Here is a 111,308-nt window from a genome sequence, read left to right as displayed (position 1 = left end):
CAAAGCACCGGCTTCCAGGCATCGCCTGGTCTTGTCCTGGATGATCCTGAGTTGGTCGATGCTGGGAGCCCGCATTTCGATGCTGGCGCGGGCACGGTCCGGGATCACATTCACTGCGCTCCCCCCTTCGGTAACAATCAGCGACACGATGGAACCCGGGGGCAGTTGCTGCCTGGCGTACGCGACAGCCGTTTGGGCGATCATCAATCCATCGAGGGCGTTGACTCCATCCCACGGCGAGGCGGCGGCGTGGGCGGGCAAACCTTCGAACAGCACGTCCCACATGCCCATCGCCAGCGAGGTCCCGCCCACGACGTCGCTTGCCGCAGCGTGCGCCATCATGGCCAGCGATACGTCATCGAAGAAGCCTTCCTCAAGGAGGTCCACCTTTCCGCCGGTGGTTTCTTCGGCGGGAGTTCCCAGGACTTTGACCGTCATGCCTGCCCGGTCCGCGACGGCCGCCAAGGCCAATGCTGCGCCCACGGCACTGGCGGCGTTCACGTTGTGTCCGCAGGCGTGCCCGATCGCGGGAAGGGCGTCGTACTCGACGCATAGTGCCACCACCACGTCCCCGGTTCCGTAGCGGGCGCTGAAGGCCGTCGGCAGTCCCGGCTGAACGGCGTCGAAGGTGAATCCGGCCTTCCGCAGCAGCTTCCGCACGCGCTTCGCCGCACGGACCTCCTGCCCGCCCAGTTCCGGATCGGCGTGGATGGCGTGGCTGAGGTCAAGGAGGTCCGCCTTCCAGCGTTCCACCGCTTCGCCCAGTTCCGCTCGCACGTCTCTTTGGGTTGCTTGCACGACGGCGGTACCCGGCTTGCTGCTGCCAACTACGGTACTCATGCGCTCACCTCCTCGACGGCACGCCTGGGGTACCGCGCACTGGCCACTGCTGCGACCAGGGCAGCGGCAGCAAGCGCTCCCCAGATGCAGAACAGCCCCGTTTGGGAGATATGCCCGGACTCCACAAAGGCCGACGAGATCAGCTTCACTACCGCCGCCCCCACGGCGATTCCCACGGACAACCCCAGCTCGTTGAGCCCGGCCGCCGTCGAGGTTTCCTCCAGTGGAACGCCTTCCACGGAAAGGGCCCGCGTGCCCGCCTGGTACATTCCCAGGCTCACGTTGAACAGTGCGAAGCCCACGCAGTACCCGGCGAAGGAGGTGTGCGCGAAGGCCATGACCAGGAAACCACAGGCCAACAGGAGGCCGGCCGCCACGAGAGTGGCGCGCTCCCCGAACTTTCGCATGGCCTTGGCCGTCAACAGTGAGGACACGAGGGACAGCACCGAGGCCAGTGCCAGGACAATGGCGATCATGAGCGGGCTCAACGCAAAGCCGTAGCCCGATTTTTCGGGAGATGAATGCAGGAAGATTCCGTTGGTGCCGAAATAGCTGATGGAAGCGAATCCGAAGAAGAAGGTGGCGAGCGAAATGGTCCGGATGCGCGGGTTGGCCAGCATCCTCAGGTCCATGAACCGCCGGCCCGATCCGGCCCTGAAGTCGCGCCGGGCCCAGTAACCCAGAAGCAGCAGGCCCGCGAGGCCGGCGCCAACAGTGCGGATATCCAGCCAGCCCCATTCCGGTGCCATCGAGAGCGCCACCACAAAGCCGATCAGGCCCAGCGAGCAAGCCAGCAACGGCGCAAGGGCGATTCCCTCACGAGTCGGGACCCCGGCGTCGGGCAGGACGAACGAACTGACCAGTGCGAGCAACGCGAACGGGACGGCGACCCAGAACCCAAGGGTCGGATCGGCGACTCCGACGATTCCCGCGAGCAGCCCACGCGCTCCCACCATGATCATCAGCATGCCGATCATGACGCTGACCCCCGTGCGGGTGTGGCTTGGACTGCTGACCCGGAGAATGCCCATCATGAGCGGGATGAAACCCACCACGCAGGTCAGCATCACAACGCCAAGGGTCACGGTCCAGAGCGACGGCCACAGCGCCATCATCAGCACCCCGGCCGTCACGATCGCGGTAGACCAACGCAATACCAGCCTGTATCCGTAGCTGTCGCCGAGCCGGGAAATGATCGGCGTGAGGACTGCGAAACTCACGTTGGAGATCAGGAAGATGCCGTTGATAGTGGGATCGTCGATCTCGAATACCGGTCCCAGCGCGGGAAGGATCGGATTCAGGTATCCCTGGGTGACGCCGCTGAGAGATTCGATCAGCGCCATGGCCAGGATCATCCCGGCGATGGTCCTGCGCGCTGTGGTCTCTGTAGCCGGAGGAGCTGTGTTGCTTGCCATGTAGGTCCTAGTGTCGTGAGGTGGTGATGCGAGTCACAACACTAGGTTCAGCGACTACACTTGCCATGAAATTGTTTGGATTGCTTGTTTTCTGGGGTATCAATGCACGAATCAGCCATGATCGGCGAGCTGGATCTCGAAATCGTGAATGCCCTCCAGATCAACCCCAGGGCCGAATGGAGCAGGATCGCGGACGCTTTGGGACTCTCCGCGCCAACCGTGGCACGCCGATGGAGTTCCCTCGCGGAACAGGGCCAGGCATGGATCACCCCTGCGCCCGGTCCCCGTTATCTGAACGCAGGCTGGTCCGCGTTCATTCACCTTTCCTCTGCACCCGGCGACAGCCAGGCCCTCATCGAACGTGTCTGCGCTGAGCCGGCGTTCGGCACTGTCTCCTTGGTCACGGGTTCGCACGACCTCTTTGTGGATTGCTTCGCCTCAAGCCACGAGGAACTCATGGACATCGTCACGGGATCCTTCCCCCAACTGCCCGGGGTGACGCATCGCGAAGTTGTTTTCGTCACCAAGCTGTACAGGCAGGCCTCGGAGTGGCGAAGCGGAACCTTGGAACCGGCACGAGCCAGGCTGGTCTCCGCAGTGCCGCCGGCCGAGCAGCCGGGGTATTCGCCGGACCACCTGGACGCCGCGTTGCTCGTGGAACTGGCCAAGGACGGACGGGCGAGCTGGGCGGAACTGGGCGCGTCCTGCGGCGTTTCGCCACAAACGGCGCGGCGCCGGGTGGAGCGTTTCCTGGCAACCGGCTACATCACGCTGCGCTGTGACGCATCAACGGCAGCGCAACAGGGACTGCGCGAGGTCACCCTGGTGCTCAACGTTCCAGCGCAGTACGTCGACGACGTCGGCCGCTACTTCGCCGGGCTGGGCAACTGCCGACTCAGCGCACAGGTCCTTGGCGCGCAGAACCTGCTGGTCACCCTCTGGGTGCGGGACTACCTGGAAGCCCAGGCCTACGAACACGAGTTGGCTCAACGCGCACCCGGAAGCCTGGTCATCTCGCGCCAGGCCGTAGTGCGGACCTACAAGCGGCTCGGGCACCTGCTGGACGCGTCCGGCCGAAGCACCAGCGTGGTACCGCTGCCACTGTGGACGGCACACTGATTCACAGGAAGGGCGCGGCTTAAAGCGGCGAATAAAACGATAGACTGATGCCAGTAAGCCTGGTGGCGACGACCGGCCTCCGCCTACTGGAAGAACCTCGGTGGGTCGCTCTGGACGGTTTGGCGAATCACCGGCAGGATCAGTGCCATGACTACCTCCATTTTCGTGAACCTGCCTGTCAGCGACCTTGATGCGTCCAAGGCGTTCTACACCGCCCTTGGGTACACCATCAACCCGAACTTCACCGACGAGACCGCGGCCTGCGTGGTCTTCAGCGACACGATCTACGCCATGTTGCTCACGCACGCGAAGTTCAGCGAGTTCACCAAACAGCCCATCGCCGATACAAAGAATTCGACGGCGGCCATCGTCGCCCTTTCGGCGGACAGCCGTGAAGCCGTGGACGAACTGGCCAACAAGGCACTCGAAGCGGGCGGCTCGGAAACCTACGACGCCCAGGACCTCGGCTTCATGTACAGCCGCGCGTTCCGCGACCTCGACGGCCACCACTGGGAAGTCCTGTGGATGGACGAAGCTGCAGCGCAGGCCGGTCCCCCGGAGCACTAAGAAGCAACGCTTTAGAGGAGGGCCAGGACTCCCAGTACGACGGCGATCAGCGGCGTGATGCCCTGCGTGGTGGCGGCGCGGAGGTACTTCCGCCCGCTGGCCGCGAGGACCAGGGCCGCCAAAAGCATGGATCCGCACGAGCTGAAAACGAGGGTCCAGCCCACCTGCGGCGCACCGGCCCACACTGCGACGATACCCACCAACGCACCGATGGCAAGGAACAGGTTGTAGAAACCCTGGTTGTAGGCCAGTGACCTGGTGGTTTCGGCGTCGGCCTGCGAGGTGAGGCTGAACCGCTTCCACGTGGCGGGCTTGGTCCAGGTGATGGACTCCATGGTGAAGATGTACACGTGCAGCAGGGCCGCAATCAGGGCAAAAATCAGGGAGGCCAGAGTCATGTGATGATCCTAGCCTCCCTGATTTCTGCCAACCGGACTTAGGTGCTGAGTAGCTCCAGCGTGGCTTCCGCGAATCCCGCTGCCGAAGAGTTCCACCGAGCCAGCAAGCCCTGCAGGTTCTCGCCGTCCGCGCGGTGGGCCGTGGTTTCGGACTCCAGCGTGGCGAGGATGCCCGTGCGGAGTTCCGTGTTGAAGTTCACCTTGCCCACACGCAGGGAAGGAGCCTTGGCCAGCTCATCGGCGGGGATCCCGGAAGCACCGTGAAGCACCAGCGGGACGTCCGTCCGGGACGCTACGTCCTGCAACACATCCCAGCGGATATTGGGCTCACCCTTGTACTTTCCATGCACGTTCCCCACCGCGACGGCCAGCAGTTGCGCGCCGGTACGTGCAACGAAGTCCGCCACCTGCGAAGGGTCAGTCAACCCCGCGACTGACGTGCCGGCGTCGTGCGTGTCCACCGAGGCGCCGAACGCTTTATCCTCGTCGCCGGCCAGGCCGCCCAGTTCCGCTTCAAGCACGACGTCGGTGCGACCGGAAGCGTCCAGCATGGCACGGACTTCGCGGACCAGAGCGATGTTGTCCTCGTAGGCCAGCGACGAACCGTCGGCAAGTACGGCGTCAGCACCGGCGGCCACGGAATCCCGGATCACGGCAAGGTCCGAGGCATGGTCCAACTGGACCGAGACGGGGACGCTGGCTGAATCCGCCAAGCCGCGCAGCGCGGCGATGAGCCGCAGACCGTTCTGGGTGGACGCGGTCTTCGGAGCCACCAGCAGGATGACGCCGAGCCGGGCCTCCTCCGCCGCAGAGACGACGGCCAGCGCAGTGGTGAAGTCGTAGCAGGTGAAGGCAGGAACAGCCGAGCCGGACGAAAGGGCAGAGCTGACCAGTTTGTCCAGGGAGGCACGCATCAGTGGGCCAGGCCTCCCACCAGGATCCATGCAACGTAGGTCAGGACGAAGCCTGCCAGGCCAAGGATGGTGGTCAGGACGGTCCAGGTCTTGAGGCCGTCGGAGACTGTGAGGCCGTAGTAGCGGATCACGGTCCAGAAGCCGGCGTCGGTCACGTGGGACAGGCCAAGGGCACCGAAGCCAATGGCGATCACGATCACGGCGATCTGGGCGGGCGAGTAGCCACCCTCCATGACGGCGGAGGTGAGCAGGCCCGTCGTCGTCACGATGGCGACGGTGGCCGAACCCTGGGCGGCGCGGAGGGCGAGGGAGATGATGAAGCCGAGCACGATCACCGGGAGTCCGAGGCTGTCCAGGGTGTGGGACAGCGCAGCGCCGATGCCGGAGGTGCGGAGGACTTCACCGAACACGCCACCGGCTGCGACCACCATGAGGATGGAGGCGATGGGAGGCAGCGCGCCTTCGAAGATTTCGCCGGTTTCCTTGAGGGACCAGTGGCGGCGGACAGCCAACAGGAAGAAGGAGAGCGCCACGGCTACGAGCAGTGCGAAGAACGGGTTGCCGATGAACGAGGCGACGCCGTACCAGTAGTTGTCCTTGGCGATGGTCAGCGTACCAACGGTGCCGAGGAGGATCTGGACGATCGGAGCGGCGATCAGGAACATGATGAGGCCGGGACGCGGCGGAGCGATGGCACGGGCGCCGGGGCCGTCGTGGCCTACGTGGACCAGGGAGTCGGAACCGAACTCGTCAACCTGCTGCTTGACGCCGGGAAGGAGCTCGTAGTCCTTGCGGTTCATGATGCTGGCAACCCAGTAGGACAGGAAACCGAGCGGGATGCAGATGATGAGCGAGATCAGGGTGATGAGTCCAATGTCGGCACCGAAAACGCCGGCGCCGGCAACGATGCCCGGGTGCGGCGGAACGGCCACATGGATGGACAGCATGATGCCGGCCATGGGCAGGCCGAACTTGATGGGGTGGACGTTGGCGATCTTCGCGAACGCATAGACGATCGGGACCAGGACGATCACGCCGACTTCGAAGAACACCGGAATCGCTACGAGGAAGCCGACGGCGGTGAGGGCAATGGCGACGCGCTTGGCCCCGAGCTTCTCGGTGAAGTGCGTGGCCAGCGACTGGACGCCGCCCGAAACCTCGATCATGCGGCCGAGGATGGCGCCGAGGGCAATGAGCAAGGCGACCTTGCCCATGGTGCTGCCCACGCCGTTGGTCACCACGGTGAAGATGTCCTTGAGCGGGATCTGCGCGGCAACGCCAACCAGGATGCTCACGGCAAGGAGGGCCACGAAAGCCTGGATCTTGAAGCGGATGATCAGCACCAGCAGCAAGGCGATGCCTGCGGCGGCGATGGTCAGCAGCAGCGGAGTACCCAGCTCCACTGCGGGCTTGATGGCGGGCGCGTCGGCCGCACGGACCATCAACGAGTTGATGAGGGGATTCATTTGGGGAGTGTCTCCTTTGACATACCAGTCTAGAGAAGACCGGCAAAGGTGGCGACGACGGCGAAGGGGGGACCGCCGTCGTCGCGGGTTTTACTGGGGGTGCTTAACGCTGGGGTGCTGGAAAGCGGGAGTGCTTAGGCAGTGCGCTTGGCGGGCGCGACGACCTTGATGACGGCGGAGTCGTCGGCGGCGGCGAGGCCCTGGGCCTGGCCGAGGAGGTAGAGCTGTTCCGCAGCTGCGGCCACAGGTGCGGCGAGGCCGGCGGCGCGGGTTGCCTTACCTACGATGCCCATGTCCTTCACGAAGATGTCCAGGCGGCTAAGGACCTCGGCACCGTCTTCGGTGTAGGCCTCCAGGATGCGGGGGCCGCGGTTGGAGAGCATGAACGAGCCTGCGGCGCCTGCTTCGAGGGCGGCCAGGGTCTTGGCCTGGTCCAGGCCGAGGGCGTCGGCGAGGGCCATGGCTTCGGCGGCGGCGGCGATGTGCACGCCGCACAGGAGTTGGTTGACGGTCTTGAGGGCCTGGCCGTCGCCGGGCTTGTCGCCAACGATGCTCAAGGTGGAGGCCAGGAGCTCCAGCGCGGGGCGCGCCTTTTCGAGTGCTTCGGGCTCTGCGCCGACCACGATCAGGAGGTCGCCTTCACCGGCACGCTTCGGGCCGCCGGACAGCGGGGCGTCAACCAGCGAAACACCGTACTCGGCCAGCTTGGCGACCGTGGCCGGGATGGCTTCGGTGCCAACAGTGCTGCCCAGGATCACGACCGCGCCCGGCTTCAGGACCGAAGCCACGCCGTTCTCACCGAAGAGGACATCGTTGAGCTGCTCGCCATTACGGACAGCAAGGAGCAGCGCGTCAGCGTCCTGCGAGGCTTCGCGGGCGGAAGCGAAGGTCTTGATGCCGGCTTCCGCTGCGAGGTCCAACCGGGGTTGCGCGATATCGAAGCCGTGCACGGTCAGCTCGGACGCGAGGCGGGTAGCCATGGGCAGGCCCATGGCGCCGAGGCCCAGGACGGTGATGGTGTAGTTGCTGCTGGTCATGAGGTTCTCCGTTGAATTTCTTGCTGTTAGAACGAGGTGCTGAGTTTGCGGGTGACCTGGGCGAGGGACTGGTCGTCGCCCACGTTGCCCGCGAAAACGATGTAAGGGATGCCCTTCGCCGGGCCGTCCACAGGCTCCCAGAGGGAGACGATGCCGGGGAGCATGGGGCCGCGGACAATTCCGTGGCGGATTTCCAGGCCGTGCGCGGCAACGTCCGAGGACGTGATGCCGCCCTTGGCGATGACGAACCGCGGCGGGAACGTCTTCAGGGTCCGGTTCACCACGGCCACGACGGCGGCCGAGACCGTGCGGGCGATCTTAAGGCTCGCTGCGGCGTCGTCGGTCTTGATGAGCAGGCGGCTGGTGTGGACGATCACGTCACCTTCGCGGAGGGCGTTGACGACGTCGGACACGACGGTGCCGATGAAGGCATCGGCGGCCGCTTCGGTTTCGGCGGCGAGGAGCTTCTCGACGTCGATCTCGATGATCCGGGCGCTGCTGTGGTCCTTGGTAAGGACGTTCAGCTGTCGGGTGGTCAGGCCCACGTGGGAGCCCACAACAATGAGCCCGCCGGCTGTGGAGGGGGTGTTGCCCGCGTAGGCCTCTTCGCCGGTGAGGGCTTCGCGGATGTCCTGGCCGATGCGGCCGCGGACGAACGGCGGACCAACACGGTAGAGGAGCTTCTTGCCGCGGCGTTCTGCTTCTTCCAGGCCAAGGGCCAGGGCGCGGAAGTCGTTCTCGGTGACGATGTCGGCCACGATCGGGGTGGAATCGGTGGCGGACTCGATGGCGTCGGCGATGGCTTTGGCCGAAATGGACGGATCCTGCGCCGAGGCACCTGCACGGATGATGTTCAGGTCCAGGACGATGACGTTCCTTGCGGAGAATCGACCTTGCGACTTCTCCTCCACATACTTGGCCATCTCGGAGTTGCTGAAGCCGAAGGACGCGTCCTTGGCGAATTCGGTCTCGGCCACCGGGGTGAGGGCACCGGCGTCTTCTCCGGAGGCCCGCATGTAGTGCACACCGCCGATGGTGACGCGACCGGCGTCGGGGAATGCAGGCACAATCACCACACCGTCGGTACTTTCACCAGTCTCGGCGGCCACGGTGGCGGCGATGACGTCCGGTTCCAACGGGTAGTGGCCGCGGAGGGTCGAGTCGCTGCGGCTGACGAAGCCGAGCTTCACGGTCCCGGCGGCAGCAGCGAGGGCGTTGCGTACGATTTCCTCGTTACGGGCGGCTGCCTCTGCCGGGTCAAGGCTTCGGGTGTTGGTCAGCACGTACACGGCAGGCTTGGTCTGCTGTTCGCGGATGTGGGTGAAGGCCCACGCGAAGTCCTCAACGTCCCAACGGGTCAGGACCGCGAGATCGGCGACGGACTGCGTGCCGGTGGGGTCGTCATCCAGGACAACCAGGATTTTTGGTGTTTCGGCAGAGGACGCTGCAACGGCGTCGGCCACGAGCTGCGCGGGGATCTGGACTTCCGCCGGGAAAGCGGCCAGAACATCGGCTTCAAGGATCACGGGACACTCCATCGTGGGAAATCTGTGTGGCAATTTCGTGAATGTAAGATGTCGGACATCTAACATTTGAATGCTAGTGTGACACACGGCTACTGACTGCGCAAGGTGCCTCGCGTCACTACGCTGGAACCATGGCTGCATCCTCGTTTGTGGACGTGCGGACGCCGGAGAATCCCGCCCCGGACCACACGCCTGTGGTGCTGATCCACGGCTGGGCCTCCGGTTCGGTCTACTGGGAACCGCTGGCGTCGTTACTGCTCGACGCCGGGCGGCCCGTTTGGATCGTTGACCTCCCCGGGTATCACCCGGGCGCGGAGCTTCCAGGCGGAGTTGCGTGGACGTTGGACCTGGCCGCTGCCTCCGTCGCGGCTGCGATCGAGGCTGGGGAAGCCGGGCGCGTGCACTTGGTGGGCCACTCGATGGGCGGGAGCGTCTCTTTGACACTGACTGCGGCCAGGCCTGAACTCGTTGCCACGGTGACATTGGTGGGCATGGTCCCGGCGCCCCAAAGCGAGGGTTTCCGGCAGCTTCTCGAGTCACAACTGGAACAGGGCCTTTTTGACGAAAGAACCCGGGCCAAGCTCATGGACGCCTGGTATGGGGACCTCGCCGCGGAGGACAGGGAGCTGCTCGGCAGAGGATTCGACATTCCCTTCCCGGTGCTGGCCGCGAGCGCGAAGGCGGCCATGACCGGCGTCGAACCTTCAGTACCCGGGCGGGTGCAGGCGCCGCTGCTGGTCATCGCCGGAACCGGTGACCGCGTGCGGTCCATGGCGCAGATGGAGGCCTTCGTCGCGGTGGGGCCCAAACGGCGACTGAAGCCGGTTCCGGGGGCGGGCCACAACGTTCACTGGGAGCAGCCGGGTGTGTGCGCAACGACTTTGAATGAATTTTGGAGAACAAGCTGGCCACCGCCAGCGTAATATGTCTGACAACCATTCCGCCCGGAAGGAACATCCTTCGGGCGGACGGTCTGGAGTACAGAAATGGGGACTACATGGCGCGCAAGTCGCTGGTCGGCGTCGTAGCTGATGAGCTGCTGGACCGGATCGTTGCGGGCGAATTTCCGCCGGGGACCCTGGTCCCGGGCGAGCTTGAGCTCAGCGCCAAGCATGAGGTGAGCCGCATGACTGTGCGCGAGGCCATGAAGACCTTGGAAGCGCAGCGCATCCTCAGCGTCGAGCGTGGTCGCGGAACGTTCGTCAACCCGCTCAACCAGTGGGCTTCCTTGGAGGCCGTCCTCAGGGCAGCGTCCGAAGGAACCAAGGACGCGGAAGCAGCAGTCCAGCTCATCGAGCTCCGCCGCATGCTGGAAACCGGCGCGTGCGAACTTGCCGCCGAGCGCATCTCCGACCAAGACCTGGCCATCCTCGAAGAACACGTGGAGAAGATGCAGGCCGCGCACGAAGTCAACGACGTCGCCGGCTTCGTGGAGGCCGACCTCGCGTTCCACGACGTCATCCTGCACGCCTCCGGGAATGTCTTTGTCGCCGTGTTGTTCGAACCATTGCACCGCGTCCTCGAAGCCCGCCGAACTGAAACGTCCGCTGTTCCGGAGATCCAGGAACATGCGATCGGCCACCACCGGAAAATCGCGGCGGCCCTTGGCTCCCGGAACCCGCATGACGCCCGCCTTGCCATGGACGCCCACATGCAGCAGACCCTGGATGACCTGAAAACGTACGTGCTGGAGGCGTAGCCCCCTCCCAACTGAGTCGCAGTTGTGCGCGTTTTGAAGGCTCATAACGCGCTTAACTGCGACTTAGTTGGGTCAGCGGCGCAGGCTTTCCGAGGGCAGCTCGCCGAATGTCTGGAGATACAGCGCCGAGAACCGGCCCTGATGCGTGAAGCCGCACAGTTCAGCAATTGCCGTGACCGTCTGCTCCCGCGGATCGGATTCCAGGAGCATGTCGCGGGCACGGTCCAACCGGATTGAGCGCAGCAGTTCCGACGGCGAAGCCCCCGTTTCCGCGCGCAGGGCAGTCTGCAGCGTACGAACGGAGACACCCAGGCACTCGGCGATGTCCGGCACCGTCAGCTCCTCGAAAGCGTGCCTTTCCAGGAGCTCGCGGCACTCCCTGACGAGTCGGCTTTCAGACTCACCATCCCTTGCCACCGGGTCAGCGGGCGGCTCCATTGCCATCAGCAACCGCGACATCATGCTGTCCGCCAGCAAACCCTGCACAAACACGGGCGCCGCGGCCTGCGGCTTACTGACCAGGTCATCGTGAAGTTCGACGACGGACCGCAGGAAGGCCCTGCCGGCTGCGGTGGTGAGGTCCATGCCGTAGCCGAGCCCGCCTTGCGGTTCCGCACCGCCGTTGAGCGACAGCGCCACCCGTTCCAGGGCGGTCCGACGTACGTAAACGATCAGGTGCGGACTGCCGTTGTCCCACGACATGGAGAAGGGCCGGTCAATCGGCGGGACAGTGGCCATCCTTGGACCGGAGTCCACACTGACGTCCCCCACCTGCATGGACGCATGCCCCGCCAGGGGAATCTGGACCAGATGGAAGTCCTGCAGGCCTTCGGGCTCAATCCGTACATCAGCGCCGTAGTCCAGGAACTCGATCCCCACGTCCCCACGATGCAGGGAGCGCAGCTTCATATCCACTGCAGACTTCCTGGTCCGCGGCGCGAGCTCATGGCCGCAGAAAAGTTCCGCGATTTTCTGGTGCGCCTCATCAACGTCCGTGGTGGCCGTCGTTGGCCGCCCACGCAGGACGTCGCGGGGAAGGATCCTCACCATATGGCACCTACTAACGGGGTCTTTTCGCAGCTTTTCGCTTTCCGGATGATCTCCACGCCGAGTGGATATTCCGTTGTCCGGCCGCTGCCTAAAGTCGCTCTTAGGACAAGTATGACGTACGTCATATTTCCGCAACAGCATCGGAGGGAGGTGAGACCCGTGAAGAACATCAAACTGGTACATGATCGCCGCCAGGAGTGGGAACGACACTTCGAGGAGTGGGAACGCCAACTCCACCTGCCGGACACGCGACTGACGGCGGCGCCGTGGGTGGGATGGGTTGAAGAGACCGACGAACAGTATCCAGGCGACTGATTCCACGAACTGCGCATTCCGGATGATCCCCGCGCTTCGTGGATATTCGCGGACCGCATCGGCTCCCTAGAGTCTCTTTCAGGGCGGATATGACCCACGTCATAGTCCCGCTTCAGCACAATCCACAAAGGAGAGGGTTTGGCCATGTCAGGACTCGAAGGCAGGACGGCGATCGTCACCGGCGGAGCAACCAAGGTGGGCCAAGGCGTGGTTACCTCGCTCCGGGACGCAGGAGCCACCGTGGTGGTTGCCGACATAGACCCCGACGGCGGCACGCTCACCAAAGAGTTGGGCGACCGCATTCACTACTCCCACACAGACATCACCGACGACGCCGCCATCCAGGAACTCATCGAAGAGACCGTGGCGACGCACGGAAGCCTGGACGTCCTGGTGAACCTCGCCTGCACGTACAAAGACGACGGTGCAGGCTCCGGCCGGGCAGACTGGCTCGAGGCCCTCAACGTCAACCTGGTCAGCGCGGTGATGGCCGGCAACGCTGCCAGGCCGCACCTCAAGAAGTCCGGCCACGGCGTGATCATCAACTTCACATCCATCTCCAGCTCCGTCGCCCAAACCGGCCGCTGGCTTTACCCGGCCAGCAAAGCCGCACTGGTCCAGGTCACGCGCAGCATGGCCGTGGATTTCGCAGCCGACAATATCCGCGTCAACTCGGTCAGCCCGGGCTGGGTATGGAGCAACATCATGGATTCCCTCAGCAACGGAAACCTCGAAAAGACAGACTCCGTCGCGGCCCCGTTCCATGCCCTCAAGCGGGTGGGCCGGCCGCACGAGGTGGGTGACGTCGTCGCCTTCCTCGCGGGCGACCAAGCCAGCTTCGTAACCGGAGCCGATTGGGCGGTTGACGGCGGTTACTCCGCCCTGGGCCCCGAACGTGCCGAGGAAACCATCCCGCTCCTCGCTGCCAACTGAACACACACTCCATAGCTTCGAAGAACGTCCCACTACACAGAAGGACAAGAACCATGACGCAACGCCACATCACCATCGTCGGTGCCGGCCAGTCCGGTCTTCAACTCGGCATCGGCCTGCTGGACGCCGGGTTCCAGGTAACCACCATTTCCAACCGCACCCCGGACGAGATCCGGGACGGCAAAGTGGCCTCCAGCCAGTGCATCTTCCACAATGCCCTGGAACACGAGAAGGCCCTCGGGCTGGATTTCTGGCCGGACGCCCCCACAGTGGACGGCATCTCCTTCACCATCCCGCACCCCAAACTTCCGGGTGAAAAGGCCATCAACTGGGCCTCAAGACTGGACAACCACGCCAAATCCATCGACCAGCGCGTCAAGTTCCCCAAGTTCATGGAGGAGTTCGTCAATCGCGGCGGTGAACTGGTGTTTGAGGATGCCGGCGTTGAGGACCTGGAACGCTACGCAGTGAATTCCGAGCTGGTCATCGTCGCCGCGGGCAAGGGAGAGATCGCCCAGCTCTTCACCCGGGACGCAGAACGCAGTACTTACGATGCCCCGCAGCGCGCGCTTGCCCTTACTTACGTCACAGGACTGAAGCCCCGCGAGGAGTACTCCGCCGTTTCCTTCAACCTCATCCCCGGCGTGGGCGAATACTTCGTGTTCCCGGCCCTCACCACCACCGGACCGTGCGAAATCATGGTGTTCGAAGGCGTACCCGGCGGACCCATGGACTCCTGGAACGGGCTCTCGCCGGAGGAGCATTTGGCGAACTCCAAGAACATCCTGAAGACCTTCCTCCCGTGGGAAGCGGAACGCGCCACGGACGTGGAGCTGACTGACCCCAACGGCGTCCTGCAGGGCCGTTTTGCCCCCACCGTCCGCCACCCGATTGCCACGCTCCCCAGCGGCAGGCAGGTACTGGGCCTGGCCGACGTCGTGGTTTTGAACGATCCCATCACTGGCCAGGGGTCCAACAACGCGAGCAAGTGCGCGGCGTCCTACCTGGACAGCATCATCAAGCACGGCGCGGGCTCCTACGATGCCGCGTTCATGCAGGCCACGTTCGAGCGGTACTGGGATTATGCGCAGCACGTTGCCCAGTGGACCAATGCGTTGCTGGCTCCTCCCCCGCCGCACGTCCTGGAACTCCTGGGCGCAGCCAACCAAGCCCCGGAAATCGCCCACCGCTTCGCCAACGGCTTCAACCACCCGCCGGAGTTCCAGGAGTGGTTCATGTACCCGGATAAGGCCGCGGACTACCTCGCAAGCCTGCAAGCGGCCAAAGTTTAATAGCACACCCCTGCTAACAAGGACTCACCATGCGCACTATTGCAATCATCGGGGCCGGCGAATCCGGCGCCCAGCTGGCCTTGGGCCTGCAGCGGGAAGGCTATTCGGTCACGCTGTACTCGGACCGTTCGGCGGCCCAAATCCGCACCGGAAAGGTCATGTCCAGCCAGTGCATGTTCTCCACCGCACTCGACGCCGAGGCGCAGATGGGCACGGCGGTGCAGGGCTCCGAAGCGCCGGAAATCGGCTCCATCCGCTTCCGGGTGGAAGGCGGCGATTCCCTCGAGTGGGAGGCCCCGCTGGATGGCCCGGCCCGCTCCATCGACCAGCGCATCAAGAGCGCGCACTGGATCGAACGGTTCGTGTCCAATGGAGGCGACTTCCGGATCGAAAAGGTCACGCCCCGCATGCTCGAGGAGCTGTCCCGGGAGTATGAGCTGGTAGTCGTCAGCACCGGAAAGGGTGAGATCGGCCAGATCTTCCCGCGGGACAAGGCGAAGTCGCCTTTCGATCGTCCGCAGCGGGTCCTCGCGCTGAACTACGTCACCGCTAAGGGAACGGACGACGGCGGTGCTGCCGCCATCCGGATGTCCATGGCGCCGGGAGTGGGTGAGTTCTTCACCTTCCCGGGCCTCACAGTGTCCGGCCCCTGCCGCATGATGGTGTTCGAGGGCGTGGTGGGCGGCCCCATGGACTGCTGGACCGGCGTCGTCAGTCCTGAAGAACAGCTTGAGCGTTCCCTGCAGATCCTGCGCGACCATTTCCCGCATGAAGCCGCCGCGTTCGAGGACGCCAGGCTGACCGACGACGGTGCCACGCTTCTGGGCCGCATCACGCCTACGGTGCGTTCCGCCGTCGGGGAGCTGCCGAACGGCAGCGTGGTCTTCGGACTGGGCGACGCCGTCGTCCTCAACGACCCGCTGACGGGGCAGGGCTCCAACAACGCAACCCTGGCGGCCAAGTACTACCTCGATTCAATCCTTCGCCGCGGCCCGCAGGCGTTTGACCGCGAATGGATGGAGCGGACGTTTGACGAGTTCTGGCGGGGGTGGGGCCAATGGTCGGTGGCCTGGACCAACGATCTCCTCAAACCCAGGCGCGACCACCAAATGACCCTCCTGCGCGAGGCCGCGGAGCATCCGGCCCTGGCGGCCAGTATTGTGGCCGGCTTCGACGATCCGCGGACGTCATACCCATGGTGGTTCGATCCGACGGCTGCCGCCGACTTCATGCAGGCGCGGAAGGAGGAAGACTCGGCCGTTTTCGATGTCCGTGACTTCCGCAGTGCACTGGGCCAGTTCGCCACCGGCGTCACCGTGGTCACCACTGTGTCCCCTGACGGCCGCAAAGTGGGCATGACAGCCAACTCGTTCACCTCCGTTTCCATGGAACCGCCGCTGGTCCTGTGGTGCCCCAGCAAGCGGGCACCCAGCCTGACAGACTTCGAGGAAGCCTCGCACTTCGCCATCAACATCCTGGCCAGCGACCAGCACGTCCTCTCGCGGCAGTTCGCCACGCCCGCTACGGACAAGTTCGAGGGCGCCGACACAACCGAGGGCATCGCCGGGGTTCCGCTGTTGGATGGCGCCGTGGCCACATTCCAGTGCCGCACGGTGTCGCGCCACGATGCCGGCGACCATGTGATCTACGTTGGCGAAGTAGAGAGGTACAACAACGACGGCGGCGCTCCCCTCGTGTTCCACAGCGGCAAGTACCACGCCACCGCCAGCCACCCCGATTTCTGAGAGGCGTTGATCCATGAACGACGTTGCCATCATCGGCTCCGGCATCAATTCCCTGGTGGCCGCAGCGGAACTGGCACTGGACGGCAAGAAGGTGTGCCTGATCGAACAGGCCGACCGCCTGGGCGGCTTCATCCACTCGGGCGAACGGACCGTTCCCGGCTTCATCCACGATTCCTTTTCCTCGTGGCATCCGTTGTTCGTCTCCGGCGGGGCGTACGCCGCTTTGGGCGCTGAGCTGCACAAGCGCGGCTTGGAATACTGCAACACCGATGGCGCAGTGACGGCTTCCGTCGCCACGGATCCTGCCACCGGCGAGCACCGGGTGGTCGTCGCCCACCGGGATCCTGCTGAAACAGCGAAAGCGTTCAAGGAACCGCAGGACCAAGCGGCGTACTTGGCAATGTTGGATGACCTGGGCCGGCATGCGGGAACTGTCTTCGGGGCTTTCGGCGCAGAACTTCGCTCCCTCAAAGACGTGGCGAAGCTGGGCTTCGGAGCCCTGCGGACCGGGCGGCTCAAGGCGAACGAGGCGTTCATCCGGGACTCTGTCATGAGTGGCCGCAACTTCATCCGCAGCCGCTTCGATGGCTGGGAGACGGACCAACTGTGGTCCCCGTGGCTCCTGCACGCAGGGCTCGGCCCGGACCAGGCCACGGGAGGTGTCATGCTGCCCGTGATGGCGATGAGCATGCACGGCTTCGGGTTGCCCGTGGTGAAGGGCGGCGCCTCGCGGTTCGTTGCGGCGTTCGAATCGCTGCTGCGGGACAACGGTGTGCGGATCATGCTGGGTGCTGAGGCGCAGGAGATCCTCTCGGCGTCCGGCTCGGTGACAGGCGTGCGGACCTCGCAAGGAATCGTTCCCGCCTCGACTGTGCTGGCCAACGTGTCACCCCAGGCTCTCTACACGCGACTCCTGCCCAAAGCCCCCGAAGACCTCGCCGCTGCTGCCCGCAAGTACCAGAACGGCCGCGGCGCCATGCAGATCCACCTTGCCTTGGACAAGCCAGTGTCATGGCTGGACCCGCGGTTGAATGAGGTTCCGCTGGTCCATGTGAGCACCGGCTCGGACAGTACTGGCATTGCGTGCGCACAGGCGGAAGCAGGGTTGCTGCCGTCCGAGCCAACGGTAGTGGTCGGCCAGCAATACGTACTGGATCCGTCGAGGGCCCCCCAAGGCAAGGCAACCCTGTGGCTGCAGCTCCAGGAGGTTCCGTACTCGCCGATCGGTGATGCGGCCGGGGAGCTGTCCGTGGCAGGGGGCTGGACTCCGGAACTCAAGGCCGCCTACCTCCGCCGCGTCCTGGAACGCTTGGACGAGTTCGCCCCGGGTCTCAGTGCCACGGTCCTGGCCTCCGACGTCATCGCGCCGACCGACCTCGCAGCAGCCAATCCGAACGCGGTCAACGGGGATCCCTACGGCGGCTCGGCGGAGCTCTTTCAAAACCTGCTCTGGCGCCCGTTCCCACGGGCAGCGGGGCACCATACCCACGTCAAAGGACTCTGGCACATCGGGGCTTCGACGCATCCCGGCCCCGGCTTGTCCGGCGGTTCGGGGCATCTGGTTGCCCAACGCCTCACGTCCAAATCGTCCAAGAACACCACGCGATAGGAGAGAACAATGTCTGTTCTGGCCGGGCTTACTGCAGCCCTTTCCCAGGGTTCGGTGGAAATCATCGACCTCACCACCCCGCTCAGCTCCGAAACACCCATCATGAACCTGCCGCAGCCGTTCGCGAACACGGTTGGCCTGTCGGTTTCTCCGGTGAGCAATTTCGACGACGCCGGCCCGGCTTGGGCGTGGAACGACGTCACGGTGGGCGAGCACGCCGGGACGCACCTGGATGCCCCGGTCCACTGGATCACGGGCAAGGACGGAAAGTCCGTGGATCAGATCGAACCGCACCGCCTGGTGGGGCCGCTGGTGGTGATTGATAAGACGTCCGAGGCTGCCGCTGATCCGGACTTCCTCCTGGAACCTGAGCATTTTGAGCAGTGGCAGGCCGAGCATGGGCTCTTTCCGGAGAACTGCTGGGTGATTTTCCGGACCGGTTGGGCGGCCCGGGGTTCCGACGCTGCGGCTTTCGTCAACGCGGACGACGCCGGTCCCCACACTCCGGGGGTCTCCGCGGCAGGTGCCAAGTGGCTTGCAGGCAACGCTTCGATCAGCGGTTTCGGTGTTGAAACGGTGGGTATCGACGCGGGCCAGGCAGGTTCCTTGGACCCGATGTTCCCCGTCCATTCGTTCCTCCTGGGCGCGGACAAGTACGGTGTGACCTCGCTCCGGAACGTGGACCGCTTGCCGGTAACCGGCGCCACGCTGGTGGTTGCTCCGCTGCCGATTGTGGGTGGCACCGGCAGCCCGAGCCGGGTGTACGCGCTGGTGGAAAAGGGCACAGCGGAAAAGGGCGCGGTGGAGCGCGCATGAGCGGCGAGCCGGGGTTGAACGTGCAGGCCAGGGTTTCCACGCTCGTCGGGCGGACGCTGGCGAAGCTCGGCGTCGGGCATGTCTTCGGGGTAGTGGGCTCCGGCAACTTCGATGTGACCGGCACCCTCATGGCCGAGGGCGTCCCGTTCACGGCGGCCCGTCACGAGGGCGGGGCTGCGACCATGGCCGACGCCTATGGGCGGATGTCCGGGAAGGTTGGTGTGGTCACCACACACCAGGGCTGTGGACTGACCAACGCCATTACGGGAGTTGGCGAAGCAGCGAAGAGCCGCACGCCCATGATCGTGCTCACCGCGGACACCCAGGCCGCAGCCACAAGGTCCAATTTCAAGATCGACCAGGACTCACTCGCCCGGAGCGTCGGCGCGGTGGCCGAACGAATCCACTCCCCGGCCACGGCTGTTGCCGATACGGTCAGGGCGTTCCGGACCGCGGTCAATGAGCGGCGCACGGTGGTCCTCAGCCTGCCGCTGGATGTCCAAAGTGCCACCGCCGCGGACGAGGTGGGTGCCGTCGTCGTGCCTCAACCGCTGAAGGTGCGCCCCGACGCTGCCGCTGTCCAGGAACTGGTGGAATTGATCGCTGCGGCGGAGAGGCCCGTGTTCGTGGCCGGCCGTGGCGGGCGGGGTGCCCGGGAGGAAATCCTGGCACTGGCACGCCATGCCGGTGCGCTGGTGGCGACGTCCGCGGTGGCGAGCGGGCTGTTCAACGGCGACTCGCACAACCTCGGGATTTCCGGCGGGTTCTCCTCGCCCTTGACGGCTGAGCTGATCAGCGGCGCGGACCTGATTGTCGGCTGGGGGTGCACGCTGAATATGTGGACCATGCGGCACGGGAGGCTGATCTCGCCGGGCACCAAGGTGGTCCAGGTCGACGTCGAGGATGCCTCGCTGGGCGCCAATCGTCCCATCACGCTGGGTGTGCTGGGTGATTCGGCGCTGACCGCGGCCGATGCGCTGGCGGTCTTGCAATCCGTCCAGGCGGAGCCGGTTGGGAAGTACCGCAGCGAGGAGAACGCCCTGGCCATCAAGGAAGGCTCACGGTGGCGGGACGTGGAGAACCCGGACCTGTCCACTCCCACGAGGATTGACCCGCGGGTGCTGAGCCGGGAGTTGGATTCGTTGCTGCCTGCAGAGCGGATCGTGTCCGTGGATTCGGGCAACTTCATGGGCTACCCCAGCCAGTACCTTGCCGTGCCGGACGAGTTCGGGTTCTGCTTCACGCAGGCTTTCCAGGCGATCGGACTGGGCCTCTACACGGCGATCGGCGCGGCCGTGGCGCAACCGGACCGGCTGCCTGTGCTCGGTGCGGGTGATGGCGGGTTCCTCATGGGCATCAGCGAACTTGAAACCGCCGTGCGAATGAAGCTGCCGCTGGTGTGCATCGTCTACAACGACGCCGCGTACGGGGCCGAAGTGCATCACTTCGCACCCCAAGCGCCGGAAGAAAGCCTGGCCAGCGTGGTGTTCCCCGAGACGGACATCGCCGCGATCGCCCGTGGGTTCGGGGCGGACGGGGTGACCGTCCAAACCGCAGGTGACCTGGCCGCCGTCGAACCCTGGCTGGCCGCCTACCGCGCCGGGACGCAAACCAAACCGCTCGTCATCGACGCCAAGATCGCCTCAGACGGCGGATCCTGGTGGCTGGCCGAGGCCTTCCAAGGCCACTAACGCCCCGGCCACCCAACTGAGTAGCAGTAGAGCGCGTTTTGACGGTTCAAAACGCGCTCTACTGCGACCTACTTGGGTACTAAGCGTCGACTTCCGTGTTCACGATGTACACGTCGCACGGAGCGCCGTGGGCAACGCTGTTCGCGATGCTGCCCAGGACGCGGCCCAGGCCCTTCATGCGCTTGTTGCCCACCACAATCAGGGTTGCCTTGTTCGCCTCGGCGTAGTTGATCAGCGCGCTGGCCGGGTTGCCACGGGCAGCGAAGTACTTGACCTTGCCTTCCGGAACATCGAGCTCCTCGGAGACTTTGCGGGCAACGTACTCGGCGGAGTCTGCCGAGGAAACGGTGATCCGGTCGCTGCCGCTGCCGAATTCCTCGATGCGGTCATCGGAGAACCCGCTGACCACATGCAGCTCGCCTCCGAGTGCGGTGGCCATCTTCGCTGCGGCAATGGCCGCCCGCTTGGCCGTTTCGCTGTTGTCAACGCCGACAACGATCACTTCTGACATGAGTGCTCCTCATAGATCGATTGGGTGGTGCTGCAAGAAAATCTACACGTCATCACCGGCAGGGACGAGCAATGACCAAGCCGGAAAAAGATCTCTGGCCGCACGAAGATCCGTGGGCTAGTCTGCATGAACGGCCTGCCTGGCGGGTCCGATTTTCCGAAGGATTCGTAAGACGATGATGAGGAGCACCATGTCCGGCCACACTTACAGCGTTTCCGAAATTGTAGGAACTTCCTCCGAGGGCGTTGACGACGCCATCAAGAACGGCATTGCCACCGCCTCCCAGACCCTGCGGAACCTGGATTGGTTCGAAGTGAAGGAAATCCGCGGCCACCTCGAGGACGGTGCCGTGGCTGACTGGCAGGTCACCATCAAGCTTGGCTTCCGTCTGGAACGCTAGGCCCCCGCTTCGAGCCGCTGGTTAATGCCGGTGTTCCTCGGGAACATCGGCATTAACTGTCACCTCGGAGGAACCCGCCTCGCCAAAGCTGCCCAGCAGCGTCAAAGCGTCCGACGACGGCGAACCGGCCTTCGCGGAATACACCCTCAGGTGCTGGTCGGCGTCGTCCGGGAGACCCAGGGTTTCAAAGTTCAGTTCAAGGTCGCCCACCAAAGGGTGGTGCAGCCTGACGGTGCCTGCCGAGCGCGTGGCAACCCGGTGCCCTGCCCACCATTGGCGGAAATGTTCGCTGTGGACGGCGAGTTCACCCACGAGCTGGTTGGTCTGGGGATCGTTGGGGTGGCGTCCCACATCCATCCGCAACGAACCCACAGCCTCGGCAGCCACGGTTTTCCAATCACGGAACAACGTTCCTGCCCGCGTGTCGAGGATCAGCCAACGCGTCAGGTTGCGCTCGGCGGAAGGCAAGGAGGTGAAATCCGTAAACAGCAGGCTTGCCATGCGGTTGGCAGCCAGCACGTCCGTCCTGCGGCCCAGGACCATGGCCGGGACATCGCCCACGGCATCAAGCAATTGCCGGATCGCCGGACGTACCTTCTGCACCGGGCCCGGGCCAGCTGCAGAATTGGCACAGTGGGCCAACAGGTCCATCATGTGCGCCTGCTCCCCTGCATCCAGGCGGAGGGCACGGGCCACGGAATCAAGGACCGCCTTGGACGGATGGATGTTCCGGCCCTGTTCCAGCCGCGTGTAGTAGTCGGTGCTGACGCCGGACAACCTGGCAACTTCCTCGCGGCGAAGACCCGGAACCCTGCGGGAGCCGGTGGAACCCAAGGCGCCGGCGTCCTCCGGGGAGAGGCGCGCACGCATGACTTTGAGGAATTTTCCGAACTCGGCGCTTTGACCCATCCCTCCATTCTGCCCGCGTCCTCGCCCGCGAGGCCACCACTTTGGGTAGGACTGCCAGACCTAGGAAAAACAGGATCACGCAGCGGGGCTGACTCACGGATGAAATCTGCATAGGCTCAGTACAGAGCCCATTGAAAACGCTTTCTGGAATCGCGGCTTTACCTGAATCATTCGAAGGAGACTTTCATGCCAGAGCTGACCTTGAACAACGGCGTCACCATCCCGCAGCTCGGATTCGGCGTCTTCCAGGTTCCTCCCGGAGAAACGCAGAAGGTGGTGGAAGACGCGCTTGAGGCCGGGTACCGCCACATCGATACCGCCGCCGCCTACCGCAATGAGGCCGGCGTGGGCGCAGCCATCGCGGCCTCGGGCCTTTCCCGCGAGGAACTCTTCATCACCACCAAGCTCCGTAACGGCGAGCAGGGCGAGGCCTACGACGCTTTCCAGCGAAGCCGCGAGGCATTGGTCCTGGAAGTCGTGGACCTGTACCTCATACACTGGCCGGTCCCGTCGCAGGGGCTGTACACCCAGGCATGGAAGGAGATGGAGAAGCTCCATCAGGACAAGCAGATCCGCGCCATCGGTATCTCCAACTTCCTTTCGGACCATGTGGACACCCTGCTCAAGGAAGCCGATGTGGTTCCCGCAGTGAACCAGATCGAACTCCACCCGACGTTCCAGCAGGCGGACCTGGCCACGAAGTGCCGCGGCTTGGGCATCGCCGTCGAGGCCTACAGCCCGCTGGGCCAGGGCAAGGACCTGAACGCCGAGCAAGTGGCCCTGGTTGCGGCCGCCCACGAGACCACCCCGGCACAGGTCATCCTGGCGTGGCACCTCGCCCAAGGCACCATCGTGATCCCCAAGTCAGCGGATTCGAACCGCATGCGGGAGAACCTCGGCGCCGCAGACCTGACACTCACCGAATCCGAACTTGCCGCCGTCACCGCACTGGAGGCGGGCGCCCGCATCGGTTCCGATCCCGCCGTCGCGGCTTTCACACAGTTCTAGAGAGAAGGACGTAACTGACATGCAGTACACGCACCTGGGCCGCTCCGGCCTCAAAGTTTCCCGGCTGTGCCTCGGCACCATGAACTTCGGCCCCAAGACCGAAGAAGCGGCTTCCCATTCGATCATGGATTCCGCCCTGGATTCCGGCATCAACTTTTTCGATACCGCCAACGTCTACGGTGGCACCGAACACCGCGGCTGGACCGAGGAGATCATCGGACGCTGGTTCGCGAAGGGCGGCGAGCGCCGAGAACGGACCGTCCTCGCCACCAAGCTCTACGGCACCATGACGGACCGGCCGAATGAATCGAAGCTGTCCGCACTCAATATCCGGCGGGCCCTCGATGCCAGCCTGAAGCGCCTCCAGACGGACTACATCGATATCTACCAGTTCCACCACATCGACCGCGATACTCCGTGGGACGAGATCTGGCAGGCCATTGAGGTAGCCGTCCAGCAGGGCAAGATCCTGTACTCCGGCAGCAGCAACTTTGCCGGTTGGCACATCGCGCAGGCCCAGGAAGCCGCGCGCCGCCGCAACTACACCGGCCTGGTCAGCGAACAGTCCATCTACAACCTGTTCCGCCGTGAGCTGGAGCTTGAGGTCATCCCCGCAGCCCAGCAGTACGGGCTGGGCCTCATTCCCTGGTCTCCCTTGCAGGGTGGCCTTCTGGGCGGTGTGCTGAAGCAGCAGGAACAAGGCGTCCGCCGCTCCGAGGGACGGGCCCTGGAGACCCTCAAAAAGCACGAGGGCCAGATCCGGCAGTACGAAGACTTCGCCGATGAACTGGGACACGCACCCGGCGATGTCGCTTTGGCCTGGCTGCTCCACCAGCCGGCCGTGACTGCACCGATCGTGGGCCCACGCACGCAGGAGCAGCTGGACTCCGCAATCCGCGCGCTGGATGTCACCCTCAACGACGATGCCCTCAAGCGGCTGGATGACATCTTCCCGGGCCACCGCCCCGCACCCGAGGACTACGCCTGGTGAGCAGCGTCCTCCCCGAAACGGGCACCGTCCCGCCGCGGAACATCCTGTTCATTGGCGGGACCGGCGTCATCAGTGCGTCGGCGGCTGAACGCGCCGTCGCATTTGGCCACCGGCTGACCATCCTCAACCGCGGACGGTCAGCCGGGCGGCCGGTTCCTGAGGGCGCCGAGGTTCTCCACGCGGATGTGCGCGACCCCGCGGCCGTGCGGGAGGTGCTTGGCGGACGGGAGTTCGACGCCGTTGCGGACTTTATCTCCTACGCTCCCGATCAGGCGCGGGCCGGCTTGGACTTGTTCCGCGGGCGGACAGGACAGTACGTGTTCATCAGTTCCGCTTCCGCCTACCAGAAGCCGCCAACTACCCTGCCGATCCGGGAGTCCACGCCCCTGAAGAACCCTTTTTGGCAGTACTCAAGGGACAAGATTGCCTGCGAGGAGATCTTCTTCAAGGCTTATCGGGAGCAGGATTTCCCGGTGACGGTGGTACGTCCTTCGCACACTTATGACCGCACCAAGATTGCGATGGTGGGCGGCTGGACGGACATTCACCGGATGCGCGCCGGACTGCCGGTCATGGTGCATGGGGATGGAACGTCGCTCTGGACGCTGACCCACAGCCGTGACTTCGCGAAGGCCTTTGTTGGGCTCCTTGGCCGGCCGCAGGCAATCGGCGAAAGCTACACCATCACCTCGGACGAGTTCCTTCCCTGGAACCAGGTGTACCGTTTGCTCGCGCGGGCCGCGGGGGTTCCCGAACCGGAGTTGTTCCACGTTTCCTCGGAGACAATTGCTGCCCACAGCACCGAACTCGGGCCGAACCTGCTGGGCGACCGGTCCCATTCCGTGGTGTTCGACAACTCCAAGATCAAGGCATTGGTTCCGGATTACGCGGCGACCATTCCCTTCGCCGACGGTGCCAGGGAGATCGTGGACTGGCATGACAGGCACCCTGAACTGCAAGTGGTGAACCAGGAGTTCATGGAGTTGACTGACAGGCTCCATGACTGGTCGCGCCGCAGCTTGTTGCCAACAACTGCCTCACCAGCGTAGAAAACAAGTAACCTTTCTTTCGTTTCAGCAAAGGAGATCGCGCCCATGGCCGCTGCCCCGCTCATCGAACTCAACGATGGCTTCAAGATCCCCCAGTTGGGCCTGGGCACGTGGCCGCTGAACGATGCCCAGGTTGCGGAGGCCGTGGTGGAGGCCGTCTCCCGCGGCTACCGGCACATCGATACCGCGGTGAAATACGGGAACGAAACCGGAGTGGGCAATGGGATCCGGAACAGTGGGGTGGACCGGAACGAACTGTTCATCACCACCAAGCTCGACGGTGAATTCCAGGGCTCCGGCAAGGCCGTTGCGGGCCTGGACGGTTCCCTCAAGCGGCTGGGCCTGGACTACGTGGACTTGCTGTTGATCCACTGGCCGCTGCCGCGCCGCGACGAGTTCGTCTCCACGTGGAAGACCTTCGAGGAATTGCAGGCTTCGGGCAAGGTCCGCTCCATTGGGGTTTCCAACTTCAAACCTGCACATTTGGACCGGCTCTTCGCAGAGACGGACATCATCCCGGCGGTCAACCAGATCCAGGTGAGCCCGTCGATCCCCCGTGCCTTGGCCCGCGACTTCAACCAGAGCCACGGCATCGTCACGGAGTCCTACAGCCCACTGGGTGCCAGCAGCGAACTGCTCAATGCCCCGGTGCTGGCAAGAATCGGCGAAAAGCACGGCAAGTCGCCCGGCCAGGTGGTTCTCCGCTGGCATGTGCAGCAAGGCTTGGTGGCGATACCGAAGACCTCCAATCCGCAGCGCATGCAGGAGAACCTGGACGTCTTCGGCTTCGAACTGGACCAGGACGATCTTGCTGGCCTGCAAACCCTCGACGGCGGCCCGGACGCGGGCGTCGACTCCGACGTCCAGGGACACTGAGCGCCGCTGATGACCACTGTGCTTTGGACCGGTTGCTACACCGCCGACCGCGACGGCAACGGCGAAGGAATCGGCGCGCTGACGGCCGATGACAAGGGCGGACTCACTCACCTGGGCCTGGCCGTTGCCGCCAATTCACCATCCTTCCTGGCTGTGCATCCCAGCCGGCCCGTGGTCTACGCGGTTGCCGAGGAGGGCAAGATGGTGCGGGCCTTCCGGCGGACCGGGGTGGCTGAACTGGAGCCGTTCGGCGAACCTTGGCCTGCCGGGGAGGCGGCGTGCCACGTTGCCGTGGATCCCCAGGGCCGCTTCATCGTCGTCACCTGCTGGGGTGACGGGCAAGTGATCCTTTACGAACTGGACGACGACGGCGCCATCACCTCCCGCGCCAGTGCGGAGGCCGCCGTCGACCCCCACCGCACCGATGGGGACGAGCCGCGGCCCAGCCGCGCACATTCGTCACTGATGCTTCCCGACGGCCGGATCCTCACAACCGATCTGGGGCATGACCTGGTCCGCGTCTGGACATACCGGCCAGGCGAGGGGCTCAGTTCCGACCACCACGTTGTGTTGCCCAAAGGCTCCGGCCCACGGCACATGGCCAGGCACTCGAGCGGCACGGTTTTCGTGGACACCGAATACTCCGTTGAGGTGGCGGCGATCCGGCCGGGGCCCCAGGGAATCCTTGAGCTCGCCGAGGTGATTCCCGCCAGCGTGAACAAAGCGTACGACGGCGACTCGGCGGCTGAGATTGCCATCTCACCGGACGGCCGCTTCGCCTATGTGGGGGTGCGCGGCTCCAACCGGATCTGCGTCCTGCAGGTTGGCGGCGACGGCGGCCTGGCACCCGTGGCCGATGTGCCCAGCGGCGGTGACCGGCCACGGCATCACCTGGTCCGCGACGGCTGGCTGTACGTGGCGCACGAAGGCTCCAACGACGTCGTAAGTTTCAGCCTCGACCCGAGCACTGGACTGCCGGACGGCCCTGTCAGCCGCGTGGAGACCGGCTCGCCAAGTGCGCTGATCCCAGCCGTCCCTTAAACGCCGAGCTGGCATTGAGTGCCAATGCTCCGCTCAAACATTGGCACCAAATGCCAGCTCGGTGATTCCTAGGCAGCCCACACCTCAACATCGTCGGTGCCGCAGAGGAGTTTGCGGCCACCCGGCTCCAGGACAACCCACAGGAGTTCCTGGTGCTGGGAAATGTCGTCTACCCGTCCTGTTCCCGCGCCCCAGGCTACGTCGTAGATCCACACCGGGTCTCCGGACTTCAGCCCGGTCCATTCGGTGGCGGGAACGTGCCGGTAGTCCTCCGGCCTGCTGAGGATGCTCCTGCTCATGCCGAAATATCGGCGGCTGAACGGCGCCGCCACACCGTGGCAACCCCGTTGTGCGCCGGCAGGACGTGCCCCTCCGGGAAAACCTGGACGGCATCCGGCTCGGAATCCGGGCTCCACAAGCCCGACGCCGGGCAGTGGGAACCGGTGGGCATGACGCGGGTGGCTCGTTCGCGCAGGAGGGCGATGCTCTTCATCGTTGAATCTCATCCTTGGTAGCTGGGGTTTGGTGCGGTGTGAAGCAGATCTCCTCAACCCTATGAAACTTGGACGCCCTTTGTTATGGGCAAATGCATAAGGTTTGTGCACAGTTCCGTGCACTTGACCAGCACAATCGAGGGCTTAAAACGCCAAAGGCCCGCAGGTCCCCACATCGGGGTCCTGCGGGCCTTCTTTTCGCTTCTACTTGTAGCTCAGGCTGAGCAGCATCGCCTTGAGCTGCGCGTACTGCTGCGTGCCCATCCAGGCCTTCGCTGCGGCGGGGGTGGCGAAGGTGGGCTGCTTTTCGAAGTCGAAGTACACGTACGCGTTCATCATGCCGTTCCCCACCGGAACCTGGTTGGTGCCGGATGTTGTGAGCCCGGGTTCCAGCATGGAGGCAACCCGCACGTCCATCGCGTAGTACGGAGGCCCGTCAACAGGTCCAGTGCGCGGCGAAGGCATTCCCTCATAGGCCGGGCCGTCGTAAGGGACGTATTGCGACTGGTTCGAGAAGAATCCAAACTCCACTCGCTCCCCTGTGGTTGCTTTAACACCGGAAACCACGGCACGGTCGTACACCGTTCGGTCCACATTGCCTGCCGTGCCATCTCCGTACATGCCGCTGTTGATGATCGCCACCTTGGCGCCCGACTCGTCGAAGATGGTCGCTCCAACGGACGCAGCCTTGGCCTCCTCCGAAAGGTATGGCCCCTGCTCCGTCGTTACAGTCCAACCAGCCGGATAGGTGAAGGACAGATGCCCGTCAGGGAAGGTGAACGTTTTGAGTGTCGGAGCCTGCACCGGCGGGACGACCGGAGCCGTGGCCACAGCGGATGTGGTGGGCGTCGGCGCTTGGGTGCTTGCCGCCGTCGGGGTTGCCGAAGGCGTCGCGGATGGTGTGGGTGTGGCCGATGCCGTTGCCGAAGCGGTGGGAGTGGGCGTATCCACGGTCACTGCCGGCGCAGGCATGGAGCTGGCCGGGCCGAAGTTCGAGGCCACCAACACACCGGCCGTGACTGCGGCCGCCCCCAACAGCAGGCCGCCGGCAATCCGCGCTTTGCGGAGTCGGCGTTCCTCCAGCGACGGGACGCTCTTCAGCGGGTTCGTGTCGCTGTAAACCGTGGAGCCGGAGAGCATCTTGTGCAGGGCTTCTTCACCGTTTGGCTCCGTGGCGGGATCGAACGGGTCGATTGCGGCAATCTGGTTCTTGATCGGATCCATTGTCAGACCCCCAACTTTTCTGTAGTCGTCTCGGAACCTGCAGGCAGTTGTTTCCGGAAAGCAGTCCGGGCTCGGTGCAGCCGGACCTTTGCAGCCGATTCGCTGCACTGGAGGACCTGGGCGATTTCGGCGCACCCCAAACCGTCCCAGTAAGCCAATTGAAGGATGTCGCGGTCCTTCTCACGCAGCCGTGCCATCGCGTCCTGGACCGCCACGTTGCCGGAGTCATCCCCGAACCGCTGCACCGCCGTCGTACGCAACTTTTCCTGGAGTGCGTGCTGGCGGTCGCGGCTGCGGTAGGCATTACCTACCAGGTTGCGGGCGATGCTCAACAAATAGGGAAGCTCTGGCCGGCTGTCATCGGACCATTTCTGCCACACCACACGAAAGACATCGGCGGCGATTTCCTCTGCCACCTCTACCGACTCGACGCGTCGGCCAACAAACCTGAAGACGGCTGGGTAGCTGTCTTTATGAATGGCGATAAACGCCAATAGTTTCCGGCCGCCGCCCCCGGGTTACAGTCTGCGCGAAGATTCTGCTGGATCATTCGCAACCGCACCCGAAGGAAGCCCGGATTTGCGCGGCTTACTGGGGGGAGCCAGACGGATGATCCAGCAAAATCTGTCCACGGCCAGATAGATTCAACCCATGGTGACAACAGGACCGGCCGTTGACTGGGCACGCAAGCAGGTAGACCGGGGCCGGGTGCCGGTGGGGGTTCTCGGCATCGCTTCCAGGCACGGCATCGAGGACATCGTGGCCTTCGGCAGCGACGCCGGCCGCCAGGCCGCAACGGATGACCATTTCGCGCTCTTCTCCGTGACGAAACCCATCACAGCTTTGACGGTCATGCGGCAGGTGGAGCTGGGGCGCCTGACCCTTGGCACGCCATTGTTCGCGGCTGTCCCCGGCTTCGGTGCCGACCGGACGGACACAGTCACCTTGGAGCATCTGCTCAGCCACCGTTCCGGGATCACGGATCCGGATATCGACGGCGGCACTCCCCTCCGCGAAGCGCTCACCCACGCGGGGCAGACTTTCTACGCGGGCTCGTTGGTCCAGTACTGCAACCTCGCGTTCGAAGGTGCCGCGGCGATGGCCGAGTGGGCCGGCGAGCTGCCGTTCGAGCAGCAACTCCTTGCCCTCGCAGCAGACACCGGCGCCCACGGCCTGACTTTTGACGCCGACCGCAATCCACACACAGTGCACGTGGACAGCACGCCCGGCCTGAACGTGGAGGCGATGCACAAGAACCGGCACCCCGGCGCGGGGCTCTTCGGAACAGCGGCAGACTTGCTCAGCCTGGGTACCGAACTCCTGCGGGACTCCGGCAAAGCCGTGCAGCCCGCGACCTATGCGGCCATGCGTCGGCCCCGGACCAAGGACGTCCCCTTCATCAGTGTCCTGCCCAGCCCTCGGCGCCACACCGCCCTCGGCTTCCAAATGCCGGCCAACGAATCCGAACTCTCGGCGAGAGAGATCCACGGACATCCCGGATGGTCCGGCACCGAGTGGTGGATGCTGCCCGAACAGGACCGCTGCGTCGTATCCCTGACGAACGTGTTGGACACGCCGGACCTTGGAGTGGACACCACCGAACTGTTGAACGCAGTGGCTGCGTAATAGCCGCATGTACTCCGCAGGCGGGTCAGGCAGTGGGCTTCACTCGCCCACGCCACGCGGAGACAGCCCACACCAGCAGCAGCAAAGCCACCAGGATCAGTCCGGCGTCGCCGAGGTCGATCTCCCCGAGCCACGTGGTCAGGGGATCTTCGAGGTCAAAGGCGGCGTTCACGAACCCGCCCAGCGTGATCACTGAGATGAACAGGGCAGAAACCGCAGAGATGCCCGTGATCACGGCGTTGAAGCCCAGTTTGCGCTGCGGGTTGTGGATGGCCGATGTGTACATCCTCATCATGGCCACGCCGTTCGCGGAATCGCACAGGGTCATGGCCGCGGTGAATGCCAGCGGGAGGGCCATCAACGCGAGGGGCGAGACTCCGGCGAGCGACGCCGTCGTGGTGATGACCAGCAGCCCGATGGTGGTGGCGGTATCGAATCCCAAGCCGAACAGGAAACCGATCACGTAGATGTTCCGCGGCCGCTGCACCTTGGACAGCGGCTTGGCGAGGAGCCGGGCCACGAAGCCTTTCGCTTCGAGATCCTCCGGGCGGACCTCACCCCCGGACTGGACGTTGCGGTAGACCTGCGTTGCGCGAATAAATGCCGAGCCGTTGAACAACCCCATGACCAGCAGGAACAGGCCGGACACACCACTGCCGATCAGCCCCAGGACCTTGTTGCCGGTGGTTCCGTCCTCCATGAACTGCCCGATCATCGTGGCACCCGCCACCACCAGCAAACCGGCCAGGACCACCACGGAACTGTGGCCCAGGCTGAAAGCGAAACCGACACTCACCGGGTCCTTGCGTTGCGCCACGAACTTCCGGGTGGAGTTGTCGATCGCGGCGATGTGGTCCCAGTCGTAGCTGTGCTTGATGCCGGCCACGTACGCGGTGACCACCAGGCCAAGAGCCAGCGGTTGCGCGCTTCCGGCCGAGCCCACCAGCAGAAGCACGACGGCGGCAGCATGCAAAGCGGTTACGGCACCGAACGTGAAAAGCAGCCGGGTTCGCAAGGACAGCGTGTCCCGCTCCCGGTACATGGCGGCGAAGTCAGTCAGTGTTGTCATCAATACTTCCTTAGGTTCAAGGGCTCCTGCCCAAACCAGCGCTTCCGCAGAAGGCCTGTGCAGGCGCCCAGCAATTCGTTGAGTTCCTGGGTGCTGTTCGACAACGCGCGCAATATCAGGCCGGTGGTCCCGCCGACGCTGATGGTCAATGAAACACCCGAATGTGTGTTGTAGTCACGGATTATCCGGTCCAGTTGGTCGGCCAACTCCTGGTCCACCCGCGGGTCCACCACGATCAGGGATCCCAGGTGGCTGAAGCCCTCCATGAACCCCATGCCCGTCACGTCACTTAGTGGAGGACGGACCAGGAGGTTGTCGAGGGCAAGCAGCTTGGCGCCGTCCGGGGTTTCGACCCGGATCTCGTTCCGGAGCCGCAATTCCTCGTACTTGAAATCGGCGCCGTCGGGCGACCAGCCCGGCGTGATGACTTCGGCCATGACAAGGCTCGACGTCGGGTGGAGGCTGATGTGCGAAACCTGCCTGTAGCTGGCCTCCCGGTACGCAATGAGCTGGTCCGGAACCAGCTCCAGCCGAGCGCCCTCCCCCAGCCGCAAGCCCATGCGCTGCTCGGCAAACGAGCCCGGAGTCCGATAGATCTTGGTAGCCGACTGCGTAGTGAGGAGCAGGTCAGCCCCGGCCTCCACCTCCACATCGATCAGGAACAGATCCGCCCCCAAATAGGCCCCGCCAGGATTGACCATGACATAGCAAACCTGGCCACTCTGGTCCAAGTAATGCGGCCGCAAAACCCGCAAAGCCCCCTCATGGAACTGCCGCGAAGCCACGGACCGCCCACCCCGCACACTGACGCCAAGCTCCAACCGCCCCCGCACAGGCCGACCCACAGCAGCCAACCTCGCGCGAGGCTCTACGTTCCCCAAAGAGGCGGTCGAGGTCTGGGACGGCGCGTTCACGCGCGACCCTCGCACCGTGACCTGGTCGCAAAGGCGGCTGAGCCGGATTTTTGGGCCGCGGCGTGGCGGGCATCGCGAAGCGGGCACGGCCCAAAATCCGGCGAAGCCGCCGTCCCCAGCACCCTCACTGTGCCAAGTCGAGCATGAGGACGTCCCGCTTGATCCAGCCCAGGACCTCCTCCAGCCCCTCATCCGTCTTCAGGTTCGTAAAGCAGAACGGCTTGTTGCCGCGGAATTCCTTAGAGTCCCGTTCCATGATGGACAGGTCCGCTCCAACATGCGGGGCCAGGTCCGTCTTGTTGATGATGAACAGATCGGACTTGATCATCCCCTGCCCGGCCTTGCGGGGGATTTTCTCGCCCTGCGCTACGTCGATGATGTAGATCGAGAAGTCCACCAGTTCGGGGCTGAACGTGGCGGAGAGGTTGTCGCCGCCGGATTCGACGAAGATCACCTGCAGGTCCGGATGCCGCTGTTTGAGCTGCTCGATCGCGGCGGTGTTCATGGACGTGTCTTCACGGATAGCCGTATGCGGGCAGCCACCGGTTTCGACGCCGATGATCCGGTCCTCGGGCAGGATTCCGTTGGCGGCGAGGATTTTGGCGTCCTCGATCGTGTAGATGTCGTTGGTGATGGCGGCCATGGAGATGTCGCCGCTCATGTGGCGGGTGATGCGCTCCACGAGTTGGGTCTTTCCCGCTCCGACGGGTCCGCCGATGCCGATGATGATGGGCTCAGTCATGTGTCCTCCTTGGTTAGCTCATGAACATGCGGGCGCGTTGCCGCTCGTGCCGCATTTGTGAAATTTCCAGTCCGGGGCTCACTGCCCCGAAGTCGTCCCAGCTGAGGTGCGGGACAACCTCGACGGCGGCAGCAACGGCGTCGTGCGCGTTCCGCAGCACCCGCTGCCCGGCGTTCTGGCCGAGCGGAATGGCGCGTACCGCGTTTTGCGTGAGGGAGGTGACGGTCGCGAAGAAGTACGCGGCCAATGCCTCGCCGAGCGGCACCCCGAGCGAACGCGCGACGACGGCGAACGCCAGCGGCTGATGACCGGCGGCACGGCCTCCACTCACCAAGGTGCGGTAGGTGTCGAGTTCGGGAGAGGGGAACACCTCGCGCCCGATCTCGAGCAAACGGCCACCCATTTTGCAGGAGGCCTCGCGGACCTCGCGCGCCAAGAGGGTTCCGCTCAGGAGCTGGTCCAGCTCCGCCAGATCAACGCCTTCATAGCAGAACCTGATTGCCAGGCCTTCCGAGTACGTGAGCTGTTGTGCCACGAAAGCACCCAGCCAGCGTCCGAAGGAGGCCTCGTCCGCCACGAGTTCGCGGTCGATGTACGTTTCGAATCCGAGGGAATGGGCGAACGCCCCCGTGGGCAACGCCGAGTCGGTCAGTTGCTGGAGCGCCAGCTGGTAATCAGTGCGTGTGTTCTGCATGGCGGAATGGCACCGGCATCACCCGCTCCTGCCTGTCATAGGGAACGCCAACATGCTTGAGATAGTCCTCGACCGTGTGGTCGTACTGGCACACCATGACTTCGGCGCCGTATTCGGAGGACGCCTCAAAGAACTGTGCCTGCAAATGCCGGTTTCCCAGGGAGTGTGCCACGACGCCCATTTCGTGGATGGTGCGGGGCGCGATCACCAGCACGTCGCTGGGCAGCACGGAGATGACAATCAGGTTGGCCTCTTCGATGGCGAGGATGTCTCCGTCGCGAAGGTCGCCGGTTCCGGAAGGGAGGCGGATGCCGAGTTCCTTGCCGTGGTCCGTGGTAACGCGTTGGATGCGCTTGACCAGCAGCGCGCTGGGGAGCACCACTTTTTCCTTGTGGTGTCCCGCGTAGGTGTTGTGGGGCAGCTCGTGGAGGTTGCCCAGGATTTTTTCGATGATCATGGTTGTCCTAGAAGAGGAAGTAGCGCTGCGCCATGGGCAGCACATCGGAGGGTTCGCAGGTCGCTTCGACGCCGTCCACGGTGACCTTGTAGGTTTCGGGATCCACCACGATGTCCGGGGTTTCGCCGTTGTGCTTCAAATCCGCTTTGCGTACGTCGCGGATTCCGCTGACAGGACGGATGACCCGTTCCAGGCCAAGTTCCCCGGGGACCCCGGCCTCAATGGCAGCCTTGGACAGGAACGTGATGGACGATTGCTGGAGGGCCTTGCCGTACGTGGCGAACATGGGCCGCATAGTGCGTGGCTGGGGTGTAGGGATGGAACCGTTGGAATCGCCCATGAGGGCATAGGCGATCTGGCCGCCCTTGATCACCACTTCCGGTTTCACACCGAAGAACGCCGGATCCCACAGCACCAGGTCCGCGAACTTTCCGGGTTCCACTGAGCCGATACTGTCCGCCATGCCCTGCGCGATGGCCGGGTTGATGGTGTATTTGGCCACGTAGCGCTTGAGGCGGAAGTTGTCGCTGTCCGGCGAGCCGTGCACTTCACCGGAGGGATCGTTGAGGACTCCCCTTTGGCGCTTCATCGCGTCGGCCACTTGCCAAGTCCGCGTGACCACTTCGCCCACGCGGCCCATGGCCTGGGAGTCGGAGGAGGTGATCGCGAAGACGCCAAGATCGTGGAGCACATCTTCGGCGGCGATGGTTTCGGCCCGGATGCGGGAGTCCGCGAACGCCACGTCCTCGGGAATGTCCGGGTTGAGGTGGTGGCAGACCATGAGCATGTCCAGGTGCTCTTCGATGGTGTTCTTCGTGTACGGCAGCGTGGGATTGGTGGAAGCCGGAAGGACGTTGGGCAGCCCGGCGATCTTGATGATGTCCGGGGCGTGGCCGCCGCCGGCACCTTCGGTGTGGAAGGTGTGGATGACCCGTCCGTCAATCGCAGCAATGGTGTCTTCCACGAAGCCGCACTCGTTCAGGGTGTCCGTGTGGATGGCCACCTGGATGTCGTATTCGTCGGCCACGCGCAGGGACATGTCGATGGACGAGGTGGTGGCACCCCAGTCCTCATGGACTTTGAGGCCGACGGCACCCGCGCGGATCTGCTCTGCGAGGGGCTCGACGGCGGACGCGTGACCCTTCCCGAAGATGCCGATATTGATGGGCAGTCCTTCAACGGCCTGCAGCATCCGGGAGATGTGCCAGGGGCCGGGGGTGATGGTGGTGGCCTTGCTGCCCTCGGCGGGCCCGGTCCCGCCACCGACCATGGTGGTCACGCCGTTGCAGAGCGCGGTGGGGACCTGCTCCGGGGAGATGTAGTGGATGTGGGTATCGATGCCGCCGGCGGTGAGGATCTTCCGTTCCCCGGCGATGATCTCGGTACTGGCACCGATCACGATGTCCACGCCGTCGGTGATCTGCGGGTTGCCGGCCTTGCCGATCTTGAAGATGTGGCCATCCTTGAGGGCAACATCGGCCTTGTAGATACCGGTGTAGTCCAACACGATCACGTTGGTGATGACGGTATCCGGAATGTCCTCCGCGCGGGTCAACTGCCCGTTCTGGCCCATGCCGTCGCGGATCACCTTGCCGCCGCCGAACACCACTTCCTCGCCGTACGCTGTGTAATCCTTCTCGATCTCGAGGAACAGCTCCGTGTCCGCCAAGCGGATGGCATCGCCGGTGGTGGGGCCGTAAAGCTCGGAGTATTGCTTGCGTGAAATTTCGAAGCTCATTCAGCGTCTCCTTCGGTGACGGGCGCACCCGGGCGCGTGCCGCCGTCGAGCTTTCCATTAACTGCGTTACTCAGCCCGAAGACTTCGCGCGTACCCGCCAGATTGATCAAGTGGACGGTCTTGGTGTCGCCGGGTTCGAAGCGTGCTGCGGTGCCGGCAGGGATGTCGAGGCGGCGGCCATAGGCGGCCTCGCGGTCGAATTCGAGGGCGCCGTTCGCTTCAGCAAAGTGGTAGTGCGAACCGATCTGGACGGGACGGTCGCCGCGGTTCACTATCTCGACGGCGATCGCGTCACGGCCGCTGTTGCAGACGATGGCTCCGGTTTGGAGCCGGTACTCTCCGGGGATCATGCGGGCTCCTAGCGGATGGGGTCGTGGACGGTCACGAGCTTGGTGCCGTCGGGGAAAGTGGCTTCGATCTGGACGTCGTGGATCATCTCGGGGACGCCTTCCATCACGTCCTCGCGGCGGAGCAATGTGGTTCCGTAACTCATGAGCTCGGCCACGGTCTTGCCATCGCGGGCACCCTCAATGAGTTCGTAGCTGATGATCGCGACTGCCTCGGGGTAGTTCAGCTTCAACCCGCGGGCCTGCCTGCGCCGGGCGAGATCGGCCGCCACAACGATCATGAGTTTTTCCTGCTCACGCGGCAAAAGATGCATAGGTTCTCCTTCAAACTTCCTGGTGCTGCGCAGACGGACGTCTGATCACTCGAGGCTGGAACAGCCGAGGACGTCGGGCGCTACTTCTCTTATAGCCCCAAACGTCTGACATATCTACTTGAGATCCCCGCCAACGAATTGCGACCAGCGTATGACTTGCAAAGTTTCGTCCGCGTTTCCTAGTCCTGCGGACCGGCCTTCGATTTCCCCTCGGCCCGGTGCTTCCGCACCTGCCAGATCACGAGAAGTACGACGGCGATGCCCGCGACTACCAGCGCGGCGCCACGGCCGAAGGTGCGGGCAACTTCCTCGTAGGAACTCCCCGCAAGGAAGCCGATGGTGACGAACAGGCTGCCCCAAACAATGCCGCCGGTAAAGTTCCACGTGGCGAAACGCCGGTAGGGCATTTGGCTCAAGCCGGCGAGAGCGGGCATGACGGCACGGAAAAACGCCGTGAAGCGTCCAAGGAAGACGGCCAGGCCGCCCCGCCGGGCGAGGAAGTCCTCTGCTTTTTGCAGTCGGGCACGCCGCTTGTCCAGAATCTTCATCCGCATGATCCGCGGTCCCAGGTGTTTCCCGATTTCGTATCCCACGGTGTCACCGAGGATGGCGGCAGATACCACCACCAGGATCATGACCCACAGCGGCAGGTCACCTTGGCTGGCGAAGACTCCGCCGATGACCGCGGCGGTTTCCCCGGGGATGACGAAGCCGATGAAGAGCGCATCCTCGGCGAAGACCAATGCGAAAACTACGCAGGCCACCACCAGGGGACTGGCGTGGAGGAGCCCCTCAAGCAGCGACTGCATGGCTCTGAGTGTGGCAGAAAACTATTCGCGTAGGGAGGGCGGAAGGCAGCAGTAAATTCTCCGGCAACCCATAGACAGCCTAATACATCACTAATATACTAATTGCGTATTTCACGCTACGAGCGTGACCAGCTCGATGAGGAGTTAAACAGCACATGCAGAAACTCGCACACCGGCTCGAACGCCTGGGCACCGAAACTGCTTTCAGCGTCGCGCAGGCCGCCGCTGCCTGGAAGGCGAAGGGCAACCTCGTCTACCCCTTCCACCTTGGCGATATCAACATCCCCACGGCCCCGCACATCATTGAAGCGATGAACAAGGCCATCGCCGATGGGTACACGGGCTACTGCCCGGGCCCGGGCATCCCGCAGCTGCGCGAAGCACTGGCCGAGGACATCGGATCCCGCCGTGGCATCGAATTCTCCCCCGAGAACGTGGTGGTCATGACCGGCGGCAAGCCCGTGATCACCAAGTTCCTGCAGGCCGTGATGAACCCCGGCGAGGAAGTCCTCTACCCCAATCCCGGCTTCCCCATCTACGAATCCCAGATCGAATACCTAGGCGGCACGGCCGTGCCCTACCGCTACGTGCCCACGTCCAAGGGCTTCGCGATCGACCTGGACCAGGTCCGCGCCTCGATCACCCCGAACACCACCGCGATCATCTACAACGACCTGCAGAACCCCATCTCGGCCGAATCCACCGCCGCCGAACGCGAAGCGATCGCCCAGATCGCGATCGAGCACGACCTCTGGGTCCTCTCCGACGAGGCCTACTTCGAGACCCGGTACGAGGGCGTCTCCTCCTCCATCACCTCCATCCCGGGCATGGCCGAGCGCACCGTGATCCTCTACACGTTCTCCAAGAAGTTCGCGATGACCGGCTCCCGGCTGGGCTGCGCCGTGGCCCCCAAGGAGATCGCCCAGGTCCTGTCCACGTTGAACACCAACGACGAATCCTGCACCACCCACTACGTCCAGTGGGCAGGCATCGAAGCGCTCCGCGGACCCCAGGAACCCGTCCAGGACATGCTGGACATCCTCAAAGGACGCCGCGACGCTGCCTGCGAGATCGTCAACACCATCCCCGGCATGAGCGTGGCCGTTCCGCAGTCCACGTTCTACCTGTTCCCTGACGTCACCGAAGCCATGGCCCGCCTGGGCTACACGGCCGTGGGCGATTTTGCCTCCGACGCCCTCTACAAGACCGGCGTGTCCTTCTGCACCCGCGAGCACTTCGGCCGGCGCCTGCCCGGCGAAGACCGCCAATACATCCGCCTGGCCTACTCCGGCATTGAAGTCCCCGCCATCCAAGAGGGCCTGGGCCGCCTGCGTGAATGGATCGCAAGCGCATGAGCCGCGTCGTCGTCACGGGACGCATCCCCGAAGCCGCCCTCGAAAACCTCCGCGCCAACCACGACGTCCTCGCCTGGGAAGGTGAAGGGTCCATCAGCCGCGAAGAACTCCTCCGCCGCGTCGCCGGAGCCGACGCCATCGTCAGCCTCCTCACCGAACGCGTCGACGCCGAACTGCTCGACGCCGCCGGGCCCCAGCTGAAGGTCGTCTCCAACGTCGCCGTGGGCTACGACAACATCGACGTCCCGGCCTGCACCGAACGCGGGATCACCGCCACCAACACCCCCGGCGTGCTCACCGAAGCCACCGCCGACATCGCGTTCGGACTCATCCTCATGGCCACCCGCCGGCTCGGCGAAGGCGAACGGCTCATCCGCGCCGGCCAGCCCTGGAAGTGGGGCATGTTCTTCCTGCTCGGCTCCAGCCTGCAAGGCAAAACCCTGGGCGTCGTGGGCATGGGCGGCATCGGTATCGCCACCGCGCGCCGCGCCAAGGCCTTCGGCATGGAAATCGTCTACCAATCCCGCAGCGAAATCGACCCCACCATCGCCGCCGAACTCGGCGCCCGCCGCGTCGAACTCGACGAGCTCCTGGCGATCTCCGACGTCGTTTCCCTGCACTGCCCGTACGGACCGACCACCCACCACCTCATCGGCGCCGAACAACTCGCCGCCATGAAGGACACCGCGTACCTGGTCAACACCGCACGCGGACCCATCATCGACGAAGCAGCCCTCGCCCTCGCCCTGCGCGAAGGCCAGATCGCCGGCGCCGGACTGGACGTCTTCGAACAAGAACCCAAAGTCCACCCCTGGCTCCTTGAGCTCGAAAACGTAGCCCTCGTCCCGCACCTGGGCTCCGCCACCGTCGAAACCCGCACCGCCATGGCCGTCCTCGCAGCCACCAACACCCTCGCCATCCTCGGCGGCGAACAACCACCCACACCCATCAACTAACCGACACAACAACAAAGCGGCGGGAGGGCAATGCCCACTCGCCGCTTTTGTTATTGGCCAACTGGTTCGCTGAACGGCTAGCTTTCAGGCAACTTACGGTCCAGGTAGTACGCAGAGAACACGAGTGCTGCCAGACCCAGCAGAACTCCTATGTAATAAAGCACCAGGCCCATGACACCCAAGTGCACTCCAAACACGCCGCTCAAGAGCAGGTGCAGACCGATACCAAGCAGGAGGAATGCCGCGGCGATGCGGCCAACTATTGCCCCCTTGGAGGTATGCGTTCCACGAGGAGTTCCCGCCACAAAGTCGGCAGTACTGAACCGCTCGCCCATGCTCTCCTGGAGGTTCGTTGCGTCGCGTATGTGCCGGGGAATTTCTGGCTCGGCAATCCCCTTCCTCCTCAGCGCATAGGCAATATTCCGTTTCACCGATGATTCCATGCTTACACTCCATTCCTGACGCCCTGCGGCTAGGCTACGTCCTTTATCCGGTTCCGCCACGCTCCGATAGCCCCCGGAACGATGATCCAAATTGCCGCGGAGGAAACCGCTGCCATTGCGTTTCCGCCTTCGGTCAGCACATTGGTCAGTGTGGCTGACTGGAGAAACGGAGTAGCCGTCCCGGCAAAGAGACCGATCAACGAGTCGAAGACGAACGACTGGAACAGGACGAACACAATAGCCAGCGGCGTTGATAGCAGTGCCGACGCGACGGCTGCACCGGCTATCGTTCCAACAACAGTCACACACGTCAGCAGCCAGAGACTCCTGACTACGTCTCCATAGACGACATCGGTTCCCGCCACCGCAGAGAGCGCCAAGGAACCCGCGAACGAGACCGCGCATACCGAGAGGATGATGCCGAGAGCAAAGGTCGACACAGCTATGTACTTGGCGATGAGCAGCAGTCCACGTCGCGGCTGGAGGACGAAGAACTTGATGACATCCCGATGTTGCCAATCGGATGTGACCGCCAGGATTGAAACGATCGGCGCACCTATTCCGGCAGGCAATGCCAACGCAGCCAGCATCATTGAGGTATCGATCGGCTCACCACGGGTGATAGACGTGCTGACAAACACAGCAACCATGAGAATGCCTAGAAACACCATGGATGCAAGGATCCATCTGGAGCTGCGGGTATTTGTCAGCTTTCGCAACTCAACATGAATGGCAACCACCATGGGATTCTTTGCTGGGGTGCGCAAGGTGTTCATTGCCCGTCCCTTCTTGGTGGGATGGCGACAAATTCTGGAGAAGTCAATTCTGAGTAGTAGTGCTCTAATGACACAGCGCGGCTTGGCTGCAACAGGCTAATTTGAAGGTTGTACCGCCAAAGTATCTCGCCAATACGGTCTGGGGTGGACTCGACCAGGAGAGGGCGTCCCTGAGTACTACCTTCATCTCTCAGGCTGATACCTTCAGCACGGAGGACTCGTTGGATGTCCAGTAATTGAGGGCCAGCAACCTCAGTAACATCGACACCACCGAGTTCGCGGATCGTCGAGTCCGAAATGACAGAACCCCGGTCAATGATCACCACCCGGTCAACGTACGATTCAAGCTCGTTCAGAAGGTGACTCGAAATGAGTACAGCGCCACCACCCGAGGCGAACGCACGGATCGATGACTTAAGCCATCTCATTCCCTCAACGTCCAAGCCGTTAGCGGGCTCATCAAGAACCAAATACTTGGGGTTGCCAAGCAAGGCGATGGCCAGGCTGAGCCGTTGGCGCATTCCCAGGGAAAGCGAGCGTACTTGCCTCCTGGCGGCGTTGGACAGACCGACGGATTGCACAACCTCGTCAACGCGCTGGAACGAGAGCCCCATCATGATGGCCGCCATACCCACAGTTTCTCGGACTGAACGACCCGGATGGTGGGCAGAAGGATCCAGAAGAAAACCGATCTCCGTCCCCGGATTTCTTAGGTCCTTAAAGTGGATTCCTTGGATGGCTATTGAGCCCCCATCCGGCCGGGTGAGACCGGCAATCATCCTTAGGGTCGTCGACTTACCTGATCCATTTGGCCCGACGAAGCCGGTGATCGTGCCAGGTTGACAGGAGAAGCTGACATTCCGGACGGCCTTGACTTTGCCGTAAGACTTCGAGACATTTTCCAGTTTCAGCGTCATCTGCGCGCACCCTGATCCATTTCAGAGATAGGTCCCATGGACCTGATTAGTGCCGACATCATATACATCAGAAAAAATAGTACAAAATCGATACCTATAAAGAACCAACAGTCTCCTTCATTCTGCGGCGGGGCGGCAGACAGGGCTATGGCATTGGAAAACAAGTGAAAGATGACACTGGGCCACAGGGACTGCCACCTGATCGCAAGAGTCTGCGCAAGCACCGCAAAGACGAGTCGGTCAAGAAACATCGACACGAATGGTGAAACGTGGAGCACCGAAAATGCGAGTGCGAACACAAAGACTACACCGATGCGGACGCCACTCGAACATTGCAAACGAGACAATAGAGATAGCGGCATCCCTCGAAAAATGATCTCTTCCAGCACTACAACTACTGGGGCAGTCAACGCCAGTGGTAGTTGACTTTCATGCAGTACATTCATCAGCACAAGCACCACGGCGCCGACAGCGACAAGTACTGCGTGTATCCGCCACTTCGTTTCACCAAGAGAACCGACCGTCAGCGGGTTGAAATGGAATCGGAAGTACCCGATGGCCATAGCTAGACCACCGACAATTCCTAGTGCGATAGGAACAATGAACTCATCGGCGACACCTGCCGCCCACAGTACGAGATACGAGAGAACCAGGCCCACGACCACAGTTCCGCTAAGTAGAGTGGCGACTGCGATGGCATTCGTGAATAGTCGCTTGATCATTCACCTCGCTTCAGAGCAGTTGCCGGCCGACTGGGCTTGCCAGCGAGTCCAGTCGGCCGACAACCCACTACCTACCAGCCGAAGAAGTATCGGCGCAGTTCGACGTAGAACTCCCACACGGCCCCACCAATGAACCAGTTGATGGTGCTTCGAATCCAGCCAGCCAAGCCGTTCCACCAGCCCACGAAAGCACCCCAGCCCCACTTGACTGCGTCCACCATCGCATTCCATACATAAGGTGCCGCCCACCGAATCCAGTCCAGGATCGGCTTGATATTTATCCGCTTCTGGGCGTCAGCCGCAGACGGATCAACGAACGAGTCCGGCGCCAATGCCGAAGCGGCCGCCGCCGCGACGTACGTTGCGCTTTGCGCCCCCACCACAGGAGTTGAGACGCCAATATTGGTCGCCACCGAGGAAACGCTTGAAATTGAAGCACTCCGAACGGCTGCCGGCGCTGACAGGAGAATTACTCCCGCCAACACGGCCGCAACCAGCCTTTTGCCATAATTGACCGTATTAGGTAAAAATTGAAGCAAACCCACTACCTCCCCAATCATCACACCCACCTTGGGCGTCTCATTAAAGTAAATTAAGGATCAAAATCCTGTCAATTTAAATTTGAAATTCTCTAAAAGGTGGGTAATTGGCAAATTTGATCAGCATTCTTACTGGACTGGTAAAAACCGCGTAATTCCGGGGTGCGGAAGCAGAAATCTGCCGCAAATGCACTGACCGACCGAAGACCATCAGCAGGCTTTATATTTGCCAGCCCTCCGATGGACTTAACGGCAAGGGGTCACCGGCAGTGACTGAGACCGATCTAGTCAGTGGCGGCCGACGACAGCGGCTAGGGCAATTGTCGCGGGCTTACAGGGTCCGTTTGAGCCCGTTCTGCAGTTGCTGAGACGGTCCTGCTGATCTTCTAGTTGGCACTAGGGCGCGTTCCAGGACCGCACCAAAGTAGTCTGAGAGAGCAAGCGTGCTCTCTGCCTCCACGTGGAAAAGGTCGAGAGACAGGAAGGTGATGATCAATTGGCTGGTTTCGTCATCAAGTACAACAGGCGTACTGGCGATCGGATCGTCAAGGAGTTTCCAGGACGGCTGGGGCACAGGGAAGCCCTCAAGCTCCGTCTGGAGCTCGAGCGGGAGCGCGAAAGCCGCGAGTGGGAGATCGTATCCCTTAACAGCGATTCCTTGGAAACTGTCAAGAAGACGCACTCCCGCTACTTCACGGGTCACCTCATCGGAGCCTAGTTATTCCTGCCCCGGGCCGCGACCTTCCACGTATCCGCAACGGCCCCGGCTTGGACAGCGAACACCTCGTCCACCAGGTTCATCGTCAGGCACACGTGGTTGGGGATCACCCGTAGGCGCTGGCCCAGCTCCGGCAGTTGCTCCGACTCAGGCCACACAACAGTCGCGTGGTGCTCGGAAAGAGCCGTGATCCGCGCCTCGGGGAACTCCGGCAGCCGCCCGTACCCCGTTGCCCAATCCGGCCGGTCGCTGCCAAGGATCTTGCTTCCCGCATCCACAACGACCCGGCGCACGTTTCCGCCGCTTGCCTCGTGCCGGCTCACCACGGTGGCCGCCACGGTGAGGGCAATGTCCTCCCACGAACACCGCTCCAGTTCCAACTGCTGGGCGTCGCCGAAAACGTAGACGCCCGGCCGCAGCTCCGTCGCGACGGTTTCCGAGTCGATGAGGGCAGTCGGAGTCGATCCCCCGCTGATGATCCGCACCTCGAACCCGGCTTCAGCCAAGGCGGTTGCGGCCGCGCCAAGCGCTTCGTTTTCGTTACTGGCCGCGCCCGTGGGCATACCCGGCTTGTAGCTGTGTCCCGGGAAAGTGAACACACCAGCCACAGTCAGTCCGGCCGCGGCGGCAGCCTTGGCCACATCCACCACTTCGCCGGGCAGAACGCCACTGCGGTGATGGCCACTGTCCACCTCGATCAGGACGTTGGTGTCCGGGGCATCCGCCCCCAACTGGGTGCCAAGTTGCGACGCGCTCTCCGCCGAATCCACGCCCACAGCAAGGGAGCATTTCGACGCGAGCTTCCGCAACCGCTCTGCATGAGAAGCCTCCACCCACAGTGGGTAGGCAATGAAGATGTCCGTTGCGCCGCCGTCGGCGAACACCTCGGCCTCGCCAATCGTCGCCACCGTGAGGCCCACCGCTCCGGCAGCGAGCTGCTTGGCGGCGATCTCCAGTGTTTTGTGTGTCTTGACGTGCGGCCTGAGCCGCAGCCCGCGTTTGAGCGTGCTTGCCGCCATGCGTTCGATGTTCCGATCGAGGATATCGACGTCGATCAGGACGGCGGGCGTGACAACTTCAGCAGGGACAAACTGGTTCATCCCTCGACAGTAACGCTTACGGCGCGGACTGCCGGACGCGCAGGGAGAACGCCGCCTCGGGCTGCTCCACGGCGCCGCCCTTGCCCTCGATCCGCTGGATCAACAGGTCGACGGCGCGCTCCGCGATTTCCGTACGGCCCGGCGCCACGGTGGTGAGTGACGGCGAGGAGAAGCGGGCCTCGTCGATGTCGTCGAAGCCGGCAACGGCAATCTCTTCCGGAACCTTCATGCCCCGCACCAACAGCGCGTGCAGCGCGCCCAAGGCAACGGCGTCGTTCAATCCGAAGACGGCATCGAAGTCCACGCCGCTGTCCAGCAAGCGTCCGATCGCCTCCGCGCCGCCGTCCCGCCGCCAATCGCAGGGCACCACCAGGGCGGGGTCATATTCCACCCCGGCGGCAGCGAGCGCAGCCTTGTACCCGGTGAGGCGGAGGCCTCCGGTACCGGTGGTATCGCCGTCGTGCGCTCCCAAAACGGCAAGACGACGGCGGCCGGCCGAGAGCAGGTGGGTGGTGACCGCCGCTGCCGCGTCGAGGTTTCGGATGAGGACCATATCCAGCCGGGGATCCTGGACGAACTCGCCGAGGAGGACCAAGGGCTTCTTGCCCGCGGACTCGATGATCTGGTCCGCGTCCAAGGCCAGCGGGATGAACAGCAGGCCGTCGGTGAGGCTGCGGAACTGGCCCTGGAGTGCCGCCCGCTCGTGGCTCGCCTCGTTGCCGGACTGTTCCACCAGCACCCGGTACCCTCGCTGCCATGCGGCCTTCATGACGTCGCTGGCCAGCTCGGCGTAATAGGGAATGTTGAGGTCGGCCAGGACCAGGCCCAGCATGCTCGTCTTGCCGGAACGGAGGCTGCGGGCAGTCAGGTTGGCCTCGTAGCCGAGCTCATCGATGGCATCCAGGACGCGTTGCTTGGTAGTGGGACGGATGAACTCGTAGTTGTTGATGACGTTGGAGACCGTCTTGAGGGAAACGCCGGCAGCCCGCGCGACGTCGTTCATGGTGACGGCCAAATGTCACTCCTTCAGTTTGGGTTCGAGTGTTGCAGATGCACGGAATAGTTGGGATACATCCTAGGAAACTGTGCCTACCCGCGCGTAACGGTTTAGGCTGTAAGAAATGCTCGGCTGTCTAGCGATTGCCGGGCGCCGGCGATCGTCAAGGCGCGGGACATGGGCTTCGACAGCAATGAACCTGAGCAGAGCCGGGGGCTCCAAGCAGTGCTGACAGCCGGAAGCATCAGTACCGAATCCCTATGGCTGCATTACGTCAGTGTCGGCGGGTCCATGGGCGAACTCGAAGTCGAGGCGTACCTGCAAGGCCTTCTCTCCGTACCTGCGTTCCAGCGCGACATCCTGGCGTTCGCGGCCAACGAGCTGTGGGACAGCCCCGCGGGACCACACGCCCCCTACACCGATGAACTTGGTCCCTTTACGCCGGAAGAGCCCCTGACCCCGTAGCTGTCACACACCGCTCATACCCCTGCAACGAGCCTGCAACATGAATGCGAGAGGCTGGGCCAAGAGCCAAAGAAGCCAGCCGAGGGGAGCAACCATGGGCATCGCAAACACAGACCTTTTCCAGGCGCTGAAGACACAGGCCAGCTTGGCGCAGGCTTTCGGCACATTGCCGGGCAGCGAAGCCGAGCCGCACGCCCTGAACGCAGGGGAACATATCGAGGCCTGGCACAACGGCCGCCTTTTCCACCGGGGCGTGGTGGTGAAAACAGTCGCGGGCACGGGACTGTTCTGGCTGCAGGATGAGGGCGGGAACCGGAGGCTCCTGGACATGGAGTCCGTGGACGTAGTCCCAGCCGGCAGCCCGGCCCCGGTCCCCGTTGAGGAACCGGAGCCAGTCACCGGGGCCACCGTCACGCCCATCTCGATCTTCCCCATCTTCCAGGATGGCTCGCAGGCGATCGCCTAGTGTCCGCCTAGCCCAGCTGCAGGCGGATCATGCTCCAGCTGACCGCCGGCAGTTCAGCGGTGAGTTTGCCGCCGTCGAGCTTTGCACTCACGTTTTCCGACGGCAGGACCGAGGTTGAATCGTCTGCCGTCGCCTGCCAGTACGGGTCCTTGTTCGCGTAGGTCACCGCTTCGATGACCTTGCTTGCCCCGAGGCTTCCGACGGCGGCAGCCAAGGTGAGCGAATCCGTCGTCGAGCGGTTGACGGCGAAGACTACGGCTTCGTTGGCCTCGGCGTCGAGCGTCGCCACGGCCGACAGCGCTGAGAAGCCTGACGTCTTGTCACTGTCCAGCAGCGGGGACTCGACGGCGAGGTTCAGCACGGTGCCCGAGGCATGCCGCGAGGTGAGCGCAAACGGGTGGAACGTGGTCTGCCTCCAGGAACGGCCACCCGGCTCGGTCATGATCGGGGCGATGACGTTGACCAACTGCGCGAGGCTGGCCGCGTGGACGCGGTCCGTGTTGCGCAGGAGGGTGATGAGGAGGTCGCCCACCACCACGGCATCGGCAACGGTATAGCGATCCTCCAGCAGCACGGGAGCCACGGGCCAGTCATCTCCGGTGGGCGCCTTCGATTCGTCACGGGACATGTGCCACACGTTCCACTCGTCGAACGAGATGTTGACCTGCTTTTCGGACTTCAGTACCGACTTCACGTGGTCGATGTGGGACGTGAGGTCCTTGATGAAGGCTTCCATCCGGTGGCCCGCCGAGAGGTGTTCCTGGAGGTCCCCGAAGTCCTCGAAATACTGGTGCGCGGAGATAAGGTCCACGAGCTCGTAGGTCTCGTTGAGGACTACGCGCTCCCATTCGCCGAAGGTGGGCATGCTCGGGGCAGAACTGCCACAGGCCACGAGTTCCAGGTCCGGGTTGACCATGCGCATGGCCCGCGCCGTTTCGGCGGCCACCCGCGCGTACTCCCCCGCCTTCTTGTGGCCGATCTGCCAAAAGCCGTCCATCTCGTTGCCCAAGCACCACATGGTGATGTTGTGGGGCTCGACGGCGCCATTGGCCTTGCGCTGTTCGGAGAGGGCCGTTCCACCCTTGATGTTGGAGTACTCCAGGAGATCCAAGGCTTCCTGGGTCCCCCGCGTGCCGAGGTTGACGGCCATCATGGGCTCGACGCCGGCCTTCGCTGACCACTTTGCGAACTCATCCACGCCCACCAAGTTGGGGTCCGTGGAGTGCCAGGCGAGGTCCAACCGTGCGGGGCGCTGGTCCTTGGGGCCGACGCCGTCCTCCCAGCGGTAGCCGGAGACGAAGTTGCCGCCCGGGTAGCGGACCGTTGAGACACCGAGCTCCTTGGTGAGTTCAAGGACATCCGCGCGGAATCCGTCTTCATCTGCGGTGGGATGCTCCGGCTCGAAGATGCCCGTGTACACGCAGCGGCCCAGGTGCTCAACAAAGGCCCCGAAGGACTTCCTCCTCACGGGGCCTACGACGAACGCGGGGTCAAGGGTGATTTTGGCAGTGGGGTTTTCTGGGGTTTCCAAGCGGGGTGTCCTTTTGAGTTCAGGTCTGCTGTTTGCTGGTTTACAACGTTGTAGAAACTATGCTGCGGGTGCCTTGGGGTGCGCGTCAAGGGTTTGGGCTCCTGCGAGGGAAAAGAAAACCCCGGGACCACGTGGTCCCGGGGTTTTCGGAGGGTGGGCCCTGTGGGGATCGAACCCACGACCCACGGATTAAAAGTCCGATGCTCTACCAACTGAGCTAAAGGCCCTCCAGCTGTCTAAACAGCCATGAATACTGTACCCCACAGCACGCGGGGCAGTAGAACGCAGTAACCTCGCGTACCGCCGCCACCCACTTTGGGCAGCGCACGACGGCGGTGCGCGGCCAGGGCGGCGTGTCGGCCCACCATCGGCGGCAAAGCAGGTCGCAGCGGTACTCCCAGCCGACCGCGGAACCTCGCGTACCGTAACGACCCACTTTGGGCAGCGCACGACGGCGGCGCGCGGCCAGCGTACCGTGACGACCCACTTTGGGCAGCGCACGACGGCGGTGCGCGGCAAGGGCGGCGTGTCGGCCCACCGTCGGCGGCAAAGCAGGTCGCAGCGGTACACCCACCCGACAGCGGAACCTCGCGTGCCGCCGCCACCCACTTTGGGCAGCGCACGACGGCGGCGCGCGGCCAGGGCGGCGTGTCGGCCCACCATCGGCGGCAAAGTAGGTCGCAGCAGTACACCCACCCGACTGCGGAACCTCGCGTACCGCCGCCACCCACTTTGGGCAGCGCACAACGGCGGTGCGCGGCGAGGGCGGCGTGTCGGCCCACCGTCGGCGGCAAAGTAGGTCGCAGCGGTTCTCCCACCCGACTGTGGAACCTCGTGTACCGTGACGACCCACTTTGAGCAGCGCACGACGGCGGTGCGCGGCCACGGCGGCGTGTCGGCCCACCATCGGCGGCAAAGTAGGTCGCAGCGGCACGCCCACGCAGCCCAAGCAGCCCCAGCCAACCGTTACTCGACCGCGTCAGGGCACAGGAGTACGGTGAACTCATGAGCGAACAGCCAGGACCACGCGCATACGGCGGAGCCAACAGGCACCACAAACCCAAGCCCTTCGCGCCCATAGATTTCGAACCGTTCGCCGGTGGCGCCGACCCCGCCCGCGTCTCGGAAGCCGCCCACCTCGCGGCCCAGGCGCTGGTCAGGCGTGGCCGCGACAGCGACGACCCCAAAGTCACGCGCAGGCTGGTCAAACTCGCCGACGAACAGGGCCTCGACGCCATCGCCGAGATGTGGGCCGAAAGCCCGGCGCGCTCACTGCCCGGCGCACTGTGGCGGCTCTACGCACTCCGGGCCGCGACCATCCAGAACCCCGAACGCATCTCCGTCTACTTCCGGGCCGGCCGGGACACGGCGCAGGTTTCCAACGTTGTGGCAGGCGCAGCCGAACCACCAGGCGCCGATGAAATGAAGACCATGGCGGACGCCATTTTGTCCGGAGCGTTCGACGGCGATTTCGACGTCGCGCTGGAACGTTCCGCCGCGTTTTGCCGGGTGGTGGCACTCGGCCAGGCGACGCTTGCCGATGGTGCCGAGCACAGCAACGAGGGTCACGCCAGCAAGCTGACCCGCAATTCCCATCAACTCGTGAAGACCGCGGAAGACCTGGAACACGCAGCAAATGCTTGGCGTTTGGGCGAACTCGATTAGCGATGGAACAGCCAACACAGGGGCCGGAAGTTACCCACTTCCGGCCCCTGCTGTCAATGTTGACTTAGCTCCGGCTACGTAGAAAACTGAAGTTGGTGTCGAACCGCGAAACCCCCGGGCTTCAACTTATAGCCGCTTCGAGCGGCCTACCGCCGAGAGGCGTATCCGGTTCGGCACCATTTTTATGCCCTACTTCAGGGTGATCTTCGTTTCCGCTTGTTCCTTCTTGTCGTGATCCAGCTTCCCGTCAGCACCCGCCGGCGTCATGGTTGCTGAGACCTCGGCTTCCTTACCCGCTGTGTAGGCGAAGTTCTCGGCAATGTTGAAGGACTCCCCCGGGGCCAACTTGAACGGGGCCTCTTCCTTCAGCTTGATGCCCGAGCTGGTCAGCCCATGCTTCTTGAACTGGTCGCTGCTGGAATCCGAGGGCATGCCACCCAGGTACTTCCAGTCCGTGTACTTGGCGTTCGGCGTGATGAGCGAGTGGCTCAGGGGAATCTCCGCCGAGGAAGTGTTGGTCACTACGTAGTTCACGTAAACCACGGGAGCGCCCTTCTTCAGCAGGTTCTCCTTGGTGTCCTTGTCCACGAACATGCTGTCCTTGGAGGCAACGTCCGTGGCCACCTGGTAGATGTCCACACTGAAGCTCTCGCCCTTGATGCTGCCGAGCTTGTCTCCCGCGTCCGAAATCGGGAGGGCCCAGGACGCGGCTTTGTAGGCGCCCGAAGAGGCACCATCAGCGGAGGCAGAGGCAGACGGCGAGGCAGACGCAGAAGCCGACGACGAGGAGGACGACGACGGTTCGGAACCTGCCGCCGTCGTGCTTGTACCGCCGCCGCAGGCACTCAAGGCCAGCATTCCGGCAAAGGCGATGCCGGTGATCTTCACTACATTGTTGATACGCACAATTCCCCCATTGAGTTGATTAATTCGGTAACGTCACTAGATTTCCATAAAACGCGGGGGAGTTGCCATGGGGAGAAGTGCCCGCGTGTCGGCAATCCGGGAAAGCCACATAACACGGCAGAGCCCTGCGTACAGGTAAAGTTGTGACCGAAACGGGAAGCGTCAAGTCAAGCTGCCCGCCGCCCATCCGACCCCCGACCGGAAGCGACATGAAGCTGCGCCTTTTCCCCCAGGAGCCTGCCGGGCTGGTACTTCTCGCGCAGATGGCCGGTGTCATTGTGACGGCAACGGGTACGCTCTCGGAGATCCTCGGCGCACCCGCCAGCGAGCACGAGCGGCTCAGTGAGGAACTGCACGAGCACGAGTCCAAGTCGTTGGACCTGCACTTTGCGCTCCTGACGCACATGCGCACCAGCTTTGTGAACCCGCTCCCCCGCGAGGACATGTACACGCTGTCCCGCCACCTCAACGAGGCCATGGAAAAGCTTGACGCTGTCGGTGAACTCGTGGCGCTGTACAAACTGGACCGCCTGCCCAAGCGGGCCGCCGACCAGCTGGAAATCATCAGCCGGCAGGCCGAGCTCACCGTTGATGCCATGCGCAAGCTCGAGGACCTGGACGAACTCGAGGACTACTGGATCGAAATCCTGCGGCTTGCCAAGCGGGCCGAGCGGACGCACCGGACCTGGGTAGCCGAGATGCTCAAGGACATGAAGTCCACCCAGTACGCCCGGCACCGGGACATCGCCAACGAACTGGTGGAAGTCACCAAGGACATGCGGAAGATCGCTACGCAGGTAGGCAGCATCATCGTCAAGGAATCATGACGTGACCACTGCCATCCTGGTCCTCGTGGTGGGCTTGGCCGCAGGATTCGCGTTCCTGAACGGCTTCCGTGACGTCTCGAACGCCGTAGCGCTTTCCACCAGGACGCGTGCCCTCACGCCGTCCATTGCCGTGCTCCTGGCGGTCATTTTCAACTTCGTCGGAGCCATGCTGAGCGGCAGCTTCGTGCTCTCGTTTACCCAGGACTGGATCACCCTGCCCTCCGGCACCAGTGGTTTGACCATGCTCGCTTCCGCCCTGGCCGCAGCAATCCTCTGGGGCGTCTATGCCTGGTGGCGGGGCATTCCTCTGTCTTCCACGAACTCGCTCATGGGCGGCTTGATCGGGGCCGGGGCTGCGAGTGTCCTGGTGGGCGGCAACTTCATCGACGGCGTGGACTCCGTACTGATCACACAGGTAGTGCTCCCGCTGCTGGTGTCCCCCGTGATCGCGTTCGTTGCCGCTTACCTGCTGGTGTGGCCGGTGACGTGGGCCGCCCGTTACGCCCAGCCCAATGTCATCAACCGGCGGTTCCGCCGGGCACAGGCAGTGTCCTCAGCGGCGGTTGCGTTCGGCCACGGCCTGCAGGACGGACAACGCACGACGGCGGTACTCCTCCTGGCGCTGGTGGCGGCGGGACTCGAATCCGGCGCGGGAGTACCCTTCTGGATCCTCCTCGTCACGGCCCTCATGCTGACGGCCGGAACACTGTTCGGGGGCTGGCGGATCTCGCACAACCTCGGGTACAGGATGATCCGGATCGACCCGCTGCGGGGCTTCGTCGCGCAAACCCTGACGTCGGTGATGCTGTTTGTCGGCGCGATCGGCCTGCACTTCCCGTTGTCCACCACGCACACCCTCACGGCCTCGGCCCTGGGGGCGGGAACCAACCAGCGCTTCCACGTGACCAACCGCCGGCTGGTGCGCCGGATCCTCCTTTTCTGGCTGGTCACCCCGATCATCACGGCGGCCGTGGCTTTCATCCTCGAGCTGGCCTTCTCACCCCTCGCGGACCTCTAAACCCCTCACCCAACTGGGTCGCATTTGTGCGCGTTTTGAGGGCTCAAAACGCGCACAAATGCGACTTAGTTGGGTACAAAAAGCGACGGCGGCCGTACCCCCAAGGCGACGGCCGCCGTCGTAATTCGCCGGTTCCCCCCATGGAAGCCGGAGCCTGCCGAACCCTTATCCGAAGCGGCCGGACACGTAGTCCTCGGTGGCCTTCTGGGACGGGTTGTTGAAGATGGACGTGGTGTCGGCGAACTCGATGAGCTTGCCCGGCTTGCCCGTGCCGGCGATGTTGAAGAACGCGGTCTTGTCAGAGACGCGGGCCGCCTGCTGCATGTTGTGGGTCACGATCACCACGGTGTACTGGTCCTTGAGCTCGTTGATGAGGTCTTCAACGGCCAGGGTGGAGATGGGGTCCAAGGCGGAGCACGGCTCGTCCATGAGGATCACCTGGGGCTCAACGGCGATGGCGCGGGCGATGCACAGACGCTGCTGCTGGCCACCGGAAAGGCCGGATCCGGGCTTGTCCAGGCGGTCCTTGACTTCGTTCCAAAGGTTGGCGCCCACCAGGGACTTCTCAACCAGAGCGTCGGCCGCACCCTTGGAGATCTTCTTGTTGTTCAGCTTCACGCCGGCCAGCACGTTGTCCCGGATGGACATGGTGGGGAACGGGTTGGGGCGCTGGAAGACCATGCCAACCTGGGTCCGGACGGTGACGGGATCCACGCCGGGGCCATAGAGGTTGTCGCCGTCGAGCAGGACTTCACCCTCAACACGGGCACCCGGAAGGACCTCGTGCATGCGGTTCAGGGTGCGCAGGAAGGTGGACTTGCCACAGCCGGACGGGCCGATGAAGGCCGTGACGGACTTGGCTTCGATGTTGATGTTGACGCCTTCAACGGCAAGGAAGTTGCCGTAGTAGACATTCAAGTCTTTGACGTCGATGCGCTTGGACATGGTGTTCCTTTGTTCCTTGGGGGTCTGGAAGTTTTTGACGTAGCAGCGTCGGAGCTGCCGGCCCGGCTAGCGTCCTGTTTTCGGAGCGAAGATGCGGGCGATAAGGCGTGCTCCGAGGTTCAGGAGCATCACCAGGATGATCAGCACCAGGGCGGCGCCCCAAGCACGCTGGTCCGAGGGGCCAGGGTTGGACGGCGACGTCGGGTTGAGGATCTGCGTGTAGATGAACGTGGGGAGGGAGGCCATCCAGCCGCCGAACACGTTGTTGTTGATGGTGGTGGCGAAGCCGGCGGTGACCAGGATCGGCGCGGTTTCACCGATCACGCGGGCGATTGCCAAGGTGACGCCGGACGCGATGCCGGAGATCGCCGTCGGAATGACCACCTTCACGATGGTGCGCCACTTGCGGACGCCCAGCGCGTAGGACGCTTCGCGGAGCTCGTTCGGGACGATCTTGAGCATTTCCTCGCTGGAGCGGACAACCACCGGGATCATGAGGACGGAAAGCGCGACGGCGGCTACCGCACCGGTCTTGGTTCCGGGCCCCACGATGGCGAAGAAGAACGCTGCTGCGAAGAGGCCTGCCACGATGGACGGGATGCCGGTCATGACGTCCACGAAGAACGTGATGGCGCGGGCCAGCGGGCGGTCGTTGCCGTACTCCACCAGGTAGATCGCGGTCAGCAGCCCAACGGGCACCGAGATGACGGTGGCCAGCAGGGTGATCTGGATGGTGCCGAGCAGCGCGTGGTAGATACCGCCGAGGACCTTGCCGCCCTCTTCCACTGCCTTGTTGTCGAAGGCGCCGGTCACGCCATTCATGGAGGTGCCAAGGAAGCCGGGGGTGACCAGGCCGGGAATGCCGTTGACCAGCACCGTCCAGATGACGGAGACCAGTGGCAGGAGTGCGATCAGGAAGGCACCGACCACCAGGCAGGTGGCCAGCTTGTCCTTGGCCTTGCGGGCACCTTCAACTGCGCCGCTCCAGGCGACCAGACCTACGGTGAACAGGATGGCCGAGACCAATCCCCAGCCGAAGGCGTTGAAGCCGATGAGTGCCAGGATGGCGGCACCAAGGATCAGGGCGACGGCCAGGACGATGTAGGGCGCGAACTTGGGCAGTTGGCCCTTGGTGAGCGCTGAGCGCTTGCGGACTACTGTGGCGGTCATTTAGTTGGCTCCCGAGAATTCTTTGTGCTTGCTGATGATCCAGCGGGCGATCATGTTCACGCCAAGGGTGATGACGAACAGCACCAGGCCGGCGGCGATCAGCGTGTTCACCTTGATGCCGCTGGCTTCGGGGAAGTTCAGGGCAATCTCGGCGGCGATGGTCTGGTTGCCGGACTGGATCAGGCTCGCGGTCAGCACACCGGAGGAAAGCACCAGGGCTACCGCCATGGTTTCACCAAGCGCGCGGCCCAGTCCCAGCATGATCGCGCTGATGATGCCCGGACGGCCGAAGGGCAGCACGGCCATCTTGATCATTTCCCAGCGGGTGGCTCCCAGTGCCAGGGCGGCTTCCTCGTGCAGCTTGGGGGTCTGCAGGAAGATTTCGCGGGAGAGGGAGGTAATGATCGGCAAGACCATGACGGACAGGACGATGCCTGCGGTCAGGATGGTCTTGCCCGTAGCGGAGGCGGGGCCTTGGAAGAGCGGGATCCAGCCCAGGTTGTTGGCCAGCCAGTCGTAGGCCGGGGAGATTTCCTTGGCCAGGAACGCCGCACCCCAGGCACCGTAGACAACGGACGGGATGGCAGCGAGCAGGTCCACCACGTAGCCCAGACCCGAAGCGAGCCGGCGGGGTGCGTAGTGCGAGATGAACAGTGCCACGCCAATGGCCACGGGGGTGGCAATGACGAGGGCGATCACGGCGGCGATCAGCGTGCCCACCACGATCGGGGCGATGTAGGCAAAGAAGCCGTGCCCGCCTTGGATGTTCTCCGGCGGAGCGACGAGCGCCGGGATGGCCTGAACCACAAGGAACAACGCGACTCCGAAGAGAACCGCGAGAATCAGGCACCCTGCGGCCATGGCGGCCCCGGAGAAAACCTTGTCCCCGGCGCGGCCTGCGCCTTGGGAGGTTGTCAGGGAGTTGGTGGTCACTTCACGATCCTTCAGTCTGGAGTGAACTGGTATTACATGGCTAAGTTCCCTGCCCCGGCCAGCGGCGCTTCGGCCACCGGCAAGCGGGACAGGGAACTTCGATGTTCAGCCGGGTTCGGTCAAAACCCGCCGGGAAACCCTAGGACTTGGCCTTGATGGTTTCGATGGCGGCCTTGGCCTTGTCCTGCAGCGTCTTGGAGAGCGGTGCGGACTTTGCGGCGTCAGCGGCGGTCTTCTGACCCTCGTCGGAGACGACGTAGGTTTCGAAGGCCTTGACCAGGTCAGCAACAGCCTTGGTTTCGTAGGTGGTGCACACCACGTGGTAGGAAACGAGCACCACCGGGTAGGCGCCGGAAACAGTGGTCTTGCGGTCCAGCTTGATGGCAACGTCGTTGGTGGCACGGCCGTCAACGGGCTTGCCGGCTTCGACAGCCTTGGCGGCGGCGTCAGCGGAGATCTTCACGAACTCTTCGCCAACCTTGATGGAAGCGGTGCCCAGCTTGCCGGAGACAGCGGAGTCGTCGGCGTAGGTCACGGCACCGGCGGTGTCGGTAACGGTCTTGACCACACCGGAGGTGCCCTTGGCGTTCTCGCCCTTTAGGGATGCGGGCCAAACGCCTGCAGCCTTGTCGGTCCATACCTCGGGAGCAGCTGCTGCGAGGTAGTCGGTGAAGTTGGAGGTGGTGCCGGAGTCGTCAGAGCGGTTGACCGGGGTGACCTTGAGGTCCGGCAGGGTGACGCCGGCGTTCAGGGCTGCGATGGCGGGATCGTTCCAGTTGGTGATCTGGCCGCGGAAGATCTTGGCAACCGTGGTGGCGTCAAGCTTCAGGTCGGTGATGCCCGGGACGTTGAAGGCAACGGCGATCGGGGAGATGTAGACCGGGATGTTGATGGCACCCTCGGGGCCGCACTTGGCCTTGGAAGCCTCAAGCTCGTCGTCCTTGAGGTAGGCGTCGGAACCGGCGAACTGGGCCGAGCCGTCGATGATGGCCTTGCGGCCTGCGCCGGAACCATCCGGGGAGTACTGAACAGTGGCACCCTGGTTGGCGGTAGCGAAGCCGGCCTTCCAGGAATCCATTGCAGCGCCGGTGGAGGAAGCGCCGATGCCGGTCAGGGTGCCGGTAACCTTGGTGCCCGAAGCGGCCGACTGGGTGCCCGCAGTGGTACCGGTTGCGTTGTCCGAACCACAAGCGGTGAGCGCGAGCGCGCCAGCTGCGATGACCGCGATAGCCGCGTTGCGGCCGAAGTGAGTTGCCTTCACTTGAATGTGCCCCTTCCAGGGATTTTCAGATGCTGCCGAACGGAGATTCCGGCGTGAGTGATCTATGGACCTTTTATGTGCCTTTATTGAAGGTAAGGAGCGCAGGTAACGGGACCTGTGGGGAAAAGTGAACGGGAAGTGAACGACGGCGGACCATTGGGTTATGTGGCGCGCGCCACCTTGAGCGTGACGTGGGTCGCGGTTCGGTGGGTGCGGGACCGCGATGCGAACCCGCGGCCGGGCAGTCCGGAGGCAGTCCGGCAAATAGACTGGAGGACATGGCCGCTTCGAAGGGACTCTCCGTAAGCAAGAGGTTTGTCCGTACCCGCTTGCGGACGGGACTCGTCCGGAGCCGGACTTCCCTGGTACCGGCAGTCCAGATGACGGTCTGCGCGGTGGGCGCCTACGCCTTCGCCGAATATGTGCTTGGCCACCAAGGTCCCCTGTTTGCCGCGACCTCTTCGTTGATAGCCCTGGGCTTCTCCCGCGATCCGCGCCTGCGCCGCGTGATCGAGGTGGGCCTGGGCTGCACCTTGGGCATCGTGGTTGGCGACCTCCTGCTCCACTGGCTGGGCGCCGGAATCTGGCAGGCCGCCGTCGTCCTTCTTTTCTCCATCCTGCTGGCCAGGTTCCTGGACAGCGGCACGATCTTCACCACGCAGCTGGGGTTGCAGTCGCTGCTGGTGGTGCTGCTGCCGGCACCTGCCGGCGGACCGTTCACGCGCAGCCTGGATGCCGTGGTGGGCGGCGTGGCCGCCTTGCTGGTGACCATCCTGGTCCCGAAGGATCCGCGCCAGGAGCCCAGGAAGGACGTCCAGAAAATCCTGCACGAGCTCGCCGAGATCCTGCGCGAGTGCGCCAAGGCGATGCTGGACAGTGACTCGACAACCGCCTGGCATGCCTTGATCCGGGGCCGCAATTGCCAGCCGCTGGTGGATCGGATGCGGCAGACCCTGCGGGCATCAGGCGAGGTGGCCACGCTCGCTCCTGCCCACCGCCGGCACCGGGACGAACTCGCCAGCTTGGAACATTCCCTGGAATACATCGACCTCGCACTGCGTAACAGCCGGGTCTTCGCCCGCCGGCTGACCAGCGCCATCAACCACGCTGCGGTCTCTGACGAAGCCATCGACAGCATCTCGGAAGTCCTCATGGAGACTGCCGCTGCGGTGGACGAACTGACCATCGGGCTCTCGGAGCAGAGCGAAGGAACGCGTCGGGCCCATGTGCGCCGTGCCCGGTCCGACCTGACCATGATCGCTTCACGGCTCCACCCCAAGATGCTGGACGTGCACCGGCTGGAGGGCGAAACCGTGGTGATGCTGTTCCGGCCGCTCATGGTGGACCTGCTGGAAGCGAGCGGATTGGAACCCGAGGAGGCCCGCGCGGTCCTCCCTCCGTTGTAGGGTCCTCCCAGCAAAGACACATTTCCGCCGAGGACAATGGAGCGATGCTTCCTGCTACCCCCGTGCGCCCATCCCTGCGCTTCAGGCCGGCACCAGCCTTGCGGCTGCGCCAGCGACTGCTGTTCCTGTGGGCCGGAGCGCTGTTCGTTGCCGGGGATGTGGTGTTCTGGCTGATGTTCGCCGCCGTCCTGTCCTCCAGTGGCCTGGCAACCCTCGATGGCGCCGTCCACACGTTCGTGGTGGACTCCCGCAGCCCCTTTTCCACCGCCTTCCTCAGCGCGGTTGCCGAGGTCACCTCGCCAACGGTGATGTCCGTGATTGGCGGCCTCGTCGCCATCGTGTGGGCCGTTTGGAAGCGCGAAGTCTGGCGACCGGCCGTGCTGCTGGGGTCCATGGTTCTCTCGGTGGTCCTGGCCACGGTCATCAAACTGGATGTCTCGCGTTCACGCCCGCCGTCGTCGGACTTCCTCCTGGGTCCCGACGACGCCCTATCCTTCCCCTCCGGCCACACGCTCGGTGCCGCGGTTTTCGCGTCGGTCCTCGCTTATTTGCTCGTCTCGCGTTCCGGTACACGTACGACGGCGGTGCTCGCCTATGCCGGTGCCGCTTTGCTCACGCTGGTGGTCGCCTACAGCCGGCTCTACCTGGGGTACCACTGGCTCACCGACGTGGTGGCATCGCTGGGGGTGGCCCTGGGTGTGCTGGGCCTGGCGGTGTTCGTTGACGCGGCACGGCACGGAAGGTCCGCCTAGCACTTCCCGCCGGCCGGCCTAAATTCCTCCCCCCATTCTTATTGTTGCGAAGGCAACTACTCGGTAGCCTATGCACCATCGTGAGCACATTCACGGGTTCGCATGTAATCATCTGGGGAGACATACATGAAACGTTCCTTGCTTGCTTTAACGGGTGCTTTGGCTGTTGCACTTGCCGGGCCCATGGCGCCGGCCACAGCCGCCACAACACCAGCACAAGTAGCCACCGGATTTTCCGGATCGGCTTACGGTTCCTACATTTTCAACGCAGACAAGACGCTGACTTCGGGTCCAACAGCGAATTCGGGCGTCAGCTGCACGGGTGCTACCGGAAGGACTGCCACCAACACAGCCGCAGGATTGAACGTTCCCGCCGTGGGAACTGTGGGCGCCGCGTCCACGAGCGTGAAGACCCTGTTGACCGCCACAGGAAAACGCATTGAAGCGCAATCGACCGTCGCCGGCACCAACCTGCTTGGCGGGCTCATCACCGCGGGGACCATCACCTCGGCCAGCTCCGCCGACAAGAACACCAGTGGTGCTTTCTCTGGCACCAACGCCACAACCATCGCCGACCTCAAGGTCCTGGGCCTTCCTGTCAACGCCAATCCGGCACCCAACACGGTCCTTGACCTGAACGTTCCGCTGGTGGGGTCGGTGGGCAAGGTGACCCTCAACGGCCAGGAGAAACGAGCCGTCACCGGCGGCTACATCGTCACGACTACGGCGCTGCGGGTGGAAATCCTCAAGACAGGGCTCGCCGGGCTCAAGGTGGGAACGGACATCCGCGTTGGCGTCAGCACCGCCGGCCTGGGTCCGGCACAGACCGGCTACCTGGCCGGAACGGGCTTCAGCACGCGGGCTGTCCTGGCCAATGGTTTGCTGGGGTCCAACCCCACGGCCCTGGCCTACGCCAAGTGCGGTGGCGGAACCAATAATGCCAACCTGGCTTCCACCAACATCCTGGGGCTTGCAACCGCCGGGGCTTCCTCAACGGCAACCACGGGAGTCCTGACACCACAGCCAAAGGTCACGGTCACCAATACGATTGCGGGGCTCAACCTCCTCAATGGGGCAATCCAGGTGGACGGCATCAAGGCGGAGACCAGCGCAACGAGGGCAGCGACCGGTACAACTGTGACGTTGACTGATACGTCCACGTTCACCAACCTGCGGGTTGCGGGCTTGCCGGCCATCAATGCATCGGTTGCACCGAACACGGTGGTCAATGTGGCAGGCCTGGGCACGGTCACCCTGCACAAGGTCAGCAAGTCATCCACCAGCATCATCGTCACCATGATTGATGTAGTCATCAGCCAGCCGATTGGGGCGCTGCCAACGGGCTCGAGGATCCAGATCGGTTACTCGAGCACGGGCGTCGTCCAGTAAGCAGTCCAGGCTGGAACAGGCCGGCCCGTCAGCCCCTCCGGGGTTGGCGGGCCGTCCTTTTCTGTCAGTGGTCCGCACTAACCTTGGATCCATGGCTTCAAAGACCTCCCGTGCTTCCAAGACCCCTGCGTACAAATGTGCCGAATGCGGCTGGACCGCCATCAAATGGGTGGGGCGTTGCGGCGAGTGCCAGGCGTGGGGAACCGTTGAGGAATACGGCGCCACTGTGGCCCGTACGACGGCGGCCGCTACGGTTCTGGAGCCTGCCCGCCGCATCGCCGAGGTGGATGGGACGACGGCGGCCTTCCTCCCCACCGGGGTGGACGAACTCGACCGCGTCCTGGGTGGAGGGCTCGTCCCGGGTGCCGTGATCCTGCTTGCCGGGGAACCCGGCGTCGGGAAGTCCACGCTCCTGCTGGATGTAGCCGCGAAGTTCGCGCGCACCGGGCAGGACGTCCTGTACGTCACGGGCGAGGAATCGGCGGCGCAGGTGAAGCTGCGGGCCGAGCGGATCGATGCCGTCGCCCACACCCTGTATCTGTCGGCGGAAACAGACCTGGGGCAGGCGCTGGGGCAGGTGGAGAAGCTCGAACCCAAGCTCCTCATCGTGGACTCCGTGCAGACCCTTAGCAGTGCGGACGTCGAGGGCAGCGCCGGCGGCGTCTCGCAGGTCCGCGAGGTGGCGGCGTCCATCATCGCTGCTGCCAAGCGGCGCAACATGACCACGCTGCTGGTGGGCCACGTCACCAAGGAAGGGACCATCGCCGGTCCGCGCCTCCTGGAACACCTGGTTGATGTGGTGTGCCAGTTCGAAGGCGAGCGCCATTCCCGGTTGAGGCTGCTCCGAGCCGTCAAGAACCGCTACGGCGCCACGGACGACGTCGGATGCTTTGACCTGAACGAGGCCGGTATCGAGGGCCTGGCCGATCCCAGCGGGCTCTTCGTGTCACGGACGCGCGAGCCCGTCTCCGGTACCTGCATCACGGTGACCATGGAGGGCCGCCGGCCCCTGCTGGCCGAGGTGCAGTCCCTCCTGGCGGAAAGCGCGAATGCCCAGCCTCGGCGTGCCACCAGTGGTCTTGAAAGTTCCAGGGTGGCCATGCTCCTGGCCGTCCTGCAACAGCGGGCCGGCTGCATGCTGCACAAGGACGACTCCTACGTTGCCACTGTTGGCGGCGTGAAACTTACCGAACCGGCCACGGACCTTGCCGTTGCGTTGGCCGTCGCGTCCGCCAAGTCCCGGAAGGCACTCCCCCAGCGGCTCATTGCTTTTGGCGAGGTTGGGTTGGCCGGCGAAGTGCGGCCTGTCCCTGGTATCAACCAACGGATTCAGGAGGCCCACCGCCTGGGCTTCACGCACGCAATTGTTCCGGCCAGTCCAGCGGGTGCCGGGGTGATCCCTGATGGCTTCTCGGTCCGCGAAGTGGGGCATCTGGCGGAAGCATTGGAACTGCTCATCACCTGAGCGTCATACGATTGAGCCCCGGCTCCGGCGTCTTTAGGATGGGACAAAACTGCAGTTCAGGAAGGCCTGGTGTTTGTAGTGGGGGAACAATCCGTGGACAGCCCTGAGTCACGCAAGGAAAACCGCGCCGAACTGTGGAGGGCCTTCACGCTTCCCGTCATTATTGGCTTGGTGGTGCTGGGCATCGCCGGCGTGAACTTCGCGAACGGGCTGGCCGAGAAGCAGTCCCAGTCCGCCTTGACGTTGCCCTCCTGCGAAGTGGTGCCCCGTACCGAACTGGTCCCCGACGGTGGAACTCTCTTTGGGGTGAACCTGGACTGGCACTCCAAGCCCCTGGCCACATTCGCCAAGGACCTGGGCCACAAACCGGCTGTCAGCGTATCCTTCACCGGCTTCCCTCTGACAAGCAAGGACGAGGACGATCTTGAGCAGGCTGTCCAGCAGATCCGGGCTGACGGCCACATGATGCTGCTGACGCTGGAACCGGCTGCCGGCCTGTCCACTGTCACCGAGGAAACGGCCAACGCACTCGCCAAGGACCTGGACCGGTTCAATAAGGAGGGTGTCCCGGTCATTGTCCGTTTCGCCCACGAAATGAATGGCTCCTGGTATGCGTGGTCCCAGCAGCCCCAAAAGTACATCGCGTCGTTCCAGACGCTTGCCACGGCAGTCCACAGCCTGGCGCCCGGATCGGCCATGATGTGGGCACCCAATTATGGCGGTGGCTACCCATTCTCCGGTGGCGCCTTTGAGGCCAAACCGGGCACGGCCGAGTTCGCGGCGCTGGATACCAACGGTGACGGTGCCCTGACCATGCAGGACGACGCCTATGCCCCCTATTACCCGGGTGATGACGCCGTGGACTGGGTAGGGATGTCTTTGTACCACTGGGGCGCCAAGTACCCGTGGGGCGAGAATGAACTCCCCGAGGCCAACAAGTTCACGGACCAACTCACCGGAAAGTACGTGGGCGCCAACGGCGACGACAGCCTCCTCCCCGATTTCTACGACGTCTACGGCGTACAACACGGCAAACCTGTGGCGATCCCCGAAACGGCCGCCCTCTACGCACCGGCCGCCGGAGGCGAACAGGAGATGGCCATCAAGCAGTCCTGGTGGAAGCAACTCTTTGATCCGTCCGTCCACCAACAATTCCCGCAGCTCAAGATGATCAACTGGTTCGAGTGGGACAAGAACGAGGTAGAGGTCAAGGGCCGGGTGGACTGGACCATCACCAACACTCCACTGGTGCGGGAAGAGTTCACCTCGGCGCTGCCGGACTGGTTGCGCTATGGCCCCAGCCAATCCTGCCAGCCGCAACCGTAAAGTCAGTCGGGGTGTCGAGCCCTGGTCAACAGCGGCGTCGGTCAGGATAAGACCCATGACCAAAAGAACTGTGCTTGTAGGGGGACGCTTTTTCTTTGGCCTTCTGACCCTGGTTGCCGTGGCGACGCAACTCGTGGTCCACATAGGGCTGGGTTACGACGTCGGAAACTTCTTCAGCTATTTCACCAACCTGTCCAACATCTTCGCCGCCGTCGTCCTGCTGATCAGCGGTTACCGGGTGCTCATCCGGAAACGTCCCAGCGAGGCGGACGACGTCACCCGCGGAACGGCGACGATCGCCATGGCCGTGGTGGGGATAGTCTTCGGTGCACTGCTGGCCGGCGAGGATCTGGGCTCCATGGTGCCGTGGGTCAACTTCGTGGTGCACTACCTGATGCCCGTGGTGATGGTGGCCGACTGGCTCTTCCAGCCGCCCCGGGCAAAGCTGGAGCTCCGGCATATCCCCTACTGGCTGATCTATCCCATTGCGTACCTGGTCTACAGCCTCATCCGGGGATCGATCGTGAACTGGTATCCGTATTGGTTCATCAATCCGGACCGTGCCGGAGGCTGGGTCGGCGTGGTGGTGTACGCCATCGCGATCGCCGTTGGCTTCCTCACAGTGAGCCTCGCGATGCTGTGGCTCGGCAACAAGCTGAAGCGCCAAGTGGATTACTGAGCTTCAGCACTAGTGCATTGGAACCGCAGGGTGTGACGATGAATCTCCGCCCACTTGGTACCCCGCCAGTGAAGTCCAAAGTACACCTCCGCGTCGGGCACGCCTGAGCCCTTTCGAGGCATCCGCGAACATAACAAAATGGCCCACTTTGGGGCTTGCTGGTGCGGTTAACGGTGCCGGGAAGCCATATCATGGTGCTTGTCGTCATCAGGGCATTTTCACGGGTGCCTCCCGATGCCGGATTCAGCTTGTCTGTGAGCCGAGGCTTGCACCTTCGAAGGGAAACCCCATGGCCCGGAGCCCGGAAGAATCGCTCAAGGCGACTCTGGCCAGAGTCGCGCCCGGAACGCCGTTGCGTGACGGACTGGAACGGATCCTTCGCGGCCGCACCGGCGCACTGATCGTGCTGGGCTCGGACCGCACCATCGACTCCATCTGTTCGGGTGGTTTCGAGATCGGCATCGAGTTCTCCCCCACGCGCCTTCGTGAGCTGGCCAAGATGGACGGTGCGATCGTGTGCGACAAGGACGCCAGCAACATCATCAAGGCCGCAGTCCAGCTGGTTCCGGATTCAAGCATCGAAACCCAGGAATCCGGCACCCGTCACCGCACGGCTGAGCGAGTGGCCATCCAGACGGGTGTCCCGGTGATCTCGGTGAGCCAGTCCATGCAGATCATCGCCCTTTACGTGAACGGCCTCCGCCATGTGTTGGAGGGCTCCGAGAAAGTGCTGGCCCGCGCAAACCAGGCCCTCGCAACCTTGGAACGGTACAGTGCCAGGCTGGACCAAGTCACCAGCTCGCTCTCAGCCTTGGAAATCGAAGCGCTGGTCACCGTCAGGGATGTTGCCGTGACCTTGCAGCGGCAGGAGATGGTCCGCCGCATCTCAGAGGAAATCGCCCAGTACGTCCTGGAACTTGGCGAGGATGGCCGTCTGCTCTCCCTGCAGCTCGAGGAACTCACCACGGGCCGCGGTCCGGGCAGCGACGTCATCATCCGCGACTATTCGGACCCGGACGCCACACCTGAGGAGATCGAAGAGGCCGTCCAGGCCCTGCTGAACCTGGGTCCCACCGAGTTGATCGACCTCAGCAAGATTGCCCACATCATCGGATTTGCCGGTGGCGTGGAACAGCTGGACGCAGTAGTCCAGCCCCGTGGCTACCGCCTGCTTTCCGGCCTCAAATCCGTACCGAAGGCGGTGGCCGACCGTTTGGTGGACTACTTCGGCGGACTCCAGAACCTCATGGCGGCAACCATCGACGATCTCATGACGGTGGACGGCATCGGCGATCAGCGCGCCCGTACGGTCCGCGAGGGGCTCAGCCGGATGGCAGAAGCAAGCCTCCTGGACCGGTTCCTCTAAGGCGACTGCCGCCGTCGTACGTCCCGCTCAAGCAGCGCTAGTTCAGCTGGAAGACGGCCTTCGGGCTCGCCTTGTTACCCAGCCGCGCCTCGAACGTGTAATACGCGCCGCCGGCACCCGGCTTGGCAGTGATGGCGCCGCAGCCTTCCAACGTGCGGTTGCGCTGCCACGGGAAGTTGGCGGTCTCGCTCTTTCCGGGCTGGATGGTCTTGATCAGGTCCACGCCACCGGTCTGGCAGTCCTTGGACGAGAAGATCCGGTCCGCGCCGCTCATGATCACGTACTCCATTTGCGAGGTGCCCACGTTAACCTCACACGGCGCCGATCCGCCATTGGTGATGGTCATGGTGAGCAGCGGAAGCTCCTCGGCGGCGTAAGCGGCTTTGTCCGTTTTCGCAGCAACGGTCATGAGATTGAAGTCGCACACCGGAGTGGGCGAGGCCGACGGCGTCGCTGCCCCTGCCGACGGTGTGCTGACGGGCGTGGGGGCGGTGGTCGCGGGAGGCGTGCTCACGGCCTGGGGCTCACTGCCGCCGGCGATGGCACGGGTGATGGCCGAGATACCGGCAACCAGCAGGGCGATCACTACCAGCAGGCCGATGAGCACCACCAGACGACGACGGCGGTACACGGCGGGGCTGGGGCGTCGCCTTTGCGTCGGCGCGGCGGAGCGCGCGGACGACTGCTGCTTACCCTGGGTGGCCATGTTTCTAGGCTAGGCGGACGGCCCTCCATGCACCCCACCACCACGCCGCCAGCCGGCAATGTGACGTCCACCATGGGCCACTGCGAAGCCTGACGACACCACGGATTCCACTACAGTAGAGGGCAGCATGGCACTCCCAGACACCGATGAATTGACGCAGCTCCACGAGGCTTTGGACCAGTGGTTTGCCCGGACCGCCCGCGACCTTCCGTGGCGCGATCCGGCCTGCAGCCCGTGGGGGATCCTGGTCAGCGAAGTCATGCTCCAACAAACACCCGTGGTCCGGGTCCTTCCCGTGTGGCTCGATTGGATGGAGCGCTGGCCCACACCGTCGCATCTGGCCAGTGAGCCTTCGGGTGAAGCCGTCCGGCATTGGGGCAGGCTGGGATACCCGCGCCGGGCCCTCAGGCTGCACGCGGCCGCCGTCGCCATCCGGGATGACCACGGCGGCGAGGTGCCGGACAACTATCCCGAACTGTTGGACCTGCCGGGCGTCGGCAATTACACGGCTGCCGCCGTCGCCGCCTTTGCCTTTGGCCGTCGCGAGACCGTGGTGGACACCAACATCCGGCGGGTGCACGCCCGGCTCATTTCCGGCAGCGCCCTGCCGGCCCCCACACTCACGGCTGCCGAAATGCGCATGGCCGACGCCCTCCTCCCCGAGGACCACAGGCTGTCCGTCCGCTGGAATGCTTCCGTCATGGAACTCGGCGCCATGGTGTGCACGGCACGCAGCCCCAAGTGCGCCGACTGTCCCGTCCGCGAAAGCTGCGCCTGGCTCGCGGCTGGTGAGCCGCCGCCGTCGTACGTTCCCAAGGGCCAGGCATGGCACGGCACCGACCGCCAGGTCCGCGGCGCCGTGATGGCGGTCCTCCGCGAAGCTGCTACGCCGGTTCCGCGCGAGATGTTCGAACAGCCGCCTGCCGACCTCGGGTTCGCACCGTCCGGCGTCGGGATCCCTCTTGCCGCGCTGCACCGCCTCAATTCGGCGCCGGAACAGCTGGAGCGGGCCCTGGACGGGCTGCTGCGGGACGGCTTGGCTGAAATGCACGACGGCGGCCTGCGGCTTCCGGTGTAGGCGCCGCCGACCTACCCTGAAGCCATGGGGAAAATTGGGGTGGTCTTAGCCTTCGCGGGGACAGCTGCCTTGCTTGGCGGCTGCTCTCTTGGGCCTGTTGCGTGCCCGGCGATGGGGCAGGTCACGGGGTTGTCTGTAACGGTTGCCGCGAGCTATGCGGAGTCGGTGGGAACGCTGCATGTCAAAGCCTGCCAGGATGGCGTATGCACGGAGCGGGATCTGGAACTGCAACCGGGCACGGTGGCCGTGGACCAAGGGTGCACCAAGGAAGGCGCCTGTTCGGCAACGCAGTCCTTCGATGGCACACGGCGGGGCCTGGTGGAATTGCCCGCCCTTGCTGAAACGCCCATGGATGCAACGGTGGGCGGGACCTCGCGTTCAGGTACTCCGTTGCCTGCGCGGGCACTGACGTTCACGCCGAAGGGCAGCTACCCCTTCGGCGAGCAGTGCCAGAGGTTCGTGACAGCGAGCCTCGTTTTGGACGCGGAAGGCTTGCGGCAGGAATAGTCGCATTCCTATGGCTAATTAAACTGCCGGCTAGTAGTCTCGCTTGTGCCCGGGTGATGAACGTTTGGGAGGCGTCGTGCACGGTTTGGAAAGTCACATCGACGCACAACCCGCACCTCCGGCTTCGGTGACGGGGTTGACCGCCAAGATCCAACGGACACACGGCCTTGAACTGCGGAGCTTTCTCGCAACCCTGACTTCGGAATCGGGCGGCCTCAATCCAGTCCGCAAGCAATACCGCATGGACCCCACGGTGGTTGTCTTGACCCATGGGGAAGGTGCCCGGTGTTTGTGGGTTAAACAAAGCAGGACCGGCGTGGGCCGGTCCTGCTTTGTTCCTCGGCAAAAAGGAAATCTGTATTCAGTCTAGCGGATCTTGCGTGTGACTATCTTTCGGTCTTGGTCGTGGCCGGTACGGGATGTGGCCGTAAGGTACAGGCCGATGACCAGAGTGAGTCCTGCACAGATCAGTCCGCCTGGCAGTCAGCGGGGGCCCAGCACGATAAGGCTCGTGAGTGGTGTAGCGATGGTCAGTGCGAAGGCGAGGTCCTTGTTCTTGAGTCCTGACGAGCCTTTTCTCCGTCGGATGATCGCAGCGGCTATGAGGTACACGCCGACTAGCAGGGAGCTGACCAGGACCATGGCCAGCAACGACGAGTCCGGGGAACCGGTAAAGGTGCCGTTCATGAAGTCGCTGATTGGGTTATCCGGTATTGGTGGCCTGGTCATGGGGACTCCTGTTTGTGGTGCCTTGGGATGAGCCTAACGGGATCCGCCGACAAAACTTCGGCAGTAGTGAGTCGATGGAGTAGCCAGGGACCCGGCGATGCGCGGCTTTCGGCGGGTCGGTGCCTGGTGGCGTAGAACGGCGGTCCGCCGCTGGTGATTGGTTGCTGTGGTTCGCCCTGGGCGGCGGACCGCCCGCCGTTCGGGAGGTTCCTGGCCCTGTTCGTGGTGAGTGGCCGGGGGCCTTGCCGGGCGGTGGGGGTTCCGCCCGGCAAGGGGTTCTTAGGCCGCTTCTGTGCTTTCCTCGGCGGTGTCTTCTTCGGCTGGTTCGCCGCTGTCGATGATGATCTGCTCAACCTCGGACGGGGTGTAGCCCCACGTGACGAGCTGATTCAGGTAATCCCGGTGGCTTTGGGACGGGGACCGCCATGAGTCCTTGGCGATGGTCTTTTCGTATCCGGCGCAGACCAGCGCGATCAGCGAGAACTCAGGCCGTGCCGTGGACTTAGCCACGTGATCCTTCAAAGGGTTCCAAGCCCATGACTTCTCTCCATCGATCTTGGCGCTGACCATTTCGGCTGCCACTTCTCCGTCGTAAGTCCGGGCGACGTCGGTGTGGTGCGTGATCGCGTGCACGGTGAAGTACTGCCAGCCCTTCGGTGCCTGCTTTTTCGCCAGCAGGGATTTCACGAACTCCCGGCGCACTGTGGTGGCCGATTCCATGGCCTTGTTGTTGGCGATCAGTGTTTTCCGCTCGGCCTTCTGTTCCTCGGTCATAGGACCCTTGTTGGTCGATGACGAGTGGTACGTGTACCGCTCGGTGAAGCCCAGTTCCTTCCATCCGACGATCACCGGGACAGTGGAGAACTCGCCGCGGTAGTCCTGACTGATGTAGACGGCGTTCGCGTCGTCCTCGGTGGCCGGTTCCCCATCCCCACGCTTCAGGGACGTGACACTGGCTGTTTCTTCGTCGTCGTAACCGGGCCTTTCAACAATGGTTGTCCCGGTAGCGGCAACTTCTGCGGTGTATGCCGCGAGGGCGGCAGCGCGTTCGCGTTCGTCCCGGAGTTGCTGGGCGACGTGGAACAACTGGTCGGGTTCGTCCTGAATGGCCGTTTCCAGTTCAAGGGTGGCTTCCTCGTCGCCTTCGAATTCGGCGAGGATCAGGGCTTCTTCGATGGTGTGGCCTCTGCCCAGTGCGGCGGTCCCGGCTTCGGAGGCCTTGGCCTTCAAGGCACCTTCGACGGTGGCTTTCTTCCGTCCGGTCTTTTTGGCGATCGCTGCGGCTGAAACGCCGATCAGGGACAGCTGGTGGTAAGCGTCGGCTTCGTCCGCGTCGGTCAGCTCGGCGCGCTGGATGTTGTCCACCACCTGCGTGACGATGCGTTCGGCTTCTTCCGGGCTGCTGATGATCATCACCGGGATCAGGGGACGCTGGGCTTCGACGGCTCCGAGGGTGCGGCGTTGTCCCATCAGCACGTGCACGCTTCCGTCGTCCTTGCGGTGTGCAATGACCGGTTCCATCACGCCGTGTTCCTTGATGCTGGCAACAAAGTCAGCGGTCAGGGCGGCGTCTTTGCGGACGTTGATGTCAACGGTCAAGGTGGTGGGATCGATCATTTCCAGCGTAGGTGCTGCGTTCATGGTGTTGCTCCTTCTCTTGCCGAGAAGTTGGTGGGTGGGGCGACCTGTGGTGACCGGCCAGCTTCCCCTCTCCCCCCGTTGTTTTTTGGCTGCTGGCGAAGCTTGCGGAGCTGTGGCCGACGGAAGCCTGTCTACCCTTGGGCAAGGTATGGGAAATTCCCGAAGGAAATAAGCGACGCAGGAGCGCCGTAGGGAAATTCCCGGACCGCAGGCCCCGGAGCCTGCGGAGGGGCTAGACGGGGTGGAGCGGACACATAAAATCCGAAGGACAGCAGCCAAAAAACGTCGTAGACACACAGGACCGGGCCACGGCGGAGCTCTGCGACGTCGGGACCGGGCCCAACAGCCGGCCACGGAGCGAAGCGGAGAGGACGCCCAAAAGGGGTGCGAGCCCTGGCGAGCACTGATTCGCCGCGTGAAAATCCGGAATGGCTAAGAATCGTGAGCATTAGGCATTGCTTTTATTTCCACTTGCTGTAATTATCATGCCCTGATGCGTCATATGCCTCTCAGATACTGTCACTTTCTTTGGGAGAAATTCTTATGCGAAAACTGATGTCTGTTTTAGCAACTACAGTCATAACGCTGTCCGGTTTGGCTGTGTCCGCTCAAACGGCAGGCCTATTCAGTTGCTTGCCATTCCGCTATGGCTGAAGCCAACACGAAGGTCCGCGCCATGCCTCCCGGCGACGTTGCCGTTTTCAGTAAGGGCGGGTGCGATTTAGTGGGGAGAAAGATTCAGCTTCCCTCCGGTGCGGTCGCTACGGTACCCGTTCCTGGCGTTACCATCGTTTCCAGCAGCCTCGTCAAAGACGGATTCAAGGAGGCCCCCGAAACCTATTCCGTGACCTCACCGAGCGGTCAGGTGGCTTTGGCTGAGCGCTACCCCTCAGGTGTCACCAATTTCTTTGGTGATCCCTCGATGCAGAGCAAGCTCAAGGAGACGATCACAATACGTGAGACTTCGACAACGTCTTCAAAGGCGGCGCTGGCGTCGCAAAAGTGTACCTACTCGTCAGCAAACACTAATGGTCCTGGATGGCCAAGCGGCATCAGTTATGACTGGTGGCTCACCGACACCGCAACGTATCCCACCCCGTACGGGCAACCGGATCTGACGGTGTGGAACATCGAAGCCGGCTCCAAGGCCTGGCAGAACCGTAACACCGCCTGTGCGGGCTCTTACCCGACCCATAAAGCATCTACGAATTACAAGACGACCACTACCAAGGTCGCAGGCGTAGCCTTCGACACTAGCTGCCAGCTCGCCCCGGACTGGACGTCCGTGATCACCTTTAAGCCCCTGACAGGGAATGTGCTCGGGCACACGTGCTGGTACTACGGCGTATCCGGGGGACTCTGGGAAGCCGACATTGCCTTCAATAAGAATGTGATGTGGGCAATGAGGGATATGGGCTATCTGCTCTGCGACCCAGGAGAATTCATCCTCGAAGGAGTAGCTGCGCACGAGTTTGGGCACGCGTTCGGTCTCGCTCACGCTCCGCAAACATCAGAGCAGGTTATGCGCGCACAGGCAGCCTCCTGCACAAGGACCGATACGCAGCTAGGAACCGGTGACCTGGCGTCCATATACGCCCTCTACCACTACTAACGTTGGGCGGCGCGGGCCTTCGACCGCAACCGGACGGCCCGCGCCAAACCAAGAACAGACCAAATCAACAATGCTCCGGGTAGGACACTGGCCAGCCAGGTCCCCGGAAATCCGAGTACGGGACCCACCCTGCAGGACGTGTCTCCCTCATAATCCGAGGAATACATCGAACAGCTCCCTGACGGCATCCAAATAAATCCTGCGACGATCAGTCCAAGAAGAATCAAAACTAACCAAAGCCAGTATTCCGTCCAAGGCCATTGAACTTTCTTAGCATTCATATTTCCCCCTTGACTTATTCCAAGCTTCCCAGAATGAATGCTGGGAATCCAGCAGTAAACATGCGCAGGAGCCTTGCGGGACCGGCAGCGCCCCACTCCCAAGGCGAACGGCCCGCCCTAAATGGTGGAAGAGCCGGCACCTGGTGGGGCCGGCTCTTCGTTGTTCCTCGGCAAAAAGGAAATCTGTGGTGCAACGTCGTTGCTGCCGTGGTGTTAGAAGTCGTGGTGTTCCTGGGGGTGGGTGAAGTCCACCGGTCCGACGGATTCATTGGCGGTGAGCAGCTGCAGCTCGATGACGTCTTCGAGGAAGCTCGCCCCTGGTGTGGGTTTGTCGTCCTCGGTCAGGGTGTATTCGGTTCCCATGCTGGATCTCCTGGTGCAGTGTTCTCGTTGGAGTTCACTGTAGCCGTGGATCCTTTACGTTGGCTGGGTTGCCGCTGCGCCCGCGCCAGCGTTATGGCGGCCGGGGGAGCGCCAGCGGAGGAGGCCGCCCCGCTACCTGAAGGGCCGGGCAGGACCGTTGCTGATCCTGCCCGGTCGTGCCGGTTAGCTGGTGGGGCGTTTGTAGGCGGTTTCCTGGTTCTTGGCGACTTCTGCGATGTAGACGCTGCCTATCAGGTCGTACAGCTGTTCGGCGAACCGGTAACCAGGTACGTCCTCGACGGCCAGTTTCAGGTATCGCTCGGCGTGTGTTCCGGAGCCTTTGAGCCATTGCAGCCAACCCATGAGGGTCAGCATGGGTGCACGCTGGCCCTCCGGGACGGCCTTCATCAGTTCGAAAGCGATGGCTTCGGCGTGGTCCACGCGCGTCCAGTCGGGGCGGCCCTCGAACTTGCCCAAAAAGATGTCAATGACGACGCCGTTGTTCGTGGTGATGATGTCGGCCATGAGGAAGTCCCTGATGTACGTGTCTTGGAACCATGCCGCCAGTTTCCGCGTGGTCTCATGGTCCGGCATGCCCGCGCCCTCCAGTACGGTGCCCCATTCGCGGCGCGCTTCCTCGACGGTTTCCTCCGTGCGGACGGGCACCTGAACCGGCTCAACCCATTTGCCCAGCAACGCCGGGTTATAGACGTCCACGTTCGGGGCGCTTCCCCTGAAGGTCAAAGTGGCGTTGGCGTTGCTGTCCTTGATCTGATCCAGCGGGTTGCGCTCCGTGCTGCCGTAAGCGGCCCAGTGCGTGCTGGTGACGAGGTAGACCTTGCGGACGGGCATCCGCGCCGTGGCCAGTTCGTTGCCCAGGGCCGCGACGTGGGCCGCGTAGGGGAACCGGGCATCGGTGCTGGTTTCGTCGGTGTAGACGATGAGGTAGCACGCCGTGGCGTTCTCGTCCTGTGCCGCGAGGCTGGTCACCGTTTGGGCGAATCCCAGCGGGGCCGCGTCCATGGGTGCGTCCACGCGCAGCGTGGCGCCAAGTGCTCCGGCGGTGGCGGTCAGCACGACGAAGGATTCGGTGGGGGTTCCTCCGAGCAGGTGCGGGACGTAGGCCAGCAGGTCAGCGGGGCTGCTGAGGGTAAGTTTTTCAGTCACGATGTGTGTCCTTCCTTTGCCGAGAAAGTGAGTGGTAGGGGTGGCCGGGAACGTCGGGTTCCCGGCCACCGGTAGGCGGCTAGGCCGCTGGTTGGATCAGTCGGGTATCGAACAGTGCTTCGGCCCTGCGGATGAGGTAGTCCGGCACGTCGGTGTCGTGGTTCAGGCCTGCCCTGCCCAGGAACACGGCGTTCCCGGTGACCGGGAGGTCAAGGCCGGTTTCGTGGAGCAGCTGCACCGCGCGGACGTTTGAGGCTCCGGTGGTTTGCGTTTCCGCGTTCAGGTAGACCTGCCAGTCGCCTCGGGCGATGCATTCCAGTCCGCCGCCGACGATGATCTGAAGGCTTGTGTGCCGGGCATCAACGCTGTGGACGGTGACGCTTTCGCTCAGCCGCGCCGGGACGTACAGCGCGATCAGGTGGTTAAGCATGTTGCTCCTTCTTTTGCCGAGAAGTTGGTGGGTGGGGCGACCTGTGGTGACCGGCCAGCTTCCCCTCTCCCCCCGTTGTTTTTTGGCTGCTGGCGAAGCTTGCGGAGCTGTGGCCGACGGAGGCCTGTCTACCCTTGGGCAAGGTGTGGGAAATTCCCGGAGGAAATAAGCGACGCAGGAGCGCCGTAGGGAAATTCCCGGACCGCAGGCCCCGGAGCCTGCGGAGGGGCTAGACGGGGTGGAGCGGACACATAAAATCCGAAGGACAGCAGCCAAAAAACGTCGTAGACACACAGGACCGGGCCACGGCGGAGCTCTGCGAGGCCGGGACCGGGCCCAACAGCCGGCCACGGAGCGAAGCGGAGAGGACGCCCATCAATGCGAGCCCTGCGAGCATGCTCTCCCTAGGCTGACGATTAGGGCTGGTACGGTGTGGACCCTGTCCCGACAGGTCCCCCACCTGTCGGGACACTTTTCTCAGACGGAGAGATGCGTTGTGAAACTTCCCGCGCCGGGCGGTGGAGTAACCCAGTAAAGCCCTCTCCCTGTTGCGTCGTCGCACCATGGGTTGGTCCCGGGGAATGCTGTCGGTCCTCGCCGGTACGTTGGTGGTATGAATGTTGGTGAACTCCGGGCAAAGATCAGAACCAGGCACGCGAGGTCGGTAGAACGATTCCGGGCCGCGGTCCTCGGGCCGGAAGGGCGCAACGGGCCAGACACCAAGCCTGTGAATGGCAGGTCCCCGTTCCCGTCCATCAGCCATCCGTCAGTCTCGGACCGGCACGCAGCCATCTCAGTCGTGGGCGACGTCGCAGAACTGGCATGGCTGCAGGAGAACCCGGAGCTGTCCGGGTACGTGATGACCCTCTCCATCGCCGGCAGGCACAAGATCCTGGGCGAACGGATATCCCTGCCTTCCGGTGAGTGTGATGCGTGGATCAGTGAAATCGTCGGTGAGGATCTTCTCCCGTTCCTTTACCGAGCGGGGTCACTCAGCGGCATGGGCCGGGTTTCCACGGTCTACTACAAAGTCTTCATGGACGAGAGCCGATCCCCGATCATGAAGCCGGCCGGCGTTGACCACCCCCAGCTGCGCCCTCTCAACGAGCTCTGACTATCCTTGGGCGTCGGGCCATCCGGACCCACCCAGAATCCTTGTCTTCCAGACAGTAAGCATGCTTAGCTTGGGGCGTCGCCCCGCCCCGTTCGCGCCTTTCTCGAACGAGCGGGGCGACACTGACGGCAGGCGGGAGCTTTCCAGGATCCCCCGCGCTGGGGGTGCCGGCCTCTCAAACCACGTGGCGGCCGGCACCCAACTCCCCTCCCCTCCTTGCAGAGGTGAACGGGATAGATGACCTGGATCAAGCGGTCCCAAGGCCCAACGATGGCCAGCGTGCTCGCTGGTTTCTGATCGTGAGCGAAGATGGTGACCGTTACGCTTGGATCATCAGGCAACAGCCTGTGTGCCGTTAACGAACAATGGACCCGATTGGCCTCGGGTCCTTGTTCAGCGCGGCGCGCTCATTGGTGCGGTTAGAGGGCTATATCCTCACTGTTCGCACTTTGAGTCTATGGCCCTACGCACGTAAGGCGCAACGATGTTGTGCTTAACCTGCGAACCGTGCCCTGTTCCTTCGGGAGGAGGTGCCCGGTATGAGCTCCAAACGGAAACGCGAGGAACCATGGGGCGTCTGGAACCTGGTGGTCAACATCATCCGACTTGTCGTTGATGTAGCCCGCTGGTTCTGGCACAACATCCCCTAAGCGGGAGCGGAGGCCGTCACCCCTGTTTGGCGGCCTCCGTCAGCTATCGGCCACCAGCGAGACTGTGAAGCCCTCGGTACCCAAGAAAACGCTGGGCGCTCGGGCCGCGACGAGTTCACGCTCCACACCCTGGAGCAGGTCCAGGAACGCCTCGCAGCCGTGCATAAGGATCCCGAACCGGTATCAAGTCGAGACCGACCTTAGCTGCCGTTCGGGAATCAGGCGAGCGTATTCTGGGCCCATGCGCAGCGACGTGACAAGAAGAATCAGATGGTCGTGGCTGGGGGTTGCCACGCTTTCCCTCGTCGCAGTGGTGATTGTGTTTGGGATGCGAACGGGCTACTGCATCGACTACGCCATGGCAGTATCGGCCGAGGGCCAATGCTCCTCAAGCCTGGACCCGTCGGCCTGGGTTCTGGCGTTACTGGGACTTCTGGTGGCCGTATTCGCGACGTTCCGCGCATTCTCCAAGCGCCGCTAGAGGCTCCCCCGCCCGAATCGTTTCTTCGCGAACATTGGAAAGGCGTTCGGGCAGGGCCTCTCATCCCGCCCGAACGTCTCTTTTCACTTGGTGGCTTGGCTGAGTGTGATTTGCTCCGGCAGGGATTCACCGTCTTGTTTTTCGACTTGTTTGAAGACATCGCTTGGAAGCCACCCTCAACGTCGGCGTTGATGTCCGATTCAGCCCGACAGGGCGGCCGTTGGCCATCAGGCATGAGGGCCGGCTCTGGGTCGTCACCGAAGAACCGGTGCATTGGTTCGAACGGGACGCGTGGTGGGAGCGTCGGCGGACAGCGCCGGTAGGAGTCGGGAACATCGTGGATATCGAATTTTGGAGGGTACAGGTGAAGCTGTCCCAGCGAGCTGCCTTGCGAACGTTCGTGCTGCGACGGAACCCCGGGGCCACGCAGTGGCTGCTGGAATCCATTAGCTGATGCCGGCCAACCCGTACCGCTCCCCTATCCCCGACGAGCTGTGGGACAGGATCAGGGACGAGTTCGGCCTGCCCGCCCTGGAACAGGTCCGGGAACGGCTCGCAACGAGATTCCCGAATCCCGAGCCGGTCATCCGCCAACTCTTTCGGGTCTTCATCGATCAGGAAACATTCTGTCCGGCGTTCCAGTTCCAACCCGACGTATCCCTCAACCCGGTCGTCACCGGGCTGTTCGAGCGGGCAATAGAACAGCGGATCCCACATAACTACATCGCCCTGTGGATGATGAGCCCCTGCACTGCCCTGGACGGGGCACGCCCGGTCGACCGACTGCAGCCCGGCAACGCACCGGCCCTGGTGACGGCGCTGGAAACCACCCTTGCGCGGGCGGTTGCCTAACATATGGGAGTGAAAGTCACCCTGACCGTAGAAAACAGCGACGGTCAGCTCAGCCACATCGAAGCCGAAGGCCCGACATACGAGGAAGCCAAAGCTCAGGCCAAGGCCCAAATCGAATACGCGACGTTACTTGACCCAAGGCGTAGCCTTAGCGGCATGGGGAAACTGTCAGTTGCGGTCGCAATACGAGTCTCAATGACCAGCGGGGCTGTGATGCTGTTGGGAGCCGGGTGCGCGTCGCCGGGACAACCTGCCGCCAGCCTGCCTTCCGTCGCTAGCCCTACCGCAGAGGTTCAGCCCGACTTCGTGTTATGCCAAGGCAATGAGGTGCCGGTTGAGGCACTCAAGCACCCGCGGCTGGCGAGTGAGCTTGGAGCTGAGGCAGCGCCGGCTCTCCAAGGCCGAGGCGTTTCAGCTTTTGACCCGGTCACCTGGCTAATTGCGCAGGAGAGCAGCGATCGTGTGATGCTCATGAACAAGTTGGCAGCTCCTCAGGATCACGGCAACGGCGATGTCCGCGACTACATGTACATTGTCATTTCCACCCAGTCCATGGCATCGGAACCAGGCAAACCTATATGGGATGTCGTGGAGTCATCGACCTGTACTCCCACGCTCGACCTCGGCCAGCTGACTGCTGGCGCAGTCACGCTCGACCCCGCATCGCCGCCGGTTCCTGAGTCCGACCGCCTGGCACTGCTCGTCACGGAGTTCGACTGCAATTCGGGTCAGAACGCCGAAGGACGGGTGGAAGTCGTCAAGCTCACCGAAACCGAATCCGCGGTCGAGATCGTCTTAGGGGTGCGTCCGTCCGGAAAACAAACGGCCTCGTGCCAGGGAAACCCAGCGACACCGTTCACAGTCGATCTCCAACGACCACTCGGTACCCGAACAGTCATGAACGCCGCCGTTCTGCCCGCTCGGGAGATCACCGCACCAGAGTCACCGCCTGCAGTCGCAAAATAGCCAGCGATCGAGCAATGACCGGCGAAACCAGCGTGAAGGAAGCCAGGCACAGATATCGTCAGCCAGATACCCGTTGCGCCGATAAGCGTCTGCCTAGATCCAGAGAGGTTAGTCGTTTTGCCAGACTGCACCATCGGCAACGGTGAGTATCGGTGGGAGTTCGGTGCTATCGCTTTCAGGCATCAGATCCTCCGATGGAGCCTGACCACGGGCTGCTGATATCGGCCAGAAATTCATGCTGGCGCCCCACTGACTTAGGAGAGTATCAATCGGTAAGTAGCATCCATAGGTGGCGCCCTCGTAATCCAACCTCCCGACGTGCATTCCAACAGCTCGTAGGCCTTGGCTATCCCAGCGCCAAACTGGTCCTCCAGAGTCGTGGGTCGCTCGCGCATAAGTGGCGCAATAGGCGGTGAGCCCATTCCATGGGACATAGCGGTACTGAATCGTGCCTTCGGTTTTGCCGGTCGCGACGCCCATTTTCCCTACCAATGTGCCATAAGTCTGCTCGTCGTTGGACATCTTTCCCGTGACGTGGCCACTGTTATTGGGGCCAGGGCCGATCCCCGTCGTCGGATCAACAATGGTCTGGTACATCGTCACTCCCGAGTCGGTCTGGATGAGTTCCGAGTCCCCCGTAGTCGTGGTCCACTTTTGATAGGCGATTGTGCCGAACCCGGCGCTTGTGCCGTATACCCGCTCCGCTGGGTTGAAACAGTGCCCGGCCGTAAGGATGAACGTGCCGCTCGAGCCATAAATGACATAGCTACCAGTGCACCGAATGGCCCAGGGCACGCCCCTATAGAGCGGGTGGCCGACCAGGTAGTCATACCACGAGGCTTGAGCTGGTTGGACCCCGAGCACTACGACCAAGAGCGCCGCCAGCACGGCTGCGATGCCGCCTCTAAGTATGTTCCCCATTTGGATCCCCCACTGTTCAGAATTCGCCGTCGGGCTGCACAGGCTACGGCAGACTCTAACGGGTCCCGAGACCTTCCAGAAAGACAGAATGCGTAATCATCGCCTCAGGTTCGGGGTACGACCCCCATTCCGCATCCTTCGCTGGCTATTGCCGGGAGCCGAACAAAGCCTTACCCTTGCTCCATCCAATGGATTTACTCTCTCTGGGGGCAGAAGTAATGCATCGCAAATGGAAAATTGCGGTCACCGTTGTAGCCGTTGCTGGCGTCAGTGTAGCCGCGGTTGCGGCAACATCACCGTCTGAAAACGCAGTCGAAAAAGCTTTGGACATCGTTCCCGCGATGGGGGTCCAACAGCAAGTGTCGGACCGGTTACCCGAGGCGGCTTCCAAGACTTTTTCGCCAACCGGCATCGATCTAGCGTCGGTCCGGTTGGTCGGCAAAACCACCAATGCTCAATATTTTGCGGCCGCAATGGGAACCGACCAGATCTGCATTGTCACGGCCGGACATGACGGCTCCGGTCAAATGATGGGCTGCACCTTCGTCAAGGGATTTGAAGGATACGGGCTCCGCGTAGCCAACCCTGATAAAAGCGAAGAAGCGTGGCTTGTCGTCCCCGGCAGCACTCAAGCTGCTGCAGCCAGCGACCCCGGAAAGTGGGACGCCACTGCCTCAAACTTCCTCGTGAAGGAAACCAGCCGCTAAACCCAACAGCGTAGCTTGGCACACGCTAGCCGAGTCCGCATCTTCATTCACCCACGTAAAGAATTGGATGGGACCGCACATGCACGTAGTAAAACGCGTCTCAATAGCCCTACTCGCCGGAACAGCACTAGTGCTTGGCTCCAGCCAAGCCGCGAATGCCTGGGGCAGCGGGAGCTGGTACGTACAACCCACAAACTGCAACCCAGGAACGTTCTATGGAACCAGCTGGTACGACTTCCCGAACGGTCTGGCTAAAGCCCAAACCTCCGAAAGCGGTAACTACTGCTGGTTCGGAAACGTCAAAGTCACCAGCGCCGTCCGTGATAACTGGGGGAACGGCTACGGCTGGAGCTCGGCAGCGAACTTCACCCAAACCTATTTCCCAACCTCATACGGAGGGTCCTGGGGCGGCATCCACGCCTGGGGCGACTCCGGTGGTCGCCTGACCTAATCATTGACGAGAGCCGGGATTCCGACAGCCGGCTCTCGCCAAGAAGTCCTCACCGTGCTCTGATGAGTAATGATGACGGGTTCACGCATGGAGCAGACATGAACGAGAATCTTGAACCGTTGTTTCGGACGGGTCCCTCTACAAGGACGGTCAAGGGCATCCTCCGGGGCTTTACGGCCGCCCTGTGCTGGTGGATTGGTATCGCCGGGACTGCATACAACGCTGCCGGCGCCCCGTATCTCGTGATTCCTGCCCTGGTCACCGGGGTAGCGCTTATAGCCATGCGCCGAGCAGGATATACTCAGACCAAACACATCAAAGCCCCGCCAATCCGCAGGCATAGCATCGCTTCACGCCGGGCCGGGGCCATAGTGGCAATCCTTTGCGGATTCACAGCTTTGTTGTCCTGGTGGATAGCCATCGTCGCGCTCCTTGTTGGCGGCGGCGGCGCCCAAGCCATCTTGGTCTTTCTCTTCGTCCCCGTCGTGTGTACTGCTGGGACGTTCTTTGCAGCCCATAGCGCTGGCTGGCTGGGTAGAGGCGTTCGCAAAAACCCCGAGCCGTAGTCTTCGCCGAAACATTCGCGGGGCAGCCACCTGCGAGTCAGGACCCAGTACTGCCCGCACTCTATGCGAATGGCGTTCCTAACTGAGCCTTGGGACGTGCCCTACGTGCCCACGGCTTTCAGTACGTCCTGACCTGTGGAAATCCAGGACAAGGGTAGATAATGAAGCTCTCAGCCAACTCAGCCCTGCGGACCTTTCTGTTGCGCCTCGATCCGGCCGCCGTCGATTGGCTGCTGGAAGCGGTCAGTTAAGTGCTGGCTGAAACGCGGCATTGGAGAACACGCTGGCCCTGGGTGGACGGGCCTAGGATATGGGCGTGAAAGTAAGTCTCACCGTAGAAAGCGGCACCGGAGAACAGGGTCACGTCGAGGCCGAGGGGGAAACCTACCTGGAGGCCAAAACGGCGGCCGAGGCTTTGATCCCGGAAGGATCAAAGGCGATTGTGATCCGATGCGACTAATCGACGTCGGGCAGTTCGAGGAGTTCCACTAGCTTCCATTCATGCGTCGCTTTCGGCGCGTTCAATAATTGAGGGTCATCCCCGGGACCGAGAGGAACGTAACGCCACGTTCTCTTCCATCGCGCCATCCCGGCCGCGTCAGTGTATTCAAGCGTTCCCCGCAGGAGGTGCTGATGCATGTCCGCTAGCTTTACTGATGACGGGATCATCAGACGAACAACAAGGGGCGAATCGGGGATGCCGCGGAAATTGTTTGGGTTCGGCACAATCTCTGGCCAGCTGCCTTTCACCGGGTCTCTGCCGTCAACAAAATGCCACTCGGCCACAATGTCCTTGGCAGGTCGATCAGCGGTCAGATGCAAGTTCCAGTGGGTGAATTCCTCGGGCGGTGCTGGACGGTGCCACCACACTCCAATGTCCGGGCGGCCCTGGAACGCAAGGCCCAGATGAGCCGCTCGTGCGGCGCGCTCGGCGGTCTTCTGTGCAGTTTCAGCCCGTTTCGCGTCCTCCCTGCTCACATAGGCATTCCAGGCCGCTATTCCTGCGGACACCACTGCCGCTGCGGCCGAAACTGAGGGCGCCAAGGCCACCGAGGGCCACATGAGAGCTGGCACTATTACGGCAGCGGCCAGTGCCCCCAACAACGCCAAGAAACCGACTCTCCGCCACTTCTTCCCTGATGGTCTCTTCACGAGTGAAGCTAACCACAGCCGATGCACGGGCATTGCCATTCCAAGCTGTGGAGGAACTCAGTAGCCAACCTCCACTTCGAAATCGTCCTTGCGGTGGCCTGTCAGGTCCGCCGCTGCATCAGTGACGGCTTGCGGGATCTCCTTGAATTTCCGCACTACGACTTCAAGTTCCGGCATTTCCAATACTTGGAGTTCCAAGCGGCCATCAGTTGCTTTCCGAATTTTTACCGTGAGCCTCATGCTCCCCCTCCGGTTTTCGGTCAGGCTAGTCATTTGCCGATTAAGGTGCCAGTCAACCGGTCATAAAACACGCTGGCCGTGTCGGTGCCTTTGGTGAGTGTCCGCGTCCGGGGTCCGCTAAATACTTCCTAAGGCGCGGCGGATGGTTATTTCGCTGACGCCCAGGGCTTGGACGATGCGGCGGTAGGAGATTCTGTCTGCGCGCATGTGGCGGGCTTGTTCCAGGCGGTCAGGGGTCATCTTGGAGGGCCGTCCGCCTCGGCGGCCGCGTCGTGCAGCTGCGGCCAGTCCGTCCTTGGTTTTGCGGGAAATATCCCGACGCCGGTCCTCAGCCAGGGCAAGGGCAAGATCCAACAGGAACGAACGCTCAGTGTGTTCGCCTGCCGCAATGCCGTCCAGGATCTTCACGGCCACACCGCGCTGGAACAACTCGTTCAGTGTCAGCAGCCCGTCAAGCAGGTTTCGGGACAGCCGGTCCACCTCGATCACCGTAAGCATGTCCCCCGGCCGCAACTCATTCACGGCGGCCGTCAGCCCGGGGCGTTCGTCAACGGCGAGCTTGCCGCTGACCCGTTCCTCAAATACCCGCCAACAGATCGGGCCCAGCGCATCGTGTTGCCGCTGCGTCTCCTGCGCGTCGGTGCTTACGCGAACCAACCCAATCAGTGCCATAGCTTCCCTTTCCTCAATGGCACCAACCTAACCAGGAGAGACAAAAACCCGTGGGATGCAGTTTTGTCCGCACCCCACGGGTGTCTCACGTTCAAGTCGCACTTTCACCGGCGTGTCGCCAGCGTGTGACTGTTAGTTCAGAATGGCGGCTTTTCACAGCTCGGTTTGGCGGTTTTGACGTGCCGTTTGAGGATCGACTAGCGGGCCGCGCCACCGCCGCAGACTGCCGTGAACCTTCATTCGGGCACCTCCCCCGTCCGCCTTGTCGGATTTTGTGGAGTATTGAGGCAAAGGTCCGCCAAGTGGTGTCGTGCGTTGGTTCAACTCTGCTGCAAGGCAAGTTCGATCGAAACGAGCACGGTCGCCGCTTGCTGTCCGGCTGCTGCCTAAGAGTAATAGTTGGGGACCATTTGACTTGACTCTGATATTCGCCCTGCAAAGGTTGTGGGTGTGTCCACGTGGGACACCTATTCATAGGGGGATATAGGATGAACAGCACTCCACGTCGCTTTCTGACGTCGGTCGTCGCCGCTTTGGCTCTCGTCGCGGGATTCTTTTTCGTTGCGGCAGCGCCGGCACAGGCGCTTGAAGTCAAACAGCGGTACTACAACAACTGGTTCTACAGCGAAGCCACCTGTATGAGCCAAGGCAACAGGATGCTCCAATCACAGCCGGATTGGATAGGCTTCCAGTGCTATCGCGGCCCAGGCGATGACAAATGGTCAATGGACGCATTTATCGATGATGGTTTCGGCTGCATCGCTCCAACCACTTCAGAGAAGACCAGTGGACCTCGTACAGACGTATTGGTCGGCGCAGGTTCGAGCAAGGAACCGGCACCCCTATGCGGCTAGAGGACTCCTTAATACCGGTTAATTCCCTGGTCCACGCACAGGGTTGGCTCACCCAGGCAGATGAGCGCACCTGGTTCACGCACCGGGCACCCCAGCTTCCCGCGGGAGCAAAGGCGGGCATTGAAGTTCTCGAGGGTGTCCCTGCCGGCGCAAACGGAACCATCGTGCACGGCGAGCTGGACGCCCGGTGGGAACGAGAGGGTCTTGTTGTCACTTCCTGGCAAGAAAAGCCACCAAAACCGGATCCTATTACTGAAAGCGTTGTACAGCTGACCAAGCAGCTCAGCGCCCAGCGAAGGCCAAAGGAACGGGTCCTGAGCCCTGCAGCCCAACAGGCAAGAGAGGAACTGATCCAGAGTCTCTTTGGTGAGGGAAAGGTTATTTCTCGTACAGTGCTCACTGTGCGCCCCGGGGAGAAGGTCACGGTGGTCGCTGCACAGGACCGCAATGAGGTGGAACATCTCCTCGGCTCCTACTTCGAGAGCGGCTATCTACTTGTGGTCACGGCTTCGTGGACCGCAGAAGACGTGTCGGCGGTCAGTAACGCGCTTGCGGGCCTTCCTGAAGGCCTGGTGATCTCCGTTGGACAAGGCATCAACGCCCGAGGTGAAAATCCGGTCAGAGCACAGCTTTTTGTTGCCAACAATGAATTCGAAACCATCCAACAACAGAGCCCACCTGGTCTACTTCTTGGAGATGTCTGGTTCCAGCAGTAGTAGGGTGGCCCCGCTCAAAACCGGGCGGGGCCACCCTACGATCCTTGAGGGCACATTTACAGGCCGGTTTTTGGGTGATCCGGACGGCGAAGGAAGGGATTTCCTTTCCCAAGGAGTGTGGCTCGACCATCCAGTCTGGACGCCTTATCCGGATGGATCCCGTCCTCACCTGTATGGGTCCGGCGCCCGGTAGAGGATCCTCTAGCGGACGCTCCGACGCTAGACAAAGAGCGAGCCATCTCGAGTGCGTGATCTCCTCCCACCATTCGGCTCGGGCAGAACGCCCGTCCGCGACGGCTCCGGCTCGCCGTTCAACTCTAAACAGCGGCCGGCACGGCGCCTCACTCCCCTTCAGGGCTAGGGAGCCGCGTCCACGACGGAGGTTTTCACTGAGGTCCAGCCAGCGGCCGTGTTGGCGGGAATCCCGGACTCATCGACAAGGAACATCGTGCGCTCCCCAATCATTTGGCCGTTGGCCGGATCGATGATGATGTCTTCGCGGAACTTTCCACCGGCCCAGTAGACGCCCAAGGCGACTCCCTGCCTCCCATCGAGGGTCGCTTGTTTGTCCGCGACGACGACACCGGGAATTAGAGTTGCCGCCTTGTACAGTGCGGCTCGCAAGTCAGCCGGAATAACACCGGTCCGAAGTGCCGAAGCTATCGAGGTCAGAGCCTCGCTCTCCGGCGACGGGCCTTTGCCCTTGGTCCTGTCGTAAATCAGATCCAGAAGTTCTCGCGGGTCACGCGGGAAGGAACTAATGGCCTCGACGAGGGGTGTCCCAAGGATCTGTTCAGGACTGCCGCCGTAGAAGGCACCGGCCTGGCCGCGGATAATACCCTCAAGCTGAGGGCCGTCGGAGTTCGGATTGCTCGGCCGGACGGTTTGTCGTTGGGCTTCTGCCCGGGATTCTTCGTTGAAGAACGTCGTCGGAATCCGTGGTTCACGGTTCCAGACCCATTCGCCGGAAATGTCAGCGGGGATGTAGACCTGACCACCCGTGCTATCGAGCCACGAGACAGCTGTGCCGTCTTCTCTTGCGATAGTTGAGGCGTAGACAGCCTTTGTATCCACTTTCAGGTACTGTCCGGGCCCTACGACCGGGTCGGAGGCCTGAATGGTCGCCAGGGCCGCATTGTTCAGGACTTCGGCAGCTTCGGCCGTAGCTCCGGGTGTGGGCCTGACAACATCGGCCACGACAATTCCACCTACGAGCACGGCAGCGGCTGCTGACGCCAGCAGGACACGACGCCGGAAACGGACCTGCCTGACGTTGCTTTCTGCCAGGATTTCTCCCCGGGCCGACGTCGCGGGTGCCTGGCCGATTCTGGCCATGACTCTTTCCCTGCCACGGGCCAAGGTCGCCGGCGGTGCCGAGCCGATGTCGCTACGCATTTCGCGGAGCAGCTGCAAGTCGTCCATGGTCCTTCTCCGTTTCATCAAGTGTCAGGTTGAGCTGGGTTCGAAGTGCGCGGCGGGCACGGTTCAGGCGAGACCGCACAGTGCCAACGGGAACGTCCATCGCCAGGGCGATGCCCTCATAGGTCAGGTCAGCCCACGCGTATAGCAGCAGCGTTTCACGATCGATGGCAGCCATGCCCTTGAGGGTCTTGGCGATGCGCCCGGCGGCAACGGCGGCATCGACTTGGGCGGCTATCCGGTCCGTCTCGTCTGCCATTGCCTCCCGGGACGAAGCCCTCGCCGCGTGTCTCAGTACTGTCGCTTCGGCACGGCGGTGGCGTCGGAGCAGATTGGTGGTGATCCCGAACAGCCAGGGCCGGGCATCCTCCCGGGCGAGGTCGTAGCTTTCAACTTGTTCCCATGCGACCAGAAAGGTTTCGGATGTAACGTCGTCAGCGACGAAGTCGCCTACCCTTCTGGCTGCAAATCTATAAATGATGGACGCGTGTCTGTCGTACAACTCCCCGAAAGCTTCGGGGCTGTCCCGAGACCGCCTGATGATGTCGTTATCTGTGCTCACACTATGTATTGCCCGCTGGCCGCAAAAGGGTTCACGGAGAGGCCTTCCCGATGTCGAATCGATTACACCGAAGAGTACTTCGCCCAGGCCGCACCCGGCGAAGAAGTCCATATCGGACACTATGAGGCGTGCGGAGAGCCACCGGCTTACGGGCGCCGCTTCTACTGCTGAACGAGCGTGAGAGCAGAGTCGACTGTGGACTCAACCGCCTCGCGGTGTGCGTCGGTTGAGTGTTCAAGAAGTGACTGGATCGCTTGGACCAGTGCTACGAGCTCGGGCGTTTGTAGCGTTGTGAAGCGTCTCATGGAAGTGGCGAGTGATTCAGTGACGAGGACGCCTACCTGATCTCCGTAGGCACCCGAGTGAGACCCGTGCGTAGCCGCGTAGCTTCCTCCGATAGAGATGTCCCCCAAGAGCGCCAGCAAGGGTACGCGGATCGAGTCTGGGACATCACCAACGGCAACTGCTGCGATAAAGGGAACTGCAAAGGCGGTTGCTTCATAGACCGTGCCTTGGAGAGAGCGGGCTCCCTGCCAGGCTTTCGGCCAATGAGTGCGAGGCCTGGATGCGGGCGTTGTTTGGCAATTCATGGATGCCGCATGTCTACTCGTGCGACTGCGCCACGGGTCCGGCGAGCTCGAACGTGGTGTCCTACCGCGTGTACCTGGATGGCTTGCAACGGCCTTCGCCCAAGCCCCTGGAGGTTCTGGCCGAAGGGTGCCGGCCCTTGGCCTTATAGTGTCTCCTCCGGCTGGGTAAGAGCCTGCGGCCAGGGTTCCGGCTACCTGTCGATTGAGGCGGCCCCGTGCCCCCACGGCCGCCCGTTCCGGCTCAGTCGATCCGCTGGCGGCCCAAGCGGGCGTAGATGTCGGGTCGCTTGGTCCGCAGGAAAAAGGCATAGACGATGCCGCCGAAGAAAAGCGCGAATGTGAAGGTCATGAAGATCAGGGTCAGGACCGCCGATCCGCCGATGAGCTCCGGGTAGTTGGCAATGGCCAGGTAGGTGATGGCCCCAAGGAACAAAACGCTGATGATGGGTGCAACGATGGTTTTCCACACCGATTCCGGCGCAAACCCTCGGCGGCGGATGAAGTACACCAGGACGGCGAAGCTCGTGATGAACATCAGGAGCAGCACAGCGAAGGTTCCGCTGCCGCTGGCGATCGGATAGAGCACCTCGGGGGCAACGCCGAGGACCGTGAACAACACGATTGCGGCCGCCCAGACGAGGCCCACGGCCAATGCCGAGACGTACGGCGACTTGTGCTTCGGGTGGACGCGTCCCAGGAACCTGGGGAGGGCGCGGTCTGAAGCAAGGGCAAAACTGTACCTTGCGGCAATGTTCTGGATGGACAGCATGCACGCCAGGACTGACGTAATGAGCAGGATGACGGCGACGTCGGCAAAGATCCGTCCCACGAGGCCCACGAGCGCGTCATTGAAGAGGTTGACGGTGTTGCTGGAGGCCTCGGCCTGGATTCCGTCCGCACCAAAGAAGGCGATGAAAGCCCACGCTGCCACTGCATAGAAGATACCGATGCCCACGACGGCAAGATACGTGGCCCGGGAGATGGTCTTGTCCGGGTTCTTGACCTCGTCCCGGTAGATCACCGTTGCCTCGAAACCGAAGAAGTTGCCTACTGCGAAAAGGAGCGCCAGGCCCAGTGTTGCGTCGGTGATCGAAGGCAGCGCGAAGCCCACTCCCTGCACCGCTTCCAGTCCGTTGGCCGAGAAGGACGCCACATCGAACACGACAATGACGGCCACTTCGAGCAGCATGACTATAGTGAGCAGCTTGGCTGAAAGATCAATGCGGTTGTAGGCGAGCAGCGTGGTGACGGCCGTAATGGCCAGCGCGTACCAGTACCAGGGGATGTCGGGTCCTCCCAGGGTGTTGACCACGAAGCCCTGAAGCGTCACGCCAAAGAAGGTCGGCGCGAAGAAGCCAATGAAGATATAGCCGAAGAGGGCGAGGAAGGCGCCTCCAAGGCCGGCCGGCTTGCCCAGTCCCGCCGTGACGAAGGAGTAGAAGCCACCAGGACCCTGGACGCTTCGGCTCATCTTGACGAATCCCACGGAGAAGATCAGCAGCATGAGCGTGACCAGCAAATAAATGGCCGGCGCTGTCTGCCCACTGAACATCAGCAGGACTGGAAGGGTTCCCGCTACCGTGGCCAGGGGTGAGGAGAAGGCGAGCACGTTCATCACGAGCTCTCCGACTCCCATGTTGCCGCTGAGCCGGTTCTCCTGGGTCTGACGCGACACCTTTGGTGCGTCAAGGGTGGTGTTATTCATGTAATCCTCATCACTGAATATTGAGTTCCACATCACAGTAGCGACGGGGTAGGGAAGGGCTGTGTGCCATGTTGGGACAGCGCCATGTTGGGACAGCGCCGGCTACGTACCGGCGCGGCTTACGGCGCCGACGTCGAGCAAGGAACGGGACAGCGCCACCCCGTGGTCCGCCAGGCTTTCCAGCTGGGCAGCCGTGCCGTCCCAGGCGGACCAATGGGCAGCGCCGTCGAGCAGCGTAAAAATGGCCTGAATGGTTTGGTGGCCTACCGCCAACCCCATCTCCTCCGCCGCGGCCGCATACATCTGCTCGTGCAGGTTCTGCCAATAGACCAACTCATGACGCAGGCCTTCACCCAGGAAGCCCGCCACCCTGTCCGAGGCAACCAGCAGGTTCCAGAGCTCCGCCTCGGGCCTGCTTACCTGCTGGGCAACATGGAAGCGGACAAGGGCCGCCCAAGAGTCATCCGCGCAGGGAATATGCTGAACGGCTTCCAGAAGCTCGCGGGCGAATCCATGGGTAAACCAGAGAAGCGACTCGGCAACAATCTGGTCCTTGCCCTGCGGAAAACTGGAGTAGAGGCTCGGCGCCTTGAGTCCCAACTCGCGGCCGAGCGTGCGCATGCTCACCGAGTTGTAACCGTTCGTGGCGGCCAGCCGAAGGAAAGCCAGAAGAATCCGTTTCCGGGCGGGCGTCTGCGACGACCAGTCACGTTTCGACAGGAACTCCTGGACAGCAGCGTTCGCCTGCTCACGCGGAGATGGACTCATTTCATCCTCAAAGGGTGGTAACAGAATGAGTCTAACTAACAGTCGTTAGCTTGAGAAGACCTCAGCCACACCGAGTCGCCTCGCCCAATGAGGCAGTCGGCAAAACGCTTCCCTACCCGGCCCACTACGAGCTCGTCCGTGTATCCATCGCAGCTTGTGAGGGTGACGCCAAGGGCCGAGAGCGTGAGGGAACCCTGGGGCACTGTCTTGACGCGCCTCCCCGCATAGCCCATCTGGTGCCAGTCGCTCCCCCACGGCACTTCGATCAGGGCGGAGGCCGCAGGGGCCGAAAACCACCTGACCGTGTGCTTGGTCCGGCACAGGCGCCTGATCAACGTTCGCGGTGGCATGGCCAGAAGCAGGCACGCCGTCGCCAGGTCCGGCCCCGCCGAACCGCCGAAGTCGACGGGAATCACGAGGGTTGATGGCGGGTCATCCCCCGGCGCCGAGCCTGCCGGGGACGCGGCTGCCATCCCTCCGGATTCATGCCTGGCCATCTCTGCCTCCTGGAATGAAGAAGCGGCCGCAGCGCCTGAACACAGTGCCAGGGAACAAGCGCTACGGACCGCAGATTATGGGTGTCAGGAGCCAGGCGTCGGCCAGGGCGAGGCGTCGCTGGTATCGCGGCCTTCTGCCATGTCCTGAAGGAGGCGGTGAACAAGTTTCCCGGAGCGCTTCAGCTGAAGGTCGGTCCGTTCGCCGAGATCGGTTTCGTTGAAGTGTGCCGACGCCCGCAGCCACTCGACGTGCCGTCCGTGTGCGAGCTTCTTGTTCATCATCGAGATCAACTCTCAAAGTAGGTGGGGTTATTGGGTTACTTCCAGCATCCGTCCCGGGACCCTGGCCCAACCGTGTCAGTTTGGGACACGGTTGGGCCACCTTCTGGACACAGCCCGCGACGGCCGCAAGTCAGCCCAGGCTGATGCCCGCAGCGGCGATAAATACACCGCTCGCCGCAACCAGGAAGGCCGCCGCTCCCAGAGGAACCGCATGGACGCCGCGGAAGCTGGCGGTGGACCGGGCTTCACGGGACGACCCCGCGAAATGCCCGCCCGCCAAACGCAGTCCGGCCGCTGCGAGGATGAGGAAAATACCGAGGTACACCATTTAGTCCTCCGTCCACTTGGCGCTCAGCGGATCCAGGGCAATCGCCAGATGCTTGCTGGAGCGCTCGGGATCAATCTGCGAGACCTGCATGGCGCAGCTGAACCCATCGGTGAGCACCAGCCCGTCACCGCTCTCCAGCGCCGGCACCATGGAGTGTTCAGCCACCTTCATGGACATGTCGAAGTGCTCGGCCTCAAAACCGAAGTTTCCGGCCACTCCACAGCACGACGACGATTCCACGAGGTTCGGCACGCCCCATGCCTCCAGGACCCGTTTCTGGGCACCCGAACCAAACACGGCGTGCTCGTGGCAGTGGGTTTGCAGGACGGCGGTTTCGGGTGGAACGGCGGATGGCCTCCAGCCACGCTTGATCGCCTCGTCAACTGCCACGGAGAACGAGCGGACCCTGGCAGCCACCCGCGCGGCCGCCGCCCCGCCCACCATCTTGGGCCCCTCGTCGCGGATGGTTGCCGCGCAGCTCGGTTCCAGCACAACAATGTCCCGGTCCGTGCCGTCGTCGAGCCTGCTGATCAACCGGGCCAAGCGGCGCCGGGCACCGTCGCGCTGTCCGGTGGAGATCCACGTCAGCCCGCAGCAGGCGTCCGGCGTGCAGCCCACGGAGCTCCCCGAGTCGCGCAGCACCCGGGCGGCGGTCGGGACCACCTCGGGACGGAAGGCTCGGGTGAAACTGTCGATGAACAGGAGGACGTCCGCGTTGTCCGTGAACTGCGCTTCCCGTACCCGCCGCCGGATGCGGCCCGACGGCGCGAAGTCCGGCAGCCGCCGTCGTGCGCTGACGCCCAGCTTTTCACCCACCCAACGGAACGGACGGAAGCCGGTCCCCGCGTTGGCGAGGGGTGCGATGCGCGTCAACAGCGGCAGCCACCGCGGCAGCCACCCGATCGAATAATGCGTAAAGGGCCGGAACTTGCCGCGGTAGTGCTCATCCACCAGCTCCGACTTGGCTTCAGCGATGTCCACCCCCGTGGGACAGTCGGCCGAGCAGGCCTTGCAGGAAAGGCACAGATCCAGCGCTTCCCGCACCTCGGGGCTGGACCAGCCGCCGTGGCTGGTGCCTTTGGTGCGGGTCAGTTCCTGCAGGACACGGGCCCGGCCCCGCGTCGAGTCCTTCTCGTCCTTCGTGGCGCGGTAGCTGGGACACATGAAACCGCCGGTGGTCGCCCGGCAGCGGCCCACGCCGATGCACGCGTGGGTGTTGCCGACGAACGGGCTCACCACCGGGAGCAGGCTGCGGTTTTCGGAAGAAAGTACGACGGCGGCACCCGGCGCCGTGGAAGGCTCACCGTGCGCGGGCCCCGGCAGGGGCACGCCTTCGAGAGCCAGCGAGGCAGCGAAGGGCTCGGGGTCCACGATGATTCCCGGGTTCAGGATTCCGGCAGGATCCCAAAGGTGTTTGAACGCTTTGAAGATGCCCACCATCGCGGGCGAATACATCACGTCCAGCAGTTCGCTGCGTGCCCGGCCGTCCCCGTGTTCCCCGGAAAGCGAGCCGCCGTGAGCCACCACGAGGGCCGCTGCTTCGCGGGTGAAGTTCTCAAAGGACTCCCGGCCAGCATCGCTTCGGAGGTCGTAATCCAGGCGCATGTGGACGCAGCCCGCACCGAAGTGCCCGTACATGAAGGCCGTGTAGCCGTATTTCTCCACGAGTGGCAGCAGTTCCGCGAGGTAGTCCGCCAAGCGCTCGGGAGCGACCGCGGAGTCCTCCCAGCCGGGCCAGGTCTGGACTCCGTCGATCCTGCGCGAGGAAAGTCCTGCGCCATCTTCGCGGACCCGCCACAGTTTGGCCCGTTCTGCCGGCTCGGTAACGATCGCGTGGTCCACCACGCGGCCATCGGCTGTGAGTTTCTCCAGCAGCCGGTCGCACTCAGCCGCGGCTTCTTCGATGCTGTCCGCCGGGAACTCAACCATCAGGAACGCCTTGCCCTGCGGGAGGGAGTCCACACTGGCGGCACCCCGGCGGTGGCGCATGATGTCCACGATCGAGGCGTCCAGGCCCTCGATGGCGCTGGGCTTGGCAGCAAGGATGGTCATCACATCGCGGGCAGAGTCGATGGTGTTTGCATAGCCAAGGCACAGGAGCGCCGTGGTCCGGGGCTTCGGCACCAATCCCACTTTGGCCCGGACCACTAGGGCGCACGTGCCTTCGCTGCCCGCCAAGGCGGCCGCCACATCAAGGCCGTTCTCCGGCAGGAGGTGCCCCAGGTGGTAGCCGGAGACCTGCCGGGGAATGTTCCCCAGCTCAACCCGCAGCGGGGCCAGGTTGGCTTGGGCCAACTCCTTCAGGCCCGCCAGCAGTTCCGCGGCCTTGGCGACGGAGTGCTGGTCACCCGCGTCCACGGCCCGGAGGAAGTCGCGTCCCGCATGCAGGTGCGCTCCGTCCGCCGTCACGAGTTCCACTTCCTGCACGTGCTGGGTCATGCGTCCGTAGGCCACTGAGTGGTTTCCGCAGGCGTCGTTGCCGATGGAGCCGCCAATGGTGGCCCGGGTCATGGATGAAGGGTCCGGGGCAAAGGTCAACTCCCCGCCGCTCGCCTTCTCGACGTAGGAGCGCAGTTCGCCAAGGATGACGCCGGCGTCCGCCCAGACCGCCGCCTTGCCGCCGTCGAGCTCTCCCACTGAGGTAAGGCGGCGCGAAAGGTCGATCACCAAGGATTGGCCGATTGCGTTGCCTGCCATGGACGTTCCGCCGCCGCGTGCGGTGACCGGGACGCCAAGCGTGGAACAGGCGCGCAACACTTTCCTGACGTCCTTGATGCTTGCCGGAAAGGCGACGGCGGCTGGCCGGACACGGTAGTTGGAAGCATCGTAGGAGTATTCGGAGAGCCTTCGCGGAGAGTCATCCACCTCGATGCCCTGCGCGCGCAAGGCGGCAAGCAACTGCTCTGCTTTCGTGTCTCCATCGTCACCGTGGGGCATGTTCGCCGTCTCCAATTCGTAGTGGTCCGCTGGAAGTTTAGGCAGGACGGCACCCCGGCGGAGTGTGCCAAAACAGAACGGGCACAGCGGAGGGATCCGCTGTGCCCGTTCCTTGGTCCGGAAGTGGTTACTTCAGGAACTCGGACAGGTTGTCCTTGGTGATGAGCGTGAACGGCAGCGTGTAGCGGTTGTCCACGTTTCCACCGTTGAGGAAGTCGGTGACCACCTCAACGGCCTTGACGCCCTGGCCCGCAGAGTCCTGGCGGACGGTAGCGGACATGGTGCCACCCTTGATGTCCTGCAGCGCCGGCTCGGTGCCGTCGACGCCCACCACGGCCTTGAACTCGGCAGTGCGGCCCGCGTCGGCAATGGCGGAGGCGGCACCAATGGCCATCTCGTCATTGTTGGCAACAACCGCATCGATCTGGCCGGACGGGAAGCGCTGCAGGGTGTCCTCCATGTTGCGCTTGGCGTCATCGCGGCTGCCCTTGGCCTGGAATTCCGCCACGATCTTGAAGTTCTTGTTGATGGTCTTGTCGAAGCCGGACTTGCGGCGATCGGTCCACGAGGCGCCGTAGATGCCAGCTGCGAACACGAGGTTGCCGCCGTTGGGCATCAGCTTGTTGAGGTATTCGGCCTGCATCTGGCCGGCCACCGTGTCATCCACGCCGATGTAGCTCTTGTAGCCAACATCCGAGCCCTCGGCGAACTCGGTGGACAGGATGAACAGGGGGATGTTGGCCGCAATGACCCGCTTGGCCGCGTTCTGGCTGGCATCGCCATCCAAGGGCTGCATGATGACGGCGTCCACCTGCCGGGTGAGGAGGTCCTCAACCTGGTTCAGTTCGCTGCCAACATCCTTCTTGGAGTCGGTGATGTTGAGCTTGACGCCCTTTTCATCCGCGGTCTTCTTCATGGCGTCCGTCATGTGGGCCAGGTCCGGGTCCTGCAGGTCAAGGACCACAACGCCGATGTTGTAGGTCTTGGCCGCCCCGCCGCTGCTGGTCGCGTTACTGCTTCCCGCGCAGCCGGTGAGGGTCAGTGCCCCCGCTGCCATCATGGCGACCGCCGCGGCGATCTTACGTCGCATACCCATGGTTGTTCCTTTCAGTGGTTTTGTCTGTGCGTTGGGAGATTGTTGTTGCTGTTGGTGCTTTCCGCGGGTCAGTCGGACTTCCAGCGGTTCAGCAGGACGGCGAGAACCAGGATCACGCCCTGGACGCCTTGCTGGAAGTAGGAGGAAACGCCCATCAGGTTCATGCCGTTCATCACCACGCCCAGCAGGAGCACGCCGATGACGGTTCCGCGGATGGTGCCGACGCCACCAAAGAGGCTCGTTCCGCCAATCACGACGGCGGCAATCACCTGGAGTTCGTAACCGGTACCTGCCACCGGTGCGGCGCCGTCCAGACGGGCTGTGAGAACCAGGCCACCCAGGGCGGCTGTAACGCCACCGATGAGGTAGACCATGAAGAGCACCCGGCCTGTTGAGATGCCGACCTTCTTGGCAGATTCCTCATTGCCACCCACGGCGTAGACGTGCGAACCGAACTTGGTACGGCTCAGTACGAACTCGCAGATGATGGCAGCGACCAGGAAGATGATCACGGGAACCGGGATGGGGCCCAGGAAGCCGGATCCCAGCCATTCAGCCGGTCCGCTGAGGCCGGAGACAACCTGGCCATCGGTGATCACCAACGCCGCCGTGCGGGCTATGGCCATGGTGGCCAGCGTTGCCAGGAAGGGAAGGATGGCTCCCCAGACCACCATGGCTGCGCTGAGGAAACCGACCAGGAGGCCGACGCCAAGGCCGGCGACCAGCGGCAGCCAGAAGGCTCCGCCACTGGCGGGGGCCAGCAGGGCGAAGGTCATGCCGGCCAGGCCTACCACCGATCCCACGGACAGGTCGATTCCTGCCGTGATCATGATGAAGGTCATTCCCAACGCGATCAGCCCGATGATCGAGGACTGCCTGACCACGTTCACGATGTTGTTCAGCGTGAGGAAGTTCGGGGCCGCTGCGGCGAGGAAGACGAGGATCACCACGAACAGGATGATGATTCCGTAGTCCCCGATGAACCGCTTGACCTTGGTGGCGGTGAGGCCTTCCTTAAGGTCGGCGGGACCCAGCTTGGTCTTGAGGTTGTCCATGGTGATGCTCATGAGTCGCTCCCGTTGGTGGTACCGCGTGCGGAGAAGGCATCAACGGTTTCCATGGATGATGTGCTTCCGATCTTGCGGCGGTCCTCGGGAATGCCGCTGCCGTGGTCGACGTAGTCGTCCAAAGTGCCGTGGGAAATCAGGTGGGCCACTTGGGCCTCGGAGACCTCGCCCACGCGGAAGCGTCCCACTACCTGCCCTTGGCGCATGACGGCGAAGCGGTCCGCCACTGCGAAGGCTTCGTCGAGGCGGTGCGTAATGATGATGACCGCGATGCCCAGGTCCTTGAGTCGCTGGGTGACCTCGATGAGCTTGTCCACCTTGGCCACCGACAGGTTCGCGGTGGGCTCGTCCATGATGATCAAGCGGGCGTCGAAGGCCAGTGCGCGTCCGATCGCCACAGCCTGCCGCTGGCCGCCGGAAAGTCGCTTCACCTTGAGCCGCGGGTTGATGGGAATGTCCAGGCGCTCCAGCACGCGCTTGGTCTCGGATTCCATCTTCTTCCTGTCGATGATCCTCAGCAGCGGACCCAGGATGTTCTTCTGGGGCTCGCGGCCCAGGAAGATGTTGGTCCGGACATCCAGGTTGTCGGCCAGGGCGAAGTCCTGGTAGACCATCTCGACGCCCTGGTCCCGGGATGCCGATGGGGTGGGGAACGCGGTGGCCTTCCCGTCCAGCTCGATCGAGCCCCGATCGGGCTGGTAGACGCCCGTCAGAACTTTCATGAGCGTTGATTTGCCGGCGGCGTTGTCTCCAAGAAGAGCGAAGGTTTCGCCGGGCATGACATCGATGCTGACTCCGCGCAGAGCGGACACCGCCCCGAATGTCTTGTGTATGTCCTTTAGGGCGACCAGTGGAGTTGTCGCCGGTGGTGCGTCGGTCATCTCATCCTCGTTTGATAGGGCCATGCAAATGAACCGGTGAAACACCTTTGGCGATGGACCATCAAACAACGTTGTTCGACTTTGCAGAATCCGGGGTCATTCAAGAAAGCCCCATAACTGCGTGACCTCCGCCACACTGTTTCACTTACTTGAACTTTGACGGATGGGATAACCCGGTATGTGTGCCACTTTGGAACACGGACCCGCCGGAATTGTTGCTGCGGGAAACAAATTCTTTGCTGATAAGCCGATAAGTCATTAAGTCGTTAAAAGGACAAAGCCCGGTCCGGGCACGGATTGTTGCGAAAGAATCCGTGCCCAAACCGGGCAGTCAACGGGCTACGCGGACAGCTCCACGGCTATGGCAGCTCCAGTCCGGGCGGACTTCTCCGCCGCGTCGGCCAGGATCAAGGCAGCACGGCCGTCCTCGAAGCCGGGGCTCCGGGAGGGAAGGCCGCGGACCGCGCGGAGGAACTCGGCGACTTCCAGCCGGTACGCTTCCGCGTAGCGTTCCAGGAAGAAGTTCTGGTACGGTCCTGCCCCCTCGACGGACCGGGCACCCCAATGCCGCACCAGGCTGTCGTTCTTGTTGGCCACCTGGAGCAGGCCGGTGGATCCGAAGGCCTCGATGCGCTGGTCGTAGCCATACGCGGAATGCCTGGAGTTGAAGATGGTCACGAGTTCGTCCTTGGAACCCCGGAGGGTGACCACGGTGGAATCGAAGTCGCCCGCCTGCCGGATGCCGTCGCTGAAGACGTTGGCACCCCGGGCCGAGACCTCCACGATGTCCGGAAGGAAATAACGTGCCACATCCAGGTCATGGATGGTCATGTCCCGGAAAATTCCGCCGGACTGGGGCAGATAGGCTGCCTGGGGCTCCCCTGGATCCCGGCTGGTGATGATCAGCTGCTCCAGGGCACCGATCTCGCCGGCCCCCACACGCCGCCTGAGCTCCACGAAGTGCCTGTCAAAGCGTTTGTTGAAGCCCAGGGCGATCGGCACATCCGTGGCAGCCGCCTTCGCCCGGAGCGCGTCAACCCGCCCGATCTCCAGGTCGATGGGCTTCTCGCACAGCACCGGGATGCCGGCGTCGATCGACTGTTCGATCAAGTCCACGTGGGTGGCCGTCGGCGAAGCGACAATGACGGCATCGACTTCCCCGGAGGCAAACACTTCCTCCGGATCATCGCTCACGCGGCCTCCGAACTCGGCGGCCGTTCGCTTGGCACCCTCAATGAAGGGGTCGCACACCCAGGCCAACGTTGCTTCGTCGAGTGTTGCAAGGCTCATGGCATGCACTTGACCGATCCTGCCGGTCCCGAACAGGCCAACCCTGATCTGTTGCGTCATTGCAGGTCTCCAGATGTTGAAGTGGTTTATTGCTCGATCTTCTGCCGGCCCAGGCGCGCATAAACATCCGGGCGCTTCGAGCGCAGGAAATAGGCGTAGATAATTCCGCCAATGAACAAGGCGAAAGTGAAGGTCATGAAAATGGCCGTCATGACCATGGAGCCGCCGATCAGCTCAGGGTAATTCGCGATTGCCAGGTAGGTAATCAGGCCAAGGAAGATCACACTGACTATCGGCGCCACAATGGTCTTCCATACGGATTCCGGAGCGAAACTGCGGCGGCGGACAAAGTACACCAGCACGGCGAAGCTTGTGATGAACATCAGGAGCAGGACAGAGAACGTGCCGCTGCCACTGGCGATCGGGTAAAGGGCCTCGGGAGCAACTCCCACCAGAGTGAACACCACGGTGGCCACAGCCCAGACAAGGCCCACGCCCACTGCCGAAATGTAAGGGGACTTATGCCGCGGGTGCACCCGGCCCAGGGCCTTCGGAAGCGCGCCGTCAGCGGCAAGCGAGAAACTGTACCGCGCAGCGATGTTCTGGATGGAAAGCATCGAGGCCAGGATAGAGGTGATGAGCAGGACCACCCCGATGTCCGCGAAGATCTTGCCCACCAACGCAATTGCGCCGTCGTTGAACAGGTTCACGGTATTCGCCTTGGCTTCTTCCTGGACGTTGTCCGCTCCCAGGAAGGCCGTGTATGCCCAGGCGGCAACCGCGTAGAACAGGCCAATGCCGACGACGGCCAAGTAGGTTGCCCGGGGAATGGTCCGGTCCGGATTCTTGACCTCGTCGCGGTAAATGACTGTCGCTTCGAAGCCGAAGAAGTTGCCAACAGCGAAGAGCAGCGCGAGGCCCAATCCGGCGTCGGTTATCCACGGCATGGAGAATCCGACCCCTTGGGAAACGTCACCGGAAGCGAACGCGGCGACGTCGAAGATGATGACCACGGCGGATTCGAGCAGCATGACGACCGTCAGTACTTTCGCGGACAAGTCGATGCGGTTGTAGGCCAGCAGGGTGGTGACGGCAATGATGCCAAGCCCGTACCAGTACCACGGGATGTCCGGGCCGCCCAGGGTGTTTACCACGAAGCTCTGCAGCGTCAGGGCAAACAGGGACGGCGCAAAGAAGCCGATGAAGACATACCCCACCAGGGCCAGGAGGGCCCCGCCAAGACCCGCAGGCTTTCCAAGGCCCGCTGTGACGAAGGAGTAAAAGCCGCCGGGCGCTTCGACACTCCGGCTCATCTTGACGAAGCCTACCGAGAAGATCAGCAGCATCAACGTCACCAGGAGGTAGATTCCGGGAGCGGTGTGGCCGCTGAACAGGAGCATCACAGGCAGGGTGCCTGCAACGGTGGTCAGCGGGGACGAGAAGGCGAGCACGTTCATCACGAGCTCGCCCACCCCCATGTTGCCGCTGAGCTTGTGTTCCTGGGTCTGGGTAGGCGCTATCGGCTTCCCTTTTGTTGAGCTAGACATGTAATCCTCGTCACGAAATTTAGAGTGCTGAATCACACTACCGACGCGGATTGTGGGAGCACTGTACCAGCTTGGGACACCGTATTTGGAGCGGTTCCGCCCAGCTTTTTCAGGTCGACGACGTCGTTCAGCGGCTGGCCCGTTTTCCACTGCTGGAGGTTCTTCGCGAAGCAGTCCACCACACGGCCCCGCCATCCAATCAGGTCCCCGGACGCATGGGGCGAGACGAGGATGTTGCTGCGGCTCCACAGCGGATTTTCGGCTGCCAAGGGCTCGTTCTCGAAGACATCCAAGGCCGCAGCGCCCAGGTGCCCCGCATCGATCGCATCGAGCAGGTCCTGCTCCACCACCACGGCTCCACGACCCACGTTGACCAGGCGGGCACCCGGACGCATCTCGTCGAAGCGGGCCGCGTTGAACAGCCCACGGGTTTCCTCAGTGAGCGGGACGGTGAGCACCACGTCCTGGGCCTCGCCGAGGAGCACATCCAGCTCGTCGAAAGAAGCAATCGCTCCGAGCTGGGCGTCGTCCCGGGCAGACCGCCCTACGACGGTCACATCCATTCCCGCAGCACGCAGCAGCAGCACAGTTTCGCGCCCCACCGGACCCGGTCCTACCACCAGCACCTTGCGGCCCAGCAGCGGCTCGGTCTCCCGATGCTGCCACGTCCGGGCCTGCTGCAGCTCGATGGTGCGGCGCAGGTCCTTGGTGAACATCAGCAGCACGCCCAGGACCCACTCGGCGATGGGGCGTTCACAGACACCCCGCGAGTTGCTGACCACGATGTCGCTGTTGATGATCTCCTGGGTCATGAGGCTGTCCACGCCGATGCTGGAGGTGTGGATCCAGCGCAACTCCCCGGGTCCCACCTCGCGCAGCAGCTTGGTGCGGAAGTCGTTGAGGAACAGGATCTCCGTTCCAGGCAGCGCGGCACGGAACTCTTCCGCCGTCCGGACCACCACCACGTCGGCGTCATCCTTCAGGCGCTCTACGGGAGGCACCGGACGGCCCTCCTGGACAATAACAATCACTTTAGGTCGTGACACGCTTGCTTCCTCCTGGTTGGTCGTCTTCGTCATTGCGGCCTCCTACCAGCCGCCTTGCCAGCCACTCATCAGGCCGTAGGGCAGCCGCTGGGGCTCCTCATCCGGCAGGCCCTTGAGGAAGTCGAAGTCGCAGCCTTCGTGCGCTTGGTTGACGTGGTCGATGAACAAGCGTCCATAGCCACGCCGGTACTTGGGCTCGGGCAGCTTGAGCTCCGCCAGCCTGGCCTCGATTTCTTCCTCGGGGAGGTCCAGGTCCAGCCGCTGGTTCTCGACATCCAGCACGATCGGATCGCCGTCGCGGACGATCGCCAGCGGACCACCTACCGCGGCCTCGGGCGAGACATGTAGCACGGTTGTGCCAAATGCGGTGCCGCTCATGCGGGCGTCGGAGATGCGCACAATGTCGCGGATGCCGCGGCGCAGCAACTTCTCTGGGATGGGCAGCATGCCCCACTCCGGCATGCCGGGCGCGCCGACCGGACCGCTGTTGCGGAGCACCAGGACCGAGTCCTCGGTGATGTCCAGGTCCGGATCGTCGATCCGCCGTCCGAGATCGTAAATGTCGTCAAAGACAATTGCCGAGCCCTTGTGCTGCAGCAGGTCTTTGGAGGCGGCGCTGCGCTTGATCACGGCACCGTTGGGGGCCAGGGAACCACGGACGACGGCGATGCCTCCTGAGACGTCAAAGGGCGTCTCGAGTTTACTGACGACGACGCCATCCGGCTCGGGTGCGTTACGGTAGCCCTTTTCGAGGGACTCACCGGTGACCGTGATTGCATCCTTGTTCAAGAGTGGTGTCAGTTCCTTGAGAACGGTGGAGATGCCGCCCACCTGGAACAATTGCTGCACCAGGTACTCACCGGACGGGCGGACGTTGACGATCCGCGGGGTCCGCTGGGAGATTTCATGGAAACGGTCCAGCTGCAGTTCGTAGCCAACCCTCCGCGCCAAGGCCAGGAGGTGGACCACGGCGTTAGTCGAGCCACCCACGGCCATGAGGAGCGTGATGGCGTTGTCGAACGCTTCCTTGGTCAGGATTTCGCTGGGCTTCGGGCCCGACACGGCCATTTCCACCGCCCGGCGGCCTGTGGCTTCCGCTGCCTGCCCGCGGCGTGAATCGACGGCCGGAATGGACGCAGTGCCGGGCAGGCACATGCCCAGGGCTTCAACGAGGGACGTCATGGTGGACGCCGTGCCCATTTCGCTGCAGTGTCCGGCGGAGGGCTTGGCCGCGGATTCGAGCTCGTCAAAGTCGGCCTCGGTGATCTTGCCTGCACGCAGCTCGTCCGCGTACTTCCACGTGTCCGTGCCAACGCCCAGCTGCTTGCCCCGGAAGTGCGCCGGCTCCTGGGGGCCGCCGGTCAGCATGATGGTGGGAATATCGGCGCTGGCGGCGCCCATGAGCTGGGCAGGAACAGTCTTGTCGCAGCCGCCCAGCAGCACGATCGCATCCAGCGGGTAGGCCCGGATGGATTCTTCCACGTCCATGGCCATCAGGTTGCGGAACTGCATGGCGGAGGGCTTCATGAGGCTCTCGCCCAGGGAGATGGTGGGGAACTCCAGCGGCAAACCCCCGGCCATCAGGACGCCGCGCTTCACGGCCTCGGCCAGCAGCTTGAAGTGGATGTTGCAGTTGACCAGCTCCGACCAAGAGTTGGCAATACCAATGACCGGCCGGTCCTTGATGGCGAAGCGCGAGAAGCCTTCGGCCTGGATCGCGGTGCGGTGCACGAATCCCGTGAGGTCGTGCGGCGCGAACCAGCGTGCGCTGCGGAGATCGTTGTAATTCGACTCGGACATATCCTTCAAAGCTCCTTGGTTTGTGCTCGTTGTAAAGACGTGGGTGAGGCCAGCTACGCGGCGGACGTGCCGCCGTCGAACGCCATGCTGGTGCCGGTGGCGAAGGTGCCTTCGACCGCCAGGAAGTAGATGGCTGCCGCCACTTCTTCCGGATCGGCGAGGCGGTTGAGCGGCACGGTGCTTTCCTTCTGCTGGAGGGCCAGGACGGGGTCCGGTTCGGACTCAAGTCCTGACCGCAACATGGGGGTATCGATGGGGCCCGGGCACACGGCATTGACTCGGACATGGGGCGCCAGTTCCACGGCGAGCGCCTTGGTGAGTCCCACGACGCCGGCTTTGGCGGCGCAGTAGTGGGCCAGCCCGGCGACGCCCATGGTGGCGAGGTCCGACGCGACGTTGACGATTGCCCCTCCCCCGGACCGGCGCAGGTGGAGCCCCGCTTCCCGGGCGACGTAGAAGGTACCGGAGAGGTTGGTGTCCAGGACCTCGCGCCAGCGGTGCTCGTCCAGGTCTTCGAGCGGCGCGTAGCCGGCGACCCCCGCGGCGTTGATTGCCACGTCGAGCCCGCCGAGGGAGTGGATCGCTCCCCGGACACCGTTCCGGACCGATTCGGCGTCGGCGACGTCGGCAACCACCTGGCGCGCACCGCCGTCGATCTCCTCCGCAACCCGTTGCAGCTCTCCGGCGCGGCGCCCCAAAAGGGCCACCCGCGCACCCCGCGCTGCGAAGAGTTTTGCGGTCGCTTCTCCGACGCCGGACGTCGCGCCTGTGACGAGCACCCGCAGGGGTTCCGTTCGATTCCACGTGCTGCGGTCCATCATCGTCGACAGGCTCCTCTTTCTTGGCGTTACTGGACTAGTACGTTCTACTCAAACAGCCGGAGGCCTTCGCCGGATGTCTCAGATTGAGACACAGCGCACACTCCTGGCGTCCATAGGCTGATCCGCAGATGCCGCCTTTCTGTGCGGCACAGCACCGCCGGAGAGCGGCACAAACTAAGGAGTCCACTTTGGAAGACCAGAACCGCATTGGCGTTGGCCTCATCTCGGTGGGGTGGATGGGGCGCCTGCATTCCCGCGCCTACCTCGCCACCAAGCAGTTCTTCCCGGAACTGCCGCGCCACCCCGAGCTTGTGATCGCCGCAGACCCCGACGACGCCGGTCGTCACCACGCCGAGGACGCGCTCGGTTACAAGGAAACGGCCACCGATTACCGGAAGGTGCTGGAGAACCCGGACGTCGACGTCGTCTCCATCTGCTCCCCCAACTTCCTGCACCACGAAATCGCCCTGGCCACCATCGAAGCCGGCAAGCATTTCTGGATCGAGAAGCCCATGGGCCGCAGTGCCCGGGAATCCAGGGAGATCGCCCAGGGCGCCGAAGCTGCCGGGCTGATTACCTCGGTGGGCTTCAACTACCGGCACACCCCGGCCATCGCCGAGGCCCGACGGTTGATCCGTTCCGGGGCGCTGGGCAAGGTGACCAACGTGCAGATCCGCCTGCTGACCAGCTACGCCTCGGACCCGACCCAGGTGTTCACTTGGCGCTACGAGCAGGCGCGCGCTGGTTCCGGCGTCCTGGGCGACATCCTGAGCCACGGTTTCGACCTGGCCCAGTTCCTGGTTGGCCGCATTACCTCGGTCAACGCGGTCACGGAAACCTTCATCAAGGAACGTCCGCTGCCGGCCGGAACGTCGTCGAACTCCTTCGACAAGGGTGAAGCTTCGGATGTGACCCGTGAGGTGGAGAACGAGGACTACACGGCCATGCTTGCCCGGTTCGAGGGTGGTGCAGTGGGCATGTTCGAGACAACGCGCGTGGCGATCGGCCCGCACGCCGAATACATTGTGGAGGTTTACGGAACGGAAGGATCCGTCCGCTGGAACTTCGAGCGGATGAACCAGCTGGAGGTCGCCACGGACCGCAGTGGTTACCGGACCATCATGACGCCGCCGTCCTACGGTGAGTTCGGGCGCTTCCAGCCGAATGCCGGCCCTGGCATTGGGTTCAACGATCTGAAGACGATCGAGGCTGCGCTGTTCCTGCGCTCCGTCGCCGAAGGCAAGCAGCTCGGCCCCTCTGTGGCCGATGGTTGGTCGGCATCGGAGCTGGTTGATGCCTCGCTGCGCAGCGCAGAGTCTTCAGCTTGGGTGGAGGTCCCGGAAGTCACAGGGAACACCACGTACGGGGCCTAGCTTTCCAGGGCAAAGAAGGAGGCCGGATCAGAGTGATCCGGCCTCCTTGTGTATCAGGACCTACTTCGCGAAGCGGAACAGCTTCTTGTTGGCGAATTCCAGCATGCCCACCTTGCCCAGTTCGCGGCCGTACCCGGACTTCTTGACGCCACCGAACGGCACGTCAGCACCGCTGAGGTCGTACGCACCCACGAACACCATGCCGACGTCGAGCTGGTTACCGACGCGCTCGGCGCGTTCAACGTCGTCGCAAATCACGACCGAACCCAGGCCGTACGGCGAGGAGTTGGCCAGCTTGATCGCTTCGGCGTCGCTGCTGACCTTGTACAACTGGGCCACGGGACCGAACAGTTCTTCGCTGTAGACGTCCATGGACGGCGTGATGTTGGTAATCACGGTGGGGGTGAACACGTTGCCCTGTGGCTCGTTGTTGCCCACCAGGATCTCGGCGCCCTGATCCAGCGCGCCTTGTACCTGGGAAGCCAGGAACCTGGTGGCCGAATCCGAGGACATCGGACCGAAGTCGCCGTTCTCGTAGGACTGGCTGGCGATGGCAGCCTTGAACTTCTCCGAGAACTCGTCGAAGTACTTGTCCAGCACCACGATCCTCTTGGAACCGTTGCACGACTGGCCAGTGTTGCCCATGCGGCCCATGACGGCCTTCTTCACCGCAAGGTCCACATTGTCCGTATCGAGCACCAGGAACACGTCAGCGCCGCCAAGCTCCAGGACGCACTTCTTCAGCGCGCGTCCGGCCTGCTCAGCCACGATCGCTCCCACCTGCTCGGAGCCGGTCAGCGAGACACCCTGGACGCGGTCGTCCGCGATCATGGTGGAGATCTGCTGGTGCGTGGCGAAGAGGTTGACGTAGGCGCCCTCCGGGAAGCCTGCATCGCGGAACAGTTCCTCCAACGCCAGCGCCGACTCCGGGCACTGGCTGGCGTGCCGGACGATCACCGTGTTGCCCAGGATGATGTTGGGAATCGCGAACCGTGCCACCTGGTAATACGGGTAGTTCCACGGCATGATGCCCAGGATCACGCCGAGGCCCTGGTAGCGGAAGAAGCTCCGCAGCCCGTCGGCTACCTCCAGTTGCTCATCGGCCAACCATTCTTCGGCGTGCTCGGCGAAGGCGGCAGCGATGGAGCCGGAGAACTCGGCCTCGCCAGCGGCCTTCTGTAACGGCTTGCCCATCTCGCGGTTGATGATGGCGGCGAGCTTGTCCTTGCGCTCAACGAACAGCTCCGCGAGGCGTTTGGCCAGGGCAGCGCGCTCGGCGACTGTGGTGGTGCGGGACCACTCCTGGTACGTCTGCTGTGCGGCGCTGAGCCCGGCTTCCACCTCTGCGTCGGTGGCTGCAGGGTACTCGGCGTGGATGGTTCCGGTGGCCGGATCAGTAACGGCAAATGCGCTCATGATGAATGCTCCTTGGTCTATTAATCCCGTAAAAGAGACGGGCGGGACCGCTGGATGGAGCGGTCCCGCCCGGTGCGCTTAGCGCGTTTCAGGTGCGGTGGTGGCAGCGTAGAAGCGCTGGCGCTCACGGCCCTTGAGGTGCTTTGCAGCACCCTCCAAGGTGGCCGGCCGCTCCGAGGTCATCGGAGCTCCGACGTCCCAGAAAGCGCCGTTGCCGGACAGGTAGCGCCACGGCTCCACCCGGGCGACGATCACTGCGGGACCCTCGGCTTCCTGCGCCTCGGTGAGGGCGGCAGAGAACTCCTCGACCGTCGTCGTGGACCATGCCGCACAGCCCATGCTGGCCGCGTTGGCGGCGATGTCGAACTCAAGTACCGCCCCGTCCAAGCGGCCGGACTCCTTGCTGCGTTCCCGGTACTGGGTGCCGAATTCGCGGCCCGGACCACCCTTGGCAACCTGCAGCGGCCAAATGCACTGGTGGCCGCGGTTGTCGATGACGATCGTGATGATCTTCTTGCGTTCCTGGACGGCCGTGACCAGTTCAGTGGGTTGCATGAAGTAGGTGCCGTCACCAATCAGGACGTACACCTCGCCGGGCGCGTCATCGCGGGCAATCCGGTAACCCAAGCCTGCGGGGATTTCGTGGCCCATGCAGGAGTTGGCGTACTCGAAGTGGATCTCGGTGCCGTTGGACGGGTCCCAGGCCTTGTGGATGCCTTCGACCACACCGCCGGAACCCAGGATCAGGGCGTCGTCGCTGGTGGTGCGTTTGTTGAGGACGTCGATCACCTGCGCCTGGCTCATCAGTTCGCCGGCGAAATCCTGGAGGTCGTGCTTGCGAACTTCCAGCGTGGCCTTGCGTGCGTCCGCGATGTCGCTGCGGAACTCGTCCGACGTCGAGTACCCGACGGCGGCGAGCCGCTCCCCCAGGGCGGCCAGGTTCAGCTTGGCGTCGCCGATGACGGGGAACGAGCCCATCTTGTGGGCGTCGAACGAGCCCACGTTGAGGTTCACGAATTTCACGTCCGGATTCTGGAACAGCGAGTGCGAGGCAGTGATGAAGTCCTGCAGGCGCGAGCCCACGGTAATGACGCAGTCGGCACCATCGGCGATCTCGTTGGCGCCCACGGTTCCGGTCACGCCCAGTGCACCGAGGTTGAGGTCGGTGAGGGGCCCACTGCCCTTGCCCGCGTAGGTCTCGGAGACCGGGATGCCGAAGCCGGAGCTGAAACGCGCCAGTTCTTCCTGCGCCTTGGAGTAGCGGACGCCGCCACCGGCGATCAGCAGCGGGCGCTTGGCGTTGCGGATGATTTCCGCGGCGTCGCGGAGCTCGTCCTCAACAGCCGGACGACGGCGGATATGCCAGACGCGCGGGGTGAAGAAGGACTCCGGGAAGTCGAACTCCGTACCCTGGATGTCCTGCGGCAGGCAAACCACCACGGCACCGGTTTCCACGGGGTCGGTGAGGACGCGCATGGCCTCCGGGAGCGTGGACAGCAACTGCGCAGGGTGCGTGATGCGGTCGAAGTAGCGGCTGACCGGGCGGAAGCAGTCGTTGGCGGACACGTCGCGTTCCACCGGGTGCTCGATCTGCTGCAGCACCGGGTCACCGAACCGGTTGTTGATGATGTCGGCCGGGAACAGCAGCACGGGGAGGCGGTTGGTGGTGGCCGTGGCGGCACCGGAGACCATGTTGGTGGATCCCGGGCCGGCGGAGGCCGTGCAAGCCAGGGTGGCGGCACGGTTGGAGGCCTTGGCGAAGCCGATGGCCGCATGGACCATGGATTGCTCGTTCTTGCCCTGGTAGTGCGGGAAGTCCACGCCGTACTCATCGATGCCCTGGGCCAGGCCCACGGAGTTGCCGTGCCCGAAGATGCCGTACATGCCGGCGATCAGGCGGCGTTGTTCGCCGTCGAGTTCGCTGTACTGGACCTGCAAATACTCGATGATCGCTTGTGCGACAGTGCGGCGGCGGACGGCCTTTTTATCGGCTGCGATATTGACCTCGGTGCCGATATCAGCAGCGGCTGTGCTAGTCATGCGTTCTCCTAAATTCGTAGGTGCGTCGGCATTTGCAAACCGATTCGCCCGAACATCAGGTTTTCACCGGGGAGAGGCAAAGTAGTGTCCCAGTTTGGGACGCGGCCACCTGTCCGGACACGAAAAAACAGCAGCCGACGGCGGTACGTTCGTACCGCCGTCGGCTGCTGTTGGTTTTTGCTTGTCTTAGTCGAAGCGGTAAGGCTCCTGCGGTCCCACGGAGGGCAGCGGCCGGGGCCGCTCGCAGGTGCTTTCGATCGCGATGTGCTTGCCCTGCTCCGAGGATGCCTCGAAGGCGAGGAGCACTTCCAGCACGTGGTAGGCAAAGTCGCCGCCCGTGCGGGGTTCCACGCCGTTGCGGATGGCGTAGCCGAATTCGGCCAGGCCGATGCCGCGGTAGGCGTCGTCCCGGTGGGTGATAGGCGTTTCGCGCCAGTCTCCGCCGCCGGGCGGCGTCATGTCCAGCGCGAGGTCGCCCGGCTCGCCGCGGCGCAGCACGGGAGCGCCGGAGAAGTGGTCCGGGTTCGGTGCGGCCAGGGAACCACCGGTGCCGTAGATCTCCAGGTGCGGCAGGTTGTGGTTCCAGATGTCCCAGCTGACGATCACCGTAGCTGTGGCGCCGGACTCAAAATCGAGGGTGCCCGTGACGTGCGTGGGGGTCTGGATCTGGATGACTTCGCCGTCCTTGCCCGGGCGGGGACGGGTTTCGGACGAACGCGGCGTGGTCGCGGAGACGCGGGAAACGGGGCCGAAGAAGTTCACCAGGTTGGTGATGAGGTACGGTCCGATGTCCAGCATGGGGCCAGCGCCGGGGCTGTAGAAGGGGTCCACGTTCGGGTGCCAGTGCTCGTAACCGCGGCAGGCGAAGGAGGCGAAAGCCGCAACAGGCTCACCGATCCAGCCGTCGTCGATGAGCTTGCGGCTGGTCTGCATGCCGGAGCCCAGGAAGGTGGTGGGCGCGGAGCCAACCTTGACGCCCGCTTCCCGTGCCGCGTCCAGGATCTCCTTCGCTTCCTCAAGGGAGGTGGCGAAGGGCTTCTCGGAGAGGACGTGCTTGCCGGCCGCGATGGCCTGCAGGGTCACCGGGGCATGCAGCTTGGGCGGCGTGAGGTTGAGGACGAGTTCCACGTCCTCGTCCGCCAGCAACTCGTCGGGGGTGAGTGCTTTGGGAACGTCGTACTCGGCGGCGCGCTTCCGCACGGCCTCGGGGTTCACATCCGCGAGCGCCACGATGTCGACGTCAGGGTGGACGCCGATCTTGTCCAGGTATTGGTTGAGGACGTTTCCGACGCCGATGATGCCGACTCGAATGGGTTCCATGTGAATCTCCGTTTAATGATGGTTGGAACATCCCGGGGCGAGGATACCTCGCCCCGGGATGTGTTGCGATAGCTGTCGTTTAGCCGGCCAGGCGTTCCTCGCGGGTCTTCGCCGTGGCTGCCTCGTCGATGGCACCATCGGTGATGACCACGCCGTAATGTGCCGCCGCTGCTTCGAGCGTCACGCGTGACTCCCGGTAGTCGTCGAGCACTGCCAGGACGTCGCGTTCCAACGGGTCGCCGTAGCCGCCACCGCCGGGGGTAATGGACACAACCTTTTCGCCCGACTGCAGGTCGTAGCGGCCCACCACGGGAATTTCACGACGTTCGCCGGTCTTGAGGTCTTCCACCCAGGCAGAGGGCTCTGCGCCGTCGTGGCCGCCGCGGACACCCTTCGGCGGGTTGATCTTGCCCTCGATGCCGTAGGTGAGGGTGACGCTCTCGCCGCGGGGCTCCATGGTGACGCGAGTGGCGAGTCCGCCGCGCTGGCGTCCGGCTCCGCCGGAGTCGGCCACCAGGGTGCGTTCGTGGACCAGGATCGGGTAGCGCTGCTCGTCCACTTCCACGCTGTCGTGGTACAGCAGGGCGCCACACACGGGGCGCTGGTAGGTGGGCCAGCCGTCAACGTACGGCGTTGCCGGGCCGCCGACGCCGCCCACCAGGATCTGGTTGACGTAGGGGTTGCCGTTGCGTTCGTCCGTACCGGAGATGACCGACTTGGCGGGTGCCTGGCCGGCCGCGCCCTCGGCGGTGCCGTAGCCGTCGTCGATCTGGGAGAAAGCGGCCTGGACGATGTTGACCACGCGGTCAGCGAGGTTCGTGGTGCCGGAAGAGCAGGAGTACGGGTGCTTGGGAACACCGACGGCGCAGCCGTCGCGCAGCAGCACCTCGACGCGGCGGAAGGTTCCGGCGTTGCTCGGCAGGTTCTCCGGGATGCCGGAGAGGATGCCGGCCAGCGCGGCGCCCGTGGCCGTTGCCTTGGTGAGGTTCAGGCCGTTGGGGAGGTTGTCCGGGTTGTCGCGCAGGTCGATCACCACCTTGCCCTGCTTGGGCTTCACCTCGAGGGTTGCCTGAAGCTGCACGCCCTCCGGGCCGGTACCGGGGAACGGATCGTGGGCGGAGGTGCCGTGGAGGACGTACTCGGGCAGCTTCTCGATCGCGCTGGCGGTGAGGCGCTCGGAGTAGTCGAACCAAGCGTCCACGAAGTCCACCAGGTCATCCACGCCGAACTTTTCAGCGAGTTCGTGGATGCGGCGCTCGGCGATGCGCGAGGCGCCGACGGAGGCCAGGTAGTCGCCGTACCACTGGTCCGGAACACGGATGCGGGACCGGCACATGCGGATGATGTCATCGATGTCCGTGTAGTCGCGCTGGATCCGCACGCAGGGGAAGATCAACGCGCCTTCCTCATACACGTCCCGCGCGGTGGCGAAGAACGTGGTGGGAAGCGAGTTGCCGCAGTCGGCCTGGTGGGCCTTGGTCACGGCGGTGAAGAGGTGGCGGCCCTGGATGAAGATGGGCACCAGGATCACGTGGTCCGCTGCGTGGGAGTTACCCATGTAGGGATCGTTGTGCAGGAACGCGTCGCCTTCGCGGATGTCCTTGTGCAGTTCCACCATGTCCTCGCCCAGCGGGCCGGCACCGAAGACGTGCACCGGCACACCTTCGGCCGCGGCGAGCAGCTGGTTGTCCGCGGTCAGCACGGCACAGGAGAAGTCGCGGGCCGTGTTGATCACGGACGAGCGGGCGGAGCGGAGCAGGCCGCTGGTCATCTCGCGGACAATGCCGTCGAATGCGTTGGCAAGGACCGAGAGCTTTACGGGATCGAATTCGCGGGTCACGGTTACGCCTCCTTACGGGTGAGGTAGATGTTGGATCGTTCATCGAGCGTCGCGTCCCATTCCGGCGGTACGACGATGGTGGTGGTGGG

113 protein-coding genes and 1 tRNA gene (2 of these 114 only partly in view) are annotated in these 111,308 nt (G+C 63.3%); 47 read left to right on the top strand and 67 right to left on the bottom strand.

Features of this window, described 5'->3' with window-relative positions; all coding sequences use genetic code 11:
• Together ACIQT2_RS12790 and ACIQT2_RS12785 are read right to left on the bottom strand one after the other, a co-directional pair.
• Window positions 1-840, bottom strand: partial view of an amidohydrolase gene (locus tag ACIQT2_RS12790; protein ID WP_402946864.1) — the 5' portion only. The gene continues 369 nt to the left of window position 1, outside the view; only the first 840 of its 1,209 coding nucleotides appear in the window; it begins with the start codon at window positions 838-840; its stop codon lies beyond the left edge, outside the window.
• A complete protein-coding gene (locus tag ACIQT2_RS12785) occupies window positions 837-2,255 on the bottom strand; it encodes an MFS transporter (RefSeq protein ID WP_402946861.1) in 1,419 nt (472 codons plus the stop codon). The genes ACIQT2_RS12790 and ACIQT2_RS12785 overlap by 4 nt, the downstream gene beginning before the upstream one ends.
• Before the next feature lie 102 nt (window positions 2,256-2,357).
• Here ACIQT2_RS12785 and ACIQT2_RS12780 point away from each other — a divergent pair, with 102 nt between their 5' ends.
• Window positions 2,358-3,374: an Lrp/AsnC family transcriptional regulator gene (locus tag ACIQT2_RS12780; RefSeq protein WP_402946858.1), complete on the top strand. Its 1,017-nt coding sequence runs from the start codon at window positions 2,358-2,360 to the stop codon at window positions 3,372-3,374.
• 147 nt (window positions 3,375-3,521) lie between these two features.
• Window positions 3,522-3,941, top strand: a complete 420-nt coding sequence (locus tag ACIQT2_RS12775; RefSeq protein WP_400335326.1) for a VOC family protein — start codon at window positions 3,522-3,524, stop codon at window positions 3,939-3,941.
• Window positions 3,942-3,952: 11 nt separating this feature from the next.
• On the opposite strand, the gene ACIQT2_RS12770 is transcribed toward ACIQT2_RS12775, so the two are convergent.
• From ACIQT2_RS12770 to ACIQT2_RS12750, 5 genes are all read right to left on the bottom strand, one after another.
• Entirely contained in the window at window positions 3,953-4,339 is a 387-nt protein-coding gene (locus ACIQT2_RS12770) for a DUF1304 domain-containing protein (RefSeq protein ID WP_400335324.1), read from the bottom strand.
• A 38-nt stretch (window positions 4,340-4,377) separates the two neighbouring features.
• Window positions 4,378-5,253: a class II fructose-bisphosphate aldolase gene (locus ACIQT2_RS12765; RefSeq protein WP_402946855.1), complete on the bottom strand. Its 876-nt coding sequence runs from the start codon at window positions 5,251-5,253 to the stop codon at window positions 4,378-4,380.
• Window positions 5,253-6,719: a GntP family transporter gene (locus ACIQT2_RS12760; RefSeq protein ID WP_402946852.1), complete on the bottom strand. Its 1,467-nt coding sequence runs from the start codon at window positions 6,717-6,719 to the stop codon at window positions 5,253-5,255. Before ACIQT2_RS12760 ends, ACIQT2_RS12765 begins: the two co-directional genes overlap by 1 nt.
• A 134-nt stretch (window positions 6,720-6,853) precedes the next feature.
• A complete protein-coding gene (locus ACIQT2_RS12755; protein ID WP_402946849.1) occupies window positions 6,854-7,756 on the bottom strand; it encodes an NAD(P)-dependent oxidoreductase in 903 nt (300 codons plus the stop codon).
• A 26-nt stretch (window positions 7,757-7,782) separates the two neighbouring features.
• Entirely contained in the window at window positions 7,783-9,282 is a 1,500-nt protein-coding gene (locus tag ACIQT2_RS12750) for a four-carbon acid sugar kinase family protein (protein WP_402946847.1), read from the bottom strand.
• 131 nt (window positions 9,283-9,413) lie between these two features.
• On the opposite strand from ACIQT2_RS12750, the gene ACIQT2_RS12745 reads away from it, so the two are divergent.
• Together ACIQT2_RS12745 and ACIQT2_RS12740 are read left to right on the top strand one after the other, a co-directional pair.
• Entirely contained in the window at window positions 9,414-10,205 is a 792-nt protein-coding gene (locus tag ACIQT2_RS12745; protein ID WP_402946844.1) for an alpha/beta fold hydrolase, read from the top strand.
• 74 nt (window positions 10,206-10,279) lie between these two features.
• Complete coding sequence (locus ACIQT2_RS12740; RefSeq protein WP_402946841.1) at window positions 10,280-10,981, top strand: FadR/GntR family transcriptional regulator; 702 nt, start codon at window positions 10,280-10,282, stop codon at window positions 10,979-10,981.
• 72 nt (window positions 10,982-11,053) lie between these two features.
• Here ACIQT2_RS12740 and ACIQT2_RS12735 read toward each other — a convergent pair whose 3' ends face one another.
• Window positions 11,054-12,031 (bottom strand): AraC family transcriptional regulator, encoded by a 978-nt coding sequence (locus ACIQT2_RS12735; protein ID WP_402946838.1) that lies wholly within the window; start codon window positions 12,029-12,031, stop codon window positions 11,054-11,056.
• Between the two features lie 159 nt (window positions 12,032-12,190).
• Between ACIQT2_RS12735 and ACIQT2_RS12730 the strand changes: the two genes are divergently transcribed.
• The 7 genes from ACIQT2_RS12730 to ACIQT2_RS12700 all read left to right on the top strand — a co-directional run bounded on the left by ACIQT2_RS12730 (window position 12,191) and on the right by ACIQT2_RS12700 (window position 20,432).
• Entirely contained in the window at window positions 12,191-12,346 is a 156-nt protein-coding gene (locus ACIQT2_RS12730) for a hypothetical protein (protein WP_400335305.1), read from the top strand.
• A gap of 144 nt (window positions 12,347-12,490) precedes the next feature.
• Window positions 12,491-13,279: an SDR family oxidoreductase gene (locus ACIQT2_RS12725; RefSeq protein WP_400335302.1), complete on the top strand. Its 789-nt coding sequence runs from the start codon at window positions 12,491-12,493 to the stop codon at window positions 13,277-13,279.
• A gap of 53 nt (window positions 13,280-13,332) precedes the next feature.
• Window positions 13,333-14,571 (top strand): styrene monooxygenase/indole monooxygenase family protein, encoded by a 1,239-nt coding sequence (locus tag ACIQT2_RS12720; protein WP_402946834.1) that lies wholly within the window; start codon window positions 13,333-13,335, stop codon window positions 14,569-14,571.
• A 29-nt stretch (window positions 14,572-14,600) separates the two neighbouring features.
• Window positions 14,601-16,316: a flavin reductase gene (locus tag ACIQT2_RS12715; protein WP_402946831.1), complete on the top strand. Its 1,716-nt coding sequence runs from the start codon at window positions 14,601-14,603 to the stop codon at window positions 16,314-16,316.
• A gap of 13 nt (window positions 16,317-16,329) precedes the next feature.
• Window positions 16,330-17,925, top strand: a complete 1,596-nt coding sequence (locus ACIQT2_RS12710; protein ID WP_402946829.1) for a phytoene desaturase family protein — start codon at window positions 16,330-16,332, stop codon at window positions 17,923-17,925.
• A 9-nt stretch (window positions 17,926-17,934) separates the two neighbouring features.
• Window positions 17,935-18,741: a cyclase family protein gene (locus tag ACIQT2_RS12705; protein WP_402946826.1), complete on the top strand. Its 807-nt coding sequence runs from the start codon at window positions 17,935-17,937 to the stop codon at window positions 18,739-18,741.
• Entirely contained in the window at window positions 18,738-20,432 is a 1,695-nt protein-coding gene (locus tag ACIQT2_RS12700) for a thiamine pyrophosphate-binding protein (RefSeq protein WP_402946823.1), read from the top strand. The genes ACIQT2_RS12705 and ACIQT2_RS12700 overlap by 4 nt, the downstream gene beginning before the upstream one ends.
• Before the next feature lie 79 nt (window positions 20,433-20,511).
• Here the strand turns inward: ACIQT2_RS12700 and ACIQT2_RS12695 are convergent, their stop codons facing one another.
• Entirely contained in the window at window positions 20,512-20,943 is a 432-nt protein-coding gene (locus ACIQT2_RS12695) for a universal stress protein (RefSeq protein ID WP_400335288.1), read from the bottom strand.
• 190 nt (window positions 20,944-21,133) lie between these two features.
• Between ACIQT2_RS12695 and ACIQT2_RS12690 the strand changes: the two genes are divergently transcribed.
• Window positions 21,134-21,343, top strand: a complete 210-nt coding sequence (locus ACIQT2_RS12690; protein ID WP_400335286.1) for a dodecin — start codon at window positions 21,134-21,136, stop codon at window positions 21,341-21,343.
• Window positions 21,344-21,364: 21 nt separating this feature from the next.
• Here the strand turns inward: ACIQT2_RS12690 and ACIQT2_RS12685 are convergent, their stop codons facing one another.
• Window positions 21,365-22,252, bottom strand: a complete 888-nt coding sequence (locus ACIQT2_RS12685; protein WP_400335284.1) for a helix-turn-helix transcriptional regulator — start codon at window positions 22,250-22,252, stop codon at window positions 21,365-21,367.
• 186 nt (window positions 22,253-22,438) lie between these two features.
• Between ACIQT2_RS12685 and ACIQT2_RS12680 the strand changes: the two genes are divergently transcribed.
• Genes ACIQT2_RS12680 through ACIQT2_RS12660 form a run of 5 tightly spaced genes read left to right on the top strand, consistent with a single transcriptional unit; the run spans window position 22,439 to window position 27,217 of the window.
• Window positions 22,439-23,260, top strand: coding sequence for an aldo/keto reductase (locus ACIQT2_RS12680; RefSeq protein ID WP_402946819.1), 822 nt, complete (start codon window positions 22,439-22,441; stop codon window positions 23,258-23,260).
• A gap of 19 nt (window positions 23,261-23,279) precedes the next feature.
• Entirely contained in the window at window positions 23,280-24,251 is a 972-nt protein-coding gene (locus ACIQT2_RS12675) for an aldo/keto reductase (RefSeq protein WP_402946816.1), read from the top strand.
• Complete coding sequence (locus ACIQT2_RS12670) at window positions 24,248-25,300, top strand: SDR family oxidoreductase (RefSeq protein WP_402946813.1); 1,053 nt, start codon at window positions 24,248-24,250, stop codon at window positions 25,298-25,300. The genes ACIQT2_RS12675 and ACIQT2_RS12670 overlap by 4 nt, the downstream gene beginning before the upstream one ends.
• 45 nt (window positions 25,301-25,345) lie before the next feature.
• Window positions 25,346-26,176, top strand: coding sequence for an aldo/keto reductase (locus ACIQT2_RS12665; protein WP_402946810.1), 831 nt, complete (start codon window positions 25,346-25,348; stop codon window positions 26,174-26,176).
• Between the two features lie 9 nt (window positions 26,177-26,185).
• Entirely contained in the window at window positions 26,186-27,217 is a 1,032-nt protein-coding gene (locus tag ACIQT2_RS12660) for a lactonase family protein (RefSeq protein WP_402946807.1), read from the top strand.
• A gap of 68 nt (window positions 27,218-27,285) precedes the next feature.
• Here ACIQT2_RS12660 and ACIQT2_RS12655 read toward each other — a convergent pair whose 3' ends face one another.
• The 4 genes from ACIQT2_RS12655 to ACIQT2_RS12640 all read right to left on the bottom strand — a co-directional run bounded on the left by ACIQT2_RS12655 (window position 27,286) and on the right by ACIQT2_RS12640 (window position 29,429).
• Window positions 27,286-27,516, bottom strand: coding sequence for a hypothetical protein (locus ACIQT2_RS12655; protein WP_400335275.1), 231 nt, complete (start codon window positions 27,514-27,516; stop codon window positions 27,286-27,288).
• A complete protein-coding gene (locus ACIQT2_RS12650) occupies window positions 27,513-27,710 on the bottom strand; it encodes a hypothetical protein (protein WP_397325095.1) in 198 nt (65 codons plus the stop codon). Before ACIQT2_RS12650 ends, ACIQT2_RS12655 begins: the two co-directional genes overlap by 4 nt.
• A 205-nt stretch (window positions 27,711-27,915) precedes the next feature.
• Window positions 27,916-28,935: a hypothetical protein gene (locus ACIQT2_RS12645; protein ID WP_402946804.1), complete on the bottom strand. Its 1,020-nt coding sequence runs from the start codon at window positions 28,933-28,935 to the stop codon at window positions 27,916-27,918.
• A 2-nt stretch (window positions 28,936-28,937) separates the two neighbouring features.
• Window positions 28,938-29,429 (bottom strand): RNA polymerase sigma factor, encoded by a 492-nt coding sequence (locus tag ACIQT2_RS12640; protein WP_402946802.1) that lies wholly within the window; start codon window positions 29,427-29,429, stop codon window positions 28,938-28,940.
• A gap of 157 nt (window positions 29,430-29,586) precedes the next feature.
• Here ACIQT2_RS12640 and ACIQT2_RS12635 point away from each other — a divergent pair, with 157 nt between their 5' ends.
• Window positions 29,587-30,561: a serine hydrolase domain-containing protein gene (locus tag ACIQT2_RS12635; protein ID WP_402946799.1), complete on the top strand. Its 975-nt coding sequence runs from the start codon at window positions 29,587-29,589 to the stop codon at window positions 30,559-30,561.
• Window positions 30,562-30,586: 25 nt separating this feature from the next.
• Here the strand turns inward: ACIQT2_RS12635 and ACIQT2_RS12630 are convergent, their stop codons facing one another.
• The 9 genes from ACIQT2_RS12630 to ACIQT2_RS12590 all read right to left on the bottom strand — a co-directional run bounded on the left by ACIQT2_RS12630 (window position 30,587) and on the right by ACIQT2_RS12590 (window position 37,645).
• Complete coding sequence (locus ACIQT2_RS12630; protein WP_402946797.1) at window positions 30,587-31,630, bottom strand: HoxN/HupN/NixA family nickel/cobalt transporter; 1,044 nt, start codon at window positions 31,628-31,630, stop codon at window positions 30,587-30,589.
• Window positions 31,630-32,331: an urease accessory protein UreD gene (locus ACIQT2_RS12625; protein ID WP_402946794.1), complete on the bottom strand. Its 702-nt coding sequence runs from the start codon at window positions 32,329-32,331 to the stop codon at window positions 31,630-31,632. The genes ACIQT2_RS12630 and ACIQT2_RS12625 overlap by 1 nt, the downstream gene beginning before the upstream one ends.
• A 337-nt stretch (window positions 32,332-32,668) precedes the next feature.
• Window positions 32,669-33,286, bottom strand: a complete 618-nt coding sequence (gene ureG, locus ACIQT2_RS12620; protein ID WP_400335265.1) for an urease accessory protein UreG — start codon at window positions 33,284-33,286, stop codon at window positions 32,669-32,671.
• A gap of 13 nt (window positions 33,287-33,299) precedes the next feature.
• On the bottom strand, window positions 33,300-33,980 hold the full coding sequence (locus ACIQT2_RS12615; RefSeq protein ID WP_402946791.1) for an urease accessory protein UreF: 681 nt from the start codon (window positions 33,978-33,980) through the stop codon (window positions 33,300-33,302).
• Entirely contained in the window at window positions 33,961-34,437 is a 477-nt protein-coding gene (ureE, locus tag ACIQT2_RS12610; RefSeq protein ID WP_402946789.1) for an urease accessory protein UreE, read from the bottom strand. Before ureE ends, ACIQT2_RS12615 begins: the two co-directional genes overlap by 20 nt.
• A 7-nt stretch (window positions 34,438-34,444) precedes the next feature.
• Entirely contained in the window at window positions 34,445-36,175 is a 1,731-nt protein-coding gene (gene ureC / locus ACIQT2_RS12605; protein ID WP_402946787.1) for an urease subunit alpha, read from the bottom strand.
• Window positions 36,172-36,525 (bottom strand): urease subunit beta, encoded by a 354-nt coding sequence (locus tag ACIQT2_RS12600; protein WP_402946785.1) that lies wholly within the window; start codon window positions 36,523-36,525, stop codon window positions 36,172-36,174. The genes ureC and ACIQT2_RS12600 overlap by 4 nt, the downstream gene beginning before the upstream one ends.
• 8 nt (window positions 36,526-36,533) lie before the next feature.
• A complete protein-coding gene (locus tag ACIQT2_RS12595) occupies window positions 36,534-36,836 on the bottom strand; it encodes an urease subunit gamma (RefSeq protein WP_284977070.1) in 303 nt (100 codons plus the stop codon).
• A 179-nt stretch (window positions 36,837-37,015) separates the two neighbouring features.
• Window positions 37,016-37,645, bottom strand: coding sequence for a DedA family protein (locus ACIQT2_RS12590; protein WP_402946783.1), 630 nt, complete (start codon window positions 37,643-37,645; stop codon window positions 37,016-37,018).
• 155 nt (window positions 37,646-37,800) lie between these two features.
• On the opposite strand from ACIQT2_RS12590, the gene ACIQT2_RS12585 reads away from it, so the two are divergent.
• Together ACIQT2_RS12585 and ACIQT2_RS12580 are read left to right on the top strand one after the other, a co-directional pair.
• Complete coding sequence (locus tag ACIQT2_RS12585; RefSeq protein ID WP_402946781.1) at window positions 37,801-39,000, top strand: pyridoxal phosphate-dependent aminotransferase; 1,200 nt, start codon at window positions 37,801-37,803, stop codon at window positions 38,998-39,000.
• Window positions 38,997-39,956 (top strand): 2-hydroxyacid dehydrogenase, encoded by a 960-nt coding sequence (locus tag ACIQT2_RS12580; RefSeq protein ID WP_402946779.1) that lies wholly within the window; start codon window positions 38,997-38,999, stop codon window positions 39,954-39,956. Before ACIQT2_RS12585 ends, ACIQT2_RS12580 begins: the two co-directional genes overlap by 4 nt.
• A gap of 77 nt (window positions 39,957-40,033) precedes the next feature.
• Here ACIQT2_RS12580 and ACIQT2_RS12575 read toward each other — a convergent pair whose 3' ends face one another.
• The 5 genes from ACIQT2_RS12575 to ACIQT2_RS12555 all read right to left on the bottom strand — a co-directional run bounded on the left by ACIQT2_RS12575 (window position 40,034) and on the right by ACIQT2_RS12555 (window position 43,227).
• Window positions 40,034-40,399: a hypothetical protein gene (locus tag ACIQT2_RS12575; RefSeq protein WP_402946777.1), complete on the bottom strand. Its 366-nt coding sequence runs from the start codon at window positions 40,397-40,399 to the stop codon at window positions 40,034-40,036.
• 29 nt (window positions 40,400-40,428) lie between these two features.
• Window positions 40,429-41,175, bottom strand: coding sequence for a hypothetical protein (locus ACIQT2_RS12570; protein ID WP_402946775.1), 747 nt, complete (start codon window positions 41,173-41,175; stop codon window positions 40,429-40,431).
• Entirely contained in the window at window positions 41,172-42,092 is a 921-nt protein-coding gene (locus tag ACIQT2_RS12565; RefSeq protein ID WP_402946773.1) for an ABC transporter ATP-binding protein, read from the bottom strand. Before ACIQT2_RS12565 ends, ACIQT2_RS12570 begins: the two co-directional genes overlap by 4 nt.
• Window positions 42,089-42,814 (bottom strand): CPBP family intramembrane glutamic endopeptidase, encoded by a 726-nt coding sequence (locus ACIQT2_RS12560; RefSeq protein WP_402946772.1) that lies wholly within the window; start codon window positions 42,812-42,814, stop codon window positions 42,089-42,091. The genes ACIQT2_RS12565 and ACIQT2_RS12560 overlap by 4 nt, the downstream gene beginning before the upstream one ends.
• A gap of 71 nt (window positions 42,815-42,885) precedes the next feature.
• On the bottom strand, window positions 42,886-43,227 hold the full coding sequence (locus ACIQT2_RS12555; protein ID WP_402946770.1) for a hypothetical protein: 342 nt from the start codon (window positions 43,225-43,227) through the stop codon (window positions 42,886-42,888).
• A gap of 622 nt (window positions 43,228-43,849) precedes the next feature.
• Between ACIQT2_RS12555 and ACIQT2_RS12550 the strand changes: the two genes are divergently transcribed.
• Window positions 43,850-44,071 (top strand): hypothetical protein, encoded by a 222-nt coding sequence (locus tag ACIQT2_RS12550; protein WP_400335246.1) that lies wholly within the window; start codon window positions 43,850-43,852, stop codon window positions 44,069-44,071.
• Here the strand turns inward: ACIQT2_RS12550 and ACIQT2_RS12545 are convergent.
• Both ACIQT2_RS12545 and ACIQT2_RS12540 read right to left on the bottom strand, forming a co-directional pair.
• The gene (locus ACIQT2_RS12545) at window positions 44,068-45,171 is read right to left on the bottom strand and encodes a D-TA family PLP-dependent enzyme (RefSeq protein WP_402946769.1); all 1,104 of its coding nucleotides are present in this window, start codon (window positions 45,169-45,171) and stop codon (window positions 44,068-44,070) included. The two genes, ACIQT2_RS12550 and ACIQT2_RS12545, sit on opposite strands and share 4 nt — an antisense overlap.
• 16 nt (window positions 45,172-45,187) lie before the next feature.
• Window positions 45,188-46,186 carry a LacI family DNA-binding transcriptional regulator gene (locus tag ACIQT2_RS12540; protein WP_402946768.1) on the bottom strand — a complete coding sequence of 333 codons (999 nt, stop codon included), beginning with the start codon at window positions 46,184-46,186 and terminating at the stop codon, window positions 45,188-45,190.
• A 159-nt stretch (window positions 46,187-46,345) separates the two neighbouring features.
• Here ACIQT2_RS12540 and ACIQT2_RS12535 point away from each other — a divergent pair, with 159 nt between their 5' ends.
• Both ACIQT2_RS12535 and ACIQT2_RS12530 read left to right on the top strand, forming a co-directional pair.
• A complete protein-coding gene (locus tag ACIQT2_RS12535; protein ID WP_402946767.1) occupies window positions 46,346-46,633 on the top strand; it encodes a hypothetical protein in 288 nt (95 codons plus the stop codon).
• A 94-nt stretch (window positions 46,634-46,727) separates the two neighbouring features.
• Entirely contained in the window at window positions 46,728-47,099 is a 372-nt protein-coding gene (locus tag ACIQT2_RS12530) for a hypothetical protein (RefSeq protein WP_400335238.1), read from the top strand.
• 7 nt (window positions 47,100-47,106) lie between these two features.
• Here the strand turns inward: ACIQT2_RS12530 and ACIQT2_RS12525 are convergent, their stop codons facing one another.
• Both ACIQT2_RS12525 and ACIQT2_RS12520 read right to left on the bottom strand, forming a co-directional pair.
• A complete protein-coding gene (locus ACIQT2_RS12525; protein WP_402946766.1) occupies window positions 47,107-48,630 on the bottom strand; it encodes an alpha-N-arabinofuranosidase in 1,524 nt (507 codons plus the stop codon).
• A 154-nt stretch (window positions 48,631-48,784) separates the two neighbouring features.
• Window positions 48,785-48,857, bottom strand: a tRNA-Lys gene (locus ACIQT2_RS12520).
• A 778-nt stretch (window positions 48,858-49,635) separates the two neighbouring features.
• Between ACIQT2_RS12520 and ACIQT2_RS12515 the strand changes: the two genes are divergently transcribed.
• Window positions 49,636-50,295: a hypothetical protein gene (locus tag ACIQT2_RS12515; RefSeq protein WP_400269924.1), complete on the top strand. Its 660-nt coding sequence runs from the start codon at window positions 49,636-49,638 to the stop codon at window positions 50,293-50,295.
• Window positions 50,296-50,484: 189 nt separating this feature from the next.
• Here ACIQT2_RS12515 and ACIQT2_RS12510 read toward each other — a convergent pair whose 3' ends face one another.
• A complete protein-coding gene (locus ACIQT2_RS12510; RefSeq protein ID WP_402946765.1) occupies window positions 50,485-51,201 on the bottom strand; it encodes a hypothetical protein in 717 nt (238 codons plus the stop codon).
• Between the two features lie 209 nt (window positions 51,202-51,410).
• On the opposite strand from ACIQT2_RS12510, the gene ACIQT2_RS12505 reads away from it, so the two are divergent.
• The gene (locus ACIQT2_RS12505) at window positions 51,411-52,028 is read left to right on the top strand and encodes a DUF47 domain-containing protein (protein WP_400335232.1); all 618 of its coding nucleotides are present in this window, start codon (window positions 51,411-51,413) and stop codon (window positions 52,026-52,028) included.
• A 1-nt stretch (window position 52,029) separates the two neighbouring features.
• Entirely contained in the window at window positions 52,030-53,046 is a 1,017-nt protein-coding gene (locus ACIQT2_RS12500) for an anion permease (RefSeq protein ID WP_402946764.1), read from the top strand.
• Between the two features lie 165 nt (window positions 53,047-53,211).
• Here the strand turns inward: ACIQT2_RS12500 and pstB are convergent, their stop codons facing one another.
• The 4 genes from pstB to pstS form a co-directional block, all read right to left on the bottom strand.
• Window positions 53,212-53,991, bottom strand: coding sequence for a phosphate ABC transporter ATP-binding protein PstB (pstB, locus tag ACIQT2_RS12495; protein ID WP_387438981.1), 780 nt, complete (start codon window positions 53,989-53,991; stop codon window positions 53,212-53,214).
• A gap of 66 nt (window positions 53,992-54,057) precedes the next feature.
• Window positions 54,058-55,161: a phosphate ABC transporter permease PstA gene (gene pstA / locus ACIQT2_RS12490; protein ID WP_400335228.1), complete on the bottom strand. Its 1,104-nt coding sequence runs from the start codon at window positions 55,159-55,161 to the stop codon at window positions 54,058-54,060.
• Entirely contained in the window at window positions 55,162-56,094 is a 933-nt protein-coding gene (gene pstC / locus ACIQT2_RS12485) for a phosphate ABC transporter permease subunit PstC (RefSeq protein ID WP_397325382.1), read from the bottom strand. It lies immediately after the preceding gene.
• Window positions 56,095-56,233: 139 nt separating this feature from the next.
• Window positions 56,234-57,355, bottom strand: coding sequence for a phosphate ABC transporter substrate-binding protein PstS (gene pstS / locus ACIQT2_RS12480; RefSeq protein ID WP_400335225.1), 1,122 nt, complete (start codon window positions 57,353-57,355; stop codon window positions 56,234-56,236).
• A gap of 278 nt (window positions 57,356-57,633) precedes the next feature.
• Here pstS and ACIQT2_RS12475 point away from each other — a divergent pair, with 278 nt between their 5' ends.
• The 7 genes from ACIQT2_RS12475 to disA all read left to right on the top strand — a co-directional run bounded on the left by ACIQT2_RS12475 (window position 57,634) and on the right by disA (window position 65,738).
• The gene (locus ACIQT2_RS12475) at window positions 57,634-58,761 is read left to right on the top strand and encodes an aromatic acid exporter family protein (RefSeq protein ID WP_402946763.1); all 1,128 of its coding nucleotides are present in this window, start codon (window positions 57,634-57,636) and stop codon (window positions 58,759-58,761) included.
• A gap of 44 nt (window positions 58,762-58,805) precedes the next feature.
• Window positions 58,806-59,513: a phosphatase PAP2 family protein gene (locus tag ACIQT2_RS12470; protein ID WP_402946761.1), complete on the top strand. Its 708-nt coding sequence runs from the start codon at window positions 58,806-58,808 to the stop codon at window positions 59,511-59,513.
• 126 nt (window positions 59,514-59,639) lie between these two features.
• Window positions 59,640-60,902: a choice-of-anchor P family protein gene (locus tag ACIQT2_RS12465; protein ID WP_400335218.1), complete on the top strand. Its 1,263-nt coding sequence runs from the start codon at window positions 59,640-59,642 to the stop codon at window positions 60,900-60,902.
• A gap of 91 nt (window positions 60,903-60,993) precedes the next feature.
• Entirely contained in the window at window positions 60,994-62,367 is a 1,374-nt protein-coding gene (gene radA / locus ACIQT2_RS12460; RefSeq protein WP_400269913.1) for a DNA repair protein RadA, read from the top strand.
• A 69-nt stretch (window positions 62,368-62,436) separates the two neighbouring features.
• Window positions 62,437-63,693, top strand: a complete 1,257-nt coding sequence (locus ACIQT2_RS12455) for a glycoside hydrolase family 26 protein (protein ID WP_402946758.1) — start codon at window positions 62,437-62,439, stop codon at window positions 63,691-63,693.
• Window positions 63,694-63,748: 55 nt separating this feature from the next.
• Window positions 63,749-64,372: a Pr6Pr family membrane protein gene (locus ACIQT2_RS12450; RefSeq protein WP_402946756.1), complete on the top strand. Its 624-nt coding sequence runs from the start codon at window positions 63,749-63,751 to the stop codon at window positions 64,370-64,372.
• A 289-nt stretch (window positions 64,373-64,661) separates the two neighbouring features.
• A complete protein-coding gene (gene disA / locus ACIQT2_RS12445) occupies window positions 64,662-65,738 on the top strand; it encodes a DNA integrity scanning diadenylate cyclase DisA (protein WP_400335212.1) in 1,077 nt (358 codons plus the stop codon).
• A 37-nt stretch (window positions 65,739-65,775) separates the two neighbouring features.
• Here the strand turns inward: disA and ACIQT2_RS12440 are convergent, their stop codons facing one another.
• A complete protein-coding gene (locus tag ACIQT2_RS12440) occupies window positions 65,776-66,444 on the bottom strand; it encodes a hypothetical protein (RefSeq protein WP_402946754.1) in 669 nt (222 codons plus the stop codon).
• A gap of 127 nt (window positions 66,445-66,571) precedes the next feature.
• Here ACIQT2_RS12440 and ACIQT2_RS12435 point away from each other — a divergent pair, with 127 nt between their 5' ends.
• Both ACIQT2_RS12435 and ACIQT2_RS12430 read left to right on the top strand, forming a co-directional pair.
• Complete coding sequence (locus ACIQT2_RS12435; RefSeq protein ID WP_402946752.1) at window positions 66,572-67,522, top strand: A/G-specific adenine glycosylase; 951 nt, start codon at window positions 66,572-66,574, stop codon at window positions 67,520-67,522.
• A 129-nt stretch (window positions 67,523-67,651) separates the two neighbouring features.
• Window positions 67,652-68,029, top strand: a complete 378-nt coding sequence (locus ACIQT2_RS12430; protein ID WP_402946750.1) for a hypothetical protein — start codon at window positions 67,652-67,654, stop codon at window positions 68,027-68,029.
• Window positions 68,030-68,512: 483 nt separating this feature from the next.
• On the opposite strand, the gene ACIQT2_RS12425 is transcribed toward ACIQT2_RS12430, so the two are convergent.
• Window positions 68,513-68,758 carry a hypothetical protein gene (locus ACIQT2_RS12425; RefSeq protein ID WP_402946748.1) on the bottom strand — a complete coding sequence of 82 codons (246 nt, stop codon included), beginning with the start codon at window positions 68,756-68,758 and terminating at the stop codon, window positions 68,513-68,515.
• Window positions 68,759-69,037: 279 nt separating this feature from the next.
• Window positions 69,038-70,399, bottom strand: a complete 1,362-nt coding sequence (locus ACIQT2_RS12420; RefSeq protein ID WP_402946746.1) for a ParB/RepB/Spo0J family partition protein — start codon at window positions 70,397-70,399, stop codon at window positions 69,038-69,040.
• A gap of 646 nt (window positions 70,400-71,045) precedes the next feature.
• On the opposite strand from ACIQT2_RS12420, the gene ACIQT2_RS12415 reads away from it, so the two are divergent.
• On the top strand, window positions 71,046-72,011 hold the full coding sequence (locus tag ACIQT2_RS12415; protein WP_402946744.1) for a matrixin family metalloprotease: 966 nt from the start codon (window positions 71,046-71,048) through the stop codon (window positions 72,009-72,011).
• 494 nt (window positions 72,012-72,505) lie between these two features.
• Here ACIQT2_RS12415 and ACIQT2_RS12410 read toward each other — a convergent pair whose 3' ends face one another.
• The 3 genes from ACIQT2_RS12410 to ACIQT2_RS12400 all read right to left on the bottom strand — a co-directional run bounded on the left by ACIQT2_RS12410 (window position 72,506) and on the right by ACIQT2_RS12400 (window position 74,252).
• On the bottom strand, window positions 72,506-72,655 hold the full coding sequence (locus tag ACIQT2_RS12410) for a hypothetical protein (protein WP_402946742.1): 150 nt from the start codon (window positions 72,653-72,655) through the stop codon (window positions 72,506-72,508).
• A gap of 183 nt (window positions 72,656-72,838) precedes the next feature.
• Window positions 72,839-73,822 carry a DUF4192 domain-containing protein gene (locus ACIQT2_RS12405; protein WP_402946740.1) on the bottom strand — a complete coding sequence of 328 codons (984 nt, stop codon included), beginning with the start codon at window positions 73,820-73,822 and terminating at the stop codon, window positions 72,839-72,841.
• A gap of 79 nt (window positions 73,823-73,901) precedes the next feature.
• The gene (locus ACIQT2_RS12400; RefSeq protein WP_402946738.1) at window positions 73,902-74,252 is read right to left on the bottom strand and encodes a hypothetical protein; all 351 of its coding nucleotides are present in this window, start codon (window positions 74,250-74,252) and stop codon (window positions 73,902-73,904) included.
• A 727-nt stretch (window positions 74,253-74,979) separates the two neighbouring features.
• On the opposite strand from ACIQT2_RS12400, the gene ACIQT2_RS12395 reads away from it, so the two are divergent.
• The 4 genes from ACIQT2_RS12395 to ACIQT2_RS12380 all read left to right on the top strand — a co-directional run bounded on the left by ACIQT2_RS12395 (window position 74,980) and on the right by ACIQT2_RS12380 (window position 78,315).
• Window positions 74,980-75,366, top strand: coding sequence for a hypothetical protein (locus ACIQT2_RS12395; RefSeq protein ID WP_402946736.1), 387 nt, complete (start codon window positions 74,980-74,982; stop codon window positions 75,364-75,366).
• Between the two features lie 891 nt (window positions 75,367-76,257).
• Window positions 76,258-76,497, top strand: a complete 240-nt coding sequence (locus tag ACIQT2_RS12390; RefSeq protein ID WP_402946734.1) for a hypothetical protein — start codon at window positions 76,258-76,260, stop codon at window positions 76,495-76,497.
• 453 nt (window positions 76,498-76,950) lie between these two features.
• Window positions 76,951-77,349 (top strand): hypothetical protein, encoded by a 399-nt coding sequence (locus ACIQT2_RS12385; protein ID WP_402946732.1) that lies wholly within the window; start codon window positions 76,951-76,953, stop codon window positions 77,347-77,349.
• A 9-nt stretch (window positions 77,350-77,358) separates the two neighbouring features.
• On the top strand, window positions 77,359-78,315 hold the full coding sequence (locus ACIQT2_RS12380) for a hypothetical protein (RefSeq protein ID WP_402946730.1): 957 nt from the start codon (window positions 77,359-77,361) through the stop codon (window positions 78,313-78,315).
• A gap of 108 nt (window positions 78,316-78,423) precedes the next feature.
• Here the strand turns inward: ACIQT2_RS12380 and ACIQT2_RS12375 are convergent, their stop codons facing one another.
• Window positions 78,424-79,236: a hypothetical protein gene (locus ACIQT2_RS12375; RefSeq protein ID WP_402946728.1), complete on the bottom strand. Its 813-nt coding sequence runs from the start codon at window positions 79,234-79,236 to the stop codon at window positions 78,424-78,426.
• 188 nt (window positions 79,237-79,424) lie between these two features.
• On the opposite strand from ACIQT2_RS12375, the gene ACIQT2_RS12370 reads away from it, so the two are divergent.
• The 4 genes from ACIQT2_RS12370 to ACIQT2_RS12355 all read left to right on the top strand — a co-directional run bounded on the left by ACIQT2_RS12370 (window position 79,425) and on the right by ACIQT2_RS12355 (window position 81,420).
• Complete coding sequence (locus ACIQT2_RS12370) at window positions 79,425-79,943, top strand: hypothetical protein (RefSeq protein WP_402946726.1); 519 nt, start codon at window positions 79,425-79,427, stop codon at window positions 79,941-79,943.
• 79 nt (window positions 79,944-80,022) lie between these two features.
• Window positions 80,023-80,394 carry a hypothetical protein gene (locus ACIQT2_RS12365; RefSeq protein ID WP_402946724.1) on the top strand — a complete coding sequence of 124 codons (372 nt, stop codon included), beginning with the start codon at window positions 80,023-80,025 and terminating at the stop codon, window positions 80,392-80,394.
• A gap of 98 nt (window positions 80,395-80,492) precedes the next feature.
• Window positions 80,493-80,960 (top strand): hypothetical protein, encoded by a 468-nt coding sequence (locus tag ACIQT2_RS12360; RefSeq protein ID WP_402946722.1) that lies wholly within the window; start codon window positions 80,493-80,495, stop codon window positions 80,958-80,960.
• Between the two features lie 316 nt (window positions 80,961-81,276).
• On the top strand, window positions 81,277-81,420 hold the full coding sequence (locus ACIQT2_RS12355; protein WP_402946720.1) for a hypothetical protein: 144 nt from the start codon (window positions 81,277-81,279) through the stop codon (window positions 81,418-81,420).
• On the opposite strand, the gene ACIQT2_RS12350 is transcribed toward ACIQT2_RS12355, so the two are convergent.
• The gene (locus ACIQT2_RS12350; RefSeq protein WP_402946718.1) at window positions 81,417-81,938 is read right to left on the bottom strand and encodes a hypothetical protein; all 522 of its coding nucleotides are present in this window, start codon (window positions 81,936-81,938) and stop codon (window positions 81,417-81,419) included. The two genes, ACIQT2_RS12355 and ACIQT2_RS12350, sit on opposite strands and share 4 nt — an antisense overlap.
• 531 nt (window positions 81,939-82,469) lie before the next feature.
• Entirely contained in the window at window positions 82,470-83,024 is a 555-nt protein-coding gene (locus tag ACIQT2_RS12345) for a recombinase family protein (protein WP_402946716.1), read from the bottom strand.
• A 488-nt stretch (window positions 83,025-83,512) separates the two neighbouring features.
• Between ACIQT2_RS12345 and ACIQT2_RS12340 the strand changes: the two genes are divergently transcribed.
• The gene (locus ACIQT2_RS12340; protein WP_402946714.1) at window positions 83,513-83,878 is read left to right on the top strand and encodes a hypothetical protein; all 366 of its coding nucleotides are present in this window, start codon (window positions 83,513-83,515) and stop codon (window positions 83,876-83,878) included.
• Window positions 83,869-84,594 (top strand): hypothetical protein, encoded by a 726-nt coding sequence (locus ACIQT2_RS12335; RefSeq protein WP_402946712.1) that lies wholly within the window; start codon window positions 83,869-83,871, stop codon window positions 84,592-84,594. The genes ACIQT2_RS12340 and ACIQT2_RS12335 overlap by 10 nt, the downstream gene beginning before the upstream one ends.
• A gap of 357 nt (window positions 84,595-84,951) precedes the next feature.
• On the opposite strand, the gene ACIQT2_RS12330 is transcribed toward ACIQT2_RS12335, so the two are convergent.
• From ACIQT2_RS12330 to ACIQT2_RS12255, 16 genes are all read right to left on the bottom strand, one after another.
• A complete protein-coding gene (locus ACIQT2_RS12330; RefSeq protein ID WP_402946710.1) occupies window positions 84,952-86,016 on the bottom strand; it encodes a CU044_5270 family protein in 1,065 nt (354 codons plus the stop codon).
• A complete protein-coding gene (locus tag ACIQT2_RS12325) occupies window positions 85,982-86,575 on the bottom strand; it encodes an RNA polymerase sigma factor (RefSeq protein ID WP_402946708.1) in 594 nt (197 codons plus the stop codon). The genes ACIQT2_RS12330 and ACIQT2_RS12325 overlap by 35 nt, the downstream gene beginning before the upstream one ends.
• A gap of 831 nt (window positions 86,576-87,406) precedes the next feature.
• Complete coding sequence (locus tag ACIQT2_RS12320; RefSeq protein ID WP_402946706.1) at window positions 87,407-88,870, bottom strand: APC family permease; 1,464 nt, start codon at window positions 88,868-88,870, stop codon at window positions 87,407-87,409.
• A 102-nt stretch (window positions 88,871-88,972) separates the two neighbouring features.
• Complete coding sequence (locus ACIQT2_RS12315; RefSeq protein ID WP_402946704.1) at window positions 88,973-89,638, bottom strand: TetR/AcrR family transcriptional regulator; 666 nt, start codon at window positions 89,636-89,638, stop codon at window positions 88,973-88,975.
• A gap of 35 nt (window positions 89,639-89,673) precedes the next feature.
• The gene (locus tag ACIQT2_RS12310) at window positions 89,674-90,135 is read right to left on the bottom strand and encodes a hypothetical protein (protein WP_402946702.1); all 462 of its coding nucleotides are present in this window, start codon (window positions 90,133-90,135) and stop codon (window positions 89,674-89,676) included.
• 84 nt (window positions 90,136-90,219) lie between these two features.
• Window positions 90,220-90,417 (bottom strand): hypothetical protein, encoded by a 198-nt coding sequence (locus tag ACIQT2_RS12305; RefSeq protein ID WP_144663148.1) that lies wholly within the window; start codon window positions 90,415-90,417, stop codon window positions 90,220-90,222.
• Between the two features lie 130 nt (window positions 90,418-90,547).
• On the bottom strand, window positions 90,548-90,745 hold the full coding sequence (locus ACIQT2_RS12300; protein WP_402946700.1) for a hypothetical protein: 198 nt from the start codon (window positions 90,743-90,745) through the stop codon (window positions 90,548-90,550).
• On the bottom strand, window positions 90,746-93,682 hold the full coding sequence (locus ACIQT2_RS12295) for an FAD-binding and (Fe-S)-binding domain-containing protein (RefSeq protein ID WP_402946698.1): 2,937 nt from the start codon (window positions 93,680-93,682) through the stop codon (window positions 90,746-90,748).
• Between the two features lie 127 nt (window positions 93,683-93,809).
• Window positions 93,810-94,778 carry a sugar ABC transporter substrate-binding protein gene (locus tag ACIQT2_RS12290; RefSeq protein ID WP_402946696.1) on the bottom strand — a complete coding sequence of 323 codons (969 nt, stop codon included), beginning with the start codon at window positions 94,776-94,778 and terminating at the stop codon, window positions 93,810-93,812.
• Window positions 94,779-94,846: 68 nt separating this feature from the next.
• Window positions 94,847-95,845 carry an ABC transporter permease gene (locus tag ACIQT2_RS12285; protein WP_402946694.1) on the bottom strand — a complete coding sequence of 333 codons (999 nt, stop codon included), beginning with the start codon at window positions 95,843-95,845 and terminating at the stop codon, window positions 94,847-94,849.
• A complete protein-coding gene (locus tag ACIQT2_RS12280; RefSeq protein WP_244266496.1) occupies window positions 95,842-96,657 on the bottom strand; it encodes an ATP-binding cassette domain-containing protein in 816 nt (271 codons plus the stop codon). Before ACIQT2_RS12280 ends, ACIQT2_RS12285 begins: the two co-directional genes overlap by 4 nt.
• Before the next feature lie 408 nt (window positions 96,658-97,065).
• Window positions 97,066-98,076, bottom strand: a complete 1,011-nt coding sequence (gene iolG, locus ACIQT2_RS12275; RefSeq protein WP_402946691.1) for an inositol 2-dehydrogenase — start codon at window positions 98,074-98,076, stop codon at window positions 97,066-97,068.
• A 26-nt stretch (window positions 98,077-98,102) separates the two neighbouring features.
• Entirely contained in the window at window positions 98,103-99,563 is a 1,461-nt protein-coding gene (locus ACIQT2_RS12270) for an APC family permease (protein WP_402946689.1), read from the bottom strand.
• Window positions 99,564-99,595: 32 nt separating this feature from the next.
• Entirely contained in the window at window positions 99,596-100,642 is a 1,047-nt protein-coding gene (locus ACIQT2_RS12265; protein ID WP_402946687.1) for a D-2-hydroxyacid dehydrogenase, read from the bottom strand.
• Window positions 100,643-100,651: 9 nt separating this feature from the next.
• Window positions 100,652-102,409 carry an IlvD/Edd family dehydratase gene (locus ACIQT2_RS12260; protein ID WP_402946685.1) on the bottom strand — a complete coding sequence of 586 codons (1,758 nt, stop codon included), beginning with the start codon at window positions 102,407-102,409 and terminating at the stop codon, window positions 100,652-100,654.
• 53 nt (window positions 102,410-102,462) lie between these two features.
• Window positions 102,463-103,230 carry an SDR family NAD(P)-dependent oxidoreductase gene (locus tag ACIQT2_RS12255; protein ID WP_402946683.1) on the bottom strand — a complete coding sequence of 256 codons (768 nt, stop codon included), beginning with the start codon at window positions 103,228-103,230 and terminating at the stop codon, window positions 102,463-102,465.
• Window positions 103,231-103,418: 188 nt separating this feature from the next.
• Here ACIQT2_RS12255 and ACIQT2_RS12250 point away from each other — a divergent pair, with 188 nt between their 5' ends.
• Window positions 103,419-104,603 carry a Gfo/Idh/MocA family protein gene (locus tag ACIQT2_RS12250; RefSeq protein ID WP_402946681.1) on the top strand — a complete coding sequence of 395 codons (1,185 nt, stop codon included), beginning with the start codon at window positions 103,419-103,421 and terminating at the stop codon, window positions 104,601-104,603.
• Between the two features lie 60 nt (window positions 104,604-104,663).
• On the opposite strand, the gene ACIQT2_RS12245 is transcribed toward ACIQT2_RS12250, so the two are convergent.
• The 5 genes from ACIQT2_RS12245 to ACIQT2_RS12225 all read right to left on the bottom strand — a co-directional run.
• On the bottom strand, window positions 104,664-106,019 hold the full coding sequence (locus ACIQT2_RS12245; RefSeq protein WP_402946679.1) for an aldehyde dehydrogenase family protein: 1,356 nt from the start codon (window positions 106,017-106,019) through the stop codon (window positions 104,664-104,666).
• Window positions 106,020-106,097: 78 nt separating this feature from the next.
• The gene (gene iolD, locus ACIQT2_RS12240; RefSeq protein WP_402946677.1) at window positions 106,098-108,059 is read right to left on the bottom strand and encodes a 3D-(3,5/4)-trihydroxycyclohexane-1,2-dione acylhydrolase (decyclizing); all 1,962 of its coding nucleotides are present in this window, start codon (window positions 108,057-108,059) and stop codon (window positions 106,098-106,100) included.
• A gap of 186 nt (window positions 108,060-108,245) precedes the next feature.
• A complete protein-coding gene (locus tag ACIQT2_RS12235) occupies window positions 108,246-109,379 on the bottom strand; it encodes a Gfo/Idh/MocA family protein (protein WP_402946675.1) in 1,134 nt (377 codons plus the stop codon).
• Window positions 109,380-109,458: 79 nt separating this feature from the next.
• Window positions 109,459-111,219: a hydantoinase B/oxoprolinase family protein gene (locus ACIQT2_RS12230; protein ID WP_402946673.1), complete on the bottom strand. Its 1,761-nt coding sequence runs from the start codon at window positions 111,217-111,219 to the stop codon at window positions 109,459-109,461.
• Between the two features lie 2 nt (window positions 111,220-111,221).
• Window positions 111,222-111,308, bottom strand: partial view of a hydantoinase/oxoprolinase family protein gene (locus ACIQT2_RS12225; RefSeq protein WP_402946671.1) — the 3' end only. 2,004 nt of this gene lie beyond the right edge of the window; only the last 87 of its 2,091 coding nucleotides appear in the window; its start codon lies beyond the right edge, outside the window — the gene reads right to left on this strand; its stop codon occupies window positions 111,222-111,224.

Source organism: Paenarthrobacter sp. NPDC090522, from assembly GCF_044769225.1.
GTDB lineage: Bacteria > Actinomycetota > Actinomycetes > Actinomycetales > Micrococcaceae > Arthrobacter.
The sequence above is the reverse complement of the archived record's forward strand: the minus strand, read 5'-3'. Positions and strand labels throughout refer to the sequence as shown.

What these genes read in the sequence shown, in the direction of transcription:
- ACIQT2_RS12565 (WP_402946773.1), bottom strand. Translation starts at nt 42,092, where the DNA reads ATGACGCTGAAACTGGAAAATGTCTCGAAGTCTTACGGCAAAGTCAAG.
- ACIQT2_RS12270 (WP_402946689.1), bottom strand. Translation starts at nt 99,563, where the DNA reads ATGTCTAGCTCAACAAAAGGGAAGCCGATAGCGCCTACCCAGACCCAG.
- ACIQT2_RS12760 (WP_402946852.1), bottom strand. Translation starts at nt 6,719, where the DNA reads ATGAATCCCCTCATCAACTCGTTGATGGTCCGTGCGGCCGACGCGCCC.
- ACIQT2_RS12360 (WP_402946722.1), top strand. Translation starts at nt 80,493, where the DNA reads ATGAACGAGAATCTTGAACCGTTGTTTCGGACGGGTCCCTCTACAAGG.
- ureE (WP_402946789.1), bottom strand. Translation starts at nt 34,437, where the DNA reads ATGATCATCGAAAAAATCCTGGGCAACCTCCACGAGCTGCCCCACAAC.
- ACIQT2_RS12400 (WP_402946738.1), bottom strand. Translation starts at nt 74,252, where the DNA reads ATGCTTAACCACCTGATCGCGCTGTACGTCCCGGCGCGGCTGAGCGAA.
- ACIQT2_RS12435 (WP_402946752.1), top strand. Translation starts at nt 66,572, where the DNA reads ATGGCACTCCCAGACACCGATGAATTGACGCAGCTCCACGAGGCTTTG.
- ACIQT2_RS12295 (WP_402946698.1), bottom strand. Translation starts at nt 93,682, where the DNA reads ATGCCCCACGGTGACGATGGAGACACGAAAGCAGAGCAGTTGCTTGCC.
- ACIQT2_RS12245 (WP_402946679.1), bottom strand. Translation starts at nt 106,019, where the DNA reads ATGAGCGCATTTGCCGTTACTGATCCGGCCACCGGAACCATCCACGCC.
- ACIQT2_RS12255 (WP_402946683.1), bottom strand. Translation starts at nt 103,230, where the DNA reads ATGATGGACCGCAGCACGTGGAATCGAACGGAACCCCTGCGGGTGCTC.
- ACIQT2_RS12630 (WP_402946797.1), bottom strand. Translation starts at nt 31,630, where the DNA reads ATGACAACACTGACTGACTTCGCCGCCATGTACCGGGAGCGGGACACG.
- ACIQT2_RS12320 (WP_402946706.1), bottom strand. Translation starts at nt 88,870, where the DNA reads ATGAATAACACCACCCTTGACGCACCAAAGGTGTCGCGTCAGACCCAG.
- ACIQT2_RS12735 (WP_402946838.1), bottom strand. Translation starts at nt 12,031, where the DNA reads ATGGTGAGGATCCTTCCCCGCGACGTCCTGCGTGGGCGGCCAACGACG.
- ACIQT2_RS12340 (WP_402946714.1), top strand. Translation starts at nt 83,513, where the DNA reads ATGAACAGCACTCCACGTCGCTTTCTGACGTCGGTCGTCGCCGCTTTG.
- ACIQT2_RS12615 (WP_402946791.1), bottom strand. Translation starts at nt 33,980, where the DNA reads ATGCAGAACACACGCACTGATTACCAGCTGGCGCTCCAGCAACTGACC.
- ACIQT2_RS12265 (WP_402946687.1), bottom strand. Translation starts at nt 100,642, where the DNA reads ATGACGAAGACGACCAACCAGGAGGAAGCAAGCGTGTCACGACCTAAA.
- ureG (WP_400335265.1), bottom strand. Translation starts at nt 33,286, where the DNA reads ATGACTGAGCCCATCATCATCGGCATCGGCGGACCCGTCGGAGCGGGA.
- ACIQT2_RS12515 (WP_400269924.1), top strand. Translation starts at nt 49,636, where the DNA reads ATGAGCGAACAGCCAGGACCACGCGCATACGGCGGAGCCAACAGGCAC.
- ACIQT2_RS12330 (WP_402946710.1), bottom strand. Translation starts at nt 86,016, where the DNA reads ATGGACGACTTGCAGCTGCTCCGCGAAATGCGTAGCGACATCGGCTCG.
- ACIQT2_RS12685 (WP_400335284.1), bottom strand. Translation starts at nt 22,252, where the DNA reads ATGGGTCAAAGCGCCGAGTTCGGAAAATTCCTCAAAGTCATGCGTGCG.
- ACIQT2_RS12345 (WP_402946716.1), bottom strand. Translation starts at nt 83,024, where the DNA reads ATGGCACTGATTGGGTTGGTTCGCGTAAGCACCGACGCGCAGGAGACG.
- ACIQT2_RS12720 (WP_402946834.1), top strand. Translation starts at nt 13,333, where the DNA reads ATGACGCAACGCCACATCACCATCGTCGGTGCCGGCCAGTCCGGTCTT.
- ACIQT2_RS12505 (WP_400335232.1), top strand. Translation starts at nt 51,411, where the DNA reads ATGAAGCTGCGCCTTTTCCCCCAGGAGCCTGCCGGGCTGGTACTTCTC.
- ACIQT2_RS12705 (WP_402946826.1), top strand. Translation starts at nt 17,935, where the DNA reads ATGTCTGTTCTGGCCGGGCTTACTGCAGCCCTTTCCCAGGGTTCGGTG.
- ACIQT2_RS12585 (WP_402946781.1), top strand. Translation starts at nt 37,801, where the DNA reads ATGCAGAAACTCGCACACCGGCTCGAACGCCTGGGCACCGAAACTGCT.
- ACIQT2_RS12660 (WP_402946807.1), top strand. Translation starts at nt 26,186, where the DNA reads ATGACCACTGTGCTTTGGACCGGTTGCTACACCGCCGACCGCGACGGC.
- ACIQT2_RS12710 (WP_402946829.1), top strand. Translation starts at nt 16,330, where the DNA reads ATGAACGACGTTGCCATCATCGGCTCCGGCATCAATTCCCTGGTGGCC.
- ACIQT2_RS12370 (WP_402946726.1), top strand. Translation starts at nt 79,425, where the DNA reads ATGGATTTACTCTCTCTGGGGGCAGAAGTAATGCATCGCAAATGGAAA.
- ureC (WP_402946787.1), bottom strand. Translation starts at nt 36,175, where the DNA reads ATGAGCTTCGAAATTTCACGCAAGCAATACTCCGAGCTTTACGGCCCC.
- ACIQT2_RS12575 (WP_402946777.1), bottom strand. Translation starts at nt 40,399, where the DNA reads ATGGAATCATCGGTGAAACGGAATATTGCCTATGCGCTGAGGAGGAAG.
- ACIQT2_RS12580 (WP_402946779.1), top strand. Translation starts at nt 38,997, where the DNA reads ATGAGCCGCGTCGTCGTCACGGGACGCATCCCCGAAGCCGCCCTCGAA.
- ACIQT2_RS12775 (WP_400335326.1), top strand. Translation starts at nt 3,522, where the DNA reads ATGACTACCTCCATTTTCGTGAACCTGCCTGTCAGCGACCTTGATGCG.
- ACIQT2_RS12315 (WP_402946704.1), bottom strand. Translation starts at nt 89,638, where the DNA reads ATGAGTCCATCTCCGCGTGAGCAGGCGAACGCTGCTGTCCAGGAGTTC.
- ACIQT2_RS12740 (WP_402946841.1), top strand. Translation starts at nt 10,280, where the DNA reads ATGGCGCGCAAGTCGCTGGTCGGCGTCGTAGCTGATGAGCTGCTGGAC.
- ACIQT2_RS12745 (WP_402946844.1), top strand. Translation starts at nt 9,414, where the DNA reads ATGGCTGCATCCTCGTTTGTGGACGTGCGGACGCCGGAGAATCCCGCC.
- ACIQT2_RS12260 (WP_402946685.1), bottom strand. Translation starts at nt 102,409, where the DNA reads ATGTCCGAGTCGAATTACAACGATCTCCGCAGCGCACGCTGGTTCGCG.
- ACIQT2_RS12285 (WP_402946694.1), bottom strand. Translation starts at nt 95,845, where the DNA reads ATGAGCATCACCATGGACAACCTCAAGACCAAGCTGGGTCCCGCCGAC.
- ACIQT2_RS12595 (WP_284977070.1), bottom strand. Translation starts at nt 36,836, where the DNA reads ATGCATCTTTTGCCGCGTGAGCAGGAAAAACTCATGATCGTTGTGGCG.
- ACIQT2_RS12695 (WP_400335288.1), bottom strand. Translation starts at nt 20,943, where the DNA reads ATGTCAGAAGTGATCGTTGTCGGCGTTGACAACAGCGAAACGGCCAAG.
- ACIQT2_RS12725 (WP_400335302.1), top strand. Translation starts at nt 12,491, where the DNA reads ATGTCAGGACTCGAAGGCAGGACGGCGATCGTCACCGGCGGAGCAACC.
- ACIQT2_RS12465 (WP_400335218.1), top strand. Translation starts at nt 59,640, where the DNA reads ATGAAACGTTCCTTGCTTGCTTTAACGGGTGCTTTGGCTGTTGCACTT.
- ACIQT2_RS12290 (WP_402946696.1), bottom strand. Translation starts at nt 94,778, where the DNA reads ATGGGTATGCGACGTAAGATCGCCGCGGCGGTCGCCATGATGGCAGCG.
- ACIQT2_RS12700 (WP_402946823.1), top strand. Translation starts at nt 18,738, where the DNA reads ATGAGCGGCGAGCCGGGGTTGAACGTGCAGGCCAGGGTTTCCACGCTC.
- ACIQT2_RS12765 (WP_402946855.1), bottom strand. Translation starts at nt 5,253, where the DNA reads ATGCGTGCCTCCCTGGACAAACTGGTCAGCTCTGCCCTTTCGTCCGGC.
- ACIQT2_RS12590 (WP_402946783.1), bottom strand. Translation starts at nt 37,645, where the DNA reads ATGCAGTCGCTGCTTGAGGGGCTCCTCCACGCCAGTCCCCTGGTGGTG.
- ACIQT2_RS12530 (WP_400335238.1), top strand. Translation starts at nt 46,728, where the DNA reads ATGGGCATCGCAAACACAGACCTTTTCCAGGCGCTGAAGACACAGGCC.
- ACIQT2_RS12235 (WP_402946675.1), bottom strand. Translation starts at nt 109,379, where the DNA reads ATGGAACCCATTCGAGTCGGCATCATCGGCGTCGGAAACGTCCTCAAC.
- ACIQT2_RS12785 (WP_402946861.1), bottom strand. Translation starts at nt 2,255, where the DNA reads ATGGCAAGCAACACAGCTCCTCCGGCTACAGAGACCACAGCGCGCAGG.
- ACIQT2_RS12410 (WP_402946742.1), bottom strand. Translation starts at nt 72,655, where the DNA reads ATGGGAACCGAATACACCCTGACCGAGGACGACAAACCCACACCAGGG.
- ACIQT2_RS12625 (WP_402946794.1), bottom strand. Translation starts at nt 32,331, where the DNA reads ATGGTCAATCCTGGCGGGGCCTATTTGGGGGCGGATCTGTTCCTGATC.
- ACIQT2_RS12715 (WP_402946831.1), top strand. Translation starts at nt 14,601, where the DNA reads ATGCGCACTATTGCAATCATCGGGGCCGGCGAATCCGGCGCCCAGCTG.
- ACIQT2_RS12440 (WP_402946754.1), bottom strand. Translation starts at nt 66,444, where the DNA reads ATGGCCACCCAGGGTAAGCAGCAGTCGTCCGCGCGCTCCGCCGCGCCG.
- ACIQT2_RS12600 (WP_402946785.1), bottom strand. Translation starts at nt 36,525, where the DNA reads ATGATCCCCGGAGAGTACCGGCTCCAAACCGGAGCCATCGTCTGCAAC.
- ACIQT2_RS12570 (WP_402946775.1), bottom strand. Translation starts at nt 41,175, where the DNA reads ATGAACACCTTGCGCACCCCAGCAAAGAATCCCATGGTGGTTGCCATT.
- disA (WP_400335212.1), top strand. Translation starts at nt 64,662, where the DNA reads ATGGCCCGGAGCCCGGAAGAATCGCTCAAGGCGACTCTGGCCAGAGTC.
- ACIQT2_RS12560 (WP_402946772.1), bottom strand. Translation starts at nt 42,814, where the DNA reads ATGATCAAGCGACTATTCACGAATGCCATCGCAGTCGCCACTCTACTT.
- ACIQT2_RS12690 (WP_400335286.1), top strand. Translation starts at nt 21,134, where the DNA reads ATGTCCGGCCACACTTACAGCGTTTCCGAAATTGTAGGAACTTCCTCC.
- ACIQT2_RS12470 (WP_402946761.1), top strand. Translation starts at nt 58,806, where the DNA reads ATGCTTCCTGCTACCCCCGTGCGCCCATCCCTGCGCTTCAGGCCGGCA.
- ACIQT2_RS12415 (WP_402946744.1), top strand. Translation starts at nt 71,046, where the DNA reads ATGGCTGAAGCCAACACGAAGGTCCGCGCCATGCCTCCCGGCGACGTT.
- ACIQT2_RS12300 (WP_402946700.1), bottom strand. Translation starts at nt 90,745, where the DNA reads ATGGTGTACCTCGGTATTTTCCTCATCCTCGCAGCGGCCGGACTGCGT.
- ACIQT2_RS12665 (WP_402946810.1), top strand. Translation starts at nt 25,346, where the DNA reads ATGGCCGCTGCCCCGCTCATCGAACTCAACGATGGCTTCAAGATCCCC.
- ACIQT2_RS12425 (WP_402946748.1), bottom strand. Translation starts at nt 68,758, where the DNA reads ATGACCAGGCCACCAATACCGGATAACCCAATCAGCGACTTCATGAAC.
- ACIQT2_RS12375 (WP_402946728.1), bottom strand. Translation starts at nt 79,236, where the DNA reads ATGGGGAACATACTTAGAGGCGGCATCGCAGCCGTGCTGGCGGCGCTC.
- ACIQT2_RS12365 (WP_402946724.1), top strand. Translation starts at nt 80,023, where the DNA reads ATGCACGTAGTAAAACGCGTCTCAATAGCCCTACTCGCCGGAACAGCA.
- ACIQT2_RS12655 (WP_400335275.1), bottom strand. Translation starts at nt 27,516, where the DNA reads ATGAGCAGGAGCATCCTCAGCAGGCCGGAGGACTACCGGCACGTTCCC.
- iolD (WP_402946677.1), bottom strand. Translation starts at nt 108,059, where the DNA reads ATGACTAGCACAGCCGCTGCTGATATCGGCACCGAGGTCAATATCGCA.
- ACIQT2_RS12650 (WP_397325095.1), bottom strand. Translation starts at nt 27,710, where the DNA reads ATGAAGAGCATCGCCCTCCTGCGCGAACGAGCCACCCGCGTCATGCCC.
- ACIQT2_RS12645 (WP_402946804.1), bottom strand. Translation starts at nt 28,935, where the DNA reads ATGGATCCGATCAAGAACCAGATTGCCGCAATCGACCCGTTCGATCCC.
- ACIQT2_RS12420 (WP_402946746.1), bottom strand. Translation starts at nt 70,399, where the DNA reads ATGAACGCAGCACCTACGCTGGAAATGATCGATCCCACCACCTTGACC.
- ACIQT2_RS12475 (WP_402946763.1), top strand. Translation starts at nt 57,634, where the DNA reads ATGGCCGCTTCGAAGGGACTCTCCGTAAGCAAGAGGTTTGTCCGTACC.
- ACIQT2_RS12635 (WP_402946799.1), top strand. Translation starts at nt 29,587, where the DNA reads ATGGTGACAACAGGACCGGCCGTTGACTGGGCACGCAAGCAGGTAGAC.
- pstB (WP_387438981.1), bottom strand. Translation starts at nt 53,991, where the DNA reads ATGTCCAAGCGCATCGACGTCAAAGACTTGAATGTCTACTACGGCAAC.
- ACIQT2_RS12755 (WP_402946849.1), bottom strand. Translation starts at nt 7,756, where the DNA reads ATGACCAGCAGCAACTACACCATCACCGTCCTGGGCCTCGGCGCCATG.
- radA (WP_400269913.1), top strand. Translation starts at nt 60,994, where the DNA reads ATGGCTTCAAAGACCTCCCGTGCTTCCAAGACCCCTGCGTACAAATGT.
- pstA (WP_400335228.1), bottom strand. Translation starts at nt 55,161, where the DNA reads ATGACCGCCACAGTAGTCCGCAAGCGCTCAGCGCTCACCAAGGGCCAA.
- ACIQT2_RS12675 (WP_402946816.1), top strand. Translation starts at nt 23,280, where the DNA reads ATGCAGTACACGCACCTGGGCCGCTCCGGCCTCAAAGTTTCCCGGCTG.
- ACIQT2_RS12545 (WP_402946769.1), bottom strand. Translation starts at nt 45,171, where the DNA reads ATGAACCAGTTTGTCCCTGCTGAAGTTGTCACGCCCGCCGTCCTGATC.
- ACIQT2_RS12335 (WP_402946712.1), top strand. Translation starts at nt 83,869, where the DNA reads ATGCGGCTAGAGGACTCCTTAATACCGGTTAATTCCCTGGTCCACGCA.
- ACIQT2_RS12780 (WP_402946858.1), top strand. Translation starts at nt 2,358, where the DNA reads ATGCACGAATCAGCCATGATCGGCGAGCTGGATCTCGAAATCGTGAAT.
- ACIQT2_RS12535 (WP_402946767.1), top strand. Translation starts at nt 46,346, where the DNA reads ATGGGCTTCGACAGCAATGAACCTGAGCAGAGCCGGGGGCTCCAAGCA.
- ACIQT2_RS12770 (WP_400335324.1), bottom strand. Translation starts at nt 4,339, where the DNA reads ATGACTCTGGCCTCCCTGATTTTTGCCCTGATTGCGGCCCTGCTGCAC.
- ACIQT2_RS12385 (WP_402946732.1), top strand. Translation starts at nt 76,951, where the DNA reads ATGCCGGCCAACCCGTACCGCTCCCCTATCCCCGACGAGCTGTGGGAC.
- ACIQT2_RS12305 (WP_144663148.1), bottom strand. Translation starts at nt 90,417, where the DNA reads ATGATGAACAAGAAGCTCGCACACGGACGGCACGTCGAGTGGCTGCGG.
- ACIQT2_RS12390 (WP_402946734.1), top strand. Translation starts at nt 76,258, where the DNA reads ATGCGCAGCGACGTGACAAGAAGAATCAGATGGTCGTGGCTGGGGGTT.
- iolG (WP_402946691.1), bottom strand. Translation starts at nt 98,076, where the DNA reads ATGACGCAACAGATCAGGGTTGGCCTGTTCGGGACCGGCAGGATCGGT.
- ACIQT2_RS12310 (WP_402946702.1), bottom strand. Translation starts at nt 90,135, where the DNA reads ATGGCCAGGCATGAATCCGGAGGGATGGCAGCCGCGTCCCCGGCAGGC.
- ACIQT2_RS12680 (WP_402946819.1), top strand. Translation starts at nt 22,439, where the DNA reads ATGCCAGAGCTGACCTTGAACAACGGCGTCACCATCCCGCAGCTCGGA.
- ACIQT2_RS12450 (WP_402946756.1), top strand. Translation starts at nt 63,749, where the DNA reads ATGACCAAAAGAACTGTGCTTGTAGGGGGACGCTTTTTCTTTGGCCTT.